General features: G+C 51.7%; 117 protein-coding genes and 1 other RNA gene (2 of these 118 only partly in view). 45 read left to right on the plus strand and 73 right to left on the minus strand.

What is annotated here, in order from left to right:
- Positions 1 to 640 carry the 3' end of a TonB-dependent siderophore receptor gene (locus ACS18Q_RS09470; RefSeq protein WP_441257003.1) on the plus strand. The gene continues 1,454 nt to the left of window position 1, outside the view, so 640 of the gene's 2,094 nt are visible here — the last part of the coding sequence; its start codon lies beyond the left edge, outside the window; the stop codon is at positions 638 to 640.
- 68 nt (positions 641 to 708) lie between these two features.
- Here the strand turns inward: ACS18Q_RS09470 and ACS18Q_RS09475 are convergent, their stop codons facing one another.
- From ACS18Q_RS09475 to ACS18Q_RS09495, 5 genes are all read right to left on the minus strand, one after another.
- A complete protein-coding gene (locus ACS18Q_RS09475; RefSeq protein WP_206980470.1) occupies positions 709 to 2,715 on the minus strand; it encodes a methyl-accepting chemotaxis protein in 2,007 nt (668 codons plus the stop codon).
- Between the two features lie 505 nt (positions 2,716 to 3,220).
- Positions 3,221 to 4,690, minus strand: a complete 1,470-nt coding sequence (locus ACS18Q_RS09480; RefSeq protein ID WP_154180225.1) for a glycoside hydrolase family 1 protein — start codon at positions 4,688 to 4,690, stop codon at positions 3,221 to 3,223.
- 25 nt (positions 4,691 to 4,715) lie between these two features.
- Positions 4,716 to 6,647, minus strand: a complete 1,932-nt coding sequence (locus tag ACS18Q_RS09485; RefSeq protein WP_412497809.1) for a beta-glucoside-specific PTS transporter subunit IIABC — start codon at positions 6,645 to 6,647, stop codon at positions 4,716 to 4,718.
- 104 nt (positions 6,648 to 6,751) lie between these two features.
- The gene (locus tag ACS18Q_RS09490) at positions 6,752 to 7,591 is read right to left on the minus strand and encodes a PRD domain-containing protein (RefSeq protein ID WP_004725131.1); all 840 of its coding nucleotides are present in this window, start codon (positions 7,589 to 7,591) and stop codon (positions 6,752 to 6,754) included.
- A gap of 242 nt (positions 7,592 to 7,833) precedes the next feature.
- The gene (locus ACS18Q_RS09495; protein ID WP_242011041.1) at positions 7,834 to 8,784 is read right to left on the minus strand and encodes an AEC family transporter; all 951 of its coding nucleotides are present in this window, start codon (positions 8,782 to 8,784) and stop codon (positions 7,834 to 7,836) included.
- A 94-nt stretch (positions 8,785 to 8,878) separates the two neighbouring features.
- Here ACS18Q_RS09495 and ACS18Q_RS09500 point away from each other — a divergent pair, with 94 nt between their 5' ends.
- Positions 8,879 to 9,769 carry a LysR family transcriptional regulator gene (locus ACS18Q_RS09500; RefSeq protein WP_441257004.1) on the plus strand — a complete coding sequence of 297 codons (891 nt, stop codon included), beginning with the start codon at positions 8,879 to 8,881 and terminating at the stop codon, positions 9,767 to 9,769.
- 200 nt (positions 9,770 to 9,969) lie between these two features.
- Here the strand turns inward: ACS18Q_RS09500 and ffs are convergent.
- The 3 genes from ffs to ACS18Q_RS09515 all read right to left on the minus strand — a co-directional run bounded on the left by ffs (position 9,970) and on the right by ACS18Q_RS09515 (position 13,095).
- Positions 9,970 to 10,066: signal recognition particle sRNA small type (gene ffs, locus ACS18Q_RS09505), an RNA gene on the minus strand.
- 131 nt (positions 10,067 to 10,197) lie between these two features.
- Complete coding sequence (locus ACS18Q_RS09510; RefSeq protein ID WP_441257005.1) at positions 10,198 to 12,228, minus strand: GGDEF domain-containing protein; 2,031 nt, start codon at positions 12,226 to 12,228, stop codon at positions 10,198 to 10,200.
- A gap of 129 nt (positions 12,229 to 12,357) precedes the next feature.
- Positions 12,358 to 13,095 (minus strand): hypothetical protein, encoded by a 738-nt coding sequence (locus tag ACS18Q_RS09515; protein WP_038150940.1) that lies wholly within the window; start codon positions 13,093 to 13,095, stop codon positions 12,358 to 12,360.
- 54 nt (positions 13,096 to 13,149) lie between these two features.
- On the opposite strand from ACS18Q_RS09515, the gene ACS18Q_RS09520 reads away from it, so the two are divergent.
- The gene (locus tag ACS18Q_RS09520; RefSeq protein ID WP_158140505.1) at positions 13,150 to 13,452 is read left to right on the plus strand and encodes an MGMT family protein; all 303 of its coding nucleotides are present in this window, start codon (positions 13,150 to 13,152) and stop codon (positions 13,450 to 13,452) included.
- A gap of 60 nt (positions 13,453 to 13,512) precedes the next feature.
- On the opposite strand, the gene ACS18Q_RS09525 is transcribed toward ACS18Q_RS09520, so the two are convergent.
- Positions 13,513 to 13,959 carry a YbaY family lipoprotein gene (locus ACS18Q_RS09525; RefSeq protein ID WP_081454425.1) on the minus strand — a complete coding sequence of 149 codons (447 nt, stop codon included), beginning with the start codon at positions 13,957 to 13,959 and terminating at the stop codon, positions 13,513 to 13,515.
- Between the two features lie 138 nt (positions 13,960 to 14,097).
- On the opposite strand from ACS18Q_RS09525, the gene tesB reads away from it, so the two are divergent.
- Positions 14,098 to 14,961, plus strand: a complete 864-nt coding sequence (gene tesB, locus ACS18Q_RS09530) for an acyl-CoA thioesterase II (RefSeq protein WP_158140503.1) — start codon at positions 14,098 to 14,100, stop codon at positions 14,959 to 14,961.
- Positions 14,962 to 15,211: 250 nt separating this feature from the next.
- Here tesB and ACS18Q_RS09535 read toward each other — a convergent pair whose 3' ends face one another.
- Positions 15,212 to 15,670, minus strand: coding sequence for an Lrp/AsnC family transcriptional regulator (locus ACS18Q_RS09535; RefSeq protein WP_004725121.1), 459 nt, complete (start codon positions 15,668 to 15,670; stop codon positions 15,212 to 15,214).
- A 172-nt stretch (positions 15,671 to 15,842) separates the two neighbouring features.
- On the opposite strand from ACS18Q_RS09535, the gene ACS18Q_RS09540 reads away from it, so the two are divergent.
- Positions 15,843 to 16,910 carry a PLP-dependent cysteine synthase family protein gene (locus ACS18Q_RS09540; protein ID WP_441257006.1) on the plus strand — a complete coding sequence of 356 codons (1,068 nt, stop codon included), beginning with the start codon at positions 15,843 to 15,845 and terminating at the stop codon, positions 16,908 to 16,910.
- A gap of 25 nt (positions 16,911 to 16,935) precedes the next feature.
- Here ACS18Q_RS09540 and fliJ read toward each other — a convergent pair whose 3' ends face one another.
- From fliJ to ACS18Q_RS09580, 8 genes are read right to left on the minus strand one after another with little or no spacing between them, the layout of a single operon-like run.
- Entirely contained in the window at positions 16,936 to 17,376 is a 441-nt protein-coding gene (gene fliJ, locus ACS18Q_RS09545) for a flagellar export protein FliJ (RefSeq protein WP_004725119.1), read from the minus strand.
- Between the two features lie 8 nt (positions 17,377 to 17,384).
- A complete protein-coding gene (gene fliI, locus ACS18Q_RS09550) occupies positions 17,385 to 18,731 on the minus strand; it encodes a flagellar protein export ATPase FliI (protein WP_441257007.1) in 1,347 nt (448 codons plus the stop codon).
- Complete coding sequence (gene fliH, locus ACS18Q_RS09555) at positions 18,724 to 19,467, minus strand: flagellar assembly protein FliH (protein WP_441257008.1); 744 nt, start codon at positions 19,465 to 19,467, stop codon at positions 18,724 to 18,726. The genes fliI and fliH overlap by 8 nt, the downstream gene beginning before the upstream one ends.
- 3 nt (positions 19,468 to 19,470) lie before the next feature.
- Entirely contained in the window at positions 19,471 to 20,490 is a 1,020-nt protein-coding gene (locus ACS18Q_RS09560) for a flagellar motor switch protein FliG (protein ID WP_020329974.1), read from the minus strand.
- A complete protein-coding gene (gene fliF / locus ACS18Q_RS09565; protein ID WP_283513181.1) occupies positions 20,453 to 22,192 on the minus strand; it encodes a flagellar basal-body MS-ring/collar protein FliF in 1,740 nt (579 codons plus the stop codon). The genes ACS18Q_RS09560 and fliF overlap by 38 nt, the downstream gene beginning before the upstream one ends.
- A gap of 3 nt (positions 22,193 to 22,195) precedes the next feature.
- Positions 22,196 to 22,552: a flagellar hook-basal body complex protein FliE gene (fliE, locus tag ACS18Q_RS09570; RefSeq protein WP_014204738.1), complete on the minus strand. Its 357-nt coding sequence runs from the start codon at positions 22,550 to 22,552 to the stop codon at positions 22,196 to 22,198.
- Positions 22,553 to 22,565: 13 nt separating this feature from the next.
- Positions 22,566 to 23,897: a sigma-54-dependent transcriptional regulator gene (locus ACS18Q_RS09575; protein WP_014204737.1), complete on the minus strand. Its 1,332-nt coding sequence runs from the start codon at positions 23,895 to 23,897 to the stop codon at positions 22,566 to 22,568.
- The gene (locus ACS18Q_RS09580) at positions 23,897 to 24,928 is read right to left on the minus strand and encodes an OmpA family protein (protein ID WP_441257638.1); all 1,032 of its coding nucleotides are present in this window, start codon (positions 24,926 to 24,928) and stop codon (positions 23,897 to 23,899) included. The genes ACS18Q_RS09575 and ACS18Q_RS09580 overlap by 1 nt, the downstream gene beginning before the upstream one ends.
- A 358-nt stretch (positions 24,929 to 25,286) precedes the next feature.
- Here ACS18Q_RS09580 and ACS18Q_RS09585 point away from each other — a divergent pair, with 358 nt between their 5' ends.
- The 20 genes from ACS18Q_RS09585 to ACS18Q_RS09680 all read left to right on the plus strand — a co-directional run bounded on the left by ACS18Q_RS09585 (position 25,287) and on the right by ACS18Q_RS09680 (position 41,712).
- Positions 25,287 to 26,105 carry a FliM/FliN family flagellar motor switch protein gene (locus ACS18Q_RS09585; RefSeq protein ID WP_038150933.1) on the plus strand — a complete coding sequence of 273 codons (819 nt, stop codon included), beginning with the start codon at positions 25,287 to 25,289 and terminating at the stop codon, positions 26,103 to 26,105.
- A complete protein-coding gene (fliN, locus tag ACS18Q_RS09590) occupies positions 26,102 to 26,470 on the plus strand; it encodes a flagellar motor switch protein FliN (protein WP_004725110.1) in 369 nt (122 codons plus the stop codon). Before ACS18Q_RS09585 ends, fliN begins: the two co-directional genes overlap by 4 nt.
- 12 nt (positions 26,471 to 26,482) lie before the next feature.
- Positions 26,483 to 27,241 carry a flagellar type III secretion system pore protein FliP gene (gene fliP, locus ACS18Q_RS09595; protein ID WP_441257009.1) on the plus strand — a complete coding sequence of 253 codons (759 nt, stop codon included), beginning with the start codon at positions 26,483 to 26,485 and terminating at the stop codon, positions 27,239 to 27,241.
- 29 nt (positions 27,242 to 27,270) lie between these two features.
- On the plus strand, positions 27,271 to 27,540 hold the full coding sequence (fliQ, locus tag ACS18Q_RS09600) for a flagellar biosynthesis protein FliQ (RefSeq protein ID WP_004725108.1): 270 nt from the start codon (positions 27,271 to 27,273) through the stop codon (positions 27,538 to 27,540).
- A complete protein-coding gene (fliR, locus tag ACS18Q_RS09605) occupies positions 27,540 to 28,316 on the plus strand; it encodes a flagellar biosynthetic protein FliR (protein ID WP_441257010.1) in 777 nt (258 codons plus the stop codon). The genes fliQ and fliR overlap by 1 nt, the downstream gene beginning before the upstream one ends.
- The gene (gene flhB / locus ACS18Q_RS09610) at positions 28,313 to 29,443 is read left to right on the plus strand and encodes a flagellar biosynthesis protein FlhB (protein WP_441257011.1); all 1,131 of its coding nucleotides are present in this window, start codon (positions 28,313 to 28,315) and stop codon (positions 29,441 to 29,443) included. The genes fliR and flhB overlap by 4 nt, the downstream gene beginning before the upstream one ends.
- A 27-nt stretch (positions 29,444 to 29,470) precedes the next feature.
- Entirely contained in the window at positions 29,471 to 31,564 is a 2,094-nt protein-coding gene (locus ACS18Q_RS09615) for a flagellar biosynthesis protein FlhA (RefSeq protein ID WP_441257012.1), read from the plus strand.
- The gene (locus ACS18Q_RS09620) at positions 31,557 to 32,369 is read left to right on the plus strand and encodes a diguanylate phosphodiesterase (protein ID WP_441257013.1); all 813 of its coding nucleotides are present in this window, start codon (positions 31,557 to 31,559) and stop codon (positions 32,367 to 32,369) included. Before ACS18Q_RS09615 ends, ACS18Q_RS09620 begins: the two co-directional genes overlap by 8 nt.
- A 185-nt stretch (positions 32,370 to 32,554) precedes the next feature.
- Positions 32,555 to 33,382: a lateral flagellin LafA gene (lafA, locus tag ACS18Q_RS09625; RefSeq protein ID WP_004725103.1), complete on the plus strand. Its 828-nt coding sequence runs from the start codon at positions 32,555 to 32,557 to the stop codon at positions 33,380 to 33,382.
- 455 nt (positions 33,383 to 33,837) lie between these two features.
- Positions 33,838 to 35,175 carry a flagellar filament capping protein FliD gene (fliD, locus tag ACS18Q_RS09630; protein ID WP_441257014.1) on the plus strand — a complete coding sequence of 446 codons (1,338 nt, stop codon included), beginning with the start codon at positions 33,838 to 33,840 and terminating at the stop codon, positions 35,173 to 35,175.
- A 20-nt stretch (positions 35,176 to 35,195) separates the two neighbouring features.
- Positions 35,196 to 35,582: a flagellar export chaperone FliS gene (fliS, locus tag ACS18Q_RS09635; protein ID WP_441257015.1), complete on the plus strand. Its 387-nt coding sequence runs from the start codon at positions 35,196 to 35,198 to the stop codon at positions 35,580 to 35,582.
- Positions 35,566 to 35,880 carry a LafD gene (locus ACS18Q_RS09640; RefSeq protein ID WP_441257016.1) on the plus strand — a complete coding sequence of 105 codons (315 nt, stop codon included), beginning with the start codon at positions 35,566 to 35,568 and terminating at the stop codon, positions 35,878 to 35,880. Before fliS ends, ACS18Q_RS09640 begins: the two co-directional genes overlap by 17 nt.
- Before the next feature lie 2 nt (positions 35,881 to 35,882).
- Positions 35,883 to 36,941 carry a flagellar hook-length control protein FliK gene (locus tag ACS18Q_RS09645; protein ID WP_441257017.1) on the plus strand — a complete coding sequence of 353 codons (1,059 nt, stop codon included), beginning with the start codon at positions 35,883 to 35,885 and terminating at the stop codon, positions 36,939 to 36,941.
- 23 nt (positions 36,942 to 36,964) lie between these two features.
- Positions 36,965 to 37,468, plus strand: coding sequence for a flagellar basal body-associated FliL family protein (locus ACS18Q_RS09650; RefSeq protein ID WP_275722527.1), 504 nt, complete (start codon positions 36,965 to 36,967; stop codon positions 37,466 to 37,468).
- A gap of 10 nt (positions 37,469 to 37,478) precedes the next feature.
- Positions 37,479 to 38,207 (plus strand): FliA/WhiG family RNA polymerase sigma factor, encoded by a 729-nt coding sequence (locus ACS18Q_RS09655; protein WP_004725097.1) that lies wholly within the window; start codon positions 37,479 to 37,481, stop codon positions 38,205 to 38,207.
- 9 nt (positions 38,208 to 38,216) lie between these two features.
- Positions 38,217 to 39,074, plus strand: coding sequence for a flagellar motor stator protein MotA (gene motA / locus ACS18Q_RS09660; protein WP_004725096.1), 858 nt, complete (start codon positions 38,217 to 38,219; stop codon positions 39,072 to 39,074).
- Entirely contained in the window at positions 39,074 to 40,066 is a 993-nt protein-coding gene (locus tag ACS18Q_RS09665; protein ID WP_441257018.1) for a flagellar motor protein MotB, read from the plus strand. The genes motA and ACS18Q_RS09665 overlap by 1 nt, the downstream gene beginning before the upstream one ends.
- A gap of 74 nt (positions 40,067 to 40,140) precedes the next feature.
- Positions 40,141 to 40,428, plus strand: coding sequence for a hypothetical protein (locus ACS18Q_RS09670; protein WP_004725094.1), 288 nt, complete (start codon positions 40,141 to 40,143; stop codon positions 40,426 to 40,428).
- Between the two features lie 136 nt (positions 40,429 to 40,564).
- Positions 40,565 to 41,095 (plus strand): copper resistance protein NlpE, encoded by a 531-nt coding sequence (locus ACS18Q_RS09675; RefSeq protein ID WP_004725093.1) that lies wholly within the window; start codon positions 40,565 to 40,567, stop codon positions 41,093 to 41,095.
- A gap of 341 nt (positions 41,096 to 41,436) precedes the next feature.
- Positions 41,437 to 41,712 (plus strand): hypothetical protein, encoded by a 276-nt coding sequence (locus tag ACS18Q_RS09680; protein WP_004725092.1) that lies wholly within the window; start codon positions 41,437 to 41,439, stop codon positions 41,710 to 41,712.
- Positions 41,713 to 42,150: 438 nt separating this feature from the next.
- On the opposite strand, the gene ACS18Q_RS09685 is transcribed toward ACS18Q_RS09680, so the two are convergent.
- From ACS18Q_RS09685 to flgB, 23 genes are all read right to left on the minus strand, one after another.
- Complete coding sequence (locus ACS18Q_RS09685) at positions 42,151 to 42,528, minus strand: hypothetical protein (RefSeq protein WP_441257019.1); 378 nt, start codon at positions 42,526 to 42,528, stop codon at positions 42,151 to 42,153.
- 75 nt (positions 42,529 to 42,603) lie between these two features.
- Positions 42,604 to 43,173, minus strand: coding sequence for a hypothetical protein (locus ACS18Q_RS09690; protein WP_441257020.1), 570 nt, complete (start codon positions 43,171 to 43,173; stop codon positions 42,604 to 42,606).
- Between the two features lie 17 nt (positions 43,174 to 43,190).
- On the minus strand, positions 43,191 to 43,790 hold the full coding sequence (locus ACS18Q_RS09695) for a hypothetical protein (protein ID WP_441257021.1): 600 nt from the start codon (positions 43,788 to 43,790) through the stop codon (positions 43,191 to 43,193).
- A 782-nt stretch (positions 43,791 to 44,572) separates the two neighbouring features.
- Positions 44,573 to 45,337 (minus strand): IclR family transcriptional regulator, encoded by a 765-nt coding sequence (locus ACS18Q_RS09700; protein WP_004725087.1) that lies wholly within the window; start codon positions 45,335 to 45,337, stop codon positions 44,573 to 44,575.
- A 115-nt stretch (positions 45,338 to 45,452) separates the two neighbouring features.
- Positions 45,453 to 46,760: a TRAP transporter large permease gene (locus ACS18Q_RS09705; protein WP_014204717.1), complete on the minus strand. Its 1,308-nt coding sequence runs from the start codon at positions 46,758 to 46,760 to the stop codon at positions 45,453 to 45,455.
- 9 nt (positions 46,761 to 46,769) lie between these two features.
- Entirely contained in the window at positions 46,770 to 47,297 is a 528-nt protein-coding gene (locus ACS18Q_RS09710) for a TRAP transporter small permease (protein ID WP_004725085.1), read from the minus strand.
- Positions 47,298 to 47,352: 55 nt separating this feature from the next.
- Positions 47,353 to 48,342, minus strand: coding sequence for a TRAP transporter substrate-binding protein (locus tag ACS18Q_RS09715; RefSeq protein ID WP_055466052.1), 990 nt, complete (start codon positions 48,340 to 48,342; stop codon positions 47,353 to 47,355).
- 71 nt (positions 48,343 to 48,413) lie between these two features.
- The gene (gene kduI, locus ACS18Q_RS09720; protein ID WP_024373229.1) at positions 48,414 to 49,253 is read right to left on the minus strand and encodes a 5-dehydro-4-deoxy-D-glucuronate isomerase; all 840 of its coding nucleotides are present in this window, start codon (positions 49,251 to 49,253) and stop codon (positions 48,414 to 48,416) included.
- Positions 49,254 to 49,896: 643 nt separating this feature from the next.
- A complete protein-coding gene (locus tag ACS18Q_RS09725; protein WP_441257022.1) occupies positions 49,897 to 50,565 on the minus strand; it encodes a hypothetical protein in 669 nt (222 codons plus the stop codon).
- Positions 50,566 to 50,623: 58 nt separating this feature from the next.
- Positions 50,624 to 51,604 (minus strand): Kiwa anti-phage protein KwaB-like domain-containing protein, encoded by a 981-nt coding sequence (locus ACS18Q_RS09730; protein WP_441257023.1) that lies wholly within the window; start codon positions 51,602 to 51,604, stop codon positions 50,624 to 50,626.
- On the minus strand, positions 51,604 to 52,239 hold the full coding sequence (locus ACS18Q_RS09735) for a hypothetical protein (RefSeq protein WP_441257024.1): 636 nt from the start codon (positions 52,237 to 52,239) through the stop codon (positions 51,604 to 51,606). Before ACS18Q_RS09735 ends, ACS18Q_RS09730 begins: the two co-directional genes overlap by 1 nt.
- A gap of 512 nt (positions 52,240 to 52,751) precedes the next feature.
- Positions 52,752 to 53,792 carry a flagellin gene (locus ACS18Q_RS09740; RefSeq protein ID WP_202649604.1) on the minus strand — a complete coding sequence of 347 codons (1,041 nt, stop codon included), beginning with the start codon at positions 53,790 to 53,792 and terminating at the stop codon, positions 52,752 to 52,754.
- A gap of 11 nt (positions 53,793 to 53,803) precedes the next feature.
- On the minus strand, positions 53,804 to 54,703 hold the full coding sequence (gene flgL / locus ACS18Q_RS09745; protein WP_441257025.1) for a flagellar hook-associated protein FlgL: 900 nt from the start codon (positions 54,701 to 54,703) through the stop codon (positions 53,804 to 53,806).
- Positions 54,704 to 54,712: 9 nt separating this feature from the next.
- Positions 54,713 to 56,086, minus strand: coding sequence for a flagellar hook-associated protein FlgK (flgK, locus tag ACS18Q_RS09750; protein ID WP_441257026.1), 1,374 nt, complete (start codon positions 56,084 to 56,086; stop codon positions 54,713 to 54,715).
- A 5-nt stretch (positions 56,087 to 56,091) separates the two neighbouring features.
- Positions 56,092 to 56,616: a rod-binding protein gene (locus ACS18Q_RS09755; RefSeq protein ID WP_014204711.1), complete on the minus strand. Its 525-nt coding sequence runs from the start codon at positions 56,614 to 56,616 to the stop codon at positions 56,092 to 56,094.
- 9 nt (positions 56,617 to 56,625) lie between these two features.
- Positions 56,626 to 57,747: a flagellar basal body P-ring protein FlgI gene (locus ACS18Q_RS09760; RefSeq protein WP_441257027.1), complete on the minus strand. Its 1,122-nt coding sequence runs from the start codon at positions 57,745 to 57,747 to the stop codon at positions 56,626 to 56,628.
- Positions 57,747 to 58,418: a flagellar basal body L-ring protein FlgH gene (gene flgH, locus ACS18Q_RS09765; protein WP_004725075.1), complete on the minus strand. Its 672-nt coding sequence runs from the start codon at positions 58,416 to 58,418 to the stop codon at positions 57,747 to 57,749. Before flgH ends, ACS18Q_RS09760 begins: the two co-directional genes overlap by 1 nt.
- 29 nt (positions 58,419 to 58,447) lie before the next feature.
- Positions 58,448 to 59,233 carry a flagellar basal-body rod protein FlgG gene (gene flgG / locus ACS18Q_RS09770; protein WP_441257028.1) on the minus strand — a complete coding sequence of 262 codons (786 nt, stop codon included), beginning with the start codon at positions 59,231 to 59,233 and terminating at the stop codon, positions 58,448 to 58,450.
- Positions 59,234 to 59,260: 27 nt separating this feature from the next.
- The gene (locus ACS18Q_RS09775; protein WP_014204708.1) at positions 59,261 to 59,992 is read right to left on the minus strand and encodes a flagellar basal body rod protein FlgF; all 732 of its coding nucleotides are present in this window, start codon (positions 59,990 to 59,992) and stop codon (positions 59,261 to 59,263) included.
- Between the two features lie 11 nt (positions 59,993 to 60,003).
- A complete protein-coding gene (gene flgE, locus ACS18Q_RS09780; RefSeq protein ID WP_044362023.1) occupies positions 60,004 to 61,200 on the minus strand; it encodes a flagellar hook protein FlgE in 1,197 nt (398 codons plus the stop codon).
- A 28-nt stretch (positions 61,201 to 61,228) separates the two neighbouring features.
- Positions 61,229 to 61,909, minus strand: a complete 681-nt coding sequence (flgD, locus tag ACS18Q_RS09785) for a flagellar hook assembly protein FlgD (protein WP_441257029.1) — start codon at positions 61,907 to 61,909, stop codon at positions 61,229 to 61,231.
- Positions 61,909 to 62,343: a flagellar basal body rod protein FlgC gene (gene flgC / locus ACS18Q_RS09790; protein ID WP_004725070.1), complete on the minus strand. Its 435-nt coding sequence runs from the start codon at positions 62,341 to 62,343 to the stop codon at positions 61,909 to 61,911. Before flgC ends, flgD begins: the two co-directional genes overlap by 1 nt.
- Before the next feature lie 2 nt (positions 62,344 to 62,345).
- Entirely contained in the window at positions 62,346 to 62,708 is a 363-nt protein-coding gene (gene flgB / locus ACS18Q_RS09795; protein WP_143678764.1) for a flagellar basal body rod protein FlgB, read from the minus strand.
- A gap of 174 nt (positions 62,709 to 62,882) precedes the next feature.
- On the opposite strand from flgB, the gene flgA reads away from it, so the two are divergent.
- The 5 genes from flgA to ACS18Q_RS09820 all read left to right on the plus strand — a co-directional run bounded on the left by flgA (position 62,883) and on the right by ACS18Q_RS09820 (position 66,189).
- Positions 62,883 to 63,584: a flagellar basal body P-ring formation chaperone FlgA gene (gene flgA / locus ACS18Q_RS09800; protein ID WP_441257639.1), complete on the plus strand. Its 702-nt coding sequence runs from the start codon at positions 62,883 to 62,885 to the stop codon at positions 63,582 to 63,584.
- A 184-nt stretch (positions 63,585 to 63,768) separates the two neighbouring features.
- Complete coding sequence (flgM, locus tag ACS18Q_RS09805) at positions 63,769 to 64,050, plus strand: flagellar biosynthesis anti-sigma factor FlgM (RefSeq protein WP_020329928.1); 282 nt, start codon at positions 63,769 to 63,771, stop codon at positions 64,048 to 64,050.
- Positions 64,051 to 64,072: 22 nt separating this feature from the next.
- The gene (gene flgN, locus ACS18Q_RS09810) at positions 64,073 to 64,516 is read left to right on the plus strand and encodes a flagellar export chaperone FlgN (protein WP_004725066.1); all 444 of its coding nucleotides are present in this window, start codon (positions 64,073 to 64,075) and stop codon (positions 64,514 to 64,516) included.
- Between the two features lie 68 nt (positions 64,517 to 64,584).
- A complete protein-coding gene (locus ACS18Q_RS09815) occupies positions 64,585 to 65,229 on the plus strand; it encodes a lytic transglycosylase domain-containing protein (RefSeq protein ID WP_441257640.1) in 645 nt (214 codons plus the stop codon).
- 102 nt (positions 65,230 to 65,331) lie between these two features.
- Positions 65,332 to 66,189, plus strand: a complete 858-nt coding sequence (locus ACS18Q_RS09820) for an AraC family transcriptional regulator (RefSeq protein ID WP_441257641.1) — start codon at positions 65,332 to 65,334, stop codon at positions 66,187 to 66,189.
- Between the two features lie 102 nt (positions 66,190 to 66,291).
- On the opposite strand, the gene ACS18Q_RS09825 is transcribed toward ACS18Q_RS09820, so the two are convergent.
- Both ACS18Q_RS09825 and ACS18Q_RS09830 read right to left on the minus strand, forming a co-directional pair.
- Complete coding sequence (locus ACS18Q_RS09825; RefSeq protein WP_441257030.1) at positions 66,292 to 66,609, minus strand: DUF1244 domain-containing protein; 318 nt, start codon at positions 66,607 to 66,609, stop codon at positions 66,292 to 66,294.
- A gap of 143 nt (positions 66,610 to 66,752) precedes the next feature.
- Positions 66,753 to 67,628, minus strand: coding sequence for a Tim44 domain-containing protein (locus ACS18Q_RS09830; protein WP_004725062.1), 876 nt, complete (start codon positions 67,626 to 67,628; stop codon positions 66,753 to 66,755).
- 170 nt (positions 67,629 to 67,798) lie between these two features.
- On the opposite strand from ACS18Q_RS09830, the gene ACS18Q_RS09835 reads away from it, so the two are divergent.
- From ACS18Q_RS09835 to ACS18Q_RS09845, 3 genes are all read left to right on the plus strand, one after another.
- Complete coding sequence (locus tag ACS18Q_RS09835) at positions 67,799 to 68,389, plus strand: TetR/AcrR family transcriptional regulator (RefSeq protein WP_158165493.1); 591 nt, start codon at positions 67,799 to 67,801, stop codon at positions 68,387 to 68,389.
- A 16-nt stretch (positions 68,390 to 68,405) separates the two neighbouring features.
- Complete coding sequence (locus ACS18Q_RS09840; protein WP_158140446.1) at positions 68,406 to 70,277, plus strand: MFS transporter; 1,872 nt, start codon at positions 68,406 to 68,408, stop codon at positions 70,275 to 70,277.
- Positions 70,278 to 70,411: 134 nt separating this feature from the next.
- A complete protein-coding gene (locus ACS18Q_RS09845; protein ID WP_014204702.1) occupies positions 70,412 to 71,335 on the plus strand; it encodes a YeiH family protein in 924 nt (307 codons plus the stop codon).
- Here ACS18Q_RS09845 and ACS18Q_RS09850 read toward each other — a convergent pair.
- The 7 genes from ACS18Q_RS09850 to ACS18Q_RS09880 form a co-directional block, all read right to left on the minus strand.
- Entirely contained in the window at positions 71,295 to 71,474 is a 180-nt protein-coding gene (locus ACS18Q_RS09850; RefSeq protein WP_004725058.1) for a hypothetical protein, read from the minus strand. The two genes, ACS18Q_RS09845 and ACS18Q_RS09850, sit on opposite strands and share 41 nt — an antisense overlap.
- Before the next feature lie 73 nt (positions 71,475 to 71,547).
- Positions 71,548 to 72,939 carry an o-succinylbenzoate--CoA ligase gene (menE, locus tag ACS18Q_RS09855; RefSeq protein ID WP_441257031.1) on the minus strand — a complete coding sequence of 464 codons (1,392 nt, stop codon included), beginning with the start codon at positions 72,937 to 72,939 and terminating at the stop codon, positions 71,548 to 71,550.
- Positions 72,936 to 73,931, minus strand: coding sequence for an o-succinylbenzoate synthase (menC, locus tag ACS18Q_RS09860; protein WP_004725056.1), 996 nt, complete (start codon positions 73,929 to 73,931; stop codon positions 72,936 to 72,938). The genes menE and menC overlap by 4 nt, the downstream gene beginning before the upstream one ends.
- Positions 73,932 to 74,080: 149 nt before the next feature.
- Positions 74,081 to 74,947, minus strand: a complete 867-nt coding sequence (gene menB, locus ACS18Q_RS09865; protein WP_004725055.1) for a 1,4-dihydroxy-2-naphthoyl-CoA synthase — start codon at positions 74,945 to 74,947, stop codon at positions 74,081 to 74,083.
- Positions 74,940 to 75,776 (minus strand): 2-succinyl-6-hydroxy-2,4-cyclohexadiene-1-carboxylate synthase, encoded by an 837-nt coding sequence (gene menH, locus ACS18Q_RS09870; RefSeq protein ID WP_441257032.1) that lies wholly within the window; start codon positions 75,774 to 75,776, stop codon positions 74,940 to 74,942. Before menH ends, menB begins: the two co-directional genes overlap by 8 nt.
- Positions 75,766 to 77,478: a 2-succinyl-5-enolpyruvyl-6-hydroxy-3-cyclohexene-1-carboxylic-acid synthase gene (gene menD / locus ACS18Q_RS09875; protein WP_441257033.1), complete on the minus strand. Its 1,713-nt coding sequence runs from the start codon at positions 77,476 to 77,478 to the stop codon at positions 75,766 to 75,768. The genes menH and menD overlap by 11 nt, the downstream gene beginning before the upstream one ends.
- Complete coding sequence (locus tag ACS18Q_RS09880; protein WP_055466037.1) at positions 77,475 to 78,782, minus strand: isochorismate synthase; 1,308 nt, start codon at positions 78,780 to 78,782, stop codon at positions 77,475 to 77,477. Before ACS18Q_RS09880 ends, menD begins: the two co-directional genes overlap by 4 nt.
- A 225-nt stretch (positions 78,783 to 79,007) precedes the next feature.
- Between ACS18Q_RS09880 and ACS18Q_RS09885 the strand changes: the two genes are divergently transcribed.
- The 3 genes from ACS18Q_RS09885 to ACS18Q_RS09895 all read left to right on the plus strand — a co-directional run bounded on the left by ACS18Q_RS09885 (position 79,008) and on the right by ACS18Q_RS09895 (position 82,335).
- A complete protein-coding gene (locus tag ACS18Q_RS09885; RefSeq protein ID WP_038150916.1) occupies positions 79,008 to 80,222 on the plus strand; it encodes a pyridoxal phosphate-dependent aminotransferase in 1,215 nt (404 codons plus the stop codon).
- Between the two features lie 96 nt (positions 80,223 to 80,318).
- A complete protein-coding gene (gene yfbR / locus ACS18Q_RS09890; protein ID WP_004725050.1) occupies positions 80,319 to 80,903 on the plus strand; it encodes a 5'-deoxynucleotidase in 585 nt (194 codons plus the stop codon).
- A gap of 103 nt (positions 80,904 to 81,006) precedes the next feature.
- Positions 81,007 to 82,335 carry an anti-phage deoxyguanosine triphosphatase gene (locus tag ACS18Q_RS09895; RefSeq protein WP_441257034.1) on the plus strand — a complete coding sequence of 443 codons (1,329 nt, stop codon included), beginning with the start codon at positions 81,007 to 81,009 and terminating at the stop codon, positions 82,333 to 82,335.
- A 20-nt stretch (positions 82,336 to 82,355) separates the two neighbouring features.
- On the opposite strand, the gene ACS18Q_RS09900 is transcribed toward ACS18Q_RS09895, so the two are convergent.
- On the minus strand, positions 82,356 to 82,967 hold the full coding sequence (locus ACS18Q_RS09900) for a tRNA-uridine aminocarboxypropyltransferase (protein WP_014204695.1): 612 nt from the start codon (positions 82,965 to 82,967) through the stop codon (positions 82,356 to 82,358).
- A gap of 3 nt (positions 82,968 to 82,970) precedes the next feature.
- Here ACS18Q_RS09900 and rrtA point away from each other — a divergent pair, with 3 nt between their 5' ends.
- The gene (rrtA, locus tag ACS18Q_RS09905) at positions 82,971 to 83,516 is read left to right on the plus strand and encodes a rhombosortase (protein WP_143678755.1); all 546 of its coding nucleotides are present in this window, start codon (positions 82,971 to 82,973) and stop codon (positions 83,514 to 83,516) included.
- A gap of 117 nt (positions 83,517 to 83,633) precedes the next feature.
- On the opposite strand, the gene ACS18Q_RS09910 is transcribed toward rrtA, so the two are convergent.
- Together ACS18Q_RS09910 and sohB are read right to left on the minus strand one after the other, a co-directional pair.
- Positions 83,634 to 83,885 (minus strand): DUF2999 family protein, encoded by a 252-nt coding sequence (locus ACS18Q_RS09910; RefSeq protein WP_014204693.1) that lies wholly within the window; start codon positions 83,883 to 83,885, stop codon positions 83,634 to 83,636.
- Positions 83,886 to 84,002: 117 nt separating this feature from the next.
- Positions 84,003 to 85,064 carry a protease SohB gene (sohB, locus tag ACS18Q_RS09915; RefSeq protein WP_004725045.1) on the minus strand — a complete coding sequence of 354 codons (1,062 nt, stop codon included), beginning with the start codon at positions 85,062 to 85,064 and terminating at the stop codon, positions 84,003 to 84,005.
- Between the two features lie 89 nt (positions 85,065 to 85,153).
- Here sohB and ACS18Q_RS09920 point away from each other — a divergent pair, with 89 nt between their 5' ends.
- The 4 genes from ACS18Q_RS09920 (at position 85,154) to ACS18Q_RS09935 (ending at position 91,217) form a co-directional block, all read left to right on the plus strand.
- Positions 85,154 to 85,897: a YciK family oxidoreductase gene (locus ACS18Q_RS09920; protein WP_004725044.1), complete on the plus strand. Its 744-nt coding sequence runs from the start codon at positions 85,154 to 85,156 to the stop codon at positions 85,895 to 85,897.
- A 127-nt stretch (positions 85,898 to 86,024) separates the two neighbouring features.
- The gene (gene imuA / locus ACS18Q_RS09925) at positions 86,025 to 86,699 is read left to right on the plus strand and encodes a translesion DNA synthesis-associated protein ImuA (RefSeq protein WP_004725043.1); all 675 of its coding nucleotides are present in this window, start codon (positions 86,025 to 86,027) and stop codon (positions 86,697 to 86,699) included.
- A gap of 2 nt (positions 86,700 to 86,701) precedes the next feature.
- Entirely contained in the window at positions 86,702 to 88,138 is a 1,437-nt protein-coding gene (locus ACS18Q_RS09930; RefSeq protein ID WP_441257642.1) for a Y-family DNA polymerase, read from the plus strand.
- Positions 88,139 to 88,145: 7 nt separating this feature from the next.
- Positions 88,146 to 91,217, plus strand: coding sequence for an error-prone DNA polymerase (locus tag ACS18Q_RS09935; protein WP_441257035.1), 3,072 nt, complete (start codon positions 88,146 to 88,148; stop codon positions 91,215 to 91,217).
- Between the two features lie 80 nt (positions 91,218 to 91,297).
- On the opposite strand, the gene ACS18Q_RS09940 is transcribed toward ACS18Q_RS09935, so the two are convergent.
- Positions 91,298 to 92,239 carry a chemotaxis protein CheV gene (locus tag ACS18Q_RS09940; RefSeq protein WP_004725040.1) on the minus strand — a complete coding sequence of 314 codons (942 nt, stop codon included), beginning with the start codon at positions 92,237 to 92,239 and terminating at the stop codon, positions 91,298 to 91,300.
- 123 nt (positions 92,240 to 92,362) lie between these two features.
- Positions 92,363 to 93,586 (minus strand): sugar metabolism global transcriptional regulator Mlc, encoded by a 1,224-nt coding sequence (mlc, locus tag ACS18Q_RS09945; RefSeq protein ID WP_143678752.1) that lies wholly within the window; start codon positions 93,584 to 93,586, stop codon positions 92,363 to 92,365.
- 291 nt (positions 93,587 to 93,877) lie between these two features.
- Between mlc and pyk the strand changes: the two genes are divergently transcribed.
- Positions 93,878 to 95,323, plus strand: coding sequence for a pyruvate kinase (pyk, locus tag ACS18Q_RS09950; RefSeq protein ID WP_004725038.1), 1,446 nt, complete (start codon positions 93,878 to 93,880; stop codon positions 95,321 to 95,323).
- An 81-nt stretch (positions 95,324 to 95,404) separates the two neighbouring features.
- Here the strand turns inward: pyk and ACS18Q_RS09955 are convergent, their stop codons facing one another.
- Both ACS18Q_RS09955 and cydH read right to left on the minus strand, forming a co-directional pair.
- Positions 95,405 to 96,592, minus strand: a complete 1,188-nt coding sequence (locus tag ACS18Q_RS09955) for a patatin-like phospholipase family protein (RefSeq protein ID WP_441257036.1) — start codon at positions 96,590 to 96,592, stop codon at positions 95,405 to 95,407.
- 18 nt (positions 96,593 to 96,610) lie between these two features.
- Positions 96,611 to 96,700, minus strand: a complete 90-nt coding sequence (gene cydH / locus ACS18Q_RS09960; protein ID WP_038150903.1) for a cytochrome bd-I oxidase subunit CydH — start codon at positions 96,698 to 96,700, stop codon at positions 96,611 to 96,613.
- A 152-nt stretch (positions 96,701 to 96,852) separates the two neighbouring features.
- Between cydH and ACS18Q_RS09965 the strand changes: the two genes are divergently transcribed.
- The 3 genes from ACS18Q_RS09965 (at position 96,853) to ACS18Q_RS09975 (ending at position 99,468) form a co-directional block, all read left to right on the plus strand.
- Positions 96,853 to 97,413 (plus strand): porin family protein, encoded by a 561-nt coding sequence (locus ACS18Q_RS09965; RefSeq protein WP_441257037.1) that lies wholly within the window; start codon positions 96,853 to 96,855, stop codon positions 97,411 to 97,413.
- A 496-nt stretch (positions 97,414 to 97,909) separates the two neighbouring features.
- Entirely contained in the window at positions 97,910 to 99,370 is a 1,461-nt protein-coding gene (locus ACS18Q_RS09970; RefSeq protein ID WP_158107595.1) for a sodium-dependent transporter, read from the plus strand.
- Complete coding sequence (locus tag ACS18Q_RS09975; RefSeq protein WP_086027259.1) at positions 99,370 to 99,468, plus strand: MetS family NSS transporter small subunit; 99 nt, start codon at positions 99,370 to 99,372, stop codon at positions 99,466 to 99,468. The genes ACS18Q_RS09970 and ACS18Q_RS09975 overlap by 1 nt, the downstream gene beginning before the upstream one ends.
- Positions 99,469 to 99,524: 56 nt before the next feature.
- Here ACS18Q_RS09975 and ACS18Q_RS09980 read toward each other — a convergent pair whose 3' ends face one another.
- The 16 genes from ACS18Q_RS09980 to rpmF form a co-directional block, all read right to left on the minus strand.
- Entirely contained in the window at positions 99,525 to 99,929 is a 405-nt protein-coding gene (locus ACS18Q_RS09980; RefSeq protein WP_004725024.1) for a hypothetical protein, read from the minus strand.
- 290 nt (positions 99,930 to 100,219) lie between these two features.
- Positions 100,220 to 101,650, minus strand: coding sequence for a PTS glucose transporter subunit IIBC (gene ptsG / locus ACS18Q_RS09985; RefSeq protein ID WP_004725022.1), 1,431 nt, complete (start codon positions 101,648 to 101,650; stop codon positions 100,220 to 100,222).
- A gap of 315 nt (positions 101,651 to 101,965) precedes the next feature.
- Positions 101,966 to 102,421 carry a hypothetical protein gene (locus tag ACS18Q_RS09990; RefSeq protein ID WP_143678749.1) on the minus strand — a complete coding sequence of 152 codons (456 nt, stop codon included), beginning with the start codon at positions 102,419 to 102,421 and terminating at the stop codon, positions 101,966 to 101,968.
- On the minus strand, positions 102,421 to 104,040 hold the full coding sequence (locus ACS18Q_RS09995; RefSeq protein ID WP_004725020.1) for a PTS transporter subunit EIIC: 1,620 nt from the start codon (positions 104,038 to 104,040) through the stop codon (positions 102,421 to 102,423). The genes ACS18Q_RS09990 and ACS18Q_RS09995 overlap by 1 nt, the downstream gene beginning before the upstream one ends.
- 445 nt (positions 104,041 to 104,485) lie before the next feature.
- Complete coding sequence (locus ACS18Q_RS10000) at positions 104,486 to 105,253, minus strand: TatD family hydrolase (protein WP_441257038.1); 768 nt, start codon at positions 105,251 to 105,253, stop codon at positions 104,486 to 104,488.
- Positions 105,244 to 106,209 (minus strand): DNA polymerase III subunit delta', encoded by a 966-nt coding sequence (gene holB / locus ACS18Q_RS10005; protein ID WP_441257039.1) that lies wholly within the window; start codon positions 106,207 to 106,209, stop codon positions 105,244 to 105,246. The genes ACS18Q_RS10000 and holB overlap by 10 nt, the downstream gene beginning before the upstream one ends.
- Before the next feature lie 9 nt (positions 106,210 to 106,218).
- The gene (tmk, locus tag ACS18Q_RS10010; RefSeq protein WP_014204682.1) at positions 106,219 to 106,848 is read right to left on the minus strand and encodes a dTMP kinase; all 630 of its coding nucleotides are present in this window, start codon (positions 106,846 to 106,848) and stop codon (positions 106,219 to 106,221) included.
- A complete protein-coding gene (gene mltG, locus ACS18Q_RS10015) occupies positions 106,848 to 107,861 on the minus strand; it encodes an endolytic transglycosylase MltG (RefSeq protein WP_004725014.1) in 1,014 nt (337 codons plus the stop codon). Before mltG ends, tmk begins: the two co-directional genes overlap by 1 nt.
- Positions 107,858 to 108,661, minus strand: coding sequence for an aminodeoxychorismate lyase (gene pabC / locus ACS18Q_RS10020; RefSeq protein ID WP_441257040.1), 804 nt, complete (start codon positions 108,659 to 108,661; stop codon positions 107,858 to 107,860). The genes mltG and pabC overlap by 4 nt, the downstream gene beginning before the upstream one ends.
- A gap of 85 nt (positions 108,662 to 108,746) precedes the next feature.
- Entirely contained in the window at positions 108,747 to 109,991 is a 1,245-nt protein-coding gene (gene fabF / locus ACS18Q_RS10025; protein ID WP_041942671.1) for a beta-ketoacyl-ACP synthase II, read from the minus strand.
- 90 nt (positions 109,992 to 110,081) lie between these two features.
- Positions 110,082 to 110,315: an acyl carrier protein gene (acpP, locus tag ACS18Q_RS10030; RefSeq protein WP_014204679.1), complete on the minus strand. Its 234-nt coding sequence runs from the start codon at positions 110,313 to 110,315 to the stop codon at positions 110,082 to 110,084.
- A 234-nt stretch (positions 110,316 to 110,549) separates the two neighbouring features.
- Positions 110,550 to 111,284, minus strand: a complete 735-nt coding sequence (gene fabG, locus ACS18Q_RS10035; protein WP_055466238.1) for a 3-oxoacyl-ACP reductase FabG — start codon at positions 111,282 to 111,284, stop codon at positions 110,550 to 110,552.
- A gap of 27 nt (positions 111,285 to 111,311) precedes the next feature.
- Positions 111,312 to 112,235: an ACP S-malonyltransferase gene (gene fabD, locus ACS18Q_RS10040; protein WP_014204677.1), complete on the minus strand. Its 924-nt coding sequence runs from the start codon at positions 112,233 to 112,235 to the stop codon at positions 111,312 to 111,314.
- Between the two features lie 74 nt (positions 112,236 to 112,309).
- A complete protein-coding gene (locus ACS18Q_RS10045; protein ID WP_115333248.1) occupies positions 112,310 to 113,260 on the minus strand; it encodes a beta-ketoacyl-ACP synthase III in 951 nt (316 codons plus the stop codon).
- Positions 113,261 to 113,265: 5 nt separating this feature from the next.
- Positions 113,266 to 114,291 carry a phosphate acyltransferase PlsX gene (gene plsX, locus ACS18Q_RS10050; RefSeq protein WP_014204675.1) on the minus strand — a complete coding sequence of 342 codons (1,026 nt, stop codon included), beginning with the start codon at positions 114,289 to 114,291 and terminating at the stop codon, positions 113,266 to 113,268.
- Between the two features lie 9 nt (positions 114,292 to 114,300).
- On the minus strand, positions 114,301 to 114,319 hold the final stretch of the coding sequence (gene rpmF, locus ACS18Q_RS10055; RefSeq protein ID WP_014204674.1) for a 50S ribosomal protein L32. Its footprint extends 152 nt past the window's final position; the window shows 19 of its 171 coding nt (coding positions 153–171); its start codon lies beyond the right edge, outside the window; its stop codon occupies positions 114,301 to 114,303.

Genomic DNA, 114,319 nt, shown 5'->3' on the forward strand with positions numbered 1-114,319 from the left:
TGCAACCATTTATGAACCGCAAAATGAGCGAGATCGCCATGGGGACTACCTCGATCCATTAGAAGGCAAAACTTACGAAATCGGCATCAAATCCAACCTGACTGAACAGATCACGCTCTCCGGCGCCCTGTTTCGAATTGAGCAAGATAACCTCGCGCAAGACGACACTGGCTACACCATTCCAAACACCACCAACACGGCACAGAAGGCGGTCGATGGCACGGTCAGTAAAGGGATTGAAGTACAACTTGCCGCCCGTCCGATGGAAGGCATGGACATCAACCTCGGCATGACGCAATTCACGGCGGAAGATAACGAGGGCAACGACGTCAATACCAACTACGCACGCAAGCAAGTCAAGCTTTCAAGCAACTACCAGTTTGTGGGTTGGAATCCCGACCTCACCATTGGCGCAGACCTTCGCTGGCAAAGTGAAATCCATGCCACCGATGACATCAAGCAACCGTCGTACGCGATTGTGGATCTCATGGCGAGCTATCAGATCAACCGCGACGTCACCATGCGCGTCAACGTAGAAAATCTGTTTGATAAAACCTACTACAGCTACTTAAACGCGGCGAATACGGTTCGATACGGCGCCCCATTCAACGCGCAACTTAGCCTCAACTATCGTTTCTAATCACGAACGCAATCCCCCTCAATCCATGGTGATGATGGAGGGGGATTGGGACGACACACTCGGCGGATTCATACTTTGAAATTTGAGACTTGAGTGTTTAATTCAAGGTAGACACTATTGAGTTCATTGAACTGCTGACGAATGGCTTTTGACGCCCGATCCACGCCGTCAGTTTGCTCTTTCATCGCAATCAAGTTCTGATTGATCTCGTTCGAGACACTCGACTGCTCCTGCGTTGCCAAAGCCGTTTGTTCTGACAACGCCCTGACGGAGCTGAGTGAATCGTTCAGGGCATCAAAGACTTGTATCACACTATCAAAGTTATTCACGGCGCTATGCGCATTCGATTTGCTCTGCTTAATCGCCATAAACGCATCGGAAACACTGTCCGACAATTGACTGATCATCTTCTCAATTTGATTGGTACTTTCACCCGTTTGGGTCGCGAGTTGACGAACTTCATCGGCCACCACGGCAAACCCTCGTCCAAACTCGCCTGCACGCGCCGCCTCGATCGCGGCATTCAATGCGAGCAAATTGGTTTGTTCCGCAATGCCACGAATCACTTCCAGTACTGATGAAATGGCCTCGGAGTTTTTCTCCAGTTCCTCAGCTTTCGTCATCGTGACCTCAATATTCGCGACGAGCGAATCGATGCTGGCATGCGAAGACTTCACCACGCCCCGCCCCCGATCAATGTGTTCAGCAGCCGACGTGGATTCATTCGATGTATGAGAAGCGACATCGGCCATCTGGGCATTGGCCATCGACATCTCACTGGCCGCGCTCACAATGGAGTCGCTGGATTCAACCAATCTTTGGGTAATTTGATTCACCGAGTTGGCGACCGCCTCCAGTTGATGCGTTGAGTCACCTAACGCAGAACTCTTCAACTGGACCGTCTTCATAATGGTTTGTAGATTCCCGACAAACGTATCAAACTCATGTGACAAATCGCCCAGTTCATCTTTGGTTGTCGAGTTGATTCGCGCGGTCAGGTCCCCATCACCATCCGATATTTCTCTAATTCTTTGCGATATATTGGTGACATTATTCGTAATACTTTTAGGAATATAATAACTCACCACAAAAGCAACAATAAAACCGATAATGACGATGATGATGGTCATATCTTGATATTGTTTGATTTCCTCTGCGGTCTGTTGTTCTTCTATTCGCCCTTGTTGTTTTACCGCCTCTCCCGCTTGATCCAATACCGCGCGAATCCGTTCAAATTTATCATCGGTTTCAACTAAAACATCACTCTTATTCTCCGTAACGTTTATTTCGCTTGAATCCATTAATTCAGAACTCAATTTAAACCAACCGGAAAAAATACTATCAAACTGATCATAAGGACGAACTAATTCGGGTTCGGAAGCCATTAAGGTACGATACGATTGAAATCGGTTATTTGCTTGCAGCGCATTGTCTTGGAAATCTTTGAGATTTTGATTCGCATCGCCAATACCAGAAACAAACTTCTGTTGGGCGAGACGGGATTGATAGAGGTCGCGATCCGCATTCAGTACTTCGGCAAGCGCATCCAGATAACGCTTGAGCATCACCCGATCAATGGTGTCTTCACGCCATGCCGACACATGGTTACGAATCTTCGCTTCCGCTTGGTCAAGCATATTGCGCATCGTAAAAAAATCTTTATCAACAATCACTAAGCGATCATTCACCGATTGATTTGCACGATAAACGGACGATACATTTCGACTACTTTGCAACCACGCCTCGTAGAGTGCGTCAAAGTCACGAAAAGGCTCGATTAACTCAGGCTCATCGGCCAAAAATTCGCGGAAACGTTGAAAACGATCATAGACTTGTTGAGCGTTCTCTTCGAAATCCTGTTGCTGTTGTTGTTTGTCCCCGTAATTAGAGAGCATTTCTGCTTGAGCTAATCGCGCTTGATATATATCGCGATCAGCATTCAATACCACGGCAATGGCTTCAAAATAAGACTTCGTTTGTTTTTCCATCGCCCGTTCGTCGATCTTGATGATGACTTGCATAAAGATAAAAACGGAGACAACCAAAATGGTGAGAAAAATAATGGGCAACATCATCTTTAATCTTATCGAGTGGAGTCTCATCATAGCCTCTTTATTCAGTAAACATTGACGACATCATCGTGGCATTTTTCTATCCCATTGAGTCTAGTTCAACTTTCTAAAGGTGCGTAAAAATACACAGAAAACACCTTAAATAAGGGAACATGATTGAATTATTGCCCTCGATGATTTCATCCATCGTATACCGTTCGATGGGAGACAATTGCATTCCAGTCGTCTGTTCCGTTCGAAAAAATATTGAAACCACGTAAGTTTCACCGATGCGAGATCAAAATGAGTCGTCCTTTGTTTGACTATTTTATTGCGTAACACTGATAGTTTTCATTTTGTGTCAGTTACGGCGCACTTTCGAGTTGGCCACGACAAGTCTGCAAGATTAAATGTGGGTTCATTTCTCTAAGAAGCTAGAATCTAGAGCTATCTCAATGCGAGGTAGATTGAAAAGCAAAGCTGCAAACGTATCAGGAGCGACGACGCATGCAGCTTTGTTTTATGGGGGTTAGCTTAAATCGTTACCGTTAGATGCGATAACTTTTTTATACCAGAAGAAGCTTTTCTTACGCTTTCTATCACGTGTACCATTACCATTATCATCTTGATCGATATAGATAAATCCATATCGTTTTGACACTTGGTTGGTACTTGCACTCACAATATCTAATGGTCCCCACCATGTGTAACCAAACAAGTTAACACCATCATTAATCGCTTCTCTCATCTGTTCAATATGTTGGCGTAAGTAGTCAATTCTGTAATCGTCTTGAATAGACCCATCTTCAGCCACTTTATCTGAAGTCCCTAGACCATTTTCTGCGATGAACAAAGGTTTTTGGTAACGGTCATGCAATTGATTTAACGCCAAACGCAGGCCTTTCGGATCGATCTGCCATCCCCATTCGCTACTTGGTAAATAAGGATTCTTGATGCCGCCCGTAATCAAATTCCCTTGAGCTCCCTCTAATTGTTCTGGGTTGGCACTGACAGTACTGGACATGTAGTAACTGAAAGAAATGAAGTCCACGGGATGTGCAGCTAGAATTTCGTCATCGCCAACATGCTTCTCTAAAGTCACACCTTTTGCTTTAAGCATACGTTCAGCGTACGGAGGATATGCACCTCGCGCTAAGACGTCAGAGAAGTATAGTGAAACTCGTTGTTGTTCTTCACAGGCTTGTACATCTTCGGGTCGACAAGTATTTGGATACAGCATTTGGTAGCTGATCATGCAACCAATTTGAACACCAGGTATCGTTTCTCGACATGCTTTAGCAGCTAATGCACTCGCGACAAACTGATGGTGAGCACCTTGATATTTTGCTTGTTCAATATTAGGGTGACCTTCTTCAATGATACCGACACTCACGTATGGGTGATGTTTCACACAGTTGATCTCATTAAACATCATCCAATATTTCACTTTATCTTTGTAACGATTAAACACGGTCGTCGCAAAATTCAAATAAAAATCGATGACCTTACGGTTAGTCCATCCGTCATAGCTCACCGCCAAATTCAGAGGCATTTCATAGTGAGAGAGTGACACGATTGGCGTGATGTTATGTTTCTCTAGGCATTCAAATACACGGTCATAAAACTCTAAACCCGCTTGGTTTGGCTCAGCTTCGTCACCGTTTGGGAAAATACGTGTCCAAGCCAAGGACATTCGAAAACACTTAAATCCCATCTCTGCAAATAGCGCAATATCCTCTTCATAGCGGTGATAAAAATCAATGCCGTGACGCTTTGGATAGTATTTTGTTGAGTTCGGGTCCATTGCTTCCTGAACTTGGGCATGCGTCATCATAAACCATTGATCAGACCAAGTTTCTTTGGGTGCTTTATCATCAAAAATGTAAACGTCAGAAACCGACAACCCTTTACCGTCTTTATCAGAGCCACCTTCAATCTGGTTTGCAGCAGTCGCACCGCCCCATAGAAAATTATCTGGGAAACCTTTTAATGTATTCATGTCTATTCCTTATTTTATCGATGCATTAAGCAAAACTGGGTTGGGTGGCTAATTGAATAACGTGTTCATCTGCTTTAACGTTTTCATTCAGTATGAATTCCTGATAATCCGATGTATTGGTAACCACCATGATGACGCTCGTATCAAAGCTTTCTCTTTCAAGCGCCTCTAGGTCGAACTCCACAAGTGGTTGTCCAATCGAGATCACATCCCCATCTTGGATGCTCGATGAAAAATATTGACCATTGAGTTTTACCGTATCAACACCAATATGAATCAGAATTTCAGCGCCATTGTCACTGGTAATTGCTAATGCATGTTTAGTCGGGAAAATTGAAGTCACCGTACCGTTAACAGGTGAAGTAACGACCCCTTCAGAAGGTTTAATGGCGAATCCCTTACCAAAGGTTTCTGTCGCAAATACCGGGTCACTGACGTCTTCTAATTTTACAAATTCGCCTTTTGCCGGTGCGAAAATAGATTCTTGAGCGCTGCCTTCTACAGACAATTTCGTTTGGTTTGATACAGATGTAATCTCTAGATCTTTCAGTGCTGATGTACTTTTTTTCGTATCAGCACTTTCTTTTGCATCAGTTTTTTCTTCAAAACCAACCACAAAAGTAATTGCCGCCGCCGCAATGAAACTAATCAACATACTGCCGATAGCATAGAAAAACGTTGGGCCAGCCAAGGCTGGAATACCCGGTAAACCACTCATCGTAAATGCGTAAGCTTTTACACCAGCAGTGACAGCAAAAGCACCACCTAAAGCACCACCAATCAACGCTGCGAAAAATGGCTTTTTCAAACGAATGTTGACACCATACATTGCTGGTTCGGTGATACCCATTGCCGCAGTCAGACTGACTGAGAGCGCAAGTGATTTAAGTTTCTTATCTTTAGCTCTCAGGAAAACACCAAATGCAGCGCCAGCCTGGCCTAAGTTAGCAACAAAGAATATTGGCTTGATTGGGTCGAACCCCATGGTGCTGACATTGTTCACCATCACAGGAACAAGGGTGTAATGCATCCCTGTGATGATAAGTACTGACATTGTGCCGCCCAAGATAAGACCGGCAAGCCATCCCATATTTTCAAGGAGCCACAATACACCACCAGTGAGGTGTCCCCCCAAGAACAAACCTATTGGACCTAATACACTTAACGTAATCGGCGTAACAATGATAAGTGTGAATAAAGGCACAAACATGGTTTTCAATGAACCCGGCATAAATCTGTCGATGAATTTCTCGACATAAGACATCAGCCAAATCGCTAAAATAATTGGAATAACCGAAGACGCGTAAGATGCTGGCGTAATAGGCAAGCCAAAGAAACTGATATCGATACCGCTTTGCTTACTCGCAGCAAATAAACCCGACAGGCTTGGGTGAAACAAAGCAGCGGCAATCGCCATGGCAACATAGGAATTGCATTTAAAACGTACGGAACAGCTGTGAGCCAAGACGATAGGCAACAAATAAAAGACACCATCACTAATAGCATTTAATATCTGGTAGTTTTGGCTATCTTTGGGAAGAATATTAAACGTGAGTAAGAGAGCAAGGATACCCTTCAGGATACCTGCACCAGCAATCGCTGGGATAATTGGCGAAAAGATACTACTGATAGTTTCCATCAGGAAGGCTAATTTCCCCGACTTTTCAACAGTTTCGTTTTCAGCATTGCCTTCTTGCGATGATTTACGTAAGCGAGGAATCGCTGCGTATATTTCATCACAAACTTTGCTAACTCTATCGCCAAGAATGACTTGGAATTGGTCACCTGAAAGATTGACACCAAATACGCCGTCGAGATCTGCGATCGCATCTTGGTCAGCCTTCGAGAGATCCTTTAAATTGAATCTTAAACGCGTGATGCAGTGAAAAAGCACCGTAATATTGTTTTCACCACCAACTAATCTCACAATCTGATTAGCTAAGTTTTTATTTGACATGGTATGTCTCCAGAAAGAAATGTTAATTGGCTGCTAGCGCAGCGAATAATCCCTCTGGTGTTTGCCTGATTGAACAGTAACAAGCCTTGTGGAAATAAATGTAACTATCTAACGTCGTTCAGAACTCTGTCAATATGAATGACTAAATACAGTTTTTCCGAGTCACTCATCGGGTGACCGTATGTTTTTCGAACAAATTCAGAAATCGTATCAACACATTGATGAGTTTTAGTTAACTCTTTGATTAACAAGTCCGACAGTAAAGAATCGTGATTTGTAATGACCTCCTTTTTACCAATACGTTGGGCAAAAAACTTAAGATGAGTAACGAATCGATGATAATTTTGTGAATTTTCATCCAGTTCAACATTAAAAACATACTTAACAATATTAAGTATTTGATAAACAATTTTTGTCAGTGACTTAAAATCATTTAAATTGCTATTATCTGCATTAATAATATGCAACGCGATACTACAAGCTTCAGATTTTTCTAACAGCACTCCCCAATTTAAAAGTATTTTTTGAATGATACCTTCAGCAAATTTAAATTCTTTATCGTAAAAACTGCGAATCTCCCATTCAAAAGGGTTCGGTATACTTAAACCGTCTTTAGAGCGTTTGATGGCGAAGTCTAAATGATCCGACAACGACACGAACAAACCATTGCCAAATTTTCTGTTCAGTGCTTTTTCCGCTTCATCGCAGATAAATTCTGTCATCTGAACAACTTCGAGAGGCAAACTTTCCATCAATACTTTAAGTCGTTCAGATGTCGCATCGCCTTGATTTAAAACGAAAACTTTTTCTGCGACATGTGGATCGATGGCTTTGCCAGGTTGCGCTTTAAAACCTAACCCTTTTCCTGTCAGGATTAACTCCCGTCCACTCTCGTCGGCGGCACTGACCACGTTGTTATTGAGCACTTGTAGTATTGTAAACATGCCTTTGTGTTCTCGCTAGGATACTAAAAAACAAAAAAGGCGAACCTGCTATACAAAACACAAAGCCAGCCATCACTAGCTTTATTGTGTTATGCATACAGTTTCGCCCTAATGGTAACAATCTGTATATATGTTTTGCAAAGTACATGAATCGCTGGGTAACGTCTATTCAGGATTGTTGCATCTGTGAACTCTATCCGCTTTTCTTATCAAAGAGACAAAAGCCGATTTACTGACTAAATCTAGGAGCTCAGTTGAAAAGCGTACACCAAGAGAGCGACCGTGATAGGAGACAGCACTGTCGAAAGCAAAATTACATCTGATGTTAACGAACATTCGCGTTCATAATATTCCGCCACCATAAAAGGCCCTGTCCCCGTAGGCAGCGCAGAAAGCAACAAGATACAGAGTAATGCTGGCTCAGGGAGTGAAAATAGAGCACTTACAAGAAGTAAGACTAGCGCTGGATGGACAATCAACTTCGTAAACACAAACGCTACAGTTCGTTTGGTGATAAACGCACTCGGACGATTGGCTTTTCTCCCACCAATAAAAAAACCAATCGTCACTAAAGCACAAGGTGCTGCTGCGCCCCCCAGTAAATCTAATGATTGGCTCATGAACAGAGGCAGATGTAAGCCAAGAATTGGCACAATAGAAGCAATGACAGGCGCGACAATAATTGGGTTACTCGCCACTTTTTTCACAACGGTCATCGCAATCTGTCGCTGATTTTTTCCGCTGCTGCAACCGCATTCAACCAAGATAATGCTGAAGGCGAACAGTATACACACGGTAATGATTGTTGCACTCAGCGCATAGGTTTGAGACTCCTCACCCACAATAGCAAGCAGCAATGGAAACCCCATGAATCCAGTGTTTGCATAACTACTGTTCAGTGCATCAATTGAAGCATCGGCTAATACACGCCCTCTTTTTAGCTGAAACAACAACGTGAATATGAAAAGGATGGCAGTCGCCAGTAGAAACGCAGTAATAAATTCAGGACGCCACAATTGTTTCCACTCAGAAGTTGCGACGATCTTGAAGAGCAGCGCCGGAAGGGCGAGAAACACAACAAATTTATTCAACTCTTTTGTGGCTTGGTCGCTGACCCAACCTTTCGAACGCAACAACCAGCCACTGAAAATCAAAGCAAATATGGGGCATATAATCAAAAATGTAGATACCACGTCATACCCATTGTTTAGAAGAAAAAAATCACTCTATCCACACCCCTTCATTTAATCTAATATAATTATTCACACCTCTTGATACCTTTTTTGTATGAACATTGATATTAAACAACTCAAGTACTTTGTCGCTGTCGCTGAAACTGGGAATATTGGCCAAGCCGCGAAATGGCTGCACCTTACGCAGCCACCGCTTAGTCGGCAGATTAGCCTCTTGGAAAATGAGCTATCTACCCCCCTTTTTATCAGACATCCCAAGGGGGTGACATTAACACCGGCTGGAGAGAGTTTTTACAAGGACTCTAAGCAGATTTTGGCTTCTCTGTCAGATGCTTATAAGAACGTTCAGAACATTGTTCAAGGTAAAGCCGGGCAACTTTCCATCGGGTTTATGATGCATGCGGCGTACAATATAATTCCTCAACTGACAAAGAAATATTTGGCCCAATACCCCGACGTTGCTTTGCACCTGCAAGAGGTCATTCCCACAGATCTCGTTCAACTGATTCAAGCCGCTAAATTTGATGCCGCAATCATGTGGAAAACAGAGTGTGATACAAGCTTAAACGTATTAAAACTCAGAGAAGAGAAGCTTTGCTTAGCGGTGCCATCCACGCACCCACTCGCGAAAAGCGACACCGTTTCTGGGGCTGCGCTTGCACAAGAATCCTTTATCGCAACGCCATTAAGTGTTGCGCCTGAACTACGGAATGCACTACAAAGTTATGCCCGCCAATTCAATTTTGAACCCAAAGTAATTTTGGAAACTCAACTACAGCAAACCATCGTTAATATGGTGTCAGAAGAACTAGGGATAGCACTGGTCCCTGAACCACTAAAGAAGATTCAAATACCTAACGTAACGTTCCGAGATTTACCCAATGCTCCTACTGTGGAATATGTCATCGTTTGGAGAAAAGACAGCCTCAATCCAGCATTATTGAACCTAATTGAACGGATAAAAAGCGACTTTAATATGTATTGAAGCACCAGAAATTTGCGCACGAACACGGGACATCTTTGATCGTGCCAAACGACAAGCCATTAGAAAAATCAAAGAGATTTAGACTACTTGATGAGGTTCAAATGAATCAATCATGATGGTGTAAAAATAATGATGGTATGGAAATATTGGTGGTATAGAAATGAAGCGGTAGAAATACTGAGGGGTCAGCAGATGGGTGGAAGCCCCAGCCACATCCCGGCACACACGTCATTCGCTGTGGCTGCTTCCTTCCGGACCTGACCAAATTCACGAACTAGTGTTGCGGGAGGACCAGGGCCCCCATAGGTCACTTCAGCTTGTCGCCGAAGAGTGGTGAGGATTATCCGGTATCGCCCTTGCTATTGCAACCCCAAATCGGGGGAAAAGCATTGATTTACCGTCAACTGCCCACCATTTGAACAATTTGATTAATTCACTTCCATCACTTCTCTCGTTGAGCGCACCACGCTCTCGAATGGCCGTTTATGCTTCTCTTTGTACATCGCAATATCGGTTTGATGCAGCACTTCTTGCAGCGACATGTACCGCTCACGATCCGTCGATACACCAATCGCAACACTGACATCAAAGCTCACATCGCGCTCGGTGCAGATAAACAGGAAATGTTCCAGTTGCTCGATGGTGGCTTGCAATGCTTCACCGCGCGCCTCACCGACCAAAATGAATTCATCGCCCCCAATGCGGTACGCATTGCCCTTGCCTTTCCACACGTGTTGAATCCGTGCCGCAAGCTGCTTGAGCACCTTGTCACCAATTTCATGGCCGTAGGTGTCATTGATGGGCTTAAACTGGTTCACATCGAGATACACCAGCGTGGTTCGTGCCGATAAACCGCGTCGATACCGACGATACAGCGACCGGCGATTGCGCAAGCGAGTCAGGTTGTCGGTATTCGACTGCACATTGAGGTACAGCGCGACACTCAGCAGCACCAGCACCAACAGAATGAACAGCCATTGGCTGTGACGGGCAAAACGCTTTTCGGTCAACAGCGTCGCACGCCAGTCGGGTTGATAGTCGTATTTTTTAATGATCTTTTGAGTGTCGATGATTTTAATCGCACGTGTGAAGAGCGGCGCCAGCGCCGCACCCACGGGATTCTTTGGAAAACCAATCGCAATGTCGTAAGCATAGAAACTGCCAATCATGGGATCTTCCACAATCGGCAGCAACGAATCAGCATCCCGCAGGATCTGATTAAAATTGGCTTTGCTCAGCACGATGTAGTCGACTTGTTTGTCCAGCAGCGCCTGAATCTGCTCTTCTTGGTTGGAGAAAGTGACTAAGCCTTTGTTTGGCAGCATGATTTGCATCAGCTCTTCAAAGAAATCGTCTTTCACCACCCCGATGCGTTCCACCACCAGCTCCGAGACATTGCTGTACACATTCTCTTTGTAGCCTTCACGTTTCACCATCACCGCTTGTGGGTGGTAATAACTTTCGCTGAAGTAGACCACTTTTTTACGCTGCTCAGAAATGGAAATCGGAGCCACGATATCAATGTGCTTATCCTGAATGTCGGCAAACATGCTTTCCCACGTTTCATCGGCAGTACTGACCAAATCACACTTGAGCAGCAGAATGTCACACGCCTGAAACACGACATCGGCGCTGATGCCTTTCACCGAGCCATCATTGCCATAATTGGCATATTGAGTCAGGTTCTCCAACTTCACGCGTAGTGGGCGCTGTTGATTCACGCCACTGTCGATTACCGCTTGGCGCAGCGCCTGTTTGCGAATGTCGAATTGATATTTTTGAATCGATTCACGCAGCAGTTTTTGCACTTTGGCGGAGTGCACAAAGGTTTCGAATGATTTGAGTAACTCGGCATGCTTGCCTTTGGGCACAATCAGCGACACCGGTTGAATCGAAATGCGATCGTTGAGCAACTGCGCATCCAAACCGCGAGTGAGCATGGGTTTGAGTTGGTTAATCGCATCCACGACCCCATCCACGTCGGCATTTTCCAGTAGCACTTTGGCTTCGCTGAACCCGTCGTATTCCACTTGTGTCAGGTGCGGATAGTTTTCTCGAATCAGCTCGCCATAAATCGTCCCTTTTGGCACACCGATACGTTTGATTTCGTCCAGCGTGGCATTGGTGTAGCTGTAAAGGTAGGTGTATTCGATATTGGTGGGCGCCGAATAATCAAAGCGTTTGGCGCGCTCATCGGTGTACGTGACGTTCGCCGCGAAATCACTTTCACCGGATTCGACCGATTTTAAAATCGCATCGAAACTGGGGTAATTCACATACTGAATATCGATATTGAATTGGTACGCGATCGCATCAAATAGCACACGCGTGACAACATCGTCCGCTTCAGTCGCGACTAAATAAGGTTGATCATTTTTCGGTTGCGCAGCTTGAGCCAGCACTGTGAAGAAGAACAGCATTAGCAACAACCAGACGCGGGTTGTTAGCGTTTTAAACATTGACGTTGTTTTTTTATAGAATTGTAATTTTAATAACCGCTGATAATACCGAAACTTCACGCGTATGCTAAGGACTTATGATGGCAAGCCCCATAAGTTTGCACTAGATTCGATTTTTGATGCATACGTTTACAACGGCTGTTCTTCCGTGCTTTTTAAAATGTAGTCCGTCATCCAAGCAGTCGACAACAAGCAGAGCCAAACCACAAACACTGAGTTCGGCACGTCAATGTCGGGCGACAGCACTACCGCCATGAAACTCACCGCAGGCAATGTCCAGCACAACAGCTTGCTCCAGTGAAACGATTTGACCTGCGACAGGCTCTCCAATATGGCGACCAAGCCAGTCAGACACAGCGCAATCACCGACGCGAATGTGAGCCCAGCGACCCACAAAGGAATGACTAGCCCCAGCGCCCACCAGCTATGGCGATGGCTCGGTTTCCAGCTCGCAGCCGCCCACCATACTGCCATCACGGACACGATTTGGACGATGGTCATCCAAGGGGCGCCGCCCAGTTTTCCTGCCGATTGCGTCACCATGATGCCCACTTGCAAAGTCAGTACAATCAACGCGCTGACCGCCATAATGCCTTTATTGCTGCCTCGTGAAAACGCTACCATCATCATCGGAAAGAGAACCCACATGCTCACAGAAAGCGCAACGGGTTGGTGCGGAAGGGTAATGCCAAAAGCAGCCATCCCAGCCAGCAGAACGAAGCCACTCACGCCGCCGCGTGGCAGAATCCAGAGTGCGGGAATAACGAAGGTAATGAATGGAATGTCACCCTCGCTCAAGCCAAGCGCTCGGGCACAGACCATGACCAATACCGTTGTGATTAGAAATTGAAACGTGGACAATACCAACTCCAGCTCCTTATACCTTTCCGTGGTAACTATTGAACTAGGGACACTCTCATTATGGACCAATTTTTAGCACAGATCTTTGCTGTTATTCACCAAATTCCGCACGGAAAAGTTTCAACCTACGGCGAAATTGCGCGAATGGCCGGTTATCCGGGTTACGCGCGCCATGTGGGAAAAGCCTTGGGCAACTTACCCAAAGATAGCAAACTGCCGTGGTTTCGGGTGATTAATAGCAAAGGCGAGATTTCACTCATCGGCCCCGATTGGGAGCGACAGCGAGAACGTCTGGTCGCGGAAGGCATTGCAGTCAGTGCTGAGGGAAGAATTTCCCTCAAGAAATACAAATGGCAGCCCTAAGGCTGCCATTGGCTTCATCACACAGTGAACGTGATCAGCACAAAGCGATCATGAAACCACTCAGTTAGCGCGAACGCCGACTAGCTTCAAATTCACTTGGTTAGTGTTATGCTCATCAGTAATCACACCGTAATGGGTATCGGTGATAAAGCGCAGTTTGCCGTTTAGCTCAATACGAGCGCTGACACTGTAGGTATGACGCGCGTCGATTTGCGCGCTGTCGTATGCCAGTTCAAACGCAAACGGTACTTGCTTGCCTTTCGTCTCAAAGGTTTGAGTCGCGATCACTTTCGCTGGCGCATCCATCAGAGAAACGTCTTGCAGGGTCACGGTCACCACCGCGTTGTCGGGCAGCGCGATGCGCTCACGGTAAGCCATGGTGCCGCTGACGGTTTGCATGGTAGCGGGTGTGGTTTGCGTCATTGGGCTAGTCTCCTCCGCGTTCTGGCAACCCACCAGAACCGAACCCAGTAAAACCGATGACGCCAAAATTAATGCCTTTTTCATAGTGCCTCACTTGAATCAAGGAAATCGCAGGCATTATAAGATCCGTTTCATAAACTGTCATGACACACGCTAGGTCTTGACAAATATTTGACCGAACTCACAAAATAACAACGCACATAACCAAACAGGTGAGGAGCCATGAGCAAACCATTAAACGAGCTGTTGGACTTACTACAGCTAGAAAAACTGGAAGAGGGTCTCTACCGCGGCGCAAGCGAAAACCTTGGCTTACCACAGGTATACGGTGGTCAGGTGATCGGTCAGGCGTTGTCGGCGGCGCGTTACACGGTGGCACCCGATCGCACCGTGCACTCTTTTCACAGTTACTTCCTCCATCCTGGCGATCCTGAAAAACCGATCATTTACGATGTTGAGAACCTGCGCGATGGCCGCAGTTTTAGCACACGTCGCGTGAAAGCGATTCAAAACGGCCGCCCAATTTTCTACCTCACCGCCTCTTACCACGGTGAAGCGCCGGGCTTTGAGCACCAGAAAACCATGCCGGATGTTCCGGGGCCAGAGAACTTTGCCTCAGAATCCGAATTGGCGGCGCAAATTGCGCACCTGCTGCCAGAAAAAGTGAAGAAAGTGTTCTGTGGTGAAAAGCCGATTGAGATGCGTCCGGTGACCGTCATCAATCCGCTGAATCCGCAAAAAGCGGAACCCAAACAGTACCTGTGGATTCGTGCCAACGGCGAACTGCCTAACAACCAACTCATTCACCAATACCTGCTGGGTTACGCCTCAGACTGGGGATTTTTGGTCACGGCGCTACACCCGCACCAAGTGACGCTGATGACGCCGAAGTTCCAAGTGGCCACCATCGACCACTCGATTTGGTTCCACCGTCCGTTCAAAATGGATGAATGGTTGCTGTATGCGATTGAAAGCCCGACGGCGAGCAACACGCGCGGCTTAGTGCGTGGGGAAATCTACAACCGTGAAGGCCATCTGGTCGCTACCGCCGTGCAAGAAGGCGTGATGCGGTTTAAAAACAGCTGAGTTTTTCGCACTGAGGCTTTACCTTCACCCAAGGTCAGGCTTTAAAGTGCTACCGACATTCACTTTGGAGGGGACATGATGGGATGCTGTAATCAACCACCCAATGGCGGTAGCACAGACATCAAACCGCTACTCAAAGCATTCGCGGTCTTGCTGGCCGTGGTTCTGCTGCTCGCTTGGTTATTTGGCTAAGCTTGCCTGCCTTCAACGGCCTGATATCGCTTCACCGCTGGCATCAGGTCGTTACGTGTTAAAGCGGTAACTCGGTGGTGTACTTGAGCGATTCCATCGCAAAAGTCGATGTAACGTTATTCAGCCCGCCAACGCTGTTCACCAGCTTTTTGTAAAACTGGTCAAAGTGCTTCATGTCTTTGACCAGCACTTTCATCATGTAGTCGTACTCCCCCGCCATGCGGTAGAACTCCATCACTTCCGGGTAGTCATCCACCGTCGCCACAAAACGGCGATACCACTCGTGCGAATGGTCGCTGGTTTTGACCATCACAAAAGCGATAAATGACAAGTCGAGTTTTTCCGGATCAAGCAGCGCGACCCGTTTGCTGAGAATGCCAGATTCTTCCAGCTTTTTCAGTCGCTTCCAGCAAGGCGTGGTGGTGAGATGAACCGCTTCCGCCAAATCGTTGAGCGACACCGTGCTGTCTTTTTGCAAAATTGCCAAGATCTGACGATCAATTTTGTCGAGTTGCATGCGTTCATACCCACTTAAGGAGAAAATTATTCTCCAAACCTACAAAACTATAGGCAAATTAGCAAAGTTTTTCTCCCTTCTTACAGCTAAATTATTCCCATACCGAATTCACTTGTCTCAAACATTGCGCGACCTTGCGCTGGGTTTGGGATTCACGCTCATGGAGACACCTATGTGCACCGACCATCAATGGATTAACAGCGCGATCCGCAAAATCGAAGCCGACTTTCAACGCTCTGCCGACACGCACCTGATCAAACTCGACCTGCCGTGCGTGGCTGGCATCGACATCTATCTGAAAGATGAAAGCACTCACCCGACCGGCTCACTCAAACACCGTTTGGCGCGTTCACTGTTTCTCTACGCCATTTGTAACGGCTGGGTTGGTCCGGACACACCGATCATCGAATCATCCTCCGGCAGCACCGCAGTGTCTGAAGCGTACTTTGCGCGCCTGCTCGGTCTGCCATTTATTGCCGTGATGCCCAAATGCACCGCGCGTAAGAAGATTGAGCAGATTGAGTTTTACGGCGGCAAAGCCCATTTGGTCGACCGCTCGGATCAGATTTATGATGAATCGCGCCGTCTGGCTCAAGAGCTGAATGGTCATTACATGGACCAATTCACCTACGCCGAGCGCGCCACCGACTGGCGTGGCAACAGCAACATCGCCGACAGCATTTTTCATCAGATGAAGATGGAAGATCACCCGATCCCGAGCTGGATCGTGATGAGTCCGGGAACGGGCGGCACGTCCGCAACCATTGGCCGCTTTATTCGCTATCAGCAGTACAACACCAAGCTGTGCGTGGTCGATCCGGAGAATTCGGTGTTTTACGATTTCTACCAAACCCGTAATCCGAACCTGACACTCAAGTGCGGTAGCAAAATTGAAGGCATTGGCCGCCCTCGTGTCGAGCCAAGCTTTATTCCGAATGTGGTGGATGAGATGCGGGTGGTGCCGGATGCAGCAAGCATCGCGACCATTCAATGGCTGGAAAAAATTCTCGGCCGTAAAGCGGGCGCCTCCACCGGCACCAACCTGTATGGCGCGCTGCAACTGGCGAGTGAGATGAAACGCCGCGGAGAAACTGGCTCGATTGTGACGCTGCTGTGCGACAGCGGTGAGCGTTACCTGGATACCTACTACAACCCGGCCTGGCTGGCGGAGAATATCGCCGATCTGTCACCGTATCTGGCCAAGCTGGAAACGTTTCAGGCCACTGGCGAACTGGCGTAAGTTCCTGCTCGTCGCCCTATTCGAATCACAATGCGCGCTTACGATGGCGCGCATTGAGGATATCTTCAATCTGCTTCTGCTCTTTGCGCGCGCGTTCAAACGCCTGCTTTTTTCGCCAGCGCTCCAGCACCTGTTCTAACCCTTTGACCCGCGCGTGTTTACTCTCCAGCACCTGTTGCACCGAATGACACTGCGCCGCCATCACCGCTTGTTCCTGCTCATGGTGACGCAGCAGTTTTTGCAGCATGTGGTCGACCCGATTGAGGTTCATCAACAGCGCACTGTTGAGCGTTGGCGCGTGCAGCGTTGAATCGCCAGCGCTGGATTTAAGACTCGCCAATTGATTGAGCTGCGCTTGCAGATATTGATGACGCTGGCGCATCGAATCGAGCTGCTGCCCGATGCGATCGCGGGTTTTCTCTTCGACCTGTTGCAGTTTGCCGACAGCGCGAATCTTCTCTTTCATGACTTCCCTCACGGCATTTGAAACAGCTGAGCCAGTTGGGTCAGACTTGCGGTGTAATCGACACGCTCGTTGGCCGACTGTTGCAGAAATGCTTTGAGATGAGGATACATGGAGACGGCGCGATCCAGCTCCGCATCCTGCCCCGGCTGGTAACCGCCGAGCGGCAGCAGCTCTTTGACCTGCAAATAGTTGGCATAGAGCTGGCGAAACTGATTGGCAACCGTGACGTGCGCCTCCGGTGTCACCGCCGACATACAGCGGCTGATCGACGCGTTGACATCAATCGCCGGGTAGTGCCCCTGCTCGGCCAACTGACGCGACAACACCACATGACCATCGAGGATCGCGCGTGCTGAATCGACCACCGGATCTTGCTGATCGTCCCCTTCGGCCAGCACGGTATAAATGGCGCTCAGGCTGCCATCCGGGTTGTCGCTGTTGCCCGCCCGTTCAAGCAGTTGCGGCAACACGCTGAATACCGACGGCGGATAGCCGCGCGATGCAGGCGGTTCGCCAAGCGACAAGGCAATTTCACGCTGCGCCATCGCATAGCGGGTCAGCGAATCCATCAGCAGCAGGACATCTTTACCCTGATCGCGAAAATATTCCGCTACGCGGTGGCAAAGCAGCGTCGCGCGCAGACGCATCAACGGCGACTCATCCGCTGGTGCGGCAATGATGATCGCTTTGCGGCGTGCTTGTTCAGTCAGGTTGCGCTCGATGAATTCACGCACCTCGCGGCCACGTTCCCCAATCAGCCCAACCACAATCACGTCCGCTTCCGTGTTCTGGGTGATCATCCCCATCAATACACTTTTGCCCACGCCGCTGCCGGCCATCAGGCCGATACGCTGACCTTTGCCGACCGTCAGCAGGCCATTAATCGTGCGTACGCCAACATCGAGCGGCGTGTCCACCGGCCGACGTTTGAGCGGGTTAATCGGCTTGGGTTCGAGCGACACGCGGTCGCCACCGCGCAGCGGCACGCCGTCATCCAGTGCTTCGCCTAACCCGTTCACCACCCGGCCGAGCCATTGGCTGCTGAGCTGCACCGTGCTGTCGCCTTCCAGCGGCACCACTTTCGCCCCGGCAAACAGGCCACCCAAGCGGCGAATGGGCATTAAATAAGCGACATTGTGGTCGAAACCGACCACTTGTGCTTCGATCATGTCGCCTTCAGCGGTTTCGACAAGACAGCGCTGTTCGAGTTTGAAGCGGCAGCCCACCGCTTGCAGCATCAGGCCGTTCACCTTCACCAGTCGCCCGGTCACCCGCGCCACTGGCACGGAATCGAGCGACGCGATGGCATCGTTGAGGCGGTCCGTCAGCATTCCGCCGCTGTGCGGATTACTCATCCGCCACCTCTTGCCCTGCGGTGACTTCCTCCAGCAAATGCTGTTTCACATTGTCCATGCACGCTTGCAGGCGTGAATCACAGCTGGCATCGGCTTCGGCATCGTCCGTGACCAGATGGCAACCGCCCACGGGCAGCTCTTTGTTCGCCACCAGTTTCCAGCTCTTTGGCAGATCGGCATTGATGTCGCGAATGCGGTCCAGATCCTGCGGATTCAGATGCACGGTCACGCTTTCCGCTTTGCCCGGCATCGCATCGAGGGTTTCGCCCACTAGCGACAAAATCTGCTGTGGCATCAGCGTCAGTTCGGCACGAATGACCTGCTGCGCGACTTTCTGCACCAGCTCACAAATGATGTGACGCTGCTGCTGCTCGCGTTCCGCCTGCCAGCGCGACAGGGTTTGATACAGTTCGTTGACCGGCTTGGCGGCGTCCAAAAAGTGCTGCTTACCGGACTGTTCGCCGGAGACAAAGCCTTTCTGAAAACCCTCTTTCTGGCCGTCCATCATGCCTTGTTGCTTGCCCTGTTCCAGCCCCTGACGCAAACCTTCGTCATAGCCCTGCTGCAACCCTTGCTGAAAACCTGCTTCGAGCTGCTGCTGAATATCCACCTGCGTGTCCTGCCACTCGTCATCGAGCAACCGTTCGTCCGGTGCCTTCACCGGCTGAGCCAGTGGCGGGAAACGGTGCAGACGATAACTGCCCGTTGGCAGACGCATAATTTTTTCTGCTGACATGGCTTACTCCACCGTCGGTTCCTGATAAAGCAGCAGTTCGATTTCGCCTGCTTCACTCAGTTCACGCACAATCTGCATGATGTCCTGACGCGCGCGCTCAACCCGGCTAAGGGCAACCGCACCACGCACCTGCATATCGTCTTCCAGCGCCTTGACCATCCGTTGCGGCATCGAGCGTTTGATCGCTTGTTGCAACGTGATCTCCGCCCCCTTGAGCGCAATGCCCCACAACTCCATCGGTACCTGTTGCACCAGACGGTCCATGGTCTCTTCGCGCTGACGGCCGAGCACCATAAAGTCAAACATGTTCTGTTCGATTTCGCTCACCACATCTTCATCATGCAGTTTGAGCATTTCCATCAGCGTGGCGCGATCGCCTTCAAAGCGGTTAATGATATCCGCGACCTGTTTCACGCCGGACAGCGGCGCGCTTTGCGTCACCGATACCTGTTCGATGCAACGTTCAATCAGCTCATTGAGATCGTTGGCGACCTGATGGTCGATGTCCTGCAGACGCGCGATGCGGTACAGCAGCTCATCGTGATAATCCTGCGGCAGGCATTTCAACACCGCAGACGAACTGTCCGGCGGCAGATAGGCGAGGAAAATCGCCTGCATCTGCGGGTGTTCGTTGCTGATAAAACGCGCCAGCATTTCCGCGTCCACCCATTGCAGACGCTGCATGTTGTTGCGAATCTCGTCGCCATACAGGTTGTTGAGCAGGCCTTTGGCCAGATCGTTACCCAGCGCTTTGCGCAGCGTGTTGGACAAGTACTCTTTTGACGCGCCACGAATGCCACTGTGCTGACGAAAATCATCAAAGAACTGCTGAATGATGTTTTTCGCGTTGTCGCTTTTGATGCCGCTGAGGCGCGCCATCGCTTTGGTCACGCGCTGCGTTTCATCGCGGCTGAAATGACGCAGCACTTTCGCCGCGGCATCTTCGCCCATTCCGAGCAGGACCAGTGCGGTCTGCTCGACATGATTAAGCTCTTGGTTCTGCGTTGACTGTGCTGTGTTCATTCACATTTACCCACTGTTTCAAGACTTCTGCGACGCGTTCTGGCTCTTCATTGGCAATCAGCTGCAGATGTTTCAGTTGAATTTCTAACGGCGATCCCGGCGGTGGCAGCATGTCGCTGCTCACGTCCAGACCGCTGGATGCTTTGATACCCTTCTCTTCCAAGCGGCGGTTGAGCGCGTCTTCCCGTTCACGCTCTTCACGAGTTTGAAGATTTTCGTAATAAGGCTCTTCTGGCGGCGGCGCAAACTCCAGCTCTTGGCTGCGGCGATCCGCACCGGTAAGATGCATGATCAGCGGACGCAACACGAAGACAATCATCGCCATGCCCAGCAGGCCGCCAATCACGTAACGCAGCGGCTGCTGTACGGTCGGATCCTGCCACCACGGAATGCTTGGCGGCGCTTCAATCTCAATCGGCGTGAAGTTAAAGCTCATCAGACTCAGGCTGTCACCGCGCGCGGCGCTGATGCCAACGGCATCCATTAGCATGGCGGAGATTTCCGTCTTCTCTTGGTCGCTCCACGCGGTGCCATTCGGCGCAGCCGCCGAGTTCAACAGCACAGAAACGTTGAGTTTTTTCACCTGACCTTGCTGGTACTGCGTACGGCGCACACTGCTGCCCACGGCGTACTGACGGTTGATTTCAGAACGCGCGTTCGAGTTCTGGCTGTCCTGAGTCGGCTTCTCACCGGTCACTGGCGGCTGATTGCTCAGCGACCCCGGAATGCCGAGCGCAATCTGGTCAATGGAGTTGTTCTGAACGGTGTGTTCGTTTTGCACCACGGGGGTGTTGTCGAGGATTTCCTGCGTCTCTTCCACGCGGCTGAAATCCATGTCGGCTGCCACCTGTACGCGGAAGTTGCTTGGCCCGACGATCGGCGTCAGCATGTCTGCCGCGCGCTGAATCACCTGCTTCTCCAGGTTCTTCTGGTAATCAAGGTATTTGGCGTTCACTTTGCCTGAATCACCCGACGCCACGTCGGCGCTCAGCAAACGGCCATACTGGTCAATCACCGAGACGAATTCCGGCTTCATGCCCGTCACACTGCCCACTACCAGATTGATGATCGCTTCCACCTGCTCCGGTTTGAGGTCTTCACCCGCTTTGAGTTCCAGCATGACGGACGCCGACGGCGCTTCGCCGTTCTGGCGCACAAACAACGTTTGACGAGGAATAGCAAGATGCACGCGCGCATTCGACACTGCATTGAGTGCGATGATAGTGCGCACTAACTCACCTTCCAGACCGTGGCGGTAACGGGCGGTTTCCATAAACTGGCTGGTGCCAAGCGAGCTGTCTTCTTGCAGTGAATCCAGCCCGGTCGGCAGCTTGGCTTTGATGCCTTTGGCAGCCAGCAGCATGCGCACGCGCGCCACTTCCCCTTCCGGCACCAGAACTTGGCCATTCTGCTCTTGCAAGCGGTAGCTGATGCTTTCCGCTTCCAGCACCGAAACGATGTCGCCCACATCAAACTGCTCTTGCTGACCATACAGCGGACGGAAGCTCTGCGAAGAACTCCACAGCGCGACCACAATCAGCGCCGCCACAATCGCGGCCAGCACCGCCGAGAGCACCAGATTGCGCTGACTGCTTGACCACAGCTGTTTCAATTTACGGCTGACATCGTCCATGCCTCTGACCGAAGCGCCATTCGGGCTGATGCCACTGGCACCCGCCACTTGAGTAGTAAGTTCAGACATGATTTACACCGGCATCTTCATAATGTCTTCAAACGACGCAACCACTTTGTTGCGCACCTGCATCAGCGCGTTAAACGACAGGCTGGCCTTCTGGCTGGCGATCATCGCCCCGACCAAATCGTCGCTCTTGCCGGTTTCCACCGCGGTCATTTTGCTGCTGGCGACCGCCTGATGCTGGTTCACCACATCCAGAACCTGCGTCATGGCCGATGAAAACGACAGGGGCGGATTGACCGCTTTGACGTCCAGCGGGTTCGCACTGACGACGAAGTCCGGCGTCGCCTCTACGCGCATCGCGTCCATTTTGGTGAGCATTAACTGCTCGGCGGACATTGCATTCCCGATAGGTTGATTTGCCATGTTTACCTCTCCTTTAGGCGGCTGAGCCTAGTACTGACTGAAGGTCGATGCCCTGTTCACGCATCGCCGCCAATTTGTAGCGCAGTGCGCGGGTCGATACGCCCAGAGCATTCGCCGTTTTCGTCCGGTTGCCACCGAACTGACGAAGTTTGTCCAGAATGTATTGGTATTCCGCCTGTTTCTTCGCTTCGACGTGACCAAAGGCCGCATCAGATGCCACAGGCTGTGAAGGCGACTGAAACTCCACCGGCAGCATCAGATCCTGCGCGGTGATGTAGTCGCCGTGACGCATCACCAGAGCACGCTGAATCACGTTCTCCAGCTCACGAATGTTGCCCGGCCAGTGGTATTGGCTGAGCGCCACGCGCGCGTCCTGAGACAGATGGCACTTACTGCCATCCTGATATTTGGTAATAAAGAACTGGCTGATCGGCAGGATGTCCTCTTTGCGCTCGCGCAGCGGTGGCCAGTGCAAAGGCAGCACATCCAGACGGTAATAGAGATCTTCACGGAACTGGCCTTTCTGCACCTCTTCGCGCAAGTCTTTGTTGGTGGCGGCAATCACGCGGATATCGAGCTGAATCGCCTTGTGGCTGCCCACCCGTTCCACTTCCCGCTCCTGCAAGACACGCAGCAACTTGGCCTGCACAGCTGGTGACATTTCGCCGATTTCGTCGAGCAGAATGGTGCCGCCGTTGGCCTCTTCAAACTTACCGCTTTGCGACGCCAGCGCGCCGGTAAACGCGCCTTTGACGTGACCAAACAGCACCGCTTCCAGCATTGATTCCGGAATGGCGGCACAGTTGACCGCCACAAACGGACCGTCTGCGCGGTTAGATTGTTGGTGCACGTAACGCGCCAGCACTTCTTTACCCGTGCCGGACTCGCCGGTGATCAGCACGCTGGCGCTGGTGCAGGCGGCGCGATGCGCCAGTTGCAGCACCTGTTTACTACGCCAAGATTCGGCGACGATGTTGGCCATCGGTTTGCCGAGCGCTTCCACGCGGCGCAGCAGATTCAATAACTGATTGGATTCAAACGGACGCAGCAGATAATCAGTCGCGCCCGCTTTCATGGTTTCTGCCGCCAGAATGCCCTGATCCTGATCGACAATCGCAATTGCCACCCCCGCGCCGGCTTGCTTCTGATGACACGCGACCCACTCACGCACGCCCATATCCGGTAAGTTGGCACTCACCACCGTGATGGCGGCGGCCTCTTGTAATAACGCACTGCGGCCGGTACGTGCATGACGCACGCGGTAGCCGGCTTCGATCAAAACATCGATGACAGGTTGAGCGAGTAGTTCGTTTGGCTCAACCAACAAAATATCTGACTTCGTCATTACTGAACCTTCATTGAGTCATTGGTTGGAGGAGTGGCGGCCACCACGCTTTCGTCGTCACGGACTAAGCGGATCACCACGCGGCGGTTTTGAGCACGGCCGGATTCGGTCGCGTTGCTGGCCACGGGATACCGCGAGCCGTGAGCGCGAATCTGAATTTTGTCAGCCGCGACCCCGAGTGTTTCCAGCACTGCAGCAACTTGCTCGGCACGGCTGCGCGACACACTCAGGTTGGCTAAACGTGAACCGACATTGTCTGTGTGGCCATCAATCAGCAGATGCGTCACCCGTTTGTCACGCGCAACATAAGAGATCAAATCACGCAGTGTGTGTTGCTGAGCCCCGCTCAACGACTGCTGACCCGAGGCAAAATAGAGAGAAGTATCGCGCGCTTCGGCAAAGGTGATCGCCGGTAGCTGCTGCTGACAAACTTTGAACTGGGTGATGACGTTGTGCACGCGAATGGAAGGCAGCGTGACCCGCTGCGACTCGGAAGGGGCGCTTCCGCTCAGCGACAGTTGCAGCCACTGCCCTTGGTCGATGGCGTGCAATACCGTGTCAATCTGAGTCGAAAAAGAGAAGCGGTTGCCTTGGTGGCGAACCCCTTCGCTCACCGGAGTCGCCTGCTGTGGCACAATCCACGGCGGCGTCAGCAATGACAGCGCTGCGTGTTGCCAACTCACCGGGCTATTATTGAAGCGAAATTCAAAGGTAACTTTATTATTTGTGACTGAGCGGAAATAAAATTTCCTCTGCGGAACTTCCGTATGCACCAAATTGCAATTAAATGCATCACCTTTATATATCCAAGATGACAAGTCCATCGGAACGTTTATCTCTTGTTGAGAGAAAGCTGGCGTAGATAGAAATAAACCTAAAGCACAAGAAGTAAAAGAACATATTTTTAACACGTGATGATAAAAATATTTTTTACCTTCTATTGACACTTTCCTGTCATTTAAATATGCCATCGAATTATCATAACTGGCATACATTTTCATATTGATGTCCCAATCTGATTCAATGTTCATCACGTTACAAGCCTTGTAAAATCAAGCAGTAAGCATAATGAACCTGATGAATAAACAACCAACTAATACAAAAAATTATCTTCCGTGACATCTTCTGCAGCGATTCATTCGCCATCTTAAACACGAAAAAACAGCCTATAAATTAGGCTGATCATTTTTTATTCATTTATATCTATATTTATTTATCGACCAACCTACTCGCTTTCATATTGTTATTGAAGAACTAAATTGGCACTTCAAATCAACATGTGAACTAACGTCACAAAGTTATAATTAGGCACTAAAAATAAATAAAAAATTCTGTGTAGACTGTGCTCCACAAAGAAAACACTCTCTGTCAACGCACGGTAAAATATAAATGGAAAATCAAATCCAGACGCCTATTCCCGAGGTGAAGACCTTAAACGTGGAACTATTAGGAAAACCGATTCATATTATTCGGGAAAAACTGGACACCATTATCACCGACGCCTGTAACGGCCTGACCAGTGAGCTACAGAACTGGCTGACCACCCATCACATCGATGTGGCGCTGGATTCGGTGGAACTGCACAGCGTGAAGCCTTCGGACATCGACAAGCGCAGCGTGACCCAGTTTTGTCATCAAGACGGCGGCGCGCTATTTGTCCGCCTTGACAGCCACATGCTGATCACGCTGGCCGATCGCTTTTACGGCGCCAACATGGCGCGCAGCCAGAGTGTCTTGACCAGCAGCGATCGCCGCCTGCAAGAGCGCATCGGTAAAGTCGTGGCCCATTGGGTCGCACCGCAAGAAATGTGGCAACTGCACGAGGGCGACATCGGCAACGGTATCGGCCTCAAAGCAGAACTGTCGGTGCGTTATGCCGACCAGCACGGTGTGTTGACGCTGATTATGGAAAGCCAGTTGGTGCAAACCCTGATTGATCAACTGGATCTGCAACCCAATACCGAGTTGAACGCGCAGTTTCGCCGCTCGCTGCAACACACGCCTGTGCGTCTCAATGTGCTGCTGAGCAAGAAAACCATGCCCCTCAGCGACGTGTTGCGCCTGACGCCAAATGACATTCTCCCCATCGATTTACTCTCCACGGTGCCGGTCAGCATCGGTCACGAACGCCTGTTTTCTGGCCGGATTGCCGAGCAAGAAGGCCAACTGGTGTTGATTTTAAACCAAGATAAGGAATCCCTAAGATGAGTGACGCTCTAGACAATGCCAGCTTTGATGACGAAGCGCTCAATTTCGATGAGTTTCATCTGGAAGATTTGGAACCTGAAACCGAGGGTGACACCGCGCCAAACGTGGAACGCGATTTGAGCTTCTTTCGCAATATTCCGGTCACCGTCACGTTGGAAGTTGCCAGCAAAGCAATCGCCCTTGGCGAGCTGATGAAAGCGGGCGAAGGCAGCGTGATTGAACTGGACAAGCTCAACGGCGAGCCACTGGATGTGAAAGTGAACGGCGCCCTGCTCGGCCACGCCGAAGTGGTGGTGGTGAACGACAAATACGGCCTGCGCCTGATTGATGTGCTCGACAGCGCCCTCACCGCTGTGGGCCAATAACAGGGCTGTGTCATGACTCAACCGCGTTCCCTGCGCTGGGTTGGCGCGCTGGCACTTGGGCTGATGCTGTGTGCATGGCCGACGCTGGCGGCCGATAACGGCCTGACCCTGTTTACGGTCTCCGACGGCAGCACTCAGGAAGAGTACAGCGTCAAGCTGCAAATTCTGTTGCTGATGACGGCGCTGAGTTTTCTGCCGGCGTTCATTCTGATGGGCACCAGCTTTACCCGCATCATCGTGGTGCTGGCGATATTGCGCCAAGCGCTCGGCCTGCAACAGAGCCCGCCCAATCGCGTTCTGGTCGGGATTGCGCTGGCGCTGTCGCTGCTCATCATGCGTCCGGTGTGGAGCGAGGTGTATGAGCATGCGTTCAAACCGTATGACCAAGGCCAAATTACGCTGATGCAGGCGTTTTCCGTCGCGGAAAAACCGGTGCGCAATTTCATGCTGGCGCAGACACAACAAAGTTCGCTGGAGCAGATGCTGCGCATTGCTAACGAGCCGCTGGATCAGAAGGTCGACGACATTTCGTTTGCCGTCGTCCTGCCGGCGTTTGTCATCAGTGAGCTGAAAACCGCGTTTCAAATCGGCTTCATGCTGTTCATTCCGTTTCTCATCATCGATTTGGTGGTCGCCAGTGTGTTGATGGCGATGGGGATGATGATGCTCTCGCCACTGATCATCTCGCTGCCGTTCAAACTGGTGGTGTTTGTACTGGTCGATGGCTGGGCCATGACGGTCGGCACCCTCTCGGCCAGCTTCGCGCAGTAGCGTGACTCGGCACATTTAAGGAACGCTGTATGACTCCAGAAACTGTCGTGACCCTGATTTCCAACGCCGTCTGGATGGTGATCCTGATTGTCGGTGTGTTGGTGGTGCCGGGTCTGATTGTTGGCCTCGGCATTGCGATTTTTCAGGCCGCCACCCAGATCAACGAACAGACGCTGAGCTTTCTGCCGCGCCTGATGGTGACGTTGTTGATGGTCATCTTTGCCGGTCACTGGATGCTACGTAAGTTCATGGAACTGTTTGATTTTCTGTTCCATAACATTCCGGGGATGATTGGCTGATGGAGCTGAGCTTTGCCGAGATTTCCAGCTGGCTTGGGCAACTGTGGTGGCCCTTTTTCCGTATCGGCGCCGTGTTTGTGTCGATGCCGTTTTTCGGTGACCTACTGATCCCAGTCTGGGTGCGCAGCCTGCTGGCCCTCTCCATCACCGTGATCACCGCGCCTTTGATGCCCGAGATGCCCGCGGTCGATTTAATGTCGATGACCTCGCTGTTTCTCGCGTTTGAACAGGCGGTGTGGGGGCTGATGTTCGGCCTGATTCTGCACATGCTGTTCACCGTCTTTACCCTACTCGGCCAAATTGTTTCGCTGCAAATGGGCCTTGGCATGGCGATGATGAACGACCCGGTGAACGGCCTGTCAGTCGCCATTCTCGGCCGCATTTTTCTGGTGTTCACCACCCTGCTGTTTCTGGCATTGGAAGGCCACGTAGTGGTGATTGATGTATTGATCCAAAGCTTTACCGTGTGGCCAGTCGGTTCCGGGATCACGATGTTGTCGCTGCAAGGCATCGTCCATATTTTCAGTTGGATGTTCTCGGCGGCGCTGGCGTTGGCGCTGCCAGCCATCGTCTCAATGCTGCTGGCCAACATCAGTTTTGGCGTGATGAACCGCGCCGCACCCAGCCTCAACGTTTACGCACTCGGCTTTCCGATGACCATGTTACTCGGCCTGTTCAGCGTGCTGATTTCAGTCTCCGGTGTGCCAGGGCGCTACGGCTCGCTGGTGCATGACACACTGCGCTTTCTCCATCAGTTTATGGCGGGGGGCGCATGAGCGATCAAGCTTCGTCTCAGGACAAAACCGAGAAGGCCTCGCCGCAGAAAGTCAAAAAGGCGCGCGAGCAAGGCCAGATTCCCCGCGCCAAAGAGTTCACCACTGCGGTGATTTTTCTCGCCGTGGCCATCTACTTCTACGCCCAGCTGCCCGCCATCTGGCAATCCATCGCGGGCGTGTTTCGCTATAACCTCTCGCTGACCCGTGCCGATCTCGACAATCCGATGCAGATGATTGAACAGTTGGGTCACAGCCTCGGTATGGTGATTGAGCTGCTGCTGCCGATGTTTCTGGTCATCATTGTGGTGACGCTCGCCAGCAGCATGATTCTCGGTGGCTGGCTGTTCCGCCCGGCCAACCTACTGCCAAAGCTGAGCAAACTCAATCCGATCAGCGGTATCAGCCGGATTTTCTCCACCCGCTCGCTGGTTGAACTGGTGAAATCGACGCTCAAAGTCAGCGTGATTTTCGCCGTGCTGTACGGCTATCTCGATAACCATCTGCAACCCATGCTGGGCATGCAGGGGCTGCCGCTCAATCAGGGCTTTATCCTGATCATGAGCATCCTGTTTGAAGGCTTACTGCTGATGGGCTTTGCCCTGTTGGTGTTTGGTGTGATTGACATGCCTTACCAGCGCTGGGAACACCTCAAAGAGCTGAAGATGACCAAGCAGGAGCTGAAAGAGGAATACAAAAACAACGAAGGCCGCCCGGAAATCAAACAGCGTATTCGCCAGATTCAGCAACAGTTCGCCCGTCGCCGCATCGACAAAATGGTGCCCCAAGCCGACGTGGTGATCGTCAACCCGACCCACTACGCCGTGGCGCTGAAATACGATCCGGCGCTGTCGGACGCGCCGTTTGTGGTCGCCAAAGGGGTGGATGAAACCGCGCTGCACATTCAGCGCCTCGCGCGCGACAACCAGGTCGAGATTATCCACTCGCCGCCGCTCACGCGTTCGATTTACTACACCACTGCCATCGAGCAGGCTGTGCCCAGCCAGCTCTATGTGGCGGTGGCCCATATTCTGACCTACGTCCTGCAGTTGAAAGCGTTTCGCAGCGGCAGCGGTGAACAGCCGCTACCACTGCCACACTTTTCGATTCCGAACCATCTGCAGTACTGATTTGCATTGAATGAAGGACTGATAACCATGCTCAACCGGTTAAAACAATGGCAAAACTCCGGCAAGGGATACCTCGGTATTCCGATTGTGCTGCTGATGGTACTGGCAATGGTCATTCTGCCACTGCCACCGCTCCTGTTGGACGCGCTGTTTACCTTTAACATCGTCCTGGCGATTCTGGTGCTGCTGGTCAGCACCACCGCCAAACGCCCGCTCGATTTCTCCATCTTCCCGACCATCTTGCTGGTCGCAACCTTGCTGCGCCTGACGCTCAACGTTGCATCAACCCGGATCGTGCTGTTGGAAGGTCACAACGGCGGCGACGCGGCTGGTAAAGTGATTCAGGCGTTCGGTGAAGTGGTGATCGGCGGCAACTACGTGGTCGGTATGGTGGTGTTCATCATCCTGATGATCATCAACTTCGTGGTGATCACCAAAGGGGGCGAACGGATTTCCGAAGTCTCGGCGCGCTTTACGCTCGATGCCCTGCCGGGCAAGCAAATGGCGATTGACGCCGACCTCAACGCCGGCCTGATTGACCAAGATACCGCGCGCGATCGCCGCCGCGAAGTGGCGAACGAAGCGGACTTCCACGGCTCGATGGACGGTGCGTCGAAATTTGTGCGCGGTGACGCGGTCGCCGGTTTGATGATTCTGTTCATCAACATCATCGGCGGGATCAGCATTGGCGTATTCGAACATGGCCTGCCTGCCTCTGAAGCGTTTAAAACCTACGCCCTACTGACCATCGGTGATGGTCTGGTGGCGCAGATCCCATCCTTGCTGCTGGCAACGGCCGCAGCGATTATCGTGACGCGCATTAACGACAGCGACAACGATATGTCGCAGACCATGCACAAGCAACTGCTGGCCACGCCGGCCACGCTGTTTACCGTCGCGGGCATCATGGTGGTGATCGGGATTGTGCCGGGTATGCCCCATCTGGCGTTTTTCACCTTTGCGGCGGCGCTGGCCTTTGCTGGTTGGCGTCAGGCCAAAAGCCCGGTGATCGACACCTCGTTCGATGAAGTCGAAGCGATATCGCAAGCGATGCAAAACGAAGGCGACGCGCCACTCAGTTGGGAAGACATTCCCCACGTGCAGACCTTGTCGCTGGCGCTTGGTTATCGTCTGGTGCATCTGGTCAATAAAGATCACGGCGCGCCGCTCACGCAGCGCATTCGCGGTGTGCGGCGTAACCTCTCCGAGCAGGTTGGCTTTTTGCTGCCGGAAGTGGCGATTCGCGACAACCTCAGCCTCAAGCCCAACCAATACACCATTTCGCTCAATGGTGAGCTGGTCGAACAAGGCTTGATTGAACCCGACCGCCTGATGGCGATTGCCGTGGGTGAAACCTATGGCGACATCGACGGCATTCTCGGCAGCGATCCGGCCTACAACCTGCCGGCGGTGTGGATTGAACACCCGCAGAAAGCGCGCGCGCTGAACATGGGTTATCAGGTGGTGGATGATGCCACCGTGGTGGCGACCCACATCAGCAAGGTGATGAAAACCCATCTGGCGGAGCTGTTTAACCACGACGATGTCGATGCGATGAACCAACGCCTGACTGCGCAAGCGCCGAAACTGGCGGAAGCGCTCGCCGCGGCGCTGCGTCCGGCGCAGCAGCTCAAAGTGTACCGTCAGCTGCTGCTCGATCAGGTGCCGTTGAAAGACATTCGCACCATCGCCAACACCATGTTGGAATCGTCGGAAAACACCAAAGACCCGATTCTGCTCGCCGCCGATGTACGCTGCGCCTTGCGCCGCACGCTGATTAACCTGCTGGCAGGTCAGAAGAACGAGATTCCGGTGTATGCCTTGTCCGACGAACTGGAGCAGATGCTGATGACCTCGCTGCATCAGGCACAGGCGAGCGGCAGTGTGATGCTGGACAGCTTCCCGATCGAACCGAACATTCTTGGCCAGTTCCAGCAGAACCTGCCGCTGATTAAGCAGCAGTTGAAACAGCAAGGCATGGCGCCGATCCTATTGGTGATGCCGCAACTGCGTCCGCTGATTGCCCGTTACGCGCGGACGTTCTCGCACGGACTGGCGGTGCTGTCGTACAACGAAATTCCAGAAAACAAACAGATCAACGTGGTAGGAAACCTTGGCTAATCTCTCTTCGCATCAAGCGCTGTACCATTATCTGCGCGACCTTATTGAGCAGCACATCGTCACGGAGGACGACGCGCTGGTGTTTGACGCCTTTCAGCGCAACGACATTCGCCACGCCTGTCAGGCGATTCGCGAAACACAAAGTGGCGAGGTGGAGTATCAACACCTCACGCTGCGGTTTGGCAGTCAGGGCGAACAGAGCGTGTATCAGTTTGAGCTGTCAGAGCCGATGGCGTTCTGTCTCGATCTCTACAGCCTGTATCTGGCGCTGCGTCAGTCGCGTTTTCAGATGGAAACCTTTCATCCAGATCTCATCAGCAACGTGGTGGTGCCGATTCGGGCCGATGCACTGTTGTGGCCAGCGGGCGCGCTGTTTCTCGACCAGATCCTGCAATTTCATCGCGCGGCGTTTGCCCATGTGGTGCCGTCGGTGCAGATCAACTTTGCCAACCCGCTGCACCCTGGGTTGGACGAACTGGTTGAGCAGGTTCGCGAGAACGCGTACGCGCTGTGGTTTGAACTCTACACTGCGGCAGAACACTTTGAGCAGATTGCGCGCTATAAGCCGGATATGCTCAAGCTCGCGGTGTCGCTGGAGAACAAAGAAGATCGCAGCGCCTTTCTGCCCATCGTGCGCTTTTTGCGTCAGCACCGCTTTAAATGGGTCGCCGGCCGCGTCGCCAGCCAGACCGAACTGAACCAGTACAAACTGCTCGGCGCGAGTTATTACTTTGGGTATTTCAGCGATATTCCGACGTCGCTGTCTTTTAAAACCTTCGATGACGCGGATAACGACAGCTGGTAACGCCTTGCTTGCCGCTCAAAATAGGGTGATTTCTGGAATAGACATCACCTTATCCCCGCCTTTTTCGCCCTTTTGTCAATTTTTTTCAATTTCTGATTAATGCTCGCCCGTAACCATCCGCCTCTAGTTAGTGAGCAGGGAATATCCCGAAGAGCCTGAAGATAGCGACAACCAAGGAGACTAAGATGGCTTTATCTATGCACACTAACTACGCATCGCTAGTTACGCAAAACACTCTGAACAGCACAAACAACCTAATGACGACTGCGATGGAACGTTTGAGCACTGGCCTTCGCATCAACTCTGCAGCGGATGACGCAGCGGGTCTGACGATTGCGAACAAACTGGAAGCACAAACGCGCGGTATGTCAGTGGCGATGCGTAACTCTCAGGACGCTATCTCGATGCTGCAAACAGCAGACGGCGCACTGGAAGAGCTGACGAATATCGCTTACCGCATGAAAGACCTTGCCACTCAAGGCGCGAACGGCACCAACGGTACCACAGAACTGGCCGCGCTGGATTCTGAATACCAAGAGCTGGAAGCCGAAGCAACGCGTATCCTGACGCAAACCACTTACGGTGCGGGTCAGCAACTGCTACAAGGCGGTAAACTGGCGGCAGCGGTGGATTTCCAAATCGGTGCGTCAGCGGCTGAAACACTGACTGTAGATATTTCAACGAACCTCGGTAACGTGGACTTCACCACCACAGGTGCGCTGACCACAAACGCGGCATCTAACGCGGAAATCACTGTGATTGACGGTCTGTTTGACACCATCAACACCGTGCGTTCAACACTGGGTGCGAACATCAACCGTCTGGACCACACCATCAACAACCTAGCGAACGTGTCTGAAAACACCGCCGCAGCGAAAGGCCGTATCACAGATGCTGACTTCGCGGTTGAATCATCAAACATGACGAAGAACCAAATGCTGATGCAAGCCGGTACTACCGTACTGTCTCAGACTAACCAGATTCCAAGCATGGCCATTTCACTGCTTCGCTAAGCAGCGACGCCATACATCTGTACGTTTGTATTTGCCTCCTGCTCGCTGGGAGGCTTTTTTCCGTTTTACTTTTTTCGTGGCGCCTGTCCTCTTCCTTTTCGACAACATAGCCGGCGCCTTTTTTCCTTTGCTTTCATCGGGTCGATTCCGACCTCATTTTCTTCCTTTCGCCCTTAATTCCCAGCGCCAAACGGTCGCATTACCCCGTAGAGAAACCTTGATTTCCAAAGAACTGATTTGCAAGGAATCGATTTCTGAGGAAAAGCGGAACTGCCGATGAGGAAACACCGCTTCCGTTTTTCACCGATTAATTTAATAAGTCACTGTTTTACAAGAATTTAATCCATGGCACACATCTTGCGAATTTAGCGACAGGTTCTATCAAACCCGACACGCTACCGCGACATCTGATGTGCGCACCACGGTAAGCAGACTGAGCAACAGGGAGCGCCCAAATGAGTTCATTGGATCCAATCACCATGGCAACACAGCTGGCTACATACGATGTGCAGTCATTTCAACAGCGTTATCAAACGCAATCGACCCAATACCAGTCTCAATTGACGGCGTTGGGCAAAGTGGAAACCGCCCTGCGCGCGTTTCGCACGGCGATCACTGAAATGAATAGCTCCACCAGCAGCATCGTGAAAAACAGCGCCACCGTCTCGCAAGAAGGTTACTTCTCGGCCACGGCCGATGCCAATGCGCTGGCGGGCAGCTATCAGGTGTTTGTGGAGCAAGTTGCGACCGCGCATCAGGTGTCGGCCAGTATGCCCGCGAACCTCGATGCCACCACACAAGTGCCGACCACCGGCACCCTCGATTTCACCATCAACGGCGAGACCATGACGCTGGATCTCTCGACCCTCGACAGCGACGGTGATGGGGTGGCGACCATGGCAGATTTGGTGTCGGCGATTAACAACGACAGCAACAACCCGGGTGTGAACGCGACGCTGGTACGCTCGAACGGCCAAACCTATTTCATGCTATCGAGCACCGAAACCGGCGTGGCCAATTCGGTCAACGTGGCCGTCTCCGGCACTGGCCAGAGCTGGTTTGAAGATGCGTTGACCAACCTCAACGAGATCAGTGCGCCGCAAGATGCCGTGATTTGGCTTGGCGCCCAAGGCACCGGCCTACAACTGACCAACAGCAGCAACACCTTTGAAGGCGTGATCAACGGCGTCGACCTGACCGTGACCAAAGCGCAAACCAGTGGCGAAGCGCCATTGAGCCTTGCCGTCGGAGCGGATCAGGAAGGCACCAAAGAGCAGATGAATAAGATCATCGAGGCCTACAACAGCCTGATGAAAACCATCGATACCTACACCTCGATTGGCGGCGAAGATGCCCAACGCGGCGTGCTGGCGAGCGACCCGACCATTCGCTCGATTGAGAGCCAACTGAAAACCTTAGTCCGTGGCGAATTTGAAGGCATGCGCCTGAGCGATCTTGGCATCGAAATCAGCCGCGACGGCACGATGAAAATCGACGCCGACAAATTCGAAGACGCGCAAACCACCAATACCGCGGCGCTGGAATCGTTCTTTAACGGCGACGGCAACTTGCTCGACAGCCTGAATTCGCTGCTTGACCCCTACCTGCAATTTTCTAACGGCCTGTTTAAGTCACGCAAAGATGCGCTGCAACAGAATATCAGTCGCATTGAAGACAAACAGACGGCACTCGAGCGCAAATACGACATGGCGTATGACCGCTACCTGAAACAGTTCACGCAAATGAACCAACTCATAACCAAGATGAACCAGACCATGTCGATGTTCGGCTAAGTCTGGCGAGGAGACGTTTTATGTTAATGGACTCGGGCTACGACTCGTATCAACAAGTCGATTTAGATGCACAAGCCGCCGCCGCCACCCCGCATCAGTTGGTGGTCATGCTCATTGACGGCCTACTCAACGAGATTGAACGCATTCGCGGCCACATCAGCGTGGGGCGATTGGCAGAAAAAGGCGCGGGCATTAACAAGTGCATGAACATTCTGATCGGCCTCGACAGCGCGCTCGATATGGAGAGCGGTGGCGAGCTGGCAGCTAACCTGCACCAGTTGTACGACTTCTGTCAGGTGGAGCTGTATCAGGCCAGCGTGCAGAACGATGTGGAACGCCTCAGCACCGTGGAAACGGTGATGGGCAATATCAAAGAAGGATGGATGAATTTTGGTCAACACGCATAAGGTTTCCCCTGAGCGATTCCGCCACCTTTCTCAGCGGATCACCATCGCGACAAAATTGCAGGATTGGAGCGCGCTCGCCCGCTACGACAGCGAGCTGCGTGAACTGCTGCAATACCACAAGCCGTTTCTGCGCGACCCACAACTGGCGCCGCAAATCGCCAAAGCCAAAGCGGCGCATCAGGCGGCTTTAGCCGCCCTGAAAGTGGCAACCGCGGAACTGGAATCGGACATGGTACAGGTCGGCGCGCAGCAAGAGCGCGCCCTTGCCTATCAGCTCGCCATGACCATGGAGGGTTAAACATGCAAGCCATGACGCCTTCCGCCAACCATTCGCCAGCCAGCCATTCATCAACAAGCCGTGCGGCACCGGCCAGCTCATCGTCGCGCAGCGACAAATCGGATGCCGCATCGGAGATTCATCAAGCGCGCTCGTTTGGCGACGCCGATGCCAGCAAAACAAGCCGCTTTACGCTGGGCCAGCCTGCCCGATCGTTGCAGTCATCCAGCGACGAACAACCAGAGTCGGCGCTGACGACTCACCCCCAAGAAGAACTGGTCGACCTGACCGCGCTGGCGGCGCTGCTAAGCGCCCATCAACCTATCCCAACGCAGGCTCAGTGGGTCAAAGGGTTTGCCGAGAACCATCGCGTCGGCGGCGCAAACACCGCAAATACTGCCGCGGCGCAAAACGCAAATGCAGCGGCACCATCGGCAACAGGACAATCAGCAGCGGGGTTATTCAACGCGCAATCTGCGCTGGCCACCAGCGAGAGCCAACCCGTTGCGACCAAAGCTGCGCTCCCGCTCGACAGTGCGTTAAACGCGGCGCTCAATCAGGTTCTCAACCCGGCATCTGGCGCGGCCAGCAACGCTCAAACGCAAACTCAGGTTCACGCGCCGAGTGCCACCACAACGGTCAATGCGCCGGAATGGGCCAGCGTGCGCATTGATACCCAAGCGGGCAAATGGGGCGAGCAGATGCTGCAAGTGCTGCATGACCGCGTCACGCTACAAGCGCAGCAGCACCTGCAAGAAGCCAAGATCCGCCTCGATCCGCCCGATCTCGGCAAGCTGGATTTGGTGGTGCGCGTGGAAGGCGATCGCCTCAGCGTGCAGATCAACGCCAATGCCGCGGCGACCCGTGAAGCGCTGATGCAGGTGTCTGATCGCCTGCGCGCCGAACTGCAAAGCCAGAACTTTGTGCACGTTGATGTCAATGTCGGCGCCGATCAAGGCGGCCAGCGCCAATCCTCGTCTCAGGATGAGGCCGCGACCCACCCCATTTTCGCGGCGCGCGACACTGGCGACGAGCCGTTTACCGCTTCTCTGTCTGAGCACTGGCTCAGCACTCACGCCTAAGGTTTCAACGAGGAATAAAGGTTATGACCAAACAGCAACTTATTACCGTGTTTATCATGATGATCATCACCAGCGCCCTCGTCTCTGCGGGAACCGTGTTTGGCGGCATCTGGTATCTCAAGCAGCAAAGCGCGCAGCAAGAACAGCCGGACAGCGACTGGCTGGCGAACTCACCGCTGGCGTTTTTAAGCGACACCCCCCCATCGCCCAAAGCGCCGAGCTTTCATTCGCTGGATAAAGTGGTGCTAAGCGTGAAAGGCAAAAATCAGAACCATTTTCTGATGCTGGAAATCGCGGTCGAAACTCGTCATCCGGAACGCATCGCCAACATTGGTGATTACATGCCGGTGGTGCGCAATTCACTGATCAAACTGTTCAGCGACAAAACCTATGAAGATTTGCAGCAGGACGGTGCGATTGAGCACCTGCAAAACGAGGTCAAGCTGACCATTCTCAACGCCTTTGAGAAGACCGACATTCTGCGCGACATCGACGATGTGCTGCTGACCAAATACGTCGTGCAGTAAGGACGCGCTTATGTTGGATATGCAATATCAGGACGAATATGCCATGGCGGACGAGGTCGCCTCGCCGACACAGCCGATCGATGAAAACCGCCTGCTCAGCCAGTATCAACACTTGGTGAAGCGGGTCTCGAACCAACTGCGAGTACACGCCACCACGCATTGCAGCCTTGAAGACATGCAACAGATTGGCCTGATTGGCCTGCTGGAAGCCGGTCGCCGTTACGGCAACATTGACGACCCGAACTTTCCTGCGTTTGCGGTGTGCCGCATTCGCGGTGCCATTCTCGATGAACTGCGTCGGTTGGACTGGCGATCGCGCAAAACGCGCCAACAAGCGCACGAACTCAACGACGTGACCCGCGATTTGACCCGCAAACTGGGTCGCCAACCCAGCGATCGCGAAATCATCGCTGCGCTGGGCACCGATGAGCAGGATTACTACGCGCGCTTAAATGCCTCCTTAGCGGGGGAAATGCAGAGCTTGGATCAGTTGATAGACACGGGCGTTGAGCAATTTGCTGACGGCCATTACGACGGCATGACGCACGAGCACATTCGCCGCAGTTTAGAACAGGCGGTCGGCCAACTGAGTAAACGTGACCAACTGCTGTTGACCCTGTTCTATCAACACGAACTCAACTTACACGAAATCGCGCTCGTGCTCGATCTGACGCCGCCTCGCATCTGTCAGCTACACAAACAGGCGCTCAAACAACTCAACCAATATTTGTCCTCTTAGGAGTCACTTATGCAAAAGTTTCTTGGTGCCATCATTGTTCTGATGTGTGTATTCGGCGGTTACGTTTGGGCGGGCGGCAGCCTGACGGCGATTTGGCAGCCAGCGGAATTTCTCATCATCGCCGGGGCGGCACTTGGATCGCTGATCATCGGTAACCCGCCGCAGGTACTCAAAGAGATGCGCCGCCAACTGCGCATGATGTTGTCGCAGCCGAAAAATGAGCAAGCGTATTACATGGAGCTGATGGCGGTGCTGCAAGTGCTGCTGGAAACCGTGCGTAGCGGCGGCTTTAAATCCCTCGATAAGCACATTGAAAGCCCCGACCAAAGCCCGATTTTTGCTCGCTACCCGTTGGTTGCGCGTGATTATCGTCTGGTTTCGTTCATTACCGACAACCTGCGCTTAATGGCGATGGGGCAGATGTCGCCTCATGAACTGGAGGGGCTGCTAGAACAGGAAATCGACGCCATTCAGACCGACCTACTGCTGCCATCGCGTTCGATGCAGCGCACCGCAGAAGCACTGCCGGGCTTTGGCATTCTGGCGGCGGTCGGCGGCATCATCATCACCATGCAAGCCATCGATGGGTCCATCGCCCTCATCGGTTACCACGTTGCTGCGGCACTGGTGGGCACCTTTATCGGCATTTTTGGTTGTTACTGCTGTCTGGATCCGGCGAGTAACGCCATGGCTCAGCGTGTGAAACGCGACATGTCGGCTTTTGAATGCGTGCGCGCCACGCTGGTGGCCTACGTGGCGAAGAAACCGACCCTGCTGGCGATTGACGCAGGGCGCAAGCATATTCAGCTAGACATTAAACCAACCTTCAACGACATGGAGAAATGGCTAGCGGAGCAGGAGGGATAATGCAAAAACAGGAGCATGTCGTATTCAAGCGCTCAACTCGCAGTCACGACGAGCCTCACCATGGCGGCGCGTGGAAAGTCGCCATGGCCGATTTTATGATTGCGCTGATGGCACTGTTTCTGGTGCTGTGGGTGATGCAGGTGGTGAATAAAGAAGAGCGCAAAGCGATTGTCGCGCATCTGCACAGCGCCAGCGTGTTCGATCGCAGTTACGGCAACCCGTTTGATACCTCGCAAAGCATCTCTCCAATCGACTTGGCTTCGGAATCGTCGGTGCCCAGCAAGCACGATGCCAACCACACCGTGACCTCGTTTTATAACGGCAACGGCAATGGCCCGGAATCGGATGCGATCATTCCCGGCAACTTCGATACCCAGGAACAGCTGACCATTCTGGCTAAAGTGATTGAAGCCATGATGCGCCAGATCAGCGCGCAAGGGAACGTGCACGTCTCCGTGACGCCGCAAGGGCTGCGCATTGTGCTGCAAGACGACTACAAACAGCACATGTTCAGCCGTGGTGGCACCGAGCTGACGCCGTTTTTTGAAGATCTATTGTTGGCGCTGGCACCGGTCTTTCAGCGGGTGGAAAATCCGCTCATCATCAGCGGCCACACCGACTCTACCGCGTTTAAGCAGCGTTTTAGCCATCGCACCAACTGGGAGCTGTCGGCCAACCGCGCCAACATTGCGCGCCAGACGTTGGTGGCTGGCGGCATGCCAGAACAGCGTGTATTACAGGTCACCGGCATGTCGGATCGCGCTTTACTGAACCCCGACGAACCAGATGGCAGTGAAAACCGCCGTATTGAACTGTTTGTGTTGACCACGCCTGCCGCGCAGGTGCTGGAAACCTTCTTTGGCAATCAGCAACCGGGCGAGTTGGACAAAGCGCGCAATCAAGCGCAGTTCAATCAGCCGGTGCTGCGTCAAGAAACCATACAGTATTCAACCCCGGTCGAGGCCACAAAACAGTCCGACCAACCGTTGTAACGCGTCCCCTGCCCGACGCCTGAGCCTCGGGCAGCTTTCCCGGTTCCATGACCCTTTTGATTACCGAGCACGTTATGTATCAGCAGCCCCGCAAACCCACGCAAACCGACGGCTTGAAAAAAGCCTTCCTCTGGCTGATCGTCATCGATTACTGCCTGCTGGGGCTCTTTTTGCTGCAACTCACCAGCCTGACACTGCACGCAGGCACCAGCATCAGTTTGCTGCTGATGATGTACAACATTCTGCTCAGCTTTCTCTGCTTTCAGCGCACCGACAAGCAGGAGTCTTACATCATCTACCCGACGCTTTCGGCAACGCTGCTGGCGTTCATCTGCTTCTTATATTTCTTTTTTTTGATATAAGCAGCCGAGATATAACAGCTTTCTGACAGCCTCGGCCAAAAGTATGACGACAGACTGACGCATCTGACATTTCTCTGTTGAATAATACTCATCAACAACAACGTCCACACGTTCACTCGATAGATAAGGAAAGATGATGAAAAAAGCGATGTTCGCCCTAAGTGCACTGACTTTTATTTTGGCGGGCTGTGACACGGCTGATACAGCGGCAACGCAAGCAGAATCTCAACCCACCGTGGATACGCTGCCAACGGCAGTCAGCAACGCAGTTTCAACCGTCACCGACACCGTTTCAGCCGCCGCAGGCGCCGTTGCAGAAACCGTCGAAGCCGGTCACAACGCCTTCAACAGCCTTGATTGGCAAGGCACCTACAAAGGCACGCTGCCTTGCGCCGATTGCGCTGGCATCGACTACACCCTGACGCTTAGCGAAGACGAAACCTACACCCTGACACAGGTTTACCAAGGGAAAGAGGAAGACGGCGGTCAATTTACATCAAGCGGCAAATTCCATTGGGACACCAAAGGCAGCGTGATCACGCTGGAAGATGGCTCTGAAACACCAAACCAGTACTTCGTCGGTGAAAACCTGCTGATGAAACTCGACATCAACGGCGAGAAAATCACCGGCGATATGGCCACACTCTATAACCTGAAAAAACAATAAGTCGTCGCGGATTCACCGCCCCTCGAACTCAAAACGCCAGCATGATGCTGGCGTTTTTTTATGGCGCTGAAACTGGCGGTAAAACGTGACATTGAAACATAATATTGAATATGGCGTAGCACGCCGATTCCCCAAGTGTTTCACCTCGCGACTCGCCTGTTTTTCTCATCGCCCGCCGCCATCGTCACGCTGGATTTGTCTGGCTGATCGCAAGTTTTATTTTGTTCTGAGGACGTCAAACTTACTTTTCACAAACTAAAATCAAAATGTGATCTCGATTAATAAACCACACAAAAAGCAGGAGTATTTTAACTTGGCATGACGTTTTTGGGGGAGTAGCCATGACTGCATCGAAAATGTTTCTAAGAGATTTTCTTGGCTTAGTTTTAATTGTTTCTACCGTACTTGCTTTGCTCAGTGTTTTGTTGGATCTACTGGCTTTGATGGCCTATTTCAACCACGAAACACAAGTCGCCACCGTGTTATTTGACGAGTCGTTCTACATGTTGGTGTTCTTTGTTCCACCCTACTTTATCGCTAAATACATTAACCGCACCGACGTGGTGAAAGCGGTGGATGAATATCAGCTGATGAAGAGTAAAAGTGAAATCATGTAAGTGATGATGCACGCGACAACAATCACGTTGAACGTAAGGGTTTGGTGGGGATTGTGTGTCGCGTTTGTGTTTCTATCGAATGCGTTTTGGTTGAGTTTGAAAAGGGTGTTTGAGGTTTGAGGTTTGACGCGTTTTCGCATCATCGAATCACGCAGCTTAGTTTGTCACGCGCCAGTTACTCTTTGCTGGCACAAAGAGTAACCAGAAAATGCCTGTTGATTCTTTGTCGTTGCCCGGGACGGTTTTAGGCGTTCCCGACGCCGAAAACCTAAAAATTCATCCATGAATTTTTCCCTAGTGAAAGGGGATTCAATAACAAAGCTGATTTCATGAAGGATCCAAAGACAAGATTAGCAATCTGTACTGTAAAGAAAAATCCCAATGCATAGTGAAAATGCCATGCGTTGGGAATTTCTTAAACAGTCTGTTATGTCGGTGCTACATTGCTATCCACGAATCAGAGCCTTCTGCATATAGCTTGACACTATTTCCAACACACTTGAATTTATAGGCCTTACCAAAATCATTCAAATATGTCATCGATATATTCCCTTTATCCACACCAATATATCCAAGACGATCCTTCTTATAATGGGTGACGGTACTAATATTTTCTCTACATTGCTCAATAGCACTTTGTGAAGGCTGTTCATCTATTGAAGCATTCCTTTTGACTGCTACATCGCTATTTTTAGTTCCATCTTGTGTTTTGTCCCCAAAGACAACATATAAAGTGAGAACAGTCAGAACGATAACAAACCAAATTTTATTCTTACTCGTAACGGAATTATTCTTCCAAGGGTCTTTTTCTTTCATTCTAGCTTCCATTTAACATAACGCCACGCGTGCCAAGTCCCTCTTTAACACTTTGTTAGGCGCCCCCCTCCCCAGCTAAAACACCTCTTCATCCGGGGCAAATTCCTTAGGCCGCTTGGCATCTTTTTCGGCTTTCACTTCGGAAACCAAATCGTTCATGAACCACTTGCCATTCATGTCCTGGAAGTCGGCCATTTGAACTCGCATCAAATACAAAACGCCACCGTTGTGTGTCTCATATGCTTTGGTGCCATCGAGCAAAGTTAGCTTTTCAGGAAAAGTACGGATTGTGTACATAGGGTTTTGCTCGCCAAACTCCTCCCCTATGACTTTGAAATCATCGCCACCCAAAACAAATTTTGTTTTATTTCGGAAACAAAGTTCTACTTTCTCGTAGCTATTTCCTTTGAGAAGCTCAGCAGTCTGCAGAAGTATCCGAAAGACATCCATTGCACTACCTTCTCCGGATAAGTTATTGACGCAATATCTCAGATTCTTCCCAGACTTGAACAAGTTAAAATCAACGCTTGTGTTTCTCGAATCATTTGCCAACACGGATTTTTCTTCAGCTTTAAGTTGTCCTCCGCATGCAGCAAACGATATAGATGCCATTGCGATAATGATGACTTTTTTTATCATATCCATTCCCCCTATCCGATCAACTAGAACGCATCGGCATCTGATTCAAGATCTCCGCGCTCAATTTCCTTCTTCGCCACCAAGAACTGAGGGCTTTCATACCCGATTGTTAAGTATCCCTCACCGCGCCGCTTGCCCTTAAGTTGGACAGAAATCACGCCACCTGCGTAATCAAAAATTGATAGATACATCCCACAACCAGAATAATTTAGGCATTGATAAAACTCATCAGCATCGTCGTACAGACCGCCGCCCACTCTCTCATAGTGCGTAGAAGGCGAACCGTACTTTTTCGTGAGAAGGCTTTTGACTTGTTCGTAGGTAGACTTGCCCTTTGAGCCATAAATATCATCTCTAAAGTCCGTAGACACTGCCGCCGCCTTTACAAGTCTTCCCTTGTAGGTCACGGCCCCATAGTTTTCCGCTTTGGACCAAGCTTTAGGCGCCGAGACCGAGGAGAAAACTCTAAGTCCCTCGGAATCACTTACTTGCGTAAATCCCAACTTTTTCAATCCAGCCTCAGACATTCCCCATGACAGCCCAAATGGTTCAGGAAATGTATCTGCCGCTTGAGCCACCGCAGCTACTATAGCCAGCAGCAGTCCTACCAAAAATTTCCCCATGGCTTTGCTCCTCCGTCTTTAGTTTTTCAATTCGGCAAGTACCGACATCGTACCTCTGGCCCCAAGTGGCGCCTCACAGCCATTATTAAACAAACCATATCTGTATAACTTTCAAAAAACACAGAATCAGTCTATTTAACATCGAACAAAACAACGTACATCATCAATCACTAATGCAAACCAGTCAAAACCCCAACCGCCAAAACGTGCCGTAAGTATCAAACCCATGCAACGCTAGAGAAACTACCGACTCGCGTATCAATAGGGAAAAATTCATGGAAGAATTTTTAGGTTTTCGGCGTCGGGAACGCCTAAAACCGTCCCGGACTGCGACCACAAAACCAAGGCACTTTCTGGTTACTCTTTGTGCCAGCAAAGAGTGACTGACGCGTGACAAACCAAGCAGCGAGGTTCGATGAACATCAAACGCGGCAAACCTCAAATAGCAAAACAACCAACCATCCCGCACATACCGAAACTATCATCCATGCAACCCCAACGAAACGCCCTATCCGCCTCATCCATAGGGAAAAATTCATGGATGAATTTTTAGGTTTTCGGCGTCGGGAACGCCTAAAACCGTCCCGGACTGCGGCCACAAACCCAAGGCACTTTCTGGTTACTCTTTGTGCCAGCAAAGAGTGACTGGCGCGTCACACCGCAAGCCACCTATTTCCCTAAAAACAAAACGCGACAAACCCACCCAGCACATCCCAAACCACAGTTCGCAAAAACAAAAAAAGACCATCAAACGATGGCCTTCCTCTTCCAAAACACAACATTCACAAATTCTGACTGAGCTGCCCCGCCACACTCAACAACTGCGTCTTGGTGTGTTCAATATCCTCAATGTGATGATGCACCGTATTGGAGTTCAGCGTCATGTACGGCACCGTGATCACCGCCATCACTTCCCCTAGCACACCGAAAATCGGCACACTGATGTTGGTCACTCCGGAGATCTGTGGGCTTTCGCCGATGTAAAACCCTTGCTCGACGGTTTTGTCGATGTGGCTTAGCGCATGTGCCACTTCATCAGCCGTGGCGCGCGCTTTTTTGAGGATCTCTTTCCGCTGCTTTGCTTCACTGAAACTGAGCAGCACAATCCCCGACCCCGACGAACAGATATCAATCTTCGAGCCCAAACGCAGGCTGAATCCCATTTTGTACGGGCTCTCTTCGCGGGCAATCACCAGCAGCTCACCATTTTTGTAGCTGCACAAATGGCACGATTGATTCACCTTGTGACACAAGGCTTCCATCAGCGGGTTGGCGCGTTTAAGCAACTGCGCAATCGGCGGGTGTTGGTTGGAGAGTGCGAACATCTTCAGCGTGAGTGAATAGCACGAGGTTTCGCTGTCGTACTCGATATATTGCCGCTCCATCAGTACCGACAACATGCGAAAGATTTCATTAATACTGCGGTTTAGTTTTTCTGCGATCTGCTTTTTCGACAGCGGTTCTGACTGCTCGGCCAGCAGTTCGAGGATCTCAAGCCCCTTCTCTAACGCAGGCGCCCGATATTCTGTTTTCTTATTGCTTTCCATAGGAATTCTTACTCAACACGACCGCCTAAGAGTACTACAAGCCGCGCGCGGCCGCTATTGCACGCCGCGCTTGTTCAACGGCAAGCACCCACACCATGAGTGCTTGCTCAGGGTTTTATTTAATCAGCCCCATCATTTCTGGCAACGTCATGGAAATGGCCGGAATGTACGTGACCAAGCCCAATACAAACACAATCACTAGGAAGAACGGCAGCAGCGTTTTGATGACGTGGTCGATGCTGATCCCGCTGACTTTACAGCCGGTAAACAGAATCGGCCCAACCGGCGGTGTGATGGTGCCCAGCGACAGGTTAAACACCAGCAAAATACCAAACTGCACCGGATCCATCCCCAAGCTGACACAAATCGGCAGGAAGATTGGCGTGAAAATCAGCACCGCTGGCGTTGGGTCCATAAACGTACCGACAAACAGCAGCACCAAGTTGATGATCAGCAAAATGATGATCGGGTTGTCGGTCAGAGACATCAGACCATCGGCGATCATGCCCGGGATCTGCGTAAACGCCATCACCCACGACATAATCGAAGACGTTGCCAGCATGAAGATAACAATTGCCGACATCTTCGCGGTATTGAGGAAAATTTCTGGCAGCTTGCGTAAATCCAGCGCGCGATAACAAAGGCTAAGAAACAGCGAGTAGACCACCGCAATCGCCGAGGCTTCCGTCGCGGTAAAGATACCGCCAAGAATCCCGCCAATCACCACGATGATGAGCGACAGGCTCGGAATCGCGTCCATAGTCACTTTCACGCAGTCTTTCAGCGTCATGCTGTTTTTAGCGATGTAACCACGGCGTTTGGCCATAATGCCCGCCACAATCATCACGCCCAAGCCCCATAAAATGCCCGGCACATAACCGCCCATAAACAGCGCCGAAACTGACACGCTGCCCGCCACGGTCGCGTACACAATCAAAGTGTTGCTGGGTGGAATCAACATGCCCGTCGGTGCCGAGGCAATGTTCACCGCGGTGCTGAATGCAGTGTCGTAGCCTTCTTTTTTCTGGATCGGAGACATGATGCCGCCGACCGCTGCGGCCGAGGCCACGCCCGAGCCACTGATCGAACCAAACAGCATGTTCGACACCACGTTGGTTTGCGCCAATGACCCCGGAAAGAAGCCGCTGACAATTTTGGAGAAGTTAATCAGCCGTATCGCGATACCGCCGTTGTTCATGATGTTGCCGGCGAGAATAAAGAACGGAATCGCCAGCAAAGCAAACGAGTCCAAGCCGACAAACATCCGCTGCGCCGATGTCACCATCGCGCCCTGCCCCGGCAAAATCACCAGCATGGCCGCGAACGAGGAAATCCCGACGCTGATCGCAATTGGCGCGCCAATCACCAAGAAGAAAATCACGCCACAAAACATAATCAGCGACGCTGTGAGAGCTAAATCCATCCTAGGCTCCTACGAGTTGGTCTGAATGAGTTGTTTGAGTCGAATCGACAGGTGCATTTCGTTGTAGAGGAAATAAAACACCATCAACGCGCCACTGATGGGGATCGCCGCATAAATCACGCCCATGGGAATTTGCAGCGCCGAGTCCATTTGCCACATTTGACGTACTGAGCTGTTGTAACCGCCGATGATCATGATTGAAATCGCAAACACCACCGTGACCAGCTCGATCAACATCTCCAGCACGATCTGGGTTTTCTCGGCAAATTTTTGTTTTACAAAATTGATGGCCATGTGCTCTTTGAGGCCAAACACATACGCTGATCCAAACAGGATCAACCAGATAAACAGGTAACGCGACAACACTTCACTCACCGCGCTCGGACTGTTAAACAAGTAGCGAACCACCACCTGATACGTCACCAAGAGCGTCATTGAGGCCACAATGGCGATGCAGATCCACGACAGCAGTTTATCTACCCAATGTTTTAAGGTGTCGACTTTCGCAATCAAGCCGTGCTTTTGCTGTTCTGACATATTTTTCACCCTGACAGGGCCGAAGCGCACTCCGGCCCTCAAACGTTCAAACGGCTTATTGCAGCGCGGCAATCTTCTCTAGCAGCGTTTTCTGAGCGGCAGTTTCCGCCAGATCGCTTTGTAGTTGCTGACAGCTTTGCTGGAATGGCGTGATATCGACTTCGGTGAAGGTCGCCCCTTTCGAAGACGCTAATGCTTTCGCTTGTTCGATTTGCGCATTCCACAGTTTGAATTCGTTAGGTGTGCTCTCTTTGGCGAGGCGGCGCAGCGTCGCTTGGTCTTCTTTCGGCATGCTATTGATGAAGTAGCTGCTGATCACCACCAAGTCCGGCACCATCAGATGACGCGTCGCGGTAAAGTAAGGCGCGACTTCGTACTGTTTCAGGTCGGCATAGGTGATTTCGTTGTTTTCCGCCCCATCCAATACGCCCTGCTGAACCGCGGTATACACCTCACCTTGGCTCATCGGTACGCCCGTTCCGCCCATGCACGACAGCATTTTGATCATGGTGTCGGACTGCATCACGCGGATTTTCTTGCCTTTCATGTCGGCGATGGTTTCCGTTGGTGCGCCTTTGGTGTACATGCTGCGCGCGCCTGCCGTGTACGCGGTGAGCACTTCAAAGCCAAAACGCTGCGTGGAAGCAAACAGGTCATCCAATACGCCGGATGTAAACACTTTTTCCTGATGCGACGGGCCACTGTACACATACGGCATGCCGATCATACGGAACGTTTTATCGTAGTTTTCCACCAGCGGGTTCGCGACAACAGCCATCTGAATCGCACCGTTTTGCACCAGTTCCAGCGCCGCGCGTTGGTCACCCAGCAGCTCGTTCGGGTAAATCGTCAACTTATAACGGCCATCGGTTTCTTGACTCAGTTTCTGACCGAACTCTTGCAGCGCCTGATATTGAGGGTGTTTGTCAGATTGGTTAAACGCCGCTTTGATTTCCGTCGCCGCAGACACGAGGCTGGAAAACCCTAAAGCAGATCCAACAACGGCAGCGAGTGTGGCAATTTTCAGTGATTTGTTCATCAGCATGTTGATTACTCCATGTAAGGTACAGTGATTGTTCTCTGTGCTTGGTATTGTCTTGGTATTGTTATGTGGGGTTAGCGGATGGTGTTCATATCCACAAAATCCATATCATCGAACGTCTGGTTTTCGCCCAGCATGCCCCACACAAAGCTGTAGTTTTGCGTGCCACAACCGGAGTGAATCGACCAGCTGGGTGACAGAACCAACTGCTTGTCGCGAACAACGATATGACGGGTTTCTTGTGGCTCGCCCATAAAATGGAAAACCACTTGTTGCGGTGCAACATTGAAATAGAGATACGCTTCCATTCGGCGCTCGTGGGTGTGCGCGGGCATGGTGTTCCACACGCTGCCCGGTTTGAGATGCGTCACGCCCAAGCACAACTGGCAGGTTGGCAGCACATCGGGATGCAAGTATTGCGTGATGGTGCGCGCGTTGGCGTTTTCGCTGCTCCCCAGCTCTACGTGGCGGGCTTGCTCACGCAAAATGGTGCGTGACGGGTACGTGTGATGCGCCGGTGCGCTCAGGCAGTAAAGCGCTGCGGGCTCTGCCGCATTCAGCGACGTGAATTCCACATCCTGCTCGCCCAGCCCCAAATAGAGGGCATCAAGGTGATTGAGCGTGTATTCCTGCGCCGCCGTTTTCACCGTCGCCGCACCACCCAAGTTCACCACGCCCAACTCGCGGCGCTGTAAGAAGAACTCGACGCCAAAGGCTTTGGTATCGACAAAATCATTCAGTTTTAACGTGCGCTCAACCGGGCTGACGCCCATCGCCACCACGCGGTCGATGTGGCTGTAAACCAATGTAATTTCATCGTTTTTAAATAAGTCTTCCGTCAGAAACTCCGCGCGCAAGCGGTCGGTATCGTACGTTTTTGCATCCAAAGGATTGCTGTTGTAATTGGTGTGCATGGAAACCTCCTGGTGTTGGAAGCAGCCTAACACTCATTCATATTTGATCAATATCGTTTATATATGAGATAAAATCATTTGTGATCGAATCGATCATAATTATTGAAACGGCGTTTATTTTTTTGAAGTGTGACAAAAAATGACCATTTGGTTAAGAAAGCAACAGGTAAATCGGAACGACAGGCTCAAAAAAAGGCCATCGATGGATGGCCTTTGGGGAAGGAATTATTGTTGATGTGGGTAGCGTCACGTGTTGCGAAAGCGTCTTACAGCGTTTGGTCAATGCTGGTTATCACTTGTTCTTCTGCTGCTTTGAGTGTCTTACCACTTTTCGTTTGGCTTAAATGGCAGTGATTTGACGCGTTGTAACGTTATCGAGTCACGAAGCTTGGTTTGTCACGCGCCAGTTACTCTTTGCTGGCACAAAGAGTAACCAGAAAATGCCTTTGGATTTTTGGTTGTGGCCCGGGACGGTTTTAGGCGTTCCCGACGCCGAAAACCTAAAAATTCATCCATGAATTTTTCCCTCGTAAAAAGGGATTAAATGACAAAGCTGATTTCATTGTGGAGACAAAGACAGGCTTGACAACTGTACTGTAAAGAAAAATGCCAAGCGTTGGGGGAATCTCTGTTAAACAGATTGTTATATGTTATTTATCTCATCTTTAAATGAGCATAAGAAGTTTTCAAGTTGTAATGCGTCCAACTTCTGGATTGGTTGAGGGAAATCGCTTAATGGCAATGTATCATTTTGAGATAGATCTTCATCTAATAACCCCTTTTCTTCCAGATACCTCGCACCAATGCGCGTTCCTGCATGAAGAAATACTTGCGTCGGTTTAAAACCTAGGTAAGCCGATATACGCACTGCTGCATCATAAATAGATAACTCTCCAAAGCCAGCTACTCTACATGATTCTACTATTTCATAGACTTCGTCGAATGATTTGGCTTCACTTAAACTTTGTTCCTTAACTGATAAATTTACAGCCATGTTTAATAAAACTGAATTGTTAACACCTCTTACATTTCCATTTTCATCTTCAAATTCTTCTTGATGAGTATGTTTTAATTCATATTCTTGACCATCGTAAAGAATTTTAAATTTTGCACTACAACCATCAATAATTGCAGATTTCAAATTGGGAAGAGAGCGATAGTAGTTAAGATACGACTCAAGAAAACTTGCTCGGCTGGGAAATTTAAACCATATACCTAAATCTTCATCATTAGCATCTTTTAGCTTAAATAAATTATATGTCTTATTGAAATACAGCTCCACAATTGACTCTAATTTACTCAAATATTCCATAAACACTCCTTAAAATATAGCGAAACAATTAATTGCACATTGAATTGTTATAGATCGATTACACTACACTAGCTGATGTACTATTACTATCAGGAACTTTAATGCTAGATGACGCATCATAAACATTTCCTGATAATTGTGATTTAAGCCTCAAGTCATTCAACAAAGTAAGAAGTAATTTAATTTTATCCTGTTCAGGAATGATCACGCCATTAGAATCAATATTTAATCCCCAGCGTTCGCTAGCATTCAATTTTCGCAGATTTTTCATAAAGTTCTGATCTTTATAAAATCCTTTGTCATGTATAGAAGACACACTTCGCAAATGTCTAGCATCATCACCAATGTAATCATTTATTGGTTTAGTAGTAGAAAATAGGTTTAATGAATTAAAATCTGCTATAAGCTCATCTTTTTTCTCTTTCATACCCTCTTTGAAGTTCATTGCTGACTCAAACGATCTTTTATTAGAAATAAATAATTCTCCTTCATAGGAGATAAAATCAATATGGTCTTCAATTTTGAAGAGTTTGTCATCACTAAGGCCGACCATTTTTTCTCCTGTAAACGCAGACCAAAAAGCAGTTGAAACTTTTTTTGTATTCCAAGCTCCCGCTGTTCTGACATATGCATATAAATACTTTTGTCCAATCTGAATCTTTATAATATACCCTGATGAATTTAAAATATGTTTCTCATGATTTGCTGGATGCTCGTTACCAGGCTGATCTACTTTTGATTGTATCAAAGACATATTTGTATTATTACTAGCCATATTTAAAAATGTACTATCTTCTGGCTTTGATATAAAATCATACTCTTCTATTTCATCATGAGAATTAATATTATTTTTTACAATAAGTTTGAGTTTACCTGCTAGATATGTAACGGATTCTTCATCATCATCAATATCAACCCAACGGCAAGTATATTTCATTTTCTTATTTTCGATTCTTGTTTTAACAACCCAAAGAGAGGCTGTACCTGAATCTATATCTAATCCTTTTAAGGTAGATAATTTTTGATTTAAGCTAGTCACTATTTTTCCTTCGTGGCAATTAACAATGAAGAAACAATTTCCATTTGATACTGTTTCTCTGGTTCAATTTCAAATTTTGATAACATTCTTCCGTGCCTTATTTTTGTATTAACATCATACTCAATATCATATAAGTTATAACCTAACACGGCTAAAATTGGGTTCATAAATAACTGTTTTGTTTTATAAGTCAAAACAAACATAAAAATCATAAACACTAAAAAACCTGCAACTTTCGGTCCATCACCTAAGTCAACGCCAATAAAAGCAACCATATATGGCACTGTGTAATTCATTAGATCTGATGGATTTCTTACCGATTGTTTGACTGTTATTAATTGCCCACCGGACAGTGAACCCATTATTAATTTTAAAAACACTAGACTTATTATAGAAACTCCTACAATTGATAAACCAATAGTAGGGTTTTTGAAAACATGTACAAATTTTTCCAACATCATCAACGATGTTGGACCAAAATTTGAATATAGCATTTTTGGTAAATCACAAATCGCCGAATAGTTTATATTCTTAAGATAATTTGAATCAATATCTTGTATCATTAAAATCAAAGATAAAGGCAAATAAGATGAAAAAAATATCCCTATAGCAGCCCATAACTTCCAATTTTTCATATAATAATTCTCAAAATTAACTAACTTAAACTAAACCTATAACGGCCGTTATTAAACCGACCTTATCTAAATAACTATCAAACAAAACATAGAATCAGTCTATCTAACATCAGACAAAAACGACGTACATCATCAACTACTAATACAACCCCGTCAAAATCCAAACCGCCAAAACGTGCCGCAAGTATCAAACCAATGCAACACGAAAGAAACTACCGACTCGCCTATCAACAGGGAAAAATTCATGGATGAATTTTTAGGTTTTCGGCGTCGGGAACGCCTAAAACCGTCCCGGCCTACGACCATAAAACCAAGGCACTTTCTGGTTACTCTTTGTGCCAGCAAAGAGTGACTGGCGCGTCACACCGCAAGCCTCCTATTTCCCTAAAACCAAAACGCGACAAACCCCATCCCTACGACCAAACAACAAAACCAACCACCATTCCCCAAAAACAAAAAAAGACCATCAAACGATGGCCTTCTCCCTTAAACATCCAAAAATAATCAGCAACTCACCGCAATAACGCCACCACCGTATGACGACGCACATTCGCCTGCGCGTTCAGCGCCTGATAAGTCGACGAAAACTGATCCGCCGCCGCATGAAACTGCGTCAGTTTCTCCGTGGTTTGCTCGCTCGACAGCAGACGCGTCTGGCTACGCAGCGTCTGCATTTGAGTATTGAGTTCGCTGTGGTATTGGCGTGCCTGCTCCAGGCTGGTTTGCGCCTGCGCCAAGTGTTGGTTGACCTTGGCAATGCCCTGCTTGATACCATCACGCGAGCTTAAATCAAAGCGCAGCTCGGCAATGCCATCCGGCTCGGATTTGAGGTTGAGTGTGTTGGCTTGTCCGGCAGGGAAACGGTGGCCTTGCCCTGTCACCATCACCTTTTGCTTCATCTGTTTGTACGCCGACTCTTTGGCTTCAAACACAATATTGCCATCTTGCGTCACGCTGGCGCGCATTCCGAGCGGGATCAGGCTGCGGTCCAACATTTTGACCGTTTTACTGCCATCCGACTGACCATCAAACTGAATCATCACCGAATTGCCTTGCGGGAAATCGAGACGAATCTGCTCGGCTTTCTCTTTGAGGCGGTTGACGTTCAGCCCCGGAATCGAGAAGCGGCGAATGTCAGCGCGGTCGAGTTTCAGATTCAGCTCGTTATCCACCACGCGTTGACCATCAAACCGCGCCTGATCCAGCACCGCTTCAATGGTCATTTTGGAACGGGTTAATGTCTCTTTCAGGTTCGGCACGTTGTCGGCGCCTTGCGTCATCGCCTGCGTCAGACCCCGTTTGATGGTGGTGAGTTCTTTGCCGACAAATTGCAGCGATTTAGAGGCGATTTGCACCGAAGTGGCTTGTTGTTGCCCTTGAGTCAGCAGGACGCCAGAAACAGAATAGGCTGACGTGGTGTCAGCCTGAAGCGCGCGGGTTGGTCTGGCCGGTAAACGGGCCGAATCGGAGGAGCGCGACGGCGTAATGCTGGCCTGCTCCTGTCCGGTCAATCGAATGCCGTGTGGACGAACTTCCACTGTGCTCATTGCCATACTGAACATTCCTAAATTCGGTCAAACAGCGACAGGTCGTCGATTTTCACATAACTCGCCTGCGTCGCTTGCAGCGCGGCCATGTAATTGCTTAAACGCACCGAGGCTTCGCCGTAATCCAGCGCTGACAGGTCGCTGGTGACTTTGTCGACAAACAGTTTGTTGTCGCCGTGTGCTCTGTCGAGCAGGTCGAGGTTGTTGTGACGGCCACCGATTTCGGTCATCGCCGCCAACACGTTGTTGAGTGTGCTGTCGACGGCGGCTAACGTATTGTCCACTTCGGTACGAAAGTTCGCAGTCGGTGCCTCAAACTCACTGATCATTGCATCCAACGTGTTGAGCACATTGCTGCCGCCGCCCAAATCAAGAATATCCTGCGCGGTCATGTTCGATTCCATGGTCACGCCTTTGGCCACCGTCACCACGCGCTTGTCGCTGTTGCCTTGCAGCACATAGCTGCCGCCGGAGTTATCCAGCGCGGCGGTGCTGGTTGCGGTGCCGGAAAACAGAAAGTGGCCTTCTTCGTCCTGCGCATTGAATGATGACGCAATCGAATCGCGCAGGCTTTTCAGCTCTGTCACGATGCCTTCGCGATCGTCAGTGGTCATGGTGCCGTTGGCGCCCCACAACACCCGTTCACGAATGCTTTTCAGGCTTTCGTTCACCGAATCTAAGTACACTTCCTGACTCGACAGCGTGGTTTTCACGTTGGCGATGTTGGCCTGATACTGCGCAATCGCGCTGCCTTCACGGTCAAGGTTCAGCAGTTTGATCGACGCCATCGGATCGTCCGAAAGCTTGGTCAGGCGATCGCCCGTCGACATCTGCTGCATCACTTTGCCAAGGCCGGCGTTGTTGAGCTGCAAGCTTTGCAGCATCATCTGGCTAAATTGGGTATCGCTGATTCTCATGGCCTTTCCTTAGAATAATTGCAGTACGGAATCGAACAGCTGATTCGCAGTGCTGATCACTTTCATGTTGGCGTTGTGTGCGTTGGCAAACGTCATCAGGTTGGCCGCTTCTTCATCGCTGTTGACCGCGCTGATGTTGTCGCGTGCGGCGACCGCTTGCTCGTTCATGCTGTTTTTGGCCTGATAATCGGAATCGGCCTGACGCGCTTTGATAGCCACTTCACCGACCATGCCGGTAAACGCATCGTTGAGCGACAGCGACCCAAAGCCGCTGATCGAGAACGCCTGATTGCTGATGGCGATTAGCGCCGTCAGGTTGTCGCTGTTGCCCGGATTGCCGTCGCCCGACAGTGCCAGTTCGTTCGGCGTGATGTCGGTGATGGTCAGGCTTGATGACGGGTTGGCCGGATCGTAGCTAAACAGTGCCTTACCCGGCAGGCCGTTGAGATCCAGACCCAGCGCCAGTTCGGTATTGAACGAATCGGCCATGGATTGCGCCATGTCGTTGAGCGCCGTCATGTACGGCTTGAGCACGTCAGTTTGATATTCGTTAATCGCACCCAGCTCACCACCGAGATCGCCCGGAATAGCAAAGCTCTGCTTGCCAAATTCGACTTGCAGGGTCGCGAGGTAGGCATCGCTCGGATCGGGAATCGCTTTCAGCGTGCCGTGTTCACTGCCCATCACCAGCGGCTGACCGGATGTCAGGGTGACTTGCATGCTGCCGTCAGCTTGATCGGTGGTTTTCACTTCGACGATTTTCGCCAGTTCGCCCACCAGCGCGTCACGGGTATCCATCAGCTGCGCCGGGTTACCGCCGGTGCCTTTCAGCTCGACGATCTGTTTGTTCACTTCGGCGATGTTGGCCATCACGCTGTTGGCCTGCGCGACGGCGGCCGTGCGCTGATCGTTCATGTCTTTGTGTTGGTTGTACATCGACTCGGTCAGCGTGTTGAAACGGCGCGACAGCGCTTCCGCTTCATTGATGATTTGTTGGCGCAGCGGCACCGATTCCGGTTTGGACGTTGCATCGTGCAGCGCCGCAAACAGGTTATCCAGCCCGGCAGAAAGGCTAAAGCCGTCGGCGCCGAGCGTGTTTTCCAGATAGCTCATGCTGCTGGTGTAACGCGACGCGTAAGACGCCACGCTGCTAGTCGACCAGGTTTGCTTCACCAAAAACTGATCGGTGACTCGGCGAATACTGGTCACTTCTACCCCCATGCCTGCGCTCAGATTGTCGTATTTCGCACCACCGACTGAGGCCATCAGCGCCTGTTGGCGACTGTATCCCGGCGTATTGATGTTGGCGACGTTCTGCGCCGTCACATCGAGTGCGACACGGTTGGCGTTGAGTCCGCTTAAGGCAATGTTGACGAGGTTCATGTCCGTTATCGCTCCAAAGGTCTAATCAGTGGCTGACTAAAAGCATTCGTCACCGCCACTTTGGTGGTTTCCTGAGAAAGAGAGGCGACCGCATCGGCGGCATTATTTACTGCATGGTTCACTGGATTGGGGGCGGCGCTGCGATTGTGTGATACCCGTTCCGCGGCAGCGGCCAGTTCAACCACATTGGAGCCCGCACCATCGACCACCGGACTGAGCTGTTTGACCAGCATATCGGCAATGCCGGAGCGCTGCTTTTTCGCCATCTCAATCGCTAACTGGCCGTCGTACATGTCGCGGAATACGCCCTGCTGCTTGCTGTTAAACGGGCTGTCTTCATCGGCCATCACATCGCTGGAACTGCGCATCTGGCGCAGCACCAGTTGGAGAAACATCGCCTCGAACTGACCTGCCACGGTTTCCAGCGCGGCGTGTTTGTCGGCGGCATTTTTGATGTTCGCCAGCGCGTTGTTGTCGTGATACAGCACTGAATTTACTGAACTGCTGTCGCTTCCCGTATCAATCTTCATCTCAGCTCCTTAGATGACCACTAACTCTGCGTTGAGCGCCCCGGCTTCATGCAAGGCTTGTAAAATAGACATCAAATCGGTCGGTGTTGCCCCGAGGCTGTTGACCGCATTCACGATGGTGTTGAGCTCCGTGCCTTCCGGCCAGATCACCATCTGTGCGTTGTCTTCGTTGATGTCGATTTGGGATTGATCGACCACTTGGGTATCGCCGCTGGCGAACGCGTTCGGCTGGCTGACCTGTTGCGATTCGGTGATACTCACCGTCAGGTTGCCGTGGCTGACCGCCGCCTGACCGACTTTGACGTTCTTCCCGATGACCACCGTACCGGTGCGTGAGTTGAACACGATGCGGGCTGGCTTGCGGCCTTCCATCACGCTCATCTCTTCCAGCATCGACATCATGGTCACGCGCTGCTGAGTATCTTTCGGTGCGCGCATTTCGACGCGGCCTTTGTTGATGGCAACCGCCACTTGCGGGCCAAAGGTGTCGTTGATTTCACGCGCGATGTTTTTCGCGGTGGTAAAGCTTGGCTCACGCAGGTTGAGCGTCACGGTATCGCGATCGTTAAAGTCGGTCGGAATTTCACGTTCCAGCGTCGCGCCATTCGGAATGCGGCCGGATGTCGGTGTGTTGACCGCAATTTTTGAACCGCTGCGACCTTCGGCCGACACGCCGCCGACCACCACGTTGCCCTGCGCCACGGCGTACACTTCACCGTCGATACCGCGCAGTGGCGTCAGCAGCAGTGTGCCGCCACGCAGGCTTTTGGCATCACCAATTGAGGAGACCACGATGTTGAGTGTCTGACCGGGACCTGCCATCGGATCGACGGTCGCGGTCACGCTGACCGACGCCACGTTACGCAGTTTCGGGTCGGTGGATTCATCAATCTGCACCCCGAAGTGGCGCAGCATATTGGTGATAGATTGCGCGGTGAATTTGACCTGATTGCGATCGCCCTGACCGTCGAGGCCCACCACCAAACCGTAACCCACCAGTTGGTTTTCACGAATCCCCTGCACATCGACCAAATCCATGATCGGAATTTCCACTTCCGCCTTGGCGGTGGTTGCAAGCCCCAGCGTCAGCGCCAGCAAAACCGTGGTGAAGAAGGTGTTGCGTTGTTTCATCAAAATGGCATCCATGGACTGTTGAAGAATTGAGTGAGCCAGCCGGACGCGTTGCTGTCTGCCAGTGCGCCGCGGCCTGAATAGGTAATGCGCGCATCGCCGATGCGCTGCGAAGAGACCTGATTGTTGCGGCTGATGTCGTCCACCCGCACAATGCCGGTCAGACGAATGAACTCATCGCCCTGATTGAGGCGAATCCATTTTTCGCCGCGAATACGAATTACGCCGTTGGGCAGCACTTCGCTGACCGTTACGGTGATCGCCCCTTCCAACTTGTTGCCTTGTGAGCTGGACGCGCTGCCGTCAAAGCTGCGGTCGCCGTCAATCGAGGCCGCCAGTTTGTCGACCGTTTTACCGCCGACCACTGGCGCGCTCAGCCCGACACTGGACGTTTTGCCGTACTGGGTATCGGCGCTTTTCTTCGACTGGGTTTCTTCCGCCAACAGCACCGTCAGGACATCGCCCACGCGGTAAGCGCGGCGGTCCTGAAACAGGGTCATCGCGTATTGATGGCGATAAAGGCTGCCCGACTGTGCAGCAGGCAGAGAGTAATCCAGCGTTGGCGGGCCGTATTTTTCTTCGTCCGGAGACGGCGGCGTGAATTCGTCCCGTCCGGCACATCCGGCCAGAATCAGCACGCTCAGAAGCCCGACTTTGCTCAACTTTGCCATCACGCTTTCCTTCATCGCTTGATTCATCCTTACACCGACTGCGCTACAAACTTGAGCATGTCATCGGCGGCCGAGACCACTTTGGCGTTCATTTCGTAGGCGCGCTGCATGGTGATCATGTCGACCATCTCTTCCACCACCTGCACGTTGGAGCCTTCCAGCACACCTTGTTTAATGCTGCCGACGCCATCTTCACCGGCAATCAGCTCATCGGCTGCGCCACTGGCTTCGGTTTCACGGAACAAGTTACCGCCCAGCGCTTCCAGACCGGCTGGGTTGATGAATTTTGCCAGCGTGATCTGACCGAGTTCCTGCGGTGTGGAGTCAGCGGCTGTGGTGATGGTCACCGTGCCATCGACGCCGACTGACAGCGAAATCGCATCGTCCGGCACCTGAATCTGCGGTTGCAGCGGCAGACCCTGACTGTTCACCATCAAACCTTCCGAGTTGACGTGGAACTGGCCGTTACGGCTGTACATGATCTGGCCGTCTGAGTTTTCAATCTGGAAAAAGCCTTGGCCCATCACCGCCAGATCCAAATCCTGACCGGTATTTTGCGTGTTGCCCTGAGTGAACACTTTCTGGGTGCCGACCACGCGTACACCGCTCCCCAACTGAACACCGGTTGGCAGCTCGTTGACCTGATCGACCTGCGCGCCCGGCTGACGCTGAATGCTGTAGAACAGGTCTTCAAACACCACGCGGTCACGCTTAAAGCCGACCGTGTTGACGTTCGCCAGGTTGTTGGAAATGGCGGTCATTTTGGTGTCTTGTGCCGCCATCCCGGTTTTGCTTACCCATAATGCTGAATGCATCGGAGTCTCTCCTTATTGGTCGAGCGCTTAACGCGCGCTCATTAATTTGTTTCCGGCTTGCGCCAACGTTTCTGCGGTTTTCATCATGCGGATCTGCATTTCGAAGTTGCGCGTCAGTGACATCACATTCAGCAGTTCATCAATCGCGGAAACGTTACTGCCTTCGATGTGTTCCGGTGCCAGTTGCACGCTGTTGTCCGCCGCGAGCGGCACGCCATCCACCGTGTGCAGCAGGCTGTCGCTCTCTTTTTGCAGGGGGTTGTCGTTGGCTTTCACCAGCTTGAGCGTACCGACTTCAATTTCAGCGCCGCCGCCCGGCGGAATCACCGAAATGCGGCCGCGTTCACTCACTTCCACTTTCTGAAAATCCGGCAGAACTAACGCGCCGTTCTCGCCCATGACCGCAAAACCGTTGATGCTCAGCGCGCCGTTCACATCCACCGCGATGTTGCCCGCGCGGGTGTAGGCTTCGCCACCTTCCGGGGTTTGCACCGTCAGGTAACCGTCGCCCATCACGGCCACATCGAGTGGACGTCCGGTTTTCACCACATCACCGCTGTCGAAACGGGTTGCGGCCGAGTTAGTGACCACCATGGTGCGGCCATCGAACCCCGAACCTTGCAGTGGCACGCTGCGCACGCGTTCCATATCCGCACGAAAACCGGCGGTATCGGCGTTGGATAAGTTGTTCGAACGCACGTGCTGCGCTTTGAGAACCCGGCTCGCGCCGGAGGTGGCGGTAAACAGCAAACTATCCATCGTCGGCTCCGTTAGATCGCGTTAAACAGCGCTTGAGTCAGCTTGTCTTCGGTCGAGATGGTTTTGGCGTTGGCCTGATAGTTACGCTGCGCGGTCATCAGGCTCACCAGTTCGCTGGTCAGGTCAACGTTCGATCCTTCCAGTGCGCCTGGCGTCAAATCGCCCAGTGTGCCGGTACCCGGTACGCCGACCGTTGGCGAACCAGAGCTGAAGCTTTGCGTCCACGCAGTGCCGCTCACTTTGGCCAGACCTTGTGGGTTAGCAAAGTTCGCCAGCACCACCTGACCTTGCAGCTGTGATTCACCGTTGGTGTAGGTGGCGTAAACCATGCCGTTGCCTTCCACGCGCACGCCTGCCAGCTCACCAGAGGTGTAACCGTTCGGGTTATTGGTGCTCACGCCAAAATCGGCGCCAAACTGCGTGCTGCCGGTCAGGCTGACATCAATGCTCATCGCATTGGCGCCTGCTGCTGGAAACGCGACGTTAAAACTGCCAGTTGGCGAGCTCAGTGTGCCGTCGGTATTGAACGTCACTGGCACTGTGGCGCTTGCTGTCGCCGAACCGTCGACCTGCACGTTCACTTCCCAGGTGTTATCCGCGGTTTTGGTGAAGTACTGCGTCACTGTGTGGCTGTTGCCCAGCGAGTCGTACGCTTTGGAGGTGTAAGAGGAGTTGAATGAATTCGGATCGGCCGGATCAAACGGGTACACCGTCTGGTCAATCGCGTCCGCGCTGGCGTTAAAGTTGGCCACAAACTCCAGTGAATCGGTCGCTTTTGCCGACAGCGATGAAGTACTGATCTTGATGTCGCCCACCGAGCCGCTCAACAGATTGTTGTTGCCATCCACGCTGTAACCTTGCAGCTTGGCGCCGGTGTTGCCGACCACGTAGTTGTCTTTATCCGTGCCAAACACGCCCGAACGGGTATACAGCGTTTGGCCCATGCTGTCTTTGGTGACGAAAAAGCCGCTGCCGTTGATCGCCAAATCCATGGCACGGCCTGTACCGGTCACGGAGCCATTCTTATCAAAGTTCTGCGAAATCGACGCCACTTCCACGCCGCCCGGCTGCATGCCGTTGTACACCGCAGAGAATTCGGTACGCGCGCCTTTAAAACCGTAAGTCGATGCGTTGGCAATGTTATGGCTGATGGTGTTCAGTTCGGTGTTGGTTGCATCCAAGCCGCTGAGAGCAATATTAAAACTCATAAATTAACCTCTGTTTCCTTGTTTGGGTTTAGGCGCCAAATTGGGTGATTTGATAGAAAGGCACGCTGCCGACACCGGCAATATTCACCATGGCCGAACCGCCAGTGCTTGGAATGCGCACTTGTTCAACCGTGCCGGCCAGCAATACATTCGGTGACGACTGACCGTCCTGTACTTCGACACTGACGGTGTAGTTGCCGGGCTTCAGGCCCAGCGCTTCTGGATCGATGGTGAAATCGACATCGCCCGCCGGATGCGCGCCCAGTGGCAGCCTGGTGGTTTGACCGAACTCATCCGCGATGACCAGATTGACCTGGCTGGATGCGTAATCGAGTTCCACTTTGCCGCTTTGCGGCGCGTCGGTGAGTTCAAATTCGTTCCCGGAGACGTAGACCGTCTGACCGACCAGACCCGCAGTCGACAGCACTTGCATGTTGTCGAGCAGCACCATGCTGTTTTGCATCAGGCTCGACATGTTCTCCATGCTCTGCACCTGAGAAAATTGCGCGAGCTGGCCCACGTATTCGGTGCCATCCAGCGGGTTCAGCGGATCCTGGTTTTGAATCTGCGCCACCATCAACGAAATGAACTCGTTTTGCAGCGAGGTCGAATCGTTGGCATCTAAACCATTGCTGCTGATGCCCGTGTTGGTGGTGGTTGCACTGCCGGACGTATCACCCGACAAGGCGGTGTATTGTGCGATGCTCATCAGCTACCCTGCCCCAGTTTGAGCAGCCCTTGCTGCATGCTTTTCACGTTGCTCAGCACTTCAACGTTGGTTTCAAAACTGCGCGTCGCGGACATCATGTCGGCCATTTCCGCTACCACGTCGATATCCGGGTAGTACACGTAGCCATCGCCATCGGCCAGCGGGTTGTGCGGCTCAAAACGCTTTTCCGCCTGACCCGCGCTCTGCACCACGTCGACGATACGCACTTCCGCACTCGGATACACGTTATCGCCGGTTGCCAGTTGGCTTTTGTTGTACACCGTGGCGAAGACCGGTTTCAGCGCGCGGTAGGCGTCGTCCGGATTGGCCGACACCGCATCGGCGTTCGCCAGGTTACTCGCGACCGTGTTCAGACGAACGGTCTGCGCGGTCATCGCCGAACCGGCAATCGAATAAATATCAGTAAAAGGCATGATTAACGTCCCTCAATCGCTTTCGCTAAGCCGTTGAATTTCATATTGAGAAATGTCAGGCTGGTTTGAAAATCCATGTTGTTCTGCGTGAACTTGGCTTGCTCGACACCCAGCTCAACGGTGTTGCCGTTTTTGCTGTTCTGGTAAGGAATCGAATATTGAGATTCCACCTGCCATTCCGGAATGCCCGGATTGACGCCGCGGTTACCGGCCGTACTCATGACGGTTTGAAATGTCAGGTCTTTGGCCAGGTATCCCGGGGTGTCAACATTTGCTAGGTTGCTCGCGAGGACTTTGGTACGCTGAACGCGAAAATTCAGTGCCTCCGGGTGAACGCCTAACGCGGTTTCAAATGAAATGGCCATGTCTGTTCCTTACAAGTCGGCTCAAGGTGCGTTTAGACGAAACAAGATGCATGCCATAAAATTATTCAATTAAAAACAATGACTTATAAATCAGATAGGAAACGCAACTTCCGCCTGTCGGAAGCGCGATTACGCCAAGGGGAAACAATTTTTTCCTCTGCGTGGAGGAACGTGATGCTGATGCTGGCGCTGCTGTTGGCACTGCCAGCCACGGCGCAGGAAAATCACTCAGAAATGCAGATTCGCCACGCAGTGCAAGCTTCGCTCGACGAGGAAATCGCTCAGCTTGCCGCGCAGCGCGAATGGCCGCCGTACCAAGCGCAGTGGCAACTCTGGATTCCGGGCGCTGCCAGTCACCTGCCAGAATGTCAGGCGCCGCTGATCGTCACCGGGCGTGATAACCAACTGCTGCCCGTCGGCCATCTCAAACGCATGGTACGCTGCGAGGAAGGCGATACCGCATGGCGGATTAACGTCACCATCAAAGCGTCACTCACCCTGCCGGTGGTCGTCACGCAAACGGCGCTGGCACGCGGCGGGCGCTTAGAGCCTTCCATGCTGGCACTGGAAGACCGCACCCTCACTCGTCAGGATGATTTTTTCACCCGCATCGATGAAGCGAGCGGATTGGAAGTCAACCGCCGTCTGCGCGCCGGACAAATTCTCGATCCGACCTTAGTCAGCAAGCCACCGTTGGTCATCAAGGGTAATCAGGTGGTGATCATCGCCGCGAAAGACGGGGTGAATGCCAGCACCAAAGGCGTCGCCTTGGAAGATGGCGGGCGCGGGGATCAAATTGAAGTGCAAAACAGTGCCTCGCAAAGCGTGGTGCACGCCGTGGTGACCGGGCTGAATCAGGTGCACACTCAGTTCTGATTCAGGCTGCAAATTTTGACTGAAGGTAACACTTTTTCAGTGTGGCGCTCGAAATCCGCCCCGGATTTCGAGTACAAACTTTCAGTCATTCATTTTTTTGCACAAATTCGCTTTGTGCATTTAACTCTGCCCTGCTCTTGGTCGCCTGTTACCAGTGACGACGAAGATTGAGGACATCAAGCTGATGAAAATTGATAAGGTCTCGGGCGGCCACGTCCCACACACCACATTCCAGCAAGCGAGCAAAAAAACCGTTGCGCCAAGCCAAGCCACGTCTGTGAGCGAGCCCGCGCTGAATGCCAATACCGTGGCACTGGAAAAAGCACAGGCCGAACTGGCGGCACTGCCGGATGTCGATATGGCAAAAGTGGAACAAGTGCGCTCTGCACTGGCGCGCGGCGAGTTAAGCCTCGACAGTAAAGCGCTGTCTCAGGCGCTGATGCAATTCCACACCGGACACGAATAAACCGGCACGCAAGGAGCAGATCATGGCCTCGAACCGCGGACAACTGATGCAAAGTTTTATGTTCACCATTAGTGAAGACCTGAAGCTTTATCGCCAGTTGCATACGCTGCTGACCGAGCAAAAAGCGCTGTATCTGCAATTTAACGGCGATGCGCTGGGCAAAAACATTCGCCAGCAAGTGCCGGTACTGAACCAACTGCACCGCAATGCGTCACACCGAACGCAATGCTTACAACGTCTGGCGCTGCCCAACAGCGACAAAGGCGTGTTACGCCTGTTCAGTGCGCTGCCCGCCAGCTTACGAACACGAATTGAAAAACAATGGCAGGTGCTGAATGTGTTGATTCAGCAATGTCAGCGCCTCAATCAGGATAACGGCCTGAGCTCCGCCACGTTTCATGAACTGCTGAGCGAACTGACCCAGCCGTCACCGACCTACGAAGAACGCATCGCCGACGCGATATGAAATTACGCTCCCTGTTATGCCATCAATCCCACTCCAAGTTGTACCGGCTGACAGGGAGCTTCCTTTTACTGCTGTTTAGCGCCTACACTACCGCACGCTCGTTGGATGAAGCGATTGCCTCGCAGCGCGCCCTGCTGTCGCCCTATCAACATCAGATTGAGTCGCGTCTGGAGACCTATCAGCCCCTGCTGGCGCATATTTTCAATCAGTTAGACCATAAAAAGCTGCCACAGCAACTGGCGCTGCTGCCGATGCTGGAATCGTCGTTTGATCCGAATGCGATTTCTCACGCCGGCGCTCGCGGATTGTGGCAATTGATGCCGGCCACCGCCCAGCGTTACGGTTTGCAAACTTCCCCTCACGATCAGCGTTTGGATGTGTTAGCCAGCACCGACGCCGCGCTGAACTATCTGGCGTTTTTGCATCGCAAATTCGGCGGCGACTTGGCGTTAACCCTGGCGGCTTACAATGCTGGCGAAGGACGGGTCGCGCGCGCCATTCAACGCGCAGGCAGCCGTGAGTTTCATCGCCTGCCACTGCCCCAGGAAACCCGCCAGTATGTGCAGCGCTTTTACGCTCTCACCCAGTTGATTGATGTCACGGCGCTCAACCACGCCTCGTTCCAGCCGCTGATGCTGTTTAGCAGCCAACCGGCCATCACCCGTCAGGCACTGATCAATTTGCAACCACTGCCGCCACTGGTTAAGTTGTAAGGCTTCAAACGAGCTTGGCGCAAAGTGCGCAATTTCGGTCAGGATCTTCACAGCCCTGAATGCGACCATGGCTTTGTTTTCTCAAACAGGATTTGAAATGTGATGACCCATTCGCTGCATTCGCGGATACAAGGCGTGTGTGACTACATCGATCGCCATCTGGATGACGAGTTGTCGCTTGAGAAACTGAGCGCGCTGGCGCACTGTTCCAAGTACCACTTTCACCGCATGTTCAAAGCGCAGATCGGTGTCGGCACCGCCAAATATCTCACCTTGGCGCGGCTCAAGCGGGCCTCTTACCGACTGGCGTTTGAACCTGGCATCAGCGTACTGAATATTGCGCTGGAAGCTCAATTCGACAGCCCTGAAGCGTTCGCCCGAGCCTTTGCGCGCACGTTTGGTCAGTCTCCGTCCGGTTTTAGAAATCAGCCTGAGTGGCAGCAATGGCACTCGCAATTTCAATTTGAAATCCCCGCAAAAGGAGTCAACCTTGTGGACGTGAACATTATTCATTTTGCCGAAACCCGCATCGCCTACATCGAACATTGTGGTGCCCCCGAGCAGGTGCTCGATACCGCCGCGCAGTTTATTGCCTGGCGACGCGCCAGTGGTGAATCGCCGGTGACCGCCAGCGCCACCTACGGCATTCCCTACAGTGATCCCAATGAAACCGAGCCAGCGCTGTTTCGCTTTGATATCGCAGGCAGCGTCAGCCAGCCCATCAAAGACAATGACTACGGCGTGAAAAATGGCGCTATTCCGGCCGGACGCTGCGCAGTGCTGCGTCATCACGGCAGCCATGATGCGATCAGTCAGAGTGTGTACGCGCTGTATCGCGACTGGTTACCGCAAAGCGGTGAAGAGCTACGTGATTACCCATGCTTCTTCCACTATCTGAATCTGATCCACGAAGTGGATGAGTGTGACTTGCAGACCGACATCTATCTGCCGTTGAAGTAGCTTGCGCAGAAGCGACTGACATTGAAGTGACTGATATTAAAACGAATGGTCAGTTGCTGCTGGATAGAAAAGAAAAAGCCGCCAGAAATGGCGGCTTTCGCATTACTTCTTCTGACGCGCTTCAAACGCTGCCAGTTGCTCGGGTGTCGCTTTCGGCTGATGGTTGGTTTTCCACTCATCGTACGTCATGCCGTACACACGCTCACGTGCATCGTCGATGTTGAGCGCCAGTCCCATCTCTTTCGCTTCCGACTCATACCATTTGCAGAAACAGTTACGGCAGAAGCCCGCCAGTATCATCAGGTCGATGTTCTGCACATCTTTGTTGTCATCGAGATGCGCCAGCAGACGACGAAAGACCGCCGCATCGATTTTGTCTTGTTCTTCCAGAGTCAGATTTTTGTATTTGAATTCGGCCACGTGACTTTCCTTTCGTTCTTGCCCGGAAGCCCTGAATCAGCGCTGCCGGAGGATTAAAATGTCGTTGAGTGCCTCTGTTATATCACGCAGATAGCAAAACGCCCAAGACAGGCTTGGGCGTTTTTATTCAAGGGCGTGGCGATTTAGCCTTGGATACCGACGATCAGCCACGGCGCATTTGGCGTGGTCAGGTCGCGTTCCAGATGCCAGATATCGTCGATGTTCTCTTCGAGATCTTCGCTTGGGTCGCGGTAGCGGCCGCTAAATTGCAGGCTCAATTGCGCTTTGTTGGCATCGTAGTCGGCACGCACAATCTCTGCGTCAACGTACATCACGTCCGTTTGCGGATCGGTGTCAATCTTCGCGCGCTCTGCTTTCAAATCTTCAAACAGGCTCGGTGACACGTACTCTTCGATGGTCTCCAACTGGTTGTGGTTCCACGCGCCTTGCAGAATGCGGTAGTGTTCACGTGCACCGTTGACAAACGCCACGCGGTCAAAGCCGTCTGGGTAGTTATGTGGTACATCACTTTGCATTTGGCTGCCGAAACCGCCGCTGTTTTGAGGCTGTTCGAAGTTGTGAACATTTGGCTGCTCAAACGTATTGCGGTTCATTCCGCCAAACGCTGGCTGCTGCTGTTGGTGCTGATTCATACTGCCCTGCTTAGCGCCAAGCAGACCACGCATCAACTTGAAGATCACAAACGCAATCAAACCGATGATGAGGATATCCATGAACTGGATCCCTTCAAAGGCGCCGCCGAAGAAGGCTGCCAACAGGCCACCCGCCAGCAGACCGCCAAGCAGGCCGCCCATCAATCCTTTTTTGGTCGAGCTTTGCGCTGTTTTCGCAGTGTCTTGTTGTTTCAGGGTATTGGTGTTTTGTTTTTGCTGTGCGGGTGCAGTTTTGTAGCTTTTACCAAACGACTTACCACCACCAAATTTTTTGGCAGCGTCCGCCATCGGGGTAAACGCAACAGAAACCATCACCAGAGCCACAAGTGAAAACAGACGTTTCATAGTTATCCTTAGAAGCCTTACTTTAATACGGGGTCATCATAGCGGCTTCAATATGACAATCAAACACTTTGCATTTATCGACATGTATCAGAATATTGCAGGGTTCTGAGTTGACGCTCAATAGCAGGCTAATTAGAATATCGAACATCGTTCATTAAGCACACATGATCATGGCAAGACGAAATGACCACACCCGTGAAGAATTGGTCTCTTTAACGCTGAAAACCGTGAAGGAATTCCTAGATAGCCATTCCTACCACGAACTGAGCCTGCGTAAGATCGCAACCATGATTGGTTATGTTCCGAGCACGTTGGTGAACGTTTTTGGCAATTACAATTTGTTACTACTTCATGTGGTTGCTCAGACGCTCGATGAACTCTCCAGCGAAGCGAAAGCGGTCGTTTGTCACGGCAAAGACCCCGAGCAAGCGCTGTACAAACTCGCCTACTGCTACCACGATTTCGCGCAAAAGAACCCACACCGCTGGCAACTGATTTTCGAACACAACATGAATGGCGAAGAGCTGCCAGAATGGCAAGCTGAACGGATCGACACGATGACCAGCATGCTGGAAGGGTTGCTGAAAGTGATTGCGCCGCAGCGTTCCGACAGTGAAATTCTGCGCACCAGCCGCGTATTGTGGTCAGGCGTCCACGGCATCACGCTGCTGAGTGTGGACGATAAGTTCTTTGCATCAGAACCCATCGATGGCAAAGCACTCATCGAAGATCTACTCTCTAACTATCTGGCCAACTGGTAATTATTAAGGAAAGGCGATGCCGCAGTCTCAGACGTCGTTGTTAACTCAACGCCGTTTTCTTCCCTACTTCATCACGCAGTTCTTCGGCGCCTTTAACGATAATATTTTCAAAAACGTGTTGCTGCTGCTCGTGGCGTTTGCTGGCAGCGGCGCGCTGCCGATCTCCAGCGACCTGTTCATTAATCTGGCCGCGGGTCTGTTCATTCTGCCGTTTTTCCTGTTTTCCGCGTCTGCCGGTGTGCTGGCCGATAAATACGAAAAGTCGTGGTTTATTCGCCGCGTGAAACTGCTTGAAATCGCCATCATGTGTATTGGCGCGATTGGGTTTATCACCGAAAGCTACAGTGTTCTGCTGCTGATCCTGTTTTTGATGGGCACCCAATCGGCATTTTTCGGCCCGGTCAAATACGCCTTGCTGCCACAACAGCTCAAATCTAACGAATTGGTGCCGGGCAATGCCTTGGTCGAAACCGGGACATTTTTAGCGATTTTGCTCGGCACGCTTGGGGCGGGCATGATTGCTTCAGCCGACAACGCGCGCCACATCGCGGCCGCTGCAGTAATTCTTTTTGCCCTATGCGGCTACTGGGCGAGCCGTTCGATTCCTGAAGCGCCAGCCAGTGCTCCCGATTTGACCTTCCGCTGGCGGCCGATCAGCCAAACTCGCCATACGCTGGCCATTGCGCGCAGCGACCGCATCATCTTCCAATCGATGATGGCGATCAGTTGGTTCTGGTTCCTCGGCGCGGCGTACCTGACACAATTCCCGAACTTCACCAAAGTCTTCCTTAACGGCACTGAAAGTTCGGTGTCGTTCCTGCTGGCGCTGTTTTCAGTGGGCATTGCCCTGGGTTCGCTGGCGTGCGACAAGCTCTCCAATCACCGCATTGATGTCGGTATTGTGCCGCTGGGCAGCTTTGGCATCAGCATCTTTGGTTATTTGATGGCAACCAGCATTCCGGATGAATTGCCTATTTTCAGTCAGTTCTCGGAATTTGCCGCCTATCAGCCGCTGTGGCCACTGTTTGCTTACTTGCTTTTACTCGGTGCTTCGGGCGGTGTGTTTATCGTGCCGCTCTACGCCTTGATGCAACAACGCGCCAAAGAGACTGAACGCGCGCAGGTGATCGCAGCGCTGAACATCTACAACTCGCTGTTTATGGTGTGCAGTGCGATTTTGGGCATCATCTGCCTCACGCTGCTCGACCTCACCATTCCTCACCTGTTTGTGTTGCTCTCGGTGATGAACCTGCTCTTGGCCGCATACCTGTTTTTGCAGGTGCCGATTTTCGTGGTGCGTTTTCTGGTGTGGGCGCTGACGCACACCCTTTACCGCGTGCGACACAAAAACCTCAGCAAACTGCCCGAACACGGCGGCGCCCTGATTGTGTGTAACCATGTCAGTTATATGGACGCGCTGTTACTCAGTGGCGCGTGCCCGCGTTTGATTCGCTTTGTGATGGAAGAAGATTACGCCAACCTGCCGGTGCTGCGTCGTTTCTTGAAACGTGCGGGCGTGATCCCCATTTCAGCCAATAGCCGCACCTCGATTCGCCGCGCGTTTGCCGAAGTGGAACAGGCGCTGCAGGATGGGCATTTGGTGTGTATTTTCCCCGAAGGCCGCCTGACCGCCGACGGCAACATGAATGAATTTATGCGCGGCATCGACATCATTTTGCGTCGCAGTCCGGTGCCGGTGATCCCGATGGCGATTAAAGGCTTGTGGGGCAGTTTCTTCAGTCGCTATCACGGCCGAGCCTGTAAAGGGCTGCCACGCCGCTTCTGGTCTCACGTCGAGATTGAAGCCGGAGACGCTGTTATGGCGGGCGAAGCCACCACTGAACTGATGCACGAGAAAGTTGCTGCATTGCGCGGCGATTGGAAATAAGCCAATTTAACGCATCGTAGACAAGCGTTCAGTTTTTCTGAACGCTTGTTCAAAACATTAAGACTTTCTGACCTCGCCCCGTGCGCTACAATGGCCGTCCTCGACTCCGATAACGACCTGATTCCCCCAACATCATGACACTTCACGCAAAACACATTCCGTTTGCCCTTGTCCTTGGCGCCTGCCTGACCCCGTTTATCTCATCCCCCACTGCGCTGTTGCTGGGCTTTTTCCTCGCCTCGCTGGGCTGGGTGCCGACGCAGTTGCCGATCGGCAAAATGACCAAAAAGCTGCTGGCGTATTCCATTGTCGGCTTGGGCTTTGGCATTCCGCTACAACAAGCACTCACGGTCACCGGCCAAGGCATCGGGCTAATTTTGGCCAGCATCACCGGCACCCTCGTGTTTGGCACATTGATTGCGAAAGCGATGGGGCTCAACCGCACCACCGGGCATCTGATTGCGTCCGGCACCGCGATTTGTGGCGGCAGTGCCATTGCGGCGGTGGCGCCTGCGATCAATGCCGATGACGACCAAACGGCGCTGGCGCTGGGCACGGTGTTTGTGCTCAATTCGGTCGCACTGTTTCTGTTTCCGCTGATTGGCCATGCGCTCCATCTGGATCAACACACCTTCGGCACGTGGGCAGCCATTGCGATTCACGACACCTCATCGGTGGTCGGTGCGGCATCGGCTTATGGCGAAGAAGCATTAAAAACCGCGACCACACTCAAGTTGGCACGCGCGTTGTGGATTGTGCCGGTGGCGCTCATCAGTGCGTGGATGTTTCGCAGTCACTCGAAGAAAATCACGATTCCGTATTTCATTGTGTTTTATTGTGCCGCGATTGGGGTGAGCGATGCGTTGCCGCAGTTTGAGGGGGTGTATCAGGCGATCTTCAGCGTGGCGAAGCAAGCGTTGGTGGTGTGTCTGTTTTTGATTGGTTGCAGCATTTCGGTGGCTCGTTTGAAGGCATCAGGCCCGAAACCACTGCTGTTTGGGGTGATTTTGTGGACGCTTATATCGACGACGTCTCTGAGCTGGTTGTTGACCCGTTAACGGGTTTGCGATGCCAAGCAAACGCCAGAATCAGCAGAAATGCGCTCAGTTCGGCAACGTTGCGGGGCCAACCAGTTAGCGTCAGCGCTAGCAGCAGTTGCAGCACAATGGTGGAAATCAGCAAGCCATTCTTCATCATCGATAGTCCTAAGCGGTTTAATTCTTAGGACTATTATGCCAAGCAGTTATAACCAGCAAAATTCAGTTTTGGACTAACTCATAACTCGAAAGCGAGATTGATGGGTTGCCAGCCACGCTTTGAGCGCTTGACGCGACACTTTGATCCCACTTTGTGTCAGCGCAGTCGGCATCTCAAAATACGCGATGGGCCATTTAAATTTCTCTAAACGTCCCTCATACCACGCGTTGCCTTGTTCAAGGCTAAACGGCGTTTGACTGAGCACCACCGCTACCGGGCGAGCGCCAAACTCATCGTCTTCAACAGGCACCACCATCGCCAATTGCACGTCAGGATGACGATTGAGCACACCTTCAACTTCTTCACAGTGAATGTTTTCGCCACCGGAGATAAACAGATTGTCGGCGCGGCCGATGATCACCAGTTGGTCGTGCTCGAAGTAGCCAAGGTCGTTGCTGTCATACCAGCCTTGTTCATCCGTCAAACGATGTAGCTCGCCTTGACGGTAATAACCGCTGGCCAACGTATCGCCACCGATGTAGATGCGCTGGCCGTCGACACGCACGGCGCGATGAGCCAGCACGTGACCCGCACCCGCTTGGCCATCGACTGGTTTGGCCGTGACCGTCGACGCCGCTTCCGTCATGCCATAGCCGAGCCAGGTTTCAATGCCGATGGCCGCCGCTTGCTGCGCCAGCGTTTGTGGAATGTGGCTACCGCCGAGCAACACATGGGTCAGCGTGAGCTGTTGGCCACTGTCGAGCAGGCGTTTCAGTTGCGTTGGCACCAATGACGCGTGCGTGACGCCGTCGATGTCGTGCGCCAACTGACCGCCGCCAATTTTGAGGCACGCCCCCGTGGCCAGCCAACGATAAATGATGGCCAAGCCCGACACGTGATAGAGCGGCAAGCTCAGCAGCCAGGTGTCATCCGCATCGAAATGAAATTCGGCCAGTAACCCTTGCGCAGAAGCAAAATGCTGCGCGTGCGTGTGGGCCACCGCTTTGGGTGTGCCGGTGGAACCGGAGGTGAAAATCAACGTTGCGAGATTGCTCCGCTGGTACGCGTTCTCGGCCTGAACCATGCCAGCGGCAGGTGGTGACAGCGCATTCACGTCTCCCAGCTCATCCAACGTCAGCCCCGCACTGGGCGCAAGCCAAACATTCGCGCGTTGATCATCGCGATATAGCGCCGACCATTTACGGCGCAACTGCGCTGCTGGTTGCGGCATGGTGAGCGCACACACGACACCCAGTTGCATCGCGCCCAGCAGCCAAAACAGCGTTTGCGGGTGGTTTTTGCCCACCAACGTCAGCACATCGCCGCGCTGAAGGCCACGTTCGGCAATCGCCTTGGCGTATTGCTGCACGCGTTGGTTGAGCTCATGCCATGTGAGCGTGCCCTCTTCAAGACAAAGCGCCACCCGCTCAGGGTGGCGCTGCTGCCAGTGTTGCCACGGGGTCATACAGGCTCCGATTGCCACAGCAGGCTTTGGTCGCTCAACGTTTGCAGGGGCAGTTCACACGCTGGCCACGGCGTTTCCAACTGCGCTTTAAACAAGCCGATGGTGTCCAAACCCGGAATTTCATTGGGCAGTTGCCAGTGTGCCAAACGCGCCAATTGCGTCAGTCCCAAGCTCGATTCAATGCTGGAACTGATGATGGTTTGCAGGCCCAAGGCTTTGGCTTTCTCAATCAGCTTCAAGCAGCGAGGCACCGATCCAATCAAAGTCGGTTTGATGACGATGGTTTTCACGCCCACCAGATCTTCTAAGCGGAATTCTTGGCTGCGCACCGCATGTTGCAAGGTTTCATCCCACGCAATCGCAATGCCAGTATCAATCGCAAACGACAAGCTGTCGCTTGGGGATTGGCAGGGCTCTTCTAAAAACGCGATGCGGCCACGCAAGGATGGCGCGACATATTGGGCGAATTTGGCGGCTTTCTCTTTGGTCCACGCGCGGTTGGCGTCCAGACGCAGGTATAAATCCGGCATCGATTCCAAGAACAGATTCACCAGCATGCCGTCACGAATCGGTTCATACAAACCGACTTTAACTTTCGCGACTTTCTGTCCCGGCATCGCATTGAGCTGCGGGATCAATTCATCGGGATCACCAGTACACAGCGGCGCCGCTTGATATTGGCCTTGCGCTGGCAGTTCACCAGCTAATTCCAACTCGGCCATCGAGACACCAAAAGCCACCGACGGGAACAACGCATCGTAATCCAACGCTTGACCTTGCACCCACAGCTCGAGCTGCTCTTTCGCCAGTGCGCCCGCTTCGTCTAGCGATTCCACACTAAACCCAATTAATGGCGCAACTTCGCCACGCCCAATCTTGCCATTTTCCTGAAGTTCAACGATGAAGCCTTCACGTTCCGTCAACTTCTCTTCACGAAGAATCACGCCGCTATCCATTGGCAAACGGTAGCGATACAGTTTTGCACTGCGCATATCTAATTTAACTCTGTTGATGAGTGACATGTCCATTCCCCCTCAACGGGCCTATCGCGCGCCGTTGGGCAGTGTTTGGAGCACCAAATTCACTGAAACTACATGGAAACAAAAAGAGCGGCACCAGACATCTGGGCCGCTCTTGTCGATTAAGGGTTACGCGGGAACTTGTTGAAGTCCGGTCTGCGTTTTTCGTTGAACGCGTTGCGGCCTTCCTGACCTTCGTCAGTCATGTAGAACAGCATGGTCGCGTTGCCCGCCAGTTCTTGCAGGCCCGCTTGACCGTCACAGTCTGCGTTCAATGCCGCTTTCAAGCAGCGCAGCGCCATTGGGCTGTGTTGCAACACTTCGCGGCACCAGCGTACGGTTTCTTTTTCCAGCTCATCGACAGGCACAACGGTGTTCACCAAGCCCATGTCCAGCGCTTCTTTGGCGTCGTAGAAACGGCACAGGAACCAGATTTCACGCGCTTTTTTCTGACCAACGATACGCGCCATGTAAGAGGCACCCCAACCGCCATCAAACGACCCGACTTTCGGGCCAGTTTGACCAAATTGCGCGTTTTCCGCCGCAATGGTCAGGTCACACATCATGTGCAGCACGTGACCACCGCCAACCGCCCAGCCCGCAACCGATGCGATCACAGGTTTTGGACAGGTACGAATTTGACGTTGGAAGTCGAGTACGTTGAGGTGGTGCGTACCGGTTTCGTCTTTGTAACCGCCGTAATCGCCACGGATTTTCTGGTCACCACCAGAACAGAATGCATCTTCACCCAGACCGGTCAAAATGATCACGCCAACGCCTTCGTCATAACGTGCATCAGCCAATGCGTTGATCATCTCTTTAACGGTTTGCGGACGAAATGCGTTGCGAACCTGTGGGCGCGCAATGGTGATTTTCGCAATACCATCTTCCGATTTGTGATAGTGAATGTCTTCGTAACTGCTGCCGCAGTCTTGCCAGACAACCGGAGCGTAAAGTTCTTCTTCTGAAATGCCTACTGTTTTAGCCATGGTGATTCCCATTGTTGTTGTCCGCCACCCGTACAGTGGGTCGCGGTATTAAATCGTGTATGATGCGCGCGAAAGCGACCGGTTGTTCATGATGAACATTGTGCCCCGCGTCGTCGATCTGACGATAGTTCAGCCCGCTTTGCTCAGCAAGCTGACGAAATTTTTCATCTTTTGCGCCGCAGATGTACCAAATCGGCATCGGCAACTGCGTCAACCCCGGCAACAAATACGGCTGCGTGGCCAGCGATGTGGATAACAGCATCGTGGCGACAGCGGCGCCAAGATTAGCACTTCGCTTCGCAATTAAGGTTTGTCTTTGCTCATGGTTTAGTGAACTAAACACCGCTTGCTGATACCAATCGCTCAATACCTGCTCAATCGGCTCGGCCTCAAAACGCATCGCCCAGCGATGATCGTTTTGCCAACGCGCTTCTCGTTCGACCGCCGAAGGAAGGCCAAAGTTTCCGCCTTCGATGATCAAACCTTGTACGTTGAGCGCTGCAAATGCATGGGTTGCCGCGCCCGTCATGGCAATGCGCCCGCCCAGCGAATAGCCCACCAGCCAGATGGGCGTTTGCGCCGGTACCTGCGCCAGTACCGCGGCGGTGATTTGCTGGCAACACGTGGCAAAGTCGTCGCACGTTTGCGCCTGGCTGCCGCCATGTCCGGGCAGGTCCAGCGCAATCCAGTCATAGTCTGGCAGCGCTTCGAGCACCGCTTGCCAATCGTCGGTGTTTCCAAGCAAACCATGCAGAAACACCAACACCGGCGTGTCAGCGCGCGGCTGGCGTGATGGCCGGTGAGAAAACGAGGTACGACTAGAGAGCATGAATCTGCGGCATCAGTTGTTTGATTTGCTGCGCGGCTTGTTGAGGCGGCGTGGTGATCTCAATCAACAACGTGCCTTGGCCCTGCGCCAAATGCTCATCCACCAGCCCCTGATACGCGGCTAACGTTTCCGGATTGGCGTAACGCAACCCAAACTGCGCGGCAACATGTTCAAACTGCATGCCATGTGGCATTTGATACAGCGCTTCCCGTTGCTGCGCCGGGACAGGCAACAGATCGAAAATCGCCCCGCCATCGTTATTGGCGACCACAATCACCAGCGGCTGCGGCGTATTGCGCACCAAGGCAAGTGAATTCATGTCATACAATAACGAGGTATCGCCCATCAGCATCAGCATTGGCTGCTTGATGGCACGTTGCACCCCCGCGGCAGTGGCAACCAAGCCATCAATACCGGAGGCACCGCGGTTAGAAAACACGTCACGTCCGTCGACGGCGCTAAACATATCCACCAAGCGGACAATCAAACTGTTGCCGACAAACAACGCAGCGTGAGGCGCACGCTCAGTCAAATCGAGCGCCAGCGCGATTTCCGTCATCGGTTCATTGCTTAAATGTAACTTGGCGAGTTCTGCCGTGCTGTAGGCGTAACGTTTCAACGCATCCGCCCAGCCAGCATGCGTCGCGTTGAGCGCGGTCCATTTACTCAGCTTGGTGTCAATCCAGTCGGGAATATCACACACCCACTGTTGCTGGGGCAGATGCGATTGATTGTTGCGATCCGGCGCTGGCGACACATAACAATACTGTGCGTCACTGCGGCGAACATGCTGCTCCAGCCAGTGATTTAAACGTTTGGACACGATGCGTGAACCAAACTGCACCACCTGCTCGCACTCATCCAGCACCGCTTTGGCAGCGCTGTTTTGTAGCCACAAATCAAAGTGTGCCCATTCACTGCTGATCCCCGATTGCGGGTCACACAGCAGCGGCCAGCCCAATTTCTCTGCAAACTGCTGCGCGGCTTTGGCTTCCGCCAAACGCACCGAACCGACGATCACCAAGCCTTTGCGGCTGAGCATCTGGCCCTCTTCGGGAAACGCATGCGCATCGCTGAAACGGCGCTCGCAATACGGTTGATTCGATTGCTGCCAGTGACTCACGCTCGCCAAGTACTCTTGGTACACGCGTGTGTCGTTGGCGGAATAGAGGGGTTCTGGGAACGGGCAGTTAAAATGCACGCTGCCGCCATGCTGCGCTTGGTGACTCAGCGCCTCATCGACGGTGGTCAGCAGCCAGTTGAGCGGTAAACGCACATTGGGACTCGGCAGATTCACGGCTTGCGTCACATGAGACGAATAAATACCCAGTTGGTTGATCGCCTGATTGGCACCGCAACCGACCAGTTCAACCGGGCGATCCGCCGTCAGAACAATCAGCTTCTCGCCGGTCAAACGTGACTCTGCAATGGCAGGCAACACGTTGGCGACCGCGGTTCCGGACGTGACGATCACCGCCACCGGGTTGCCGCTCGCTTTCGCCATGCCCAGCGCCATAAAGCCCAAGCCACGTTCGTCGTAATGAGTATGCAAGGTCAGGTTGTGATTGGCGGCGGCTTCCAGCGTCAATGGGGTTGAACGCGAGCCCGGCGCAACACACACCTCGCTCACGCCAAATCGGGTCATCTCTTCCAGCAGCGTCTGGCACCAGATGCGGTTTAAGACCGCTTGATCCTGACTCATGAAGCTACACCCAGCGGCAGGCGATCAGTGATGAGGCTCAGCAGCGTCGACATTTTTTTGTCCAGCTCCTGCCATTCATATTCAGCCACCGAGCCCGGCACGATGCCCGCGCCCGCAAACAGCTGCACTTCTTGTTCCAACACTAATGCGCTGCGAATCGCGACGCAAAACTCGGCTTGTTGATGACTGAAATAACCCATAGACCCTGCATACCAGCCCCGAGCAAACGGCTCGTGCTGAGTGATAAAATCAAACGCTTCTTTGCGTGGCACACCCGCTACAGCAGCGGTCGGCTGCAGCGCACTGAGCAGCTGCACACCATTAACGCCCGCGTTCAGTTGAGCGTGAATCCGACGCTTCAAATGCTGCACTTTACGCAGCCGAACCAAATGGGCTTCCTGTTCCACCGTCACCGTCTCGGCATGAGGCGTTAAACGGTCGACAATATCATCCACCACATATTGGTTTTCATTGAGGTTTTTGGTGTCCTGCGCCAGCCAGTTCGACAGTGCCATATCTTGGGTTGCGTTTTGGCCGCGACCAATGGTGCCCGCCAACGCTTCGGTGTGCAGATCCAACCCTTGACGGAAATAGAGCCGCTCCGGCGTAGAGCCCATAAAACTGTGTTTGGCATCGAGCGCCAAAAGAAAATGAAAGCTGTTATGGTTCTGGTCGTAGCTGGCTTTGAGCAGTTGCGCCGCACTGATTGGGCGATCCAGCGTGAGGCTCGTTTGACGCGCCAGCACCACTTTCTTGAACGCGTTGTGCGTAATGCCATCTAGCACTTGATCCACCAGCGTCGCCCAACCCGATTCGGTGGGTGCATGCTGCACGTCGGTCACCTCACAGTTGAGCGCACGCAGCGGCGTGACGTCCGTCAGCAGCTTCTGTAACGTGGCGAGTGTGCGATGACGTTCATGACTGACGTTGGCCGCGAGTGTCCAAGTCTGATCAAAGCGAATCAGCTCCACCTGAGGCAGAAAGAAAAACGACGACATGCAGCGGCGGTTTTTATCGGTCTGACCATCAAATGAGCGCCCGCCCCACACACGTTGATCATCACCCAAAATGGTGTACGCCGGTGCAGGGTCGGAGAATGTGTAAAGCTGCCCCAATGCGACCACCTCTTCGCGGGTGTCACGGGACTGCCAATAGAATTTCGGGAAAACCGGTTGGGCTTCAAGCCAATCGATGAACGCGAATGGTGGCTTCTCTGCCAACTCTTGGGTGAAACGAACGTCGTTATCCCTCGCGTCGTTAATTTGCTCTATCAACCGAGCAATGGCTTGATGAAAGTTCGACAAAGCGACCTCGACTAAACTGAGATTCGATGTAACAGTAGCTACTCTATTGAGAGAGCCCTCGTAAATCAAGGTTATACCCCATCTTTTGCGTGCTTTTCCTGTCTCCCTGATGCAGCACTGATTTTTTCCTGCGGAGAAAGCGATTCATCACTAGATTTATATTCTAAAAAAAGGCAACCTGTTGTAGTTTAATAAAGAAATTCAATTATTTTTTGGGGTAATACAATGCAAAATATCGGGATGTCGTCAAAACTCGATAATGTCTGCTACGACATTAGAGGACCAGTACTTAAACATGCTAAGCGCATGGAAGAAGAAGGGCATAAAATACTAAAGCTCAATATCGGCAACCCGGCCCCATTTGGTTTCGACGCCCCGGATGAAATTCTGGTCGACGTGATTCGTAACCTCCCTACCTCACAAGGTTATTGTGATTCAAAAGGCATCTATTCGGCACGTAAAGCCGTGGTGCAGCACTATCAGAAAAAAGGCATTCGCTCGCTGAACGTCGAAGACGTTTATGTCGGTAACGGCGTATCTGAACTGATCGTGATGGCCATGCAAGCCCTGCTCAACAACGGCGATGAAATGCTGGTCCCTGCCCCGGACTACCCGCTGTGGACCGCGGCGGTTGCGCTGTCAGGCGGTAAAGCGGTGCATTACCTGTGTGACGAGCAAGCGGACTGGTATCCGGACATTGATGACATCAAGAAGAAAATCACCCCGAAAACGCGCGGCATCGTCCTGATTAACCCCAATAACCCAACCGGCGCGGTCTACAGCCGTGATTTCCTGTTGGAAGTGATTGAAGTGGCGCGTCAGCACAAGCTGATCATTTTCGCCGATGAAATTTACGACAAAGTCTTATACGACGGTGCAACGCATACCTCGGTGGCCACTCTGACCGAAGACGTGCTGGTGATGACGTTTAACGGCTTGTCGAAAGCCTACCGTGTATGCGGTTTCCGTGGCGGTTGGATGTTCCTGACTGGTCCAAAACATCTGGCACAAGGCTACATCGCAGGGCTGGAAATTTTGTCGTCAATGCGTCTGTGTGCCAACGTGCCCATGCAACACGCCATTCAAACCGCGCTGGGCGGTTACCAGAGCATTAACGAGCTGATCCTGCCGGGCGGTCGCCTGCTGGAACAGCGTGATCGCGCTTGGGAACTGATCAACCAAATTCCGGGCGTATCGTGCGTGAAACCCAAAGGCGCGATGTACCTATTCCCGAAAATCGACACCAAGAAATACAGCATTAAAGATGACCAAAAGATGGTCTTCGACTTCCTCGTGCAGGAAAAAGTGCTGCTGGTTCAAGGTAGTGGTTTCAACTGGCCGAAACCAGACCACTTCCGCATTGTGACACTGCCTCACGTGGAAGATCTGGAAATTGCGATTGGCCGCTTTGAACGATTCCTCAGCACCTACAGTCAATAACGCTTTCATCGACCTTCGGTGATCAGTTAGGCTATTCAGGCTCTCTTTTATACACTAGAAGAGAGCCTGATTTTTAGATGAGGAATGCCGAGAGTTATGAAAGAAAGCCATTTTTTTGCCCATCTCGCCCGAATGAAGCTGATCCAGCGCTGGCCGCTGATGCGCTCTGTCTCCAAAGAAAATATCTCTGAACACAGCTTGCAGGTGGCGTTTGTCGCCCACGCGCTGGCGGTGATCAAAAACAAAAAGTTTGGTGGCACGCTCAACCCGGAACGCATTGCGATTCTGGCCATGTACCACGACTCCAGCGAAGTGCTGACCGGCGATTTACCCACCCCCGTGAAATACTACAACCCCGACATCGCCAAAGAGTACAAGAAAATTGAAGCCGCCGCTGAGCGCCGTTTGTTGTCGATGTTGCCGGAAGAGTTTCAGCAAGATTTCGCGCCCTTTCTGGTTCACGAAGCAGCGTATGAAGACGATGCGGCGATCGTCAAACAAGCTGACTGCATCTGCGCTTACCTCAAATGTTTGGAAGAACTCAGCGCTGGCAACCACGAATTTGCGCTGGCGAAAAAACGCTTGGATGTCACGCTGCAAGAGCGCCACACCCCGGAAATGGCTTATTTTCTGGAAACCTTCGCCCCAAGCTTTGAATTAACACTGGACGAAATCAGCTAAGTCGCTGTAAGTTTTATCAAAGATACAAATCTTATCCACATCGTTGAATCGGCCCGCTCGGCCTGCTTCGGCAGGCGGTGCTGGGGCCATGCAGGAGCAGTGTATGCAGGTATCCATCAGCCCAGATTGGCAAGCGCGGAACGACGACGAGCACAAGATTCGTCGCAACGATCATCGCAGTCCGTTTCAGCGTGACCGCGCGCGCATTCTGCACTCTGCGGCGTTTCGTCGCCTGCAGGCCAAAACCCAAGTGCACGGCACCAGCCTCAACGACTTCCACCGCACCCGGTTGACACACTCGTTAGAAGCATCGCAAATCGGCACCGGGATTGTCGCGCAGATCAAGCTCAAGCAGCCGGAGTTTCGCGATCTACTGCCCTCCGACAGCCTGATTGATTCTTTATGTCTGGCGCACGACATCGGCCATCCGCCTTATGGGCACGGCGGCGAAATCGCGCTGAATTACATGATGCGGGAACATGGTGGCTTTGAAGGCAACGCCCAAACATTTCGTATTGTGACCTGTTTGGAACCCTACACCGAACATCACGGCATGAACCTGTCGCGCCGCACCCTGCTGGGGCTACTCAAATATCCGGCACTGCTCAGCCAAACCCGCGCCGAGAAAATTCCTGAGTCGGTGCCACACCAGCGCCAGCTCAAAGCCAAAGATTGGGCGCCCGCCAAGGGCGTGTACGACGGTGATCGTCAGATATTTGAATGGGTACTCTCGCCGCTCAGCGCCAACGATCGCATGCTGCTGAGCCAAATGCGCGGTGACGCCACCACGCCGTATCAACACCAGAAAACGCGCTTTAAATCGCTCGATTGTTCCATCATGGAGCTGGCCGATGACATCGCCTACGGCGTGCACGATTTAGAAGATGCGATCGTGCTTGGCATGGTGACGCAAACGCAATGGCAACACGCGGCTGCGAACCAGCTAGCCACCAGCGGCGAATGTTGGTTTACCGAGCATATTGAAACACTAAGCGAGATGCTATTTTCCGGCCAGCACCATGTGCGTAAAGACGCCATCGGCGGCATCGTCAATGCGCTGCTGACCAGCATCAGCGTGCGACCGGTGGATGCGCCGTTTGACAGCGAACTGCTGGCATTTAACGCCTATTTGGAACCCAACATGGGTCACGCGCTGGAGATCCTCAAAAGTTTCGTCAATCAATATGTGATTCAGGTGCCACAAGTGCAGCGCTTTGAATACAAAGGCCAACAGATCATCATGGATTTGTTTGAAGCCTTGGCCGCCGATCCGGAGCGCTTATTGCCTCAAGCCACTCGTGAGAAATGGCAAACGGCGGAACATGCATCCGGCGATGGCATGCGAGTGATTTGTGACTACATTGCGGCGATGACTGATGCTTACGCGCAACGCCTGCATCAGCAATTGTTCTCCGCACACGTCAACTACTAACACCGGACGAAAGCACGCGACTATTGGTCTTGTTTGAGGTAATTGCGCTCAAACACACCCGGTGGCATGTGTTGAATTTGATGATCAATCATGGCGTCAAAGGTGCGCATCAGCGGCGAAAAATCGCAATCAGGCTGCAAACTTTGCAGCAAATGGTAACCGGCTTCAACGGTCGAGAGCGCATTGTCGCTCGGCGCTTTGCGAATGCGGTAATTGCCGGTGAGATCTTTGGGTAAGTGCAGCGATGGCAAGGCATGCAACTGGGGATTCACCTGCCACATTTTAAATGCTTTTTTCCAAGTGCCATCCAATAAGATCACGCGCAGCGTTTTGCCTGCTTCGGGCTCAAACTCAGCCGAGGAGGACGACTGCTCACTGGGATACAACACGAAATGTTGCGCGCTGTCATCGGCCAGCAGGCGGTTCAGTTCCTCGTGCTGACGGAAATCTTCCCCCACCAACAAACGGCTGTTGGGCAGCGACAGGCTCAAAATACGCGCCGTTCCCATCGGGCGGTGTTCTTCAGTTGGGTGTTGAAGAATGATAAGCTCCACTCGCGAACTTAACTGCACAATCGCATCACAAATGCAGGCTTTGCGTGCTTTTCCACACTCTGAACAATAACGGGACATACTGTGAATCTTTACCTGTGGCTAATTTTAATCAGTATCGTGTGTTTCGGGCTGCAATTCGAGCCGCTCGCCAGTGGCAGTGCGTGGCAGCTCAGCGGCATTCAACACGGCCAATGGTGGCGGATCCTAACAGGAAATTTCACCCACACCAACTTTGCTCACTTGGGCATGAACCTCGCCGGGTTGTGGATCATCAGTTTTATCTTTAAACCAGCGGCGCGCACGCTGCTGATTCTGCTGCTCTCGCTCAGTGTATGGATTGGACTCTGCGTTCTGCTCACCGACATGCGCATCTACGTGGGCCTTTCCGGCACCTTACACGCGCTGTTTGCGTTCTTTGCCCTGCAAGAAGTGCTACAAGGCCGTCGCAGCAGCTGGCTGTTGGTCCTTGGCGTGGTCGCGAAAGTGGTATGGGAACAAGCATTTGGCAGCTCGATTGGCACCGAACAGCTGATCCATGCGCGCGTTGCAACCGAGGCGCATTTGGCAGGCGTGATTGGCGGATTGGGATTGGCGTATATGGCCAAGCAGTGGCGGTGGAACATTTAGCACATCTCTCCTCCCCCTTCCCCAAAAAAAACACACACGAACAAAACACACCAACAAAAAGGGCCGCCAGTATGACACCAGCGACCCTTTTCAATCCATCACGAACTCGCAATCAACTTATTGTTGCAACTTCGCTTTCGCAGCTTCAACTTTCGAGAAATCCAAGCCCAGCTCTTCCACGGCTTCTTTAATCAGCGCCGGATTTTGCATCACTTGGCCCATCAGCAGTTGCAGTTTTTCCTGCGGCAGACCCAGTTGGCTGAGGGTCATCATCGCCGCCAGTGGGTTTTGCGTCAGCGCCTGAAACAGCTCGCCAATTTGTTGGTCACTAATATTGTTCTCTTTCAACAGTGCGAGAATCGGGTTCATCACAGTACCTTTTTTAACGATGTCTTTCATTATGTTATCAAGTGGACCACGTGTTTAATGCATGAGGTCATCAAACGAAAGCGCCCGCATTAAGGCGCTTGGGTGGTTCAATAGGGATTATACAATCGGACGCTGGCCGCGGCTGATCAGCTTCAGGAATACGCTGTCGGCGGCTTCACCAGCCACACCCGCCAGTTTAGCGGTCAGTTTTTTCTTCTGCACGTAGTGGAGCGCCAGCACAGTTTTATTCTTGCACGCATCGACAATCAAATCGTCTGAGGTTTTGATCTCATCCACCAGCCCCAATGCTTTGGCTTGAGTGCCGAACCAGTGTTCACCCGTCGCCACTTTTTCCAAATCCAGATCCGGGCGGTGTTCACGAATAAAGTCTTTGAACAGCACGTGCGTTTCTTCCAGCTCTTCTTTGAACTTTTCGCGAGCTTTATCGCTGTTTTCACCGAACATCGTCAGCGTGCGTTTGTATTCACCCGCGGTCAGCTGTTCAAATTCAATGTCGTGTTTTTTCAACAATTTGTTGAAGTTAGGCAGTTGCGCGACCACACCTATCGAACCGACAATCGCAAACGGCGCCGACACGATTTTATCGGCGATACACGCCATCATGTAGCCACCACTGGCCGCCACTTTGTCGACCGCAATCGTCAGCGGCAGACCGGCAGCTTTCAAGCGATCCAACTGAGAAGATGCCAAGCCATAGCCGTGCACCATGCCGCCGCCCGTTTCTAAACGCAGCAGCACTTCATCGCCCTGTTGTGCAACCGCCAAAATGGCCGTAACTTCTTCACGCAGCGAGGTCACTTCCTTGGCATCGATGCTGCCGTGAAAATCCAGCACGAACAGGTGTGGATCGCGTTTCGCGTCCAGTTCGCCGCCTTTCGCTGCTTTTTTTACTTCTTTTTCGCGAGATTTGTTCTTTTCCTTTTCGCTTTTTTTCTCCGCTTTGTCGCGGGCTTTCAAAAAAGCGTCATCATGGAGATGAGATTCAAGCTGTTCCACTGTCTGCTTGTGTTGCTCAGTCAGGTTGGTGACTTCCAGCTCGCCTTTGGCTGCGCTGTGTCTTCCGCCCACGGACTTCACAATGACTAATAACACCACGACAGCGACGACGATCGTCGCAATCTTGGCCAAAAACAGGCCATAGTCCAACAAAAATTCCAATGTGTTCATCCTCTTCAATGCGAATTGGTGTATTGTAACCACCTTGTCACGAAGACTTAAAGCAAATCATAAGAATAAGGAAACGTAACGTGGATTATTCAGTTTCTAAAGATGCCTTGAAAGATAAAGTTATTCTGGTGACCGGTGCAGGAGATGGCATCGGTAAACAGGCCGCGATCTCGTACGCCGCGCACGGCGCAACCGTGATCCTGCTTGGCCGCACAGTGAAAAAACTAGAACACACCTACGATGAAATCGAAGCCGCAGGCTACCCGCAGCCAGCAATCGTCCCGCTGGATATGAAAGGCGCCACCAAGCAAAACTACGTTGATATGGTAGACACCATTGAGGGCCAATTTGGTCGTCTGGACGGTGTACTGCACAACGCTGGCCTTCTGGGGGTGCTCAGCCCATTCGATCAAATCGGCGAAGATACGTTTGATGATGTAATGCAAGTGAATGTGAAGTCTCAATTTTTGATGACACAAGCCCTGCTGCCCCTGCTGCACAAATCTGACGATGCGCGCATTGTGTTCACCAGCTCAACGGTGGGTCACGTCGGTCGCGCATTCTGGGGCACTTACTCAATTTCAAAGTTTGCGACCGAAGGCATGATGCAAGTGCTGGCAGACGAGCTGAGCGACAGCACCATTCGCGTCAACGCCATTAATCCTGGCGGCACCCGCACGGGCATGCGCGCCAAAGCGTTCCCGGCAGAAGATGCTGAATTACTGAAAACGCCGCTGGATATCATGCCGCTGTACGTCTATCTGATGGCGCCAGAAGGGCAAGCGGTCAACGGTCAGTGCATCGACGCGCAGCCAAAAAAATAAACCCAAAACTCGTATTGAATTCAAAGCCTTGCTCAATCAGCAGGGCTTTGTACTTTCTGCCCCGCGACTTTTCTCTTGAATGTTCAACATAACGAAATATACTGTACAAATATACAGGTAGATTGTTATGTATGAACTGATCGAACACCTCAAAAACAAACACTGGTTATGGCAAGGCTCCGACACGCCGTGCGAGCCGCCTTCTCATGCCACAGGCTTTGCCGAACTCGACCACCAGTTGGCTGGCGGTTTTCCAGCACACGGCGTGATTGATATTCAGTCGGCCTGCGGCATCGGTGAACTGCGCCTGCTGTTTCCTTACCTGCAGCAGCATCATGAGCGCCTGACGGTGCTGATCAATCCGCCGGGGCAAGTGCACGCAGAAAGCCTGCAACACGCTGGAATCCATCTCGATAACGTGTTGATTCTCACCCCGCAAACTACCAAGGAAGCGTTATGGTCAGCCGAACAATGTGCGCGCAGCGGCGCTTGCAGCCAAGTGCTGTTGTGGCAGGACAAACTGGAAGTGCATCACGCGCGCCGTCTGCAAGTGGCGTGTGAAACTGGTGACTGTTTGCAGTTCCTGTTCCGCTCGCGGCAAGACAGCCTGTTTTCTTTGCCCGTAACCATGACACTCGTCCTGAGCGCCCACCCTCAAGGCGTGGAAGTGCGTGTTCCCAAACGTCGTGGCGGCTGGCCATTGGGCGCTTTCTCAGTCTCGATGGCTGAGCGCTGGCAAGCGCTCACATTGCCCCGACCCACGTCGGTGGTGGTGCCGTTTCCGCTGCGCAAGCAAGGCTGATGATGACGCTGTGGATCTATCTTCATTTTCCTGCGCTGCAACTCGATACCGTGTTTGCGCCGGCGGCAGAAACGGAGCCAGCAGCTCCGGTGGTGATTGTCGATGGGCGCGTCCATCAAGTGGTGCAAGCCAACGAACTGGCTTTCAACCAAGGCATCACGCTGGGCATGGGGCTTGGCAGCGCGGCCGCATTGTGCGCGGGGCTGCAAGTGCACCCTTACGATACCGAGATTGAGCAACGCGCGGTGGAAGAAATTGCGCAGTGGCTCTATTTGGTCACTTCCGATATCGTCCTGTATCCACCGCAGGGGCTCTTGCTGCGCGCCACCAATATGCTGTCGCTCTATGGTGGGCTAACCGCTTATTGGCGCACGCTCCGCCATCATCTAGATCAACGCGGCGTGCGTTACCACTACGGGTGTGGTTTCTCACCGTTGAGCGCCATGTTGCTCGCCAAAAGTGGCACCAATCTGATTGAAGCGGATACGACCATCTTGCGCCAAAAGGTCGGCCGCTTTCCACTGACCGCCACCGAACTAGAGAGCAAACACACTGATAAACTGGCGCGCGTCGGCATTCGAGACATCGATAGCTTGCTCGCGCTGCCGATGCAGGAGATCGCGCGCCGCTTTGACATCGATTTAGTCAACTATGTTGGCCGGCTGCTGGGACAATTCAAACACCCGGTCAGTTTTTATCATCCACCGGAAGCGTTTCACAGCCATCTGGAACTGCTGTATGAAATCGACAACGTGCAGTGGCTGGAAAAGCCGCTGCGCCGCCTGCTCACACGGTTGGAGCTGTTTCTGACGCTACGCAATCAGGTCGCGTTCGAGCTGAAACTCACGCTGACGCAGCGTGACAAAATTCAGCACAGCGTGACGTTCACCTCCGCACGCGGCGATTATCAGGCGGAAAAATGGGCGCAGTTGTGCCGCTTGAGCATGGAATCACTGCTGCTGGAACATCCGGTCGTCAGCCTGACGTTGCACGTGGTACGGGGGGGCCTTGCCGAGCAGACTGCCGAAGATTTTTTCTCGGGCATCAAAGGCCAGCAAAGCCCGTTAGAACTGATCACGCTTTTGCAAGCCAAACTCGGCCCATCACACGTGCACAAGCTACAACTGAGTGATGATCCAAGGCCGGAAAAGCGCAGTCGCTATGTCCATCCCAATGCTCATCCCAATGTGCATCCAACCACGACAACAACCAAGCCACTACGGCGCGCCGAATTGCGCCCCAGCCTGCTGTTACCTGAGCCGCAGCCGCTGTGCGAAGCGGTCTCGTTGATTCATGGCCCGGAGCGCATCGCGACCGGTTGGTGGGACGGTCACAATATGATTCGTGATTATTTTATCGCTCGCACCGAGCAAGGGCGCTGGCTGTGGGTGTTTCGCACTCCCGAGCAGCAATGGTTTATTCACGGCCAATTCAGCTGAGGCAATCATGGTTTATGCAGAACTGTTCTGTCAGAGTAATTTCTCGTTTCTGACCGGCGCATCTCATCCCGAAGAGTTGGTCATTCAGGCTGATTTTCTGCGCTATCACGCCATTGCGATTACCGATGAGTGCTCACTGGCTGGCGTGGTTCGCGCCCACACCGCCATAAAACAACAGCAACTGGGCATCAAGCAGATTGTCGGCAGCCTGTTTCAGCTCAATGACGAGTGCCGCTTTGTGTTGCTGTGCCCGAATCAGGACGCGTATGCCGAACTGTGCCGCATCATCACCAATGCTCGGCGGCGCAGTGAGAAAGGCCAATACAAACTATCGGAATGGGATGTGATGTCGGCGCGCCACTGCTTGGTGATTTGGTTGCCGAGCCACACCGAACGTGACAAACACTGGGGACAATGGCTGACTCAGCATCATCCCCACCGATTATGGCTGGGTGTACAACGCCACCTTGGGCCGCAAGACAACGCTTACCTCGACCATTGCCGCACGCTGGCACAAGCATTCGATCTCCCCATAACCGCGTGCGGCGGCGTGCTGATGCACAACGCGACCCGCCTGCCCCTGCAGCACATTCTGACCGCCATTCAACGCGGCCAGCCGGTTGAACATATTCAGGCTCATTTGGTGAGCAATACCGAGCGTGCGCTGCGCAGTCAGGCCAAGCTGAGTAAACTGTTTCCGCCCGAATGGCTCCAAGAGAGTGTGCGCATTGCTGAACGCTGCGAATTCCAGTTGGGTTCGCTTCACTACCGCTACCCCAGTGAGTTGGTGCCCGATGGCCACACGCCGATGGCCTACCTGCGCCAGCTCGTTGAGCAAGGCAAAGCGCTGCGCTTTCCGCACGGCGTGCCCGCCGACATCAACGCCACAATTGAAAAAGAGCTAACGCTGATTGACGAGCTTGATCTCCCCTACTACTTTCTCACCATTCACGACATTGTGATGTTCGCCAAACGCAGCGGCATTCTTTATCAAGGGCGCGGTTCGGCGGCTAATTCCGTGGTGTGTTATTGCCTCGAAATCACCTCGGTGGACCCCCGCCAGATCAGCGTGCTGTTTGAGCGCTTCATCAGTAAAGAGCGCCAAGAGCCGCCGGATATTGATGTCGATTTTGAACACGAGCGGCGCGAAGAGGTGATTCAGTATCTGTATCGCAAATATGGCCGTGAGCGAGCAGCTTTGGCGGCGACGGTGATCAGCTATCGCTTTAAAAGTGCCGTGCGCGATGTGGGGAAGGCGCTCGGCATTCATGAAGCGCAACTCGATTTTTTCATCAAGAACGTTAACCGTCGCGATCGCGGTTTGGGCTGGCAAGCGCAGCTCACTGAACTGGGCTTGGAACCGCAGTCGCTCAAAGGACAGCAGTTTATTGAACTGGTCAACGAGCTGATCGGCTTTCCACGTCATTTATCGCAGCACGTCGGTGGTTTCGTGATTTCCTCCGGCCCGCTGTACGAACTGGTGCCGGTTGAAAACGCCGCCATGCCGGAACGCACCATTATTCAGTGGGATAAGGACGATTTGGAGAGTCTCGGGCTGTTTAAAGTCGATGTGTTGGCGCTTGGCATGTTAACCGCGATTCGCAAGTGCTTTACCTGCATTGAGCAGCACCATCAGCGCAAACTCAGCATTGCCGACATCACTCGCCTGCAGGATGATGCCAACGTGTATGGCATGATTCAGCGCGCCGACACCATTGGCGTGTTTCAGATTGAATCGCGCGCTCAGATGAGTATGCTGCCGCGCCTGAAACCGCGCTGCTATTACGATTTGGTGATTCAGATTGCGATTGTGCGCCCCGGGCCGATTCAAGGTGACATGGTGCACCCGTTTCTCAAACGGCGCGATGGCATTGAAGACGTCACCTACCCGTCAAAAGAGGTGGAAGCGGTGCTCCAACGCACCATGGGCGTACCGATTTTCCAAGAGCAAGTGATCAAAATTGCCATGGTCGCCGCCGGATTTTCGGGCGGTGAAGCTGACCAATTACGCCGCGCCATGGCGTCATGGAAGAAAACTGGCGAGCTGGCGAAATTTCGCACCAAGCTGATCAACGGCATGCTGGCGCGAGGTTATGAGCTGGCGTTTGCCGAGCGGATTTATGATCAAATCTGCGGCTTTGGCGAATACGGTTTTCCGGAAAGTCATTCCGCCTCATTTGCCGTGTTGGCGTACTGCTCGGCGTGGCTGAAATACTACTATCCGGAAGCATTTTATACCGCGCTGCTCAATAGCCTGCCGATGGGGTTTTACAGCGCTTCACAACTGGTGCAGGACGCGCAGCGCCACGGCATCAAGGTGCTGCCGGTGTGCGTGAACGCCTCGCAGTGGGATCATCAGGTGGTGGAGCATGAACAGCAACAGGCGATGCGTCTTGGCCTGAGGCAGGTGAAAGGCTTCAGCGAACAAGGTGCGCAATTGCTGCTGAACGCGCGTCCGGCGCAAGGGTTTCATCACCCGGCGCAGCTGAAACGTTGCGGGCTCACCCAAAAGGACATGGAATCACTGGCATCAGCCAACGCGCTGCACAGCTTTGCGCATAATCGCTATGCAACCCGCTGGTCGATGATGGATTCGCTCTCCGATTTGCCGCTGTTTGAGCAACTCGACGAAGCGGCGCCGGCGCTGTATCAACAACCGAGTGATATGGATACCTTGATCGAAGACTACGCTTCGCTCGGTTTGTCGCTCACCCAGCATCCCGTGACCTTGCTCGATACCGCCGGCGAGCTGGGGCGTTTTAGCCGCATGCGCGATTTGGCGCAGTTGCCGCACAAATCGCTGGTCACCGTGGCAGGAATCGTCACCGGACGCCAATCCCCTGGCACGGCGGCGGGCGTGACCTTTTTCACGCTGGAAGATGATACTGGCAACATCAATGTGGTGGTATGGCAGGCCACTGCGCGGGCGCAAAAAAGCGCCTATATCAGTGCCAAAATGCTGATGGTGAAAGGGATTTTGGAACGCGAAGGCAGCGTGATTCACGTCATTGCTGGGCGGCTTATCGACCTGACGCCAAAGCTCCAACAGCTACACACTCAGTCGCGGGATTTTCATTAACGTTGCGCGCTGCGTTGGCTTCACCGACAAAAAAAGCGCTGACCATTCAGCGCTTTCGAATTGAAATGTATGGGCTGCGATTAGAGAATTTCGCGCATGCGATCTTGCACCGCTTCCACCAATCGGTCCGGCTGGAACTTGGAGATAAACCGGTTACAGCCAACCTTCTGCACCATGGCTTCGTTAAAGCTGCCACTCAGAGACGTATTGAGGGTAATAAACAGGTCTGCCATGCGCGGATCGCTGCGTACTTCATGCGTCAGTTTATAACCATCCATTTCCGGCATTTCGGCATCAGTGATCATCATCAGCAGCTCTTTGTTGATGTCTTTGCCTTTATCACACCAGCTTTTGAGTAGCTTCAACGCTTCCAGACCATCGCGACATTCGATGATGTTCAATCCCAGTTGTGACAGCGTGCCTTTGACCTGATTACGTGCCGTTGAGGAATCATCGACGATCAAAATGTTGCGACCAACCATTTCATCCACCAGCGCCGGATCCAGCACCTCTTCTGAGATCGATACGTCGTAGTCGATGATCTCGGCCAGCACTTTTTCAACGTCGATGATCTCAACAATTTGAGTCTGATCTTGCTCTTTAATGTGCGTAATCGCGGTCAGGTAGTTAGCGCGACCGGCCGATTTGGGTGGCGGCTGAATTTCGGTCCATGCCGTGTTGATGATGTTACGCACCTGCCCGACCAGAAAGCCCTGCACGGTACGGTTGTATTCGGTGATGATTAGATTTTGCTCTGGGTTTTCCAGACGCGACGGTGGAAACCCGATCGCGCGGCGCAAATCGATGATCGGCACCGGGTCACCACGTAGCGATGCCACACCAGTAATGTTCGGGTGCGACCCCGGCATTTTGGTGGTTTTCGGCATTTTGATGACTTCCCGAACCTTAAAGACGTTGATAGCAAAAATTTGGCGGCTATTTAAACTAAATAGCAACAGTTCGAGGCGGTTTTCCCCCACCAGATTGGTACGCTGATCGACCGTATTTAAGATACCCGACATACAAAATCCCAAGAAGAAGTAGAGACGCACTGTTATAGCTACACAGTATAGCTATATTTGTGGCTGGTAAATGTAACCTGAACGGCAAATGTAAACCGGGGAAAGGAAAAAACGAAGAAAAACTTATCCTTCCACCACTTTCATCAATAATAAACCATCATACAAGGCTTGTTTGATCAACGCGGCGCCCGGCATGGTCGCTTGCTTATAAAAGCGGGATTCCACCAGTTGCAAATCTTGATGATAAACCGGCAAGCTTTGCTCTTCGATGCAGCGCTGAATCGCAGGATACAGCACGTTTTTCGCCTGATTGATGACGCCACCAATCAGCACTTTTTCCGGGTTGAACAGGTTAATCACAATCGCGATAGCCGAACCGAGATAACGGCCCAAGGTTTCCACCACATCGACCGCAAGCGGATCGCCTTCAGCGGCCGCGGCACAAATGTCTTCAATCGTGATGTCATCGTGCGCTTTTTCGCTCAGCGATGACGCTTCACCAGCGGCAATACGTTCTGCCACTTGCTCACGAATCGCTTGTGAACTGGCCACGGTTTCCAAACAGCCAATATTGCCGCAATGGCAGCGTTTGCCCTGCGGATCAATCTGAATGTGGCCCAGCTCACCGATATTGCCATGACGCCCTTGCAGCACACGACCATCAAGAATGATCCCCGCACCCAAACCGTGGTGAATTGAAATCAAAACCGAGTTATCGACATCTTGCGAATGACCAAACAGCTTCTCCGCCAATGCCCAAGCGCGCGTATCGTTGGCCACAAACACTGGCAAACCGGTTGCTTTGTAAATCTCTGGCCCCAATGCCAAATTTTCCACATTGTAATGCGGCATTTGCAGCACGATGCCTTGATCGGAGTTGACCAAACCCGGCAACGTAATCGCAATGCTGGTCACGCGACCCAGTTGCTCAGCATAGGTTTGGAAAAATTCATCAATTTCAAACAATAGCCGTTGCAGCACGTCATCTTGATCGATTTCATGAATATCAATTTTGGTGTCGATCAGGACATCGCCGCCTAACTCATGGAGCGCGATGGTCAGGTAGCCACGTCCGAGACGCATGGAAAGAAATTGCCAACCTTCGTTGTTAGTTTGTAGCCCCACCGCAGGACGACCACGGCTGATGGCTTCTTGAACGGTGGTTTCGTGTATCAGGTGCGCTTCAATCAATTCGCGGGTGATTTTGGTGATACTTGCTGGCGCAAGTTCACTCTCTTTCGACAGATCGATGCGTGATATAGGACCTTTTTGGTCGATGAGTTTATATACACGGCCAGCATTGACCTGTTTGATGTGATCAATATGGCCTGGTTGAGCCATGTACATGGGGCGCTCCAGAATTCAGTAACCTGCCAATTTTTTTACTTTGCGAAGTAATTGTGAAGTCATTTGGTGAATAGCCGTGACAGGCATCACGCATATACTCGGAACTTTGTGTTTTCAGTCAAATAGTCATCCATTGATTCCCTGATTGAATGCGAGCTCAGCGGTTATTTTTCGTCATTAATTATCTTGTTGCAAAGCGTAAATATCGTTCAGAGCTCCCAAACTCTTCAAATATCTTGCATATACTTAAAACGTTTTACTTCCTCTGTCCGATCATTTCAGGAGATCAGAATGACCTCAGCATTACGAAGAACGAAAATTGTCACCACTTTAGGGCCTTCAACAGACAAAGGAGAAAATCTGGAAGCGATCATTCGCGCCGGAGCAAACGTCGTACGGATGAACTTCTCACACGGTTCGGCCGAAGATCATAAAATTCGCGCGCAAAAAGTCCGCGAAATTGCCGCCAAATTGGGTCGCCACGTGGCGATTTTGGGCGACCTGCAAGGGCCGAAAATCCGCGTTTCGACGTTTAAAGAAGGCAAAATTGAACTGGTTGAAGGTGAACGTTTTGTGCTGGATGCGGATCTCGCACCCGGCGAAGGGGATCAAGATGCAGTAGGCATTGACTACAAAAACCTGCCCAAAGATGTGCAACGTGAAGACATTCTGCTGCTCGACGATGGCCGCGTGCAGTTGCTGGTAGTCGCGGTTGAAGGCAGCAAAGTGCACACCACCGTCCTAGTGGGCGGCCCGCTGTCGAACAACAAAGGCATCAACAAAAAAGGCGGCGGGTTATCTGCCGACGCGCTGACAGAAAAAGACAAGCGCGACATTCAACTCGCAGCAGACATCAAAGTAGATTACCTTGCCGTGTCATTCCCTCGCAATGGGGCGGACATGGACTACGCTCGCCGTCTGGCGCGTGATGCCGGCCTTGAGGCGCGTCTGGTCGCGAAAGTGGAACGTGCCGAAACCGTCGCCAGTGATGAAAATATTGATGACATCGTGCGCGCATCCGACGTGATCATGGTCGCTCGCGGTGACCTTGGGGTGGAAATCGGTGACCCCGAATTGATTGGGGTGCAGAAAAAGCTGATTCATCGCGCTAAAGCGCTCAACCGCGTGGTGATCACCGCCACTCAGATGATGGAATCGATGATCACGAACCCGATGCCAACACGGGCCGAAGTGATGGACGTTGCCAACGCCGTACTCGATGGCACCGATGCGGTCATGCTGTCCGGTGAAACGGCTGCAGGGAAATACCCGGTCGAAACAGTGAAAGCGATGGCTGAAGTGTGCATCGGCGCGGAGAAAATGATTGAATCCAATCAGCAGAACTACCGCATTGACCGCTCTTTCACGACTGCAGAAGAAACGGTGGCCATGTCGACCATTTACGCGGCCAACCACTTGGAAGGCGTCAAAGCGATGGTCACACTGACCGAATCCGGTCGCACGGCTCTGATGACCTCACGCTTAAATTCCGTGCTGCCAATCTTTGCGATGTCTCGCAATGAAGCAACGCTCAACCGCTGCGCGCTGTATCGTGGTGTGATGCCTTTTTACTTCGACAGCAAAAGCGGCACGGGCTTTGAAGTCGCGCAAGCGGCATTGGAAGCCCTGAAAGAGAAGAAATTGTTGTCGTTTGGCGATCTGGTGATCATCACACAAGGGGACATCATGGAGGTGGAAGGTTCCACCAACTGCATGCGTATATTGCCCGTCCTTTAACCCGCACTCAGCAAAAAGGCCCGCTTGGCGGGCCTTTCTTCGTGATACAGCAATGAACGTGAAACAGGTGACGACGGTGCGCTATTCCCCGCGATCAGGATAAAGACCCGCCGCTTGCTTGAGCCGCTGTGATTTCAGCTCATTGGCATTCAGATAACTGCTGACAAACCGCATGCCCGCTTCACGGCCCAATTCATAATCATGCATCAAATCCTCGACACTGCTGAGCAGCGAACTGGATTTGAGCGGCGAACTGGGCGCGATTTGCACGATAAACGTGTCATCGGGCGGCGTTCGCAAAAAGTCACACGTCAGCGAATAGGTTTGATAGTGAACCATCAACATATCGGCGAGGCCCGAATCAAATTTGTCGCCAATGAGATGACTTAACCGATAAATATCATCGGCGCCAAACAGCCAGCGACCGCCGTTGAGTGTGCCAAGATGTTTGTGCTCCATTTTCGCTAACTTCGATTTTTCAATCTGTTGCGAGAAAAAGTTGTTCCAATCTTCTTTCCACTGCACCAGTTTGTTTTGCCACTGGTGCTGAATGGTGTTAAACGAATCTCGAAACCACTGCACTGGCTCATGGTCGGTTTCTAACGGCACGGGCGCCCCCGGTTCTTCATCCAGACTCTCAGTACGAATGACCGCGATAAAGCGCGCTTCTCGGCGCCACGCTTCCTGCACGGGAATCGAAGCGGAAACTCCACCATCGATGTACGGCTGATGCGCTAACTCCACTTCCCGCGGGTACAACCGTGGGATTGCGCAAGTCGCGATCAGCACATCGCGCCATTGCGGGCCAAGAATCGGAAAATAGAAATCGCTCAGTGTGCGTGTCGAGGTGACCGCGGCAAACGCTTTTCGTTGCCCCAGCACCTGACGCCCCATGTCTAAGTCGAGACGATAAGGAAAGTCACAAATCCTATCCAGCGCCCAATCGAGGTTTAAATACTGCTTACGCCGAATGTAACTGAATAGGTGAAAGAATTGCGGGTCGGTGGTGAGGTCGACAATAAACGACTTGCCCAGCTCGGGCTGACGGCACAGAAATGCACTGAGATTGAGCGCGCCGGCTGACGTGCCAAAAAATTCTTCAAATGGGTCAAAGTTGGACAGCATAAATGCGTCCAACACCCCAGCAGTAAAAATCCCTCGTTGCCCGCCCCCTTGAGCGACCAACGCATTTTTTCCGCCAATAAATTTGGAGAGTCGAGCTAAGTCGACTCGAGTGTCCAATTCAGAGACAGTTCCACTATTCATCATAAGCAGAACCCTTATTGCTTAACTTGTGATGGCGATAATTCCAAAGCCAATCAAAACTGCAAACACGGTCACTACGACACAAAGTGCAAATTTGAAATCGCGTTCCATACAACACCTCCTTCGTGATAACGAATTAATAACAGGGGTGCGAGACATGTTCAAGAATTGCTGGTTTTTCGTGCACGATTATGAAGTTACTATCACAATTACTCAACAGGTCGAGAAAAATTTCGAGGTTTGCCATGCGTTATCGGTATTTTATGCTTATCACGGCACTGGCCATCACGCCCACTCAGGCCGCAGTGTATCTGACGCCTTTTGTCGGCTACACCGCAGGCGGCAAGGTGGAGGACAGCCAACGTCAAAGCCACGCCATTCAAGGTTCGGAAAGCTATGCCTTGGCGTTAGAAGTGCCTTATGAAACCGGCCGTTTGGGGCTGTTTTATGCCACCCAGCGCAGTGACATCAACACGCTCAGCGACACCATCACCATGCACTACCTCCACTTTCAAAGCAGCATCTACTATCCTGCCGATGACAAACTCTCCAGCTACCTTGGGCTCGGTCTTGGCGCCTCATATGCCGATGCAGATTGGGTCGACGACAAATACGGGTTTTCCGCCAGCATCTTTACCGGGCTCGACTATCGTTTGTCACCGAACATCGCACTCAACACTCAGTTTCGTTGGTTAGGAACGGTGGTCGATAACGACACCAGTACGGTGTGCACGTTCGGCGATTCAGACCGTTGTGTGATTCGCTTCCAATCAGACTGGATGAATCAGTTCTCCGCCAACCTCGGTCTGACGATCCAGTTTTAACATCCGTTTTGCGACCAAGGTTAAAAAATGGAGAGATTCACTGGCGAGTGTATATTTTTCAGTCATACGCACTTTCATTAAATACAGTTATATCAATTGCAATCAGAGTTCATACCAGTCGAATCATTTATTGATTTCTGTTTATAACAAACATATAACTAATTAAAGCGCAAAAAAACAACAAAGAGGCCAACAACGCAGAACAAAATCATGTTTACAATCTATTGCCTTGTGCGAAAGATCTCTGTAGTCTCAAAACCAATGCGTAGCTGATTATTTCAGATTTCGCAAACACACATCGTAAAACTAAGAACAATATTCTGAGTTTTCTGCCAGCTAATAATATTTAAAACTAACTTTTTGCTGATTCATGGATGATAGAGCAAACTTTTAACACTCAGACCACATTCTGATTGGTTATTAACTATCATGATGAAATAAGCAGCACAAGCTGCAGAAAAGCTTCATACCTCAGGGAGTTGTAAAGGAGTAATCTATGAAGCGAGAACAATGGGGATCCCGTGCCGGGTTTATCTTGGCAGCTGTCGGATCGGCAATCGGTTTGGGTAACATCTGGCGTTTCCCATACATGGCCTACGAAAACGGCGGCGGCGCCTTTTTCATTCCTTATCTGTTTGCCATGATCACTGCGGGTATTCCGTTCATGATCCTAGAATTCTCTATGGGTCAAAAACACCGCGGTTCGGCCCCGAAAACCCTAGCACGCATCAATGCAAAATTTGAGTGGCTTGGTTGGTTCCAAGTGGGAATTGCCGCCATCATCGCCGTGTACTACGTGGCAGTTATCGGTTGGGCGATTTCATACTTTGGCCTGTCATTTAGCCAAGGCTGGGGAACCGACACCAACGCCTTCTTCTTCAGTAACTACCTCAACCTTGGTGACAACTCACCGACGAATCTGGGTAGTATCCAATGGAAAATTGCCATCGCGATGGCGATTGCATGGGCCATCACTTATGCCGCTATCGTTGGCGGTGTGAAATCCGGTATTGAACGTGCATCGAAAATCATGATGCCCGTGCTGTTCGTGATGGTGATTTTGCTCATCGCTCGCATGATCTTCCTTCCAGGTGCTTTGGATGGTGTGAACTACATGTTCGAACCCGACTTCAGCAAAATCTGGGATGTGAAAGTATGGGCAGCAGCTTACGGTCAGATCTTCTTTACCCTGAGTATCGGCTTTGCCATCATGCTGGCTTACTCAAGCTACTTGCCTGAGAAATCAGACATCACCAACAACGCGTTTATGACGGTACTGATCAACTGCGGCTTCTCGATTCTGGCCGGTATCATGATCTTCTCGGTGCTGGGCTACATGGCTCAAGAGCAAGGTAAACCGCTGACGGAAGTTGTTTCAGCAGGTGTCGGCTTGGCCTTCGTCACTTTGCCAGCAGCCATCAACTTGCTGCCAGCGCCATACATCCTTGGCCCACTGTTCTTCCTTGCTCTTGTGGTTGCTGGTTTGAGCTCGCACATTTCGATTCTGGAAGCGGTTACGTCAGCCATCATCGATAAACTGGGCTGGAGCCGTAAGAAAGCAGCCAACGTGGTGATTGGTGTCGGTTTCATCGTCTCTATGGCGTTTGCGACCAACGGCGGCCTGTTGCTGCTTGATTTGGTGGACCACTTTGCAAACAACGTGGGCATCATGGCCAGCTGTCTGGTTGAGTTGGTGCTGATGACTTGGCTGGTGAAAATCTCTGACGCGCGTAAATACGTGAACTCAATTTCTGATTTCAGTGTGGGTGTTTGGTTTGATATCTGTCTGCGCTTTATCTCACCGGTCATTCTGGCGGTCATTGTCGCAACCAAGTTAAGAACGCTACTGACTGAAGGCTACGGCGGTTATGACCTAACACTGGGTTGGGTAATGATTGCAGCGCTACTGGTTGTCGGTGTTGCCGTTAACCTTACCAACCGCAAGGAGAGCTACTAATGACTACAAGTGCCATCATCATGATGATCATCGGTTTAGGCATTACCTGGGGTGGCGCAGCCATCTGCATTAAAAAAGCCATGGATAAACAGCAATAAACGCTGACCATTCAGACACAAAAAGCCGGCATCACGCCGGCTTTTTTATCCTCGCTTTAGAAGCGGTAGGTGATGCCTAAGGCCGCACCCAATTGCAATTCAGGGCCAGAGTGCAGGTTGAGTTCTGGGTGAACCTGACCGTACAGGTTGAAGTTCTGGTTGATTTGCCAATCCAAACCCAGCGGCACACGAACCCCGAAATCATCATCCCATTCAGCCCAGCCGCCAGCACCCACATACCAATCAAAAGGTATATCCGGATTGTTAAAGCTACCGCGTTGAATAATGTAATCAAACGCGGCACCGTCATTCCCCAGAATAAAACGATATTGGTTGTTCACTTCGAGCACGGCGCTCAACTGTTGGTCCACTGCTAGACCGACTTTCAGATTGTTATCTTGCTGCGCAAACGCCGTCAGAGGCAAACCCAAAAGCAGTGCCGTCATCCCTAATTTGTTCATACATTCATGTCCTGTATTAATTCTGATGTCGATGCAAACTTTAGCCGGAGGATGGGCGGGGTATGTCAACCGCGAGTAAAGGGAAAATAAAGCTATTGTAGAGATATCACGCGTCGTCGAGCACATCGCACATTGTGTTGGCCGATGGCTCGGCCGCCACACTCTGGCATCAAATGCCGAGCCACCGACAGCGGGTCGAGCGTTTTTGAGCTTCTTCCTTTTTGGTAAACAGAACCCAGCCCACGAAAAAGGAGGCCGCAGCCCCCTTTCACTTTCAACCATCGAGTTCGTTAACCGTGGTTACGAATCCACTCGTCCATTTCGGTTTTGAGGTTATCGGACTTGGTGCCGAAGATCGCTTGCACCCCACCCGAGACCACCACCACGCCCGCTGCGCCGAGTTTTTTCAGTTTGTCCTGATCCACGTGTGCGGTATCTGCGACCGACACACGCAAACGCGTAATACACGCATCAAGGTTGGTAATGTTGGCTTTACCACCAAATGCCGCGACCAGTTCACCAGCGAGTTCAGTGCCTTCGGTTGCCGACTCATCGACGCTTTCATCTTCGCGACCTGGCGTTTTCAGATCCAATGCACGAATCACGAAAGTAAACACCACGTAGTACAATACCGCGTAACCAATGCCTAGGCCCACCAGCAGCAGCATGTTCTCTGCGCGGGGCGACTGCACCACAAAGTCGATAAACCCGTTCGAGAAGGTATGACCGTGAACCACACCCAGTGAGTTTGTCAGCACATACGCCAAACCAGCAAGCACCGCATGAATTGCATACAACACCGGCGCAATGAACAAGAATGAGAACTCGATGGGTTCGGTAATGCCCGTCAGGAATGACGTGAGCGCCGCAGACGCCATGATCCCCATCACTTTGGCGCGGTTCTCTGGTTTGGCACAATGCGCAATCGCAAATGCCGCCGCAGGCAAACCAAACATTTTGAACAAGTAGCCTCCTGCTAACTGACCGAACCCATTGCCTGCTGCGCGAGAGGCGTCGTCAGCCGTCAAGAAACACGTCATGATCCCGTGAACCGTTTCACCAGAGCCGTTCACACACGTCCCAGCTTCGTAGAAGAATGGCACGTTCCAGATGTGATGCAGACCAAATGGGATGAGTGAACGTTCAACTACACCATAAATACCGAATGCCAATACAGGATTCTGGTGCGCAGCCCAATCCGAAAACGTTGCGATGGCAGAACCGATTGGTGGCCAAATAAAGGAGAGAACAACCCCCAAAATGATGGCCAGAAAACCCGTAATGATCGGCACCGCGCGTTTGCCCGCGAAAAAGCCAAGGTATTCTGGCAATTGAATTTTATAGAAACGGTTGAATGCCCATGCTGCCACACCACCGGCTAAGATGCCCCCCAGCACCCCGGTATCGATCTTCTCAACACCCATCGCCATGGCCATCACTTTTAAGGTCGCAACCATGATGCCGTAGCCAACAATCGCAGACAGGCCAGAAACACCATCGTTATTGGTAAAACCTAATGCCACGCCAACCGCGAACAGCAATGCCATCTGTCCAAAGACCGAGCCACCGGCTTGTTCCATCAAATTTGACACAATGTCAGGCAACCAGCTGAAATTCGCCGCACCCACTCCAAGCAAAATACCTGCAACAGGGAGCACCGATACTGGAAGCATCAGCGCCTTACCCACTTTTTGCAGGTTAGCAAAAGCGTTCTTAAACATGTTTATGCTCCTGATTAACTTATTAGAATTCCTGGGTTCTAACGGCATACCCCCGTAGCCTAAATGTTAGCACCCATTACAAATGTCACCACAAGTGGATTATATTTTTCACTTCTAATTAAATATTGATACCACGCAAATTTTGATAACTATGCTAGACATTTGTTACAGAAATCGTAGTTCGATGACTTTGTTGAATTATTTCCAGTCACATTATCGGCCAATACCCTCACGGGTGATGCCCAATACAAGAAACTCAAACGCCACAAAAAGAAAAAGCCCGCACGATGTGCGGGCTTTGTGATAGCAAATTGTTTAAGCGTTTTTTCGTGCTCGGGTTTCATGCAACGGCTCAACATCGTACATGTAGAGCTGAATGGCCGAATAGGCCGCATACAAACCTAACGTGGCACAAAACAAAACAATCTTCTCTTTTTCGCGAGCCAAGTAGGTCGACAAATCCTTGGGCTTGATCCACTGACCGCTGTCAACGCGCAGCAAATACTTCCCTACCGACTTACCTATCAAGTTAAAACAGATAGCGCCGAAGCCAAGATATATGCCGATAAAGACCAACAGCATCAGTATCACGAGCATCAGCAGCACAGGCAGAGCCATCGTATCGTTTAACGATAGCCCGCCAGTTTTGTGGCTGAAAAGCCCGGAAACGATCGCCAGCAGAACCGTCACCACCACTTGCGTGAACATCTTTGCCACCATGACATCGATGATAAAGGCGCCGGTTCTTCTGAATTTGTCACCAATACTCATTACTTACCAAGCAGAGAGTTGATTTGCGCTTTGTAACCTGCAGCTTCTGCGCCGTAGATTGCTTGAATACCAGTGTCGCCAACTTTAACCAGGCCACGAGCACCCAGTTGTTGTGTCCAGTAATCGTTGTCTTTCACTTGAGAGCCATCTTTCACTGTGATGCGCAGACGTGTGATACATGCATCTACATCAACGATGTTGTCTTTGCCACCCAGAGCTTCGATCATGTCTTTGGCTTTCTGGTTGTCGCCAGCTGCACCACCTTTCGCTGCTTGGTAATCTTTTTTCGATACCACAGCAACTGCGCTACCTTTGCGACCTGGTGTTTTCACATCAAACTTGATGATGAACCAACGGAAGACAAAGAAGTAGATGAACGCGTAAGCGATACCAAGTAGTGGGATGAAGTACCAGTTGTTTTCCGCACCAGTAACACCTGGAAGAATACCGAACAGGGTAAAGTCGATGAAACCGCCACTGAAAGTCATACCCACTTTTACGTTCAGCATATCCATCAACATGAATGACAGACCTGCTAGAGGAACGTGAATTGCGTAGTACAGTGCTGGCGCCAAGAACAGGAATGTGAATTCAATTGGTTCAGTAATACCGGTCAGGAATGCAGTCAGTGCGATAGAGAACAACAGACCGCCTGCCGCTTTCTTGTTTTCATCATCCGCAAGTGTGTACATTGCGTATGCCGCTGCTGGTAGACCAAACATCATGAATGGGAATTTACCTGTCATGAAGTTTGTTGAAGTAAATTGTGAGAAGTCACCTGTTGCAAGCGATGCAAAGAAGATGTTCTGAGTACCTTTAACCAACTCGCCAGCGATTTCAGCAGTACCGCCGATTTCTGTCTGCCATAGTGGTAGGTAGAATACGTGGTGCAGACCAACAGGGATCAGAGAACGCTCGATAATACCGAAGATCAGAGACGCAATGTAACCGTGACCAGACGCTGTCATTTCACCAAGAGCCGCGCCGATTGCACCGAATGCAGCACCGAAGAAAGGCCAGATGAAAGTCAGAACGATACCGTAAAACAGCGCAGCAAATGCACTGATGATCGGAACGAAACGTGCGCCGCCGAAGAAACCTAGGTAATCAGGCAGTTTTGCATCGTGGTATTTGTTGTGAAGCACAACAGTCACTGCACCTGCAATCAGACCGCCAAACACACCCATACTTAGTGTGTTCGAGATGCCCAACATGTCCGCAACAACCCCTGGGTATTCGCTACCCATCAGGATCACGGTGTTGGTATCTAGGTTGATCATGTTGGCTACAACCAGCGTCTTCGCAATCGCAACGTTCATAACCAGGTAAGAGATCAGCGCTGCCAGTGCCGCAGCACCTTTCTCAGCGCGCGCAAAACCAACCGCGATCGCCAGAGCGAACATCACAGGAAGGTTAGCGAATACGATACCGCCTGCGGCGGTCATCACTTGAAGGAAGCTGTTTAGTACAGTTCCGTCTTGAAGCACACCGATGTTGTATGCCTCGATCATTGTAGGGTTGGTAAAACTCCCCCCGATACCCAGCATGATACCCGCAGCAGGCAGCAGTGCGATGGGTAACATAATGGATTGTGAAAGTTTACTAAAGAAAGCTTTCATACATTTATGCTCCTGATAAAGTTATTAGAATGATTGAACCCTGACGGCACACCCCCGTAGCCATCGTGTCAGCGTTCAATGAAAATGTAACACGGTATGTATTATATTTTTCGGCTCTAAATATATCTTGATGCCCCTCAAGCTTTCTAGTTTGGAATGAAATTTAGTTTCAAAGTAATAGACAGATCACAGTCCCCTGCCCGCTCTGAAATCCTTTACATTCAACCTATCTGCTTGTTTTTATTGATATAAAAATTACTAACAATTAATTTTGCTGAGTGAATAAAATCGGTTGCATTGTTATTTTTCGTAACAAAATTACAATGTCGTGTTTTTTGTCCACATTTTCAACAGAATTCGTAAACAAGGCCAAAATAAAACCTCATTGACGATCAACACACAGATTGGGACTAAAATTGCGCTATTTTGGGTCACAATTTACTTTTTACCGCAAAAAAAGATCGTGATAGTTTTGGGTGGTTTTTTCAGCAACCTCGGTCAATGAAAGTCCTTTCAGCTGCGCGATAAAGGCTGCCACTTCTACCACATAAGCCGGTTGGTTCTGTTTTCCACGATGTGGCACCGGTGCCAAGTAAGGAGAATCGGTTTCGATCAACAGGCGTTCAAGTGGCAACTGCTTGACCACTTCTTTTAGCTCTGTTGCCTGACGGAAGGTCACGATCCCAGAGATCGAGATATAGAAGCCGAGATCCATCGCTGCTTGTGCAAACGGTAAGTCTTCCGTAAAGCAGTGAATGACCCCGCCACAGCGTTCAGCGCCACCGTTGCGTAACATGTCTAAGGTGTCTTGACGCGCATTGCGAGTGTGAATGATCAGTGGTTTATTCAATGCCACCGCGGTTTCGATCTGTTGGTGGAAGCGCAGTTTTTGCAGATCTGCGGTTTCCGGTTGGTAATGGTAGTCCAACCCAGTTTCGCCTATCGCGACGACTTGAGGATGCTTGGCATACTCATGGAAACGATCGAGCTCAAAATCACTCTCCACGTCCAACGGATGAACACCACACGACGCCTTCACGTTGTCAAACGGCGCGATCATCGCCAACATGTCAGGGAATGAATCCAACGTCACGCCAACCGACAACAGTTGTTTGACGTTGGCTTGACGTGCTTTTTCAATCACATCTTCGATGCCAGTGTGCAATTCCTGATAATCAAGCTTATCTAGGTGGCAGTGGGAATCTACAAACATGCTTCCTCATTAAATTTCAGTAACCAATCGGTGATCATCAGCTCGCTGTTTAAGCCGCTGAAGACGCGCAGTTGTTCAGACAGTTTAGCCAAAGCTTCGGTCTGCTGCTGCAAAAGCGCATAACCACAAACCTTGGCGACTGCCGGACCGCCTGGCGTCATGTAGTTCTGCGCCAATCCAAAATGCACCTTCTGCGCATCCGTCAGCACATACCACAACCAATTCAAGCGACTTTGCGGTTCATTCGCCGCTAATTTCGCACATTCAAGCAGCGCAAGAATGTCGCCTTGAATGGCTTGAAGAAACACGGTTTCCAGCGCCTGATACTGCTTCATACCATCAGACGTGATGAATTCTCGAGTCAGTAGCGGCGCATTACCATGAATGTGTGCCGCAAACGGGGGAACCGCTTGCTGCAACTCGTCCGCCAACCATTCAGCAACCAACGTTGCGGCCGGTTCTGCAATGGTAATTTGCTGACAGCGGCTCACAATGGTGGGCAATAAGTGATTGATACGCGAGGTTAAGAGCACGAACACGCATTTCTCGGCAGGCTCTTCCAAGGTTTTCAGCAAGGCATTCGCCGCGGACTCGTTCATCGCTTCCGCCGGTTCAATCACTATCAGGCGATACCCAGACAGCTGAGAAGATTCCTGCGCCAAGCGATTGCATTGGCGAATTTGATCCACACTGATGTTGCGCCCCTCTTTTTCTGGGCGAATCACATGGTAATCCGGATGACTGCCTGACTGCATTAAGTCGCAGCCATGGCAGAAGCCGCAGGGTTCACTGCGGTGCGTTTGACACATCAGTGCACGCGCAAACTGGTCTGCCATTTGAGAGGTACCTAGCCCAGCCGGTGCCGAAATCAACGTCGCCGACGCAAAGCGTTGTTCATCAAGTTGCTGCTTCCAGCTCTGCCAAGCCTCGGCAAGCCAAGGATAAAGTTGTGGCATGATCATTCCTTACGCGCGATTCAGCCAGCTTTCCAGCGCCTGTTTGATGTCGTGAGTCACCTGTTCAATGCTCTGTTCAGCGTTGATGGTGACCACCGATTCATCTCCCGCCGCCAGCTCCAGGTAACGCTCACGCGTGCGTTCAAAGAAACTGATGTCCATCTTTTCGATGCGATCCAGCTCGCCGCGGCCACGCGCGCGTTCTAAGCCGACTTTTGGGTCGATGTCTAGATAGAGTGTAAAATCAGGCTTAAATGCGCCGAGTGTGGTTTGCTTGAGGCTCTGCATGGTCTCGCGGGCAATCTGACGCCCTCCGCCTTGATACGCCTGCGACGACATATCATGGCGATCGCCCACCACCCAATGCCCTTGTTGCAGCGCCGGCTTAATCACGTTTTCAACCAGTTGAACCCGCGCCGCATACATCAACAGCAGCTCGGTCATGTCTTGCAATACTTCGCCTTCATGCTCTTCTTTCACCAAGGCACGCATTTTTTCTGCCAACACCGTACCACCCGGCTCACGCGTGCGTGTGATGTCTTGGATGCCATGCGCATGCAGTGTTTCCACAACCGCTTGAATAGCTGTACTTTTACCTGCCCCTTCAAGGCCTTCTACGACGATATATTTTGAATTCATTACTGTTGTCTAAGCTGTTTTAAGTAGGCGCGTACCGCGCGGTTATGATCGGTGAGATTTTTTGAGAACACATGCCCGCCATTGCCGCTGGCAACGAAATAGAGGTATGCGCTCTGCTCAGGGTTTAACGCGGCGCGAATTGACGCCTCCCCCGGCATTGCAATCGGTGTGGGCGGTAACCCATTGATCACGTAAGTGTTGTACGGGGTCGGGGCGCGCAGATCTTTCTTACGAATATTGCCATCGTAGGTGTCGCCCATGCCGTAAATGACGGTCGGATCGGTTTGCAAACGCATGCGCTTATTCAGACGATTGACAAACACCGACGCAATCCGCTCACGCTCCGATTCCACAGCCGTCTCTTTCTCGATGATCGAGGCGAGGATCAGTGCGTCATAAGGGGTTTTCAACGGTAGATTGTCCTGGCGTGTTGCCCAAGCGCTATCCAAAATCACTTGGAGCTTGCGATGCGCGCGTTTGAGAATATCCAGATCGCTGGCGCCTTTGGTGAAATGGTACGTTTCAGCCAAAAACAGCCCTTCCAATTTCTGCGGTTCAATGCCTAGTTGCTGGGCAATCTCCGCTTCAGAGCGATCGGTTAATTGATGATTGAGGTGCTCGTTGCGCTGCAAAATGGCCAGCCATTCACTAAAGCGACTGCCTTCGACAAAGGTAATCGCAAATTGATGCTCTTTCCCTGCCACCAGCACTTGTAACGCTTGTACCAGCGTCATCTTCGGCATCAACTGATACGTTCCCGCTTTAATTTGCGTCAGTTCTGGATGGAAACGGCGCACCAATTTCTCCGCAAATTGTGCGTCAATCCAGCCCTGTTTGGTCATCAAGGCTAATGCACCATTGAGACTGGTACCGGAGGGCACCGTCACGAGTTGTTCGCTTTCAATCTTGACTGGCTGTGAGAGGTAAACGTCCACTTGCTTCGTGACGTAGAAATACCCCACCGCCGCCAGCGCGAGTAAGGTAAAGACCAATGAAACGAGTTTTTTAATCACGAATTAAAGCTCTCCTGAAATCGTCGTGTGTAAAAACCGATGGAATAGTGCTGCCCGGCAAGTTCAGTGACCGGTGCGACTTCCACAATCGCATTTGAAATAAAGACTTCGTCGGCTTGCTCGAGATGCTCAAGTGCAAAGCGCCCCACCACTACCTCAAGACCCAACGTTGGTGCCAGTTCCAGAATCAGTCGCCGCGCAATGCCCGCCACCCCAGCAGACGCCAACGTCGGAGTATACAAGGTTTTGTCTTTCACCCAGAATAGGTTTGCCATGGTGGTTTCCACCACGTGGCCTTGAATATCTAGACAAACCCCATCCGCAAACCCGGCGCGGTCCATCTCGCCTTTAAGTAAGACCTGTTCCAGACGATTATTGTGTTTATGTCCCGCCAGTAAAGGATTAATCCCCATTCGAAGGTGACACACCCCTAACTGAAGACCGTGCTGTTGCCATTGGGTGTAGTGGGCAGGAAACGCAAAGTGACTTATCGTCACATTGGGTTGCGTCACCTGCGAGGGGCTGTAACCACGCCCCCCTTCACCCCGGCTGATGTGCAGCTTGAGACCTGCCTTCGTCTCATCCAGCGTGGCTTGGTCTAACCAGCGACGAATCTGAGACCAGTCTGGCAACGGGATCGCCAACAGCTTCAGGCACGCATGCATCCGTTCCATGTGGTACGGCCAATGCTGAATCTCCCCCTGCTTCGTCAGGATGGTGGTAAAGCAACCATCACCATATTGGAAAGAGCGGTCTGCGATTGCGACCGTGTCACGGGGTTCACCGTTGTGCCAGAACATTTTTCTTCTCCCTGAAAAAAGAAACGGCTTAATGCTAAGCATCAAGCCGTTTCAACTCAAGTAAAGTTCAATGAAAGTGCGGTGATTATACGCGCTTGAAGATCAGTGAACCATTTGTGCCACCAAAGCCAAACGAGTTACACATCGCGTATTCCATGCCTTCCACTTTACGTGCTGTGTGCGGAACCAAATCCACGCCCAAACCTTCTTCTGGATTATCCAGGTTGATGGTTGGCGGAACGATTTGGTCAACCAGAGACATCACGGTAATGATGGCTTCTACCGAGCCTGCAGCACCCAGTAGGTGACCGGTCATCGATTTGGTTGAAGAAATCAGTACTTGTTTCGCACCGTCTTCGCCAAGTGCACGTTTGATACCTTTCACTTCCGCTACGTCACCTGCTGGTGTTGACGTACCGTGCGCGTTCACGTAGCCGATTTGTGTACCCGCTAGTGCTGCATCACGCATCGCCGCTTCCATAGCCAGCGCGCCACCTGAACCATCTTCGCTTGGCGAAGTCATGTGGTACGCGTCACCGGACATACCGAAGCCCACGATTTCTGCGTAGATTTTCGCGCCACGCGCTTTCGCGTGTTCGTATTCTTCCAGAACCATCACGCCTGCACCGTCACCCAGAACAAAACCGTCACGGTCTTTATCCCAAGGGCGAGAAGCTTTTGCAGGTTCATCGTTGCGTGTAGACAGCGCTTTAGCGGCACCAAAGCCAGCCATACCCAGAGGGGTAGACGCTTTTTCACTACCACCAGCAACCATCGCTTCCGCATCGCCGTATGCAATCATACGTGCCGCGTGACCGATGTTATGTAAACCTGTGGTACATGCAGTTGAAATCGCGATGTTAGGACCACGAAGACCACGCATGATAGATAAGTTACCGGCAACCATGTTCACGATGGTTGAAGGGACGAAGAATGGGCTCACTTTACGTGGACCTTTCTCCATAAGCGCTTGATGACCTTTTTCGATCAAATCAAGACCACCGATGCCCGAGCCGATTGCAACACCGACGCGTGGCGCGTTTTCTTCAGTGATCACCAGACCAGAATCGTCTAGCGCTTGGATGCCCGCAGCAATACCGTACTGGATAAATAAATCCATTTTACGGGCATCTTTTTTAGACATGTACTCTTCGCAGTTGAAATCTTTTACCAGACCTGCGAAACGAGTTGAGAAATTTGTTGTATCAAAGTGTTCGATATTCACGATACCACTTTGACCAGCTAGCAGGGCTTTCCAAGAAGATTCTACAGTGTTGCCTACCGGTGACAACATACCCATGCCAGTGACAACGACACGACGCTTGGACACGATCATATTCTCCGGAAATGAAAATTCTATGAGAGATTATAGATGAGTGAGAAAAACTCAGGCGGCCAGAGAGCCGCCTGGGGAGAGACATTACTGAGCGCTGTTTACGTAATCGATCGCAGCTTGAACAGTAGTGATTTTCTCTGCTTCTTCATCAGGAATCTCAGTGTCGAATTCTTCTTCCAGAGCCATAACAAGCTCAACAGTGTCTAGAGAATCCGCACCTAGGTCTTCAACGAAAGAAGCTTCGTTTTTCACTTCTGCTTCGTCTACGCCTAGCTGTTCAACGATGATTTTCTTTACGCGTTCTTCGATGTTGCTCATTTTTTCTTTTCCTTTACAGATTTCGCCTAATGCGATGATTCCGTAGTTTATTCGAACTAGTGAAAGTTGCAAGGGGGACCTTGCTGGTCAAACCACAAATTTGGCGATTTTAACCGAAATTCACACCATTTTTGACATATATCATGCACAAATCTTGCGCATTTCATTGACAAGTTTTGGACGAAGTCAACATTTTACCGAACAAGTTCCGTTCACTTCGCCCCAAACTTGGCCTTAAACCATGTACATTCCGCCGTTAACGTGCAGAGTTTCACCGGTAATGTACGCTGCTTCTGGAGATGCCAAGAATGCAACCGCGGATGCGATTTCACGTGGATCACCCAGACGACCTGCTGGCACTTGTGCAAGTGTAGCAGCACGTTGGTCGTCATTCAGCGCTTTTGTCATATCCGTTTCGATGAAACCTGGTGCAACTGTGTTCACGGTCACGCCACGGGATGCAACTTCACGTGCCATTGACTTCGTAAAGCCGATTACGCCCGCTTTTGCGGCTGCGTAGTTTGTTTGACCCGCGTTACCCATTGTACCGACAACAGAACCGACATTAATGATACGGCCTTGGCGTTTTTTCATCATGCCACGAAGTACAGCTTTAGACAGACGGAAGATCGACGTCAAGTTGGTATCCAGAATATCGGTCCACTCGTCATCTTTCATACGCATCAACAGGTTGTCACGCGTGATACCCGCGTTGTTCACCAGAATATCAACACCGCCGAATTCATCGTTGATGCTTTTCAGCACGGATTCGATGGACGCTACATCTGTCACATTCAACGCCAAACCTTTGCCGTTGTCGCCTAGGTACGCACTGATCGCATCTGCGCCGCTTTCGCTGGTCGCTGTACCAATCACTGTGGCACCACGTTCAACCAATAGTTCCGCGATTGCTTTACCGATACCACGGCTTGCGCCAGTAACCAGGGCAACTTTGCCTTCCAGGTTCATGAAATTACTCATGTCTATTTCCTATTCTTACTTAACGGCTTCCAGTGAAGCGATGTCGTTCACTGCTGCTGCATCAAGCGTTTTCACAATACGTTTAGTCAAACCAGTCAGTACTTTGCCTGGGCCAACTTCAATTAGTTTTTCAATGCCTTGTGCTGCCATTTTCTCCACGCCTTCTGTCCAGCGGACTGGGCTGTGCAGTTGACGAACCAACGCATCTTTGATTTTCGCTGGATCCGTTTCTGTCGCAACGTCCACGTTGTTAATCACTGGGATTTGCGGCGCGTTGAACTCAAGCGCTTCTAGCGCCACAGCCAGTTTTTCTGCTGCAGGTTTCATCAGCGCGCAGTGTGAAGGCACTGACACTGGCAGTGGCAATGCACGTTTCGCGCCCGCTTCTTTACACAGTGCGCCCGCGCGTTCTACCGCATCTTTCTGACCGGCAATGACCACTTGGCCTGGTGAGTTGAAGTTCACCGGAGACACCACGTCGCCTTGCGCAGCGTCTTCACACGCTTTGGCAATCGCCGCATCATCCAAACCGATGATCGCGTACATTGCGCCGGTTCCTGCAGGTACTGCTTCTTGCATCAGTTGACCACGCAGTTCGACCAATTTGATCGCGGCTTTAAAATCAATCACACCGGCACAAACCAGTGCAGAGTATTCACCAAGGCTGTGGCCTGCCAGCACTTCTGGCTGCTCAAGACCCAGCGCTTGCCATACACGCCAAATCGCCACAGAAGACGCCAGCAGTGCAGGTTGCGTACGGAAAGTCTGGTTGAGATCTTCAACAGGACCGTTCTGAACCAGTGCCCATAGGTCGTAACCCAGTGCGTCAGACGCTTCTGCGAAAGTTTGTTTAACTACGTCATACTGTTCGCCAAGCTCGGCAAGCATACCAACCGCTTGAGAACCTTGACCTGGAAATACGATAGCAAACTTGCTCATTGTTTTTTTCCTTAACTAAGAATGAATAAGGAGTCTGACGACCCCTTAACGTCTAATTTATTCTTGAGCGAGCGTTAGAACTTCACTAACGCAGAACCCCAGGTGAAACCACCACCAAAGGCTTCTAAAAGTAGCGTCTGACCTCGTTTGATCCGGCCATCACGTACCGCTTCGTCCAGTGCTGTCGGCACCGTTGCAGCAGACGTGTTCCCATGACGGTCCAACGTGATCACCACTTGATCCAGCGACATCGACAATTTTTTCGCCGTAGCAGAAATAATGCGATAGTTCGCTTGATGCGGTACCAACCAGTCTAGTTCAGACTTGTGCATGTTGTTGGCTGCCAGCGTGTCTTTGACCAGTTTTGAAAGCTGCGTCACCGCCACTTTGAACACTTCGTTGCCGGCCATATATAGCCATTTGTCCACATCACCGCCACGCTCTGGTACTTCTAGGCTGAGTAGGTCGCCGAATTGACCATCAGCGTAAACATGAGTCGACAAAATGCCAGGTTCTTCACTGGCACCAACCACAACCGCACCCGCACCATCACCAAACAGGATAATAGTTGAGCGATCAGTTGGGTCACACGTTTTTGACAACGCATCAGCACCAATCACCAGCACGTTTTTACACATGCCCGATTTGATGTGTTGATCCGCGACTGACAATCCGTAGATAAAACCAGAACACGCTGCCGCAAGGTCAAACGCCGGGCAACCTTTAATACCCAGTTTCGCTTGCACCTGACAGGCAGACGAAGGGAACGTGTGACTGCTACTGGTCGTGGCAAGGATGATTAAATCGATGTCGTTTTTATCAATGCCCGCCATCTCAATAGCGTTTTGCGCCGCGTGAAAGCCCATATCGGCAACGGTTTCATTATCTGCGGCAATACGACGCTCGCGAATACCAGTACGCGTGACAATCCACTCATCACTTGTATCTACCATTTTCTCTAAATCCGCGTTAGTACGCACCTGAGATGGCAGGTAGCTGCCTGTACCTAAAATTTTGCTATACATGAAGACTAATAATGCCTCTCGAGTAAAACCGCTTCCAAACGATCGCTTATACGGCTGGGTACTTGTCGTTTCACTTCATGTACCGCTTCAGAAATTGCATTCATGACAGCGGATACATCAGCACTTCCATGACTTTTAATGACAATGCCGCGCAATCCTAGCAAACTTGCACCGTTATACTGGTCGGGGTTCAATGTTTTTAGTTCAGTAAATAGATCAGAAAACAGCTTTCTGGCGATCCAACCCTTTATGGATGAGGCTAAAAACTTACTTTTTAACTTATCGATAAAGAGTTGTGCTGTCCCTTCACACGTCTTCAGACACACATTGCCGACAAAACCGTCACACACCACCACATCAGCAGCGTCTAACAGCAATTGGTTACCTTCAATATAACCGATAAAATTCACGGCTTGTGTCTGGTGCAACATTTCAGCACAACGTTTGACAAGATCATTACCTTTTATTTCCTCGGCACCGATATTTAAAATCGCGACCCGCGGCGGACGAGACAAATGCTGTTCAGCCAGCGCTGCGCCCATGACCGCAAATTGAAACAGCGAATCTGCATCACTGGAAACATTAGCGCCTAAGTCAAGCATCCAAGTTTTCCCACCGGATGCTGTCGGTAATGCCGACACCAACGCAGGCCGATCAATTCCCGGCAATAATTTGAGACGAAAACGGGAAAGGGCCATCAGCGCACCGGTATTTCCAGCACTGACGCATGCGTCGGCTTGCCCTTCAGCAACCAAATCAATGGCCATTCCCATGGAACTGCCTTGGCTGTTGCGAAGCGCTAAAGAAGGTTTCTCTGAGTTAGAGATGACTCGGTCACTGTGCAAAATACTCAAACGAGTATCTGGTTCGTAACCTAGAAGTGAAAGTTGATGGGCGATCGAAGTCTGATCACCAACGAGGGTCACTTTTAGCTCTGGGAAATGCGACAGTGCCTGCACGGCGGCAGGCACTGTGACGCGAGGACCGAAATCCCCGCCCATTGCATCAAGTGCAACGGTTAAATTATGCAAAGGTCAACCTTACTTGTTGATAACCTTT

It is taken from the genome of Vibrio sp. Vf1514 (assembly GCF_052076135.1).
Classification (GTDB): domain Bacteria; phylum Pseudomonadota; class Gammaproteobacteria; order Enterobacterales; family Vibrionaceae; genus Vibrio; species Vibrio furnissii.

Excerpts from the sequence above, each read along its gene's own strand:
- ACS18Q_RS09475 (WP_206980470.1), bottom strand. The coding sequence starts at position 2,715 with ATGATGTTGCCCATTATTTTTCTCACCATTTTGGTTGTCTCCGTTTTT.
- ACS18Q_RS09480 (WP_154180225.1), bottom strand. The coding sequence starts at position 4,690 with ATGAATACATTAAAAGGTTTCCCAGATAATTTTCTATGGGGCGGTGCG.
- ACS18Q_RS09485 (WP_412497809.1), bottom strand. The coding sequence starts at position 6,647 with ATGTCAAATAAAAACTTAGCTAATCAGATTGTGAGATTAGTTGGTGGT.
- ACS18Q_RS09490 (WP_004725131.1), bottom strand. The coding sequence starts at position 7,591 with ATGTTTACAATACTACAAGTGCTCAATAACAACGTGGTCAGTGCCGCC.
- ACS18Q_RS09500 (WP_441257004.1), top strand. The coding sequence starts at position 8,879 with ATGAACATTGATATTAAACAACTCAAGTACTTTGTCGCTGTCGCTGAA.
- ACS18Q_RS09510 (WP_441257005.1), bottom strand. The coding sequence starts at position 12,228 with ATGTTTAAAACGCTAACAACCCGCGTCTGGTTGTTGCTAATGCTGTTC.
- ACS18Q_RS09520 (WP_158140505.1), top strand. The coding sequence starts at position 13,150 with ATGGACCAATTTTTAGCACAGATCTTTGCTGTTATTCACCAAATTCCG.
- ACS18Q_RS09525 (WP_081454425.1), bottom strand. The coding sequence starts at position 13,959 with ATGAAAAAGGCATTAATTTTGGCGTCATCGGTTTTACTGGGTTCGGTT.
- tesB (WP_158140503.1), top strand. The coding sequence starts at position 14,098 with ATGAGCAAACCATTAAACGAGCTGTTGGACTTACTACAGCTAGAAAAA.
- ACS18Q_RS09535 (WP_004725121.1), bottom strand. The coding sequence starts at position 15,670 with ATGCAACTCGACAAAATTGATCGTCAGATCTTGGCAATTTTGCAAAAA.
- ACS18Q_RS09540 (WP_441257006.1), top strand. The coding sequence starts at position 15,843 with ATGTGCACCGACCATCAATGGATTAACAGCGCGATCCGCAAAATCGAA.
- fliJ (WP_004725119.1), bottom strand. The coding sequence starts at position 17,376 with ATGAAAGAGAAGATTCGCGCTGTCGGCAAACTGCAACAGGTCGAAGAG.
- fliI (WP_441257007.1), bottom strand. The coding sequence starts at position 18,731 with ATGAGTAATCCGCACAGCGGCGGAATGCTGACGGACCGCCTCAACGAT.
- fliH (WP_441257008.1), bottom strand. The coding sequence starts at position 19,467 with ATGTCAGCAGAAAAAATTATGCGTCTGCCAACGGGCAGTTATCGTCTG.
- ACS18Q_RS09560 (WP_020329974.1), bottom strand. The coding sequence starts at position 20,490 with ATGAACACAGCACAGTCAACGCAGAACCAAGAGCTTAATCATGTCGAG.
- fliF (WP_283513181.1), bottom strand. The coding sequence starts at position 22,192 with ATGTCTGAACTTACTACTCAAGTGGCGGGTGCCAGTGGCATCAGCCCG.
- fliE (WP_014204738.1), bottom strand. The coding sequence starts at position 22,552 with ATGGCAAATCAACCTATCGGGAATGCAATGTCCGCCGAGCAGTTAATG.
- ACS18Q_RS09575 (WP_014204737.1), bottom strand. The coding sequence starts at position 23,897 with ATGACGAAGTCAGATATTTTGTTGGTTGAGCCAAACGAACTACTCGCT.
- ACS18Q_RS09580 (WP_441257638.1), bottom strand. The coding sequence starts at position 24,928 with ATGAACATTGAATCAGATTGGGACATCAATATGAAAATGTATGCCAGT.
- ACS18Q_RS09585 (WP_038150933.1), top strand. The coding sequence starts at position 25,287 with ATGGAAAATCAAATCCAGACGCCTATTCCCGAGGTGAAGACCTTAAAC.
- fliN (WP_004725110.1), top strand. The coding sequence starts at position 26,102 with ATGAGTGACGCTCTAGACAATGCCAGCTTTGATGACGAAGCGCTCAAT.
- fliP (WP_441257009.1), top strand. The coding sequence starts at position 26,483 with ATGACTCAACCGCGTTCCCTGCGCTGGGTTGGCGCGCTGGCACTTGGG.
- fliQ (WP_004725108.1), top strand. The coding sequence starts at position 27,271 with ATGACTCCAGAAACTGTCGTGACCCTGATTTCCAACGCCGTCTGGATG.
- fliR (WP_441257010.1), top strand. The coding sequence starts at position 27,540 with ATGGAGCTGAGCTTTGCCGAGATTTCCAGCTGGCTTGGGCAACTGTGG.
- flhB (WP_441257011.1), top strand. The coding sequence starts at position 28,313 with ATGAGCGATCAAGCTTCGTCTCAGGACAAAACCGAGAAGGCCTCGCCG.
- ACS18Q_RS09615 (WP_441257012.1), top strand. The coding sequence starts at position 29,471 with ATGCTCAACCGGTTAAAACAATGGCAAAACTCCGGCAAGGGATACCTC.
- lafA (WP_004725103.1), top strand. The coding sequence starts at position 32,555 with ATGGCTTTATCTATGCACACTAACTACGCATCGCTAGTTACGCAAAAC.
- fliD (WP_441257014.1), top strand. The coding sequence starts at position 33,838 with ATGAGTTCATTGGATCCAATCACCATGGCAACACAGCTGGCTACATAC.
- fliS (WP_441257015.1), top strand. The coding sequence starts at position 35,196 with ATGTTAATGGACTCGGGCTACGACTCGTATCAACAAGTCGATTTAGAT.
- ACS18Q_RS09645 (WP_441257017.1), top strand. The coding sequence starts at position 35,883 with ATGCAAGCCATGACGCCTTCCGCCAACCATTCGCCAGCCAGCCATTCA.
- ACS18Q_RS09650 (WP_275722527.1), top strand. The coding sequence starts at position 36,965 with ATGACCAAACAGCAACTTATTACCGTGTTTATCATGATGATCATCACC.
- ACS18Q_RS09655 (WP_004725097.1), top strand. The coding sequence starts at position 37,479 with ATGTTGGATATGCAATATCAGGACGAATATGCCATGGCGGACGAGGTC.
- motA (WP_004725096.1), top strand. The coding sequence starts at position 38,217 with ATGCAAAAGTTTCTTGGTGCCATCATTGTTCTGATGTGTGTATTCGGC.
- ACS18Q_RS09665 (WP_441257018.1), top strand. The coding sequence starts at position 39,074 with ATGCAAAAACAGGAGCATGTCGTATTCAAGCGCTCAACTCGCAGTCAC.
- ACS18Q_RS09670 (WP_004725094.1), top strand. The coding sequence starts at position 40,141 with ATGTATCAGCAGCCCCGCAAACCCACGCAAACCGACGGCTTGAAAAAA.
- ACS18Q_RS09675 (WP_004725093.1), top strand. The coding sequence starts at position 40,565 with ATGAAAAAAGCGATGTTCGCCCTAAGTGCACTGACTTTTATTTTGGCG.
- ACS18Q_RS09680 (WP_004725092.1), top strand. The coding sequence starts at position 41,437 with ATGACTGCATCGAAAATGTTTCTAAGAGATTTTCTTGGCTTAGTTTTA.
- ACS18Q_RS09685 (WP_441257019.1), bottom strand. The coding sequence starts at position 42,528 with ATGAAAGAAAAAGACCCTTGGAAGAATAATTCCGTTACGAGTAAGAAT.
- ACS18Q_RS09690 (WP_441257020.1), bottom strand. The coding sequence starts at position 43,173 with ATGGATATGATAAAAAAAGTCATCATTATCGCAATGGCATCTATATCG.
- ACS18Q_RS09695 (WP_441257021.1), bottom strand. The coding sequence starts at position 43,790 with ATGGGGAAATTTTTGGTAGGACTGCTGCTGGCTATAGTAGCTGCGGTG.
- ACS18Q_RS09700 (WP_004725087.1), bottom strand. The coding sequence starts at position 45,337 with ATGGAAAGCAATAAGAAAACAGAATATCGGGCGCCTGCGTTAGAGAAG.
- ACS18Q_RS09705 (WP_014204717.1), bottom strand. The coding sequence starts at position 46,760 with ATGGATTTAGCTCTCACAGCGTCGCTGATTATGTTTTGTGGCGTGATT.
- ACS18Q_RS09710 (WP_004725085.1), bottom strand. The coding sequence starts at position 47,297 with ATGTCAGAACAGCAAAAGCACGGCTTGATTGCGAAAGTCGACACCTTA.
- ACS18Q_RS09715 (WP_055466052.1), bottom strand. The coding sequence starts at position 48,342 with ATGCTGATGAACAAATCACTGAAAATTGCCACACTCGCTGCCGTTGTT.
- kduI (WP_024373229.1), bottom strand. The coding sequence starts at position 49,253 with ATGCACACCAATTACAACAGCAATCCTTTGGATGCAAAAACGTACGAT.
- ACS18Q_RS09725 (WP_441257022.1), bottom strand. The coding sequence starts at position 50,565 with ATGGAATATTTGAGTAAATTAGAGTCAATTGTGGAGCTGTATTTCAAT.
- ACS18Q_RS09735 (WP_441257024.1), bottom strand. The coding sequence starts at position 52,239 with ATGAAAAATTGGAAGTTATGGGCTGCTATAGGGATATTTTTTTCATCT.
- ACS18Q_RS09740 (WP_202649604.1), bottom strand. The coding sequence starts at position 53,792 with ATGGCAATGAGCACAGTGGAAGTTCGTCCACACGGCATTCGATTGACC.
- flgL (WP_441257025.1), bottom strand. The coding sequence starts at position 54,703 with ATGAGAATCAGCGATACCCAATTTAGCCAGATGATGCTGCAAAGCTTG.
- flgK (WP_441257026.1), bottom strand. The coding sequence starts at position 56,086 with ATGAACCTCGTCAACATTGCCTTAAGCGGACTCAACGCCAACCGTGTC.
- ACS18Q_RS09755 (WP_014204711.1), bottom strand. The coding sequence starts at position 56,616 with ATGAAGATTGATACGGGAAGCGACAGCAGTTCAGTAAATTCAGTGCTG.
- ACS18Q_RS09760 (WP_441257027.1), bottom strand. The coding sequence starts at position 57,747 with ATGAAACAACGCAACACCTTCTTCACCACGGTTTTGCTGGCGCTGACG.
- flgH (WP_004725075.1), bottom strand. The coding sequence starts at position 58,418 with ATGGCAAAGTTGAGCAAAGTCGGGCTTCTGAGCGTGCTGATTCTGGCC.
- flgG (WP_441257028.1), bottom strand. The coding sequence starts at position 59,233 with ATGCATTCAGCATTATGGGTAAGCAAAACCGGGATGGCGGCACAAGAC.
- ACS18Q_RS09775 (WP_014204708.1), bottom strand. The coding sequence starts at position 59,992 with ATGGATAGTTTGCTGTTTACCGCCACCTCCGGCGCGAGCCGGGTTCTC.
- flgE (WP_044362023.1), bottom strand. The coding sequence starts at position 61,200 with ATGAGTTTTAATATTGCTCTCAGCGGCTTGGATGCAACCAACACCGAA.
- flgD (WP_441257029.1), bottom strand. The coding sequence starts at position 61,909 with ATGAGCATCGCACAATACACCGCCTTGTCGGGTGATACGTCCGGCAGT.
- flgC (WP_004725070.1), bottom strand. The coding sequence starts at position 62,343 with ATGCCTTTTACTGATATTTATTCGATTGCCGGTTCGGCGATGACCGCG.
- flgB (WP_143678764.1), bottom strand. The coding sequence starts at position 62,708 with ATGGCCATTTCATTTGAAACCGCGTTAGGCGTTCACCCGGAGGCACTG.
- flgA (WP_441257639.1), top strand. The coding sequence starts at position 62,883 with ATGCTGATGCTGGCGCTGCTGTTGGCACTGCCAGCCACGGCGCAGGAA.
- flgM (WP_020329928.1), top strand. The coding sequence starts at position 63,769 with ATGAAAATTGATAAGGTCTCGGGCGGCCACGTCCCACACACCACATTC.
- flgN (WP_004725066.1), top strand. The coding sequence starts at position 64,073 with ATGGCCTCGAACCGCGGACAACTGATGCAAAGTTTTATGTTCACCATT.
- ACS18Q_RS09820 (WP_441257641.1), top strand. The coding sequence starts at position 65,332 with ATGACCCATTCGCTGCATTCGCGGATACAAGGCGTGTGTGACTACATC.
- ACS18Q_RS09830 (WP_004725062.1), bottom strand. The coding sequence starts at position 67,628 with ATGAAACGTCTGTTTTCACTTGTGGCTCTGGTGATGGTTTCTGTTGCG.
- ACS18Q_RS09835 (WP_158165493.1), top strand. The coding sequence starts at position 67,799 with ATGGCAAGACGAAATGACCACACCCGTGAAGAATTGGTCTCTTTAACG.
- ACS18Q_RS09840 (WP_158140446.1), top strand. The coding sequence starts at position 68,406 with ATGCCGCAGTCTCAGACGTCGTTGTTAACTCAACGCCGTTTTCTTCCC.
- ACS18Q_RS09845 (WP_014204702.1), top strand. The coding sequence starts at position 70,412 with ATGACACTTCACGCAAAACACATTCCGTTTGCCCTTGTCCTTGGCGCC.
- ACS18Q_RS09850 (WP_004725058.1), bottom strand. The coding sequence starts at position 71,474 with ATGATGAAGAATGGCTTGCTGATTTCCACCATTGTGCTGCAACTGCTG.
- menE (WP_441257031.1), bottom strand. The coding sequence starts at position 72,939 with ATGACCCCGTGGCAACACTGGCAGCAGCGCCACCCTGAGCGGGTGGCG.
- menC (WP_004725056.1), bottom strand. The coding sequence starts at position 73,931 with ATGCGCAGTGCAAAACTGTATCGCTACCGTTTGCCAATGGATAGCGGC.
- menB (WP_004725055.1), bottom strand. The coding sequence starts at position 74,947 with ATGGCTAAAACAGTAGGCATTTCAGAAGAAGAACTTTACGCTCCGGTT.
- menH (WP_441257032.1), bottom strand. The coding sequence starts at position 75,776 with ATGCTCTCTAGTCGTACCTCGTTTTCTCACCGGCCATCACGCCAGCCG.
- menD (WP_441257033.1), bottom strand. The coding sequence starts at position 77,478 with ATGAGTCAGGATCAAGCGGTCTTAAACCGCATCTGGTGCCAGACGCTG.
- ACS18Q_RS09885 (WP_038150916.1), top strand. The coding sequence starts at position 79,008 with ATGCAAAATATCGGGATGTCGTCAAAACTCGATAATGTCTGCTACGAC.
- yfbR (WP_004725050.1), top strand. The coding sequence starts at position 80,319 with ATGAAAGAAAGCCATTTTTTTGCCCATCTCGCCCGAATGAAGCTGATC.
- ACS18Q_RS09895 (WP_441257034.1), top strand. The coding sequence starts at position 81,007 with ATGCAGGTATCCATCAGCCCAGATTGGCAAGCGCGGAACGACGACGAG.
- ACS18Q_RS09900 (WP_014204695.1), bottom strand. The coding sequence starts at position 82,967 with ATGTCCCGTTATTGTTCAGAGTGTGGAAAAGCACGCAAAGCCTGCATT.
- ACS18Q_RS09910 (WP_014204693.1), bottom strand. The coding sequence starts at position 83,885 with ATGAACCCGATTCTCGCACTGTTGAAAGAGAACAATATTAGTGACCAA.
- imuA (WP_004725043.1), top strand. The coding sequence starts at position 86,025 with ATGTATGAACTGATCGAACACCTCAAAAACAAACACTGGTTATGGCAA.
- ACS18Q_RS09930 (WP_441257642.1), top strand. The coding sequence starts at position 86,702 with ATGACGCTGTGGATCTATCTTCATTTTCCTGCGCTGCAACTCGATACC.
- ACS18Q_RS09935 (WP_441257035.1), top strand. The coding sequence starts at position 88,146 with ATGGTTTATGCAGAACTGTTCTGTCAGAGTAATTTCTCGTTTCTGACC.
- ACS18Q_RS09940 (WP_004725040.1), bottom strand. The coding sequence starts at position 92,239 with ATGTCGGGTATCTTAAATACGGTCGATCAGCGTACCAATCTGGTGGGG.
- mlc (WP_143678752.1), bottom strand. The coding sequence starts at position 93,586 with ATGTACATGGCTCAACCAGGCCATATTGATCACATCAAACAGGTCAAT.
- pyk (WP_004725038.1), top strand. The coding sequence starts at position 93,878 with ATGACCTCAGCATTACGAAGAACGAAAATTGTCACCACTTTAGGGCCT.
- ACS18Q_RS09955 (WP_441257036.1), bottom strand. The coding sequence starts at position 96,592 with ATGATGAATAGTGGAACTGTCTCTGAATTGGACACTCGAGTCGACTTA.
- cydH (WP_038150903.1), bottom strand. The coding sequence starts at position 96,700 with ATGGAACGCGATTTCAAATTTGCACTTTGTGTCGTAGTGACCGTGTTT.
- ACS18Q_RS09965 (WP_441257037.1), top strand. The coding sequence starts at position 96,853 with ATGCTTATCACGGCACTGGCCATCACGCCCACTCAGGCCGCAGTGTAT.
- ACS18Q_RS09970 (WP_158107595.1), top strand. The coding sequence starts at position 97,910 with ATGAAGCGAGAACAATGGGGATCCCGTGCCGGGTTTATCTTGGCAGCT.
- ACS18Q_RS09975 (WP_086027259.1), top strand. The coding sequence starts at position 99,370 with ATGACTACAAGTGCCATCATCATGATGATCATCGGTTTAGGCATTACC.
- ACS18Q_RS09980 (WP_004725024.1), bottom strand. The coding sequence starts at position 99,929 with ATGAACAAATTAGGGATGACGGCACTGCTTTTGGGTTTGCCTCTGACG.
- ptsG (WP_004725022.1), bottom strand. The coding sequence starts at position 101,650 with ATGTTTAAGAACGCTTTTGCTAACCTGCAAAAAGTGGGTAAGGCGCTG.
- ACS18Q_RS09990 (WP_143678749.1), bottom strand. The coding sequence starts at position 102,421 with ATGAGTATTGGTGACAAATTCAGAAGAACCGGCGCCTTTATCATCGAT.
- ACS18Q_RS09995 (WP_004725020.1), bottom strand. The coding sequence starts at position 104,040 with ATGAAAGCTTTCTTTAGTAAACTTTCACAATCCATTATGTTACCCATC.
- ACS18Q_RS10000 (WP_441257038.1), bottom strand. The coding sequence starts at position 105,253 with ATGTTTGTAGATTCCCACTGCCACCTAGATAAGCTTGATTATCAGGAA.
- holB (WP_441257039.1), bottom strand. The coding sequence starts at position 106,209 with ATGCCACAACTTTATCCTTGGCTTGCCGAGGCTTGGCAGAGCTGGAAG.
- tmk (WP_014204682.1), bottom strand. The coding sequence starts at position 106,848 with ATGAATTCAAAATATATCGTCGTAGAAGGCCTTGAAGGGGCAGGTAAA.
- pabC (WP_441257040.1), bottom strand. The coding sequence starts at position 108,661 with ATGTTCTGGCACAACGGTGAACCCCGTGACACGGTCGCAATCGCAGAC.
- acpP (WP_014204679.1), bottom strand. The coding sequence starts at position 110,315 with ATGAGCAACATCGAAGAACGCGTAAAGAAAATCATCGTTGAACAGCTA.
- fabG (WP_055466238.1), bottom strand. The coding sequence starts at position 111,284 with ATGAACCTGGAAGGCAAAGTTGCCCTGGTTACTGGCGCAAGCCGTGGT.
- fabD (WP_014204677.1), bottom strand. The coding sequence starts at position 112,235 with ATGAGCAAGTTTGCTATCGTATTTCCAGGTCAAGGTTCTCAAGCGGTT.
- ACS18Q_RS10045 (WP_115333248.1), bottom strand. The coding sequence starts at position 113,260 with ATGTATAGCAAAATTTTAGGTACAGGCAGCTACCTGCCATCTCAGGTG.